Annotated in this window: 86 protein-coding genes and 4 tRNA genes (1 of these 90 only partly in view); 51 read left to right on the top strand and 39 right to left on the bottom strand. The window is 40.9% G+C overall.

Annotated elements, in window-relative coordinates; all coding sequences use genetic code 11:
* The 7 genes from BM156_RS14925 to BM156_RS14895 all read left to right on the top strand — a co-directional run.
* On the top strand, positions 1 to 293 hold a 293-nt coding region (locus tag BM156_RS14925), incomplete at its 5' end, for an integrase core domain-containing protein (protein WP_139218300.1).
* Between the two features lie 383 nt (positions 294 to 676).
* The gene (locus tag BM156_RS14920; protein WP_170846970.1) at positions 677 to 1,273 is read left to right on the top strand and encodes an RNA polymerase sigma factor; all 597 of its coding nucleotides are present in this window, start codon (positions 677 to 679) and stop codon (positions 1,271 to 1,273) included.
* 75 nt (positions 1,274 to 1,348) lie between these two features.
* Entirely contained in the window at positions 1,349 to 2,491 is a 1,143-nt protein-coding gene (locus BM156_RS14915; protein ID WP_093920693.1) for a FecR family protein, read from the top strand.
* A 173-nt stretch (positions 2,492 to 2,664) separates the two neighbouring features.
* Positions 2,665 to 6,045, top strand: a complete 3,381-nt coding sequence (locus BM156_RS14910) for a TonB-dependent receptor (RefSeq protein ID WP_170846969.1) — start codon at positions 2,665 to 2,667, stop codon at positions 6,043 to 6,045.
* A gap of 17 nt (positions 6,046 to 6,062) precedes the next feature.
* The gene (locus BM156_RS14905; protein ID WP_093920691.1) at positions 6,063 to 8,030 is read left to right on the top strand and encodes a RagB/SusD family nutrient uptake outer membrane protein; all 1,968 of its coding nucleotides are present in this window, start codon (positions 6,063 to 6,065) and stop codon (positions 8,028 to 8,030) included.
* Positions 8,031 to 8,067: 37 nt separating this feature from the next.
* Positions 8,068 to 9,348 carry a DUF4959 domain-containing protein gene (locus BM156_RS14900; protein WP_093920690.1) on the top strand — a complete coding sequence of 427 codons (1,281 nt, stop codon included), beginning with the start codon at positions 8,068 to 8,070 and terminating at the stop codon, positions 9,346 to 9,348.
* 25 nt (positions 9,349 to 9,373) lie between these two features.
* Positions 9,374 to 11,014: a DUF4998 domain-containing protein gene (locus BM156_RS14895; protein ID WP_212733523.1), complete on the top strand. Its 1,641-nt coding sequence runs from the start codon at positions 9,374 to 9,376 to the stop codon at positions 11,012 to 11,014.
* Positions 11,015 to 11,094: 80 nt separating this feature from the next.
* Here BM156_RS14895 and BM156_RS14890 read toward each other — a convergent pair whose 3' ends face one another.
* Positions 11,095 to 11,823, bottom strand: coding sequence for an META domain-containing protein (locus BM156_RS14890; RefSeq protein WP_093920688.1), 729 nt, complete (start codon positions 11,821 to 11,823; stop codon positions 11,095 to 11,097).
* A 248-nt stretch (positions 11,824 to 12,071) separates the two neighbouring features.
* On the opposite strand from BM156_RS14890, the gene BM156_RS14885 reads away from it, so the two are divergent.
* The 3 genes from BM156_RS14885 to BM156_RS14875 all read left to right on the top strand — a co-directional run bounded on the left by BM156_RS14885 (position 12,072) and on the right by BM156_RS14875 (position 15,009).
* Positions 12,072 to 13,274 (top strand): C1 family peptidase, encoded by a 1,203-nt coding sequence (locus tag BM156_RS14885; RefSeq protein WP_093920687.1) that lies wholly within the window; start codon positions 12,072 to 12,074, stop codon positions 13,272 to 13,274.
* 170 nt (positions 13,275 to 13,444) lie between these two features.
* Positions 13,445 to 14,329: a hypothetical protein gene (locus BM156_RS14880; RefSeq protein ID WP_093920686.1), complete on the top strand. Its 885-nt coding sequence runs from the start codon at positions 13,445 to 13,447 to the stop codon at positions 14,327 to 14,329.
* Positions 14,314 to 15,009 (top strand): phosphatase PAP2 family protein, encoded by a 696-nt coding sequence (locus tag BM156_RS14875; RefSeq protein WP_093920685.1) that lies wholly within the window; start codon positions 14,314 to 14,316, stop codon positions 15,007 to 15,009. Before BM156_RS14880 ends, BM156_RS14875 begins: the two co-directional genes overlap by 16 nt.
* Positions 15,010 to 15,149: 140 nt before the next feature.
* Here BM156_RS14875 and BM156_RS14870 read toward each other — a convergent pair whose 3' ends face one another.
* Positions 15,150 to 16,715 carry an ArnT family glycosyltransferase gene (locus tag BM156_RS14870; protein ID WP_093920684.1) on the bottom strand — a complete coding sequence of 522 codons (1,566 nt, stop codon included), beginning with the start codon at positions 16,713 to 16,715 and terminating at the stop codon, positions 15,150 to 15,152.
* A 123-nt stretch (positions 16,716 to 16,838) separates the two neighbouring features.
* Here BM156_RS14870 and BM156_RS14865 point away from each other — a divergent pair, with 123 nt between their 5' ends.
* Positions 16,839 to 17,783 carry a glycosyltransferase family 2 protein gene (locus tag BM156_RS14865; RefSeq protein WP_093920683.1) on the top strand — a complete coding sequence of 315 codons (945 nt, stop codon included), beginning with the start codon at positions 16,839 to 16,841 and terminating at the stop codon, positions 17,781 to 17,783.
* A gap of 7 nt (positions 17,784 to 17,790) precedes the next feature.
* Here the strand turns inward: BM156_RS14865 and BM156_RS14860 are convergent, their stop codons facing one another.
* Positions 17,791 to 19,980: an ABC transporter substrate binding protein gene (locus BM156_RS14860; RefSeq protein WP_093920682.1), complete on the bottom strand. Its 2,190-nt coding sequence runs from the start codon at positions 19,978 to 19,980 to the stop codon at positions 17,791 to 17,793.
* Positions 19,981 to 20,107: 127 nt separating this feature from the next.
* Entirely contained in the window at positions 20,108 to 24,355 is a 4,248-nt protein-coding gene (locus BM156_RS14855; protein WP_139218298.1) for an AsmA family protein, read from the bottom strand.
* Positions 24,356 to 24,820: 465 nt separating this feature from the next.
* Here BM156_RS14855 and BM156_RS14850 point away from each other — a divergent pair, with 465 nt between their 5' ends.
* On the top strand, positions 24,821 to 26,089 hold the full coding sequence (locus tag BM156_RS14850; protein WP_093920680.1) for a PQQ-dependent sugar dehydrogenase: 1,269 nt from the start codon (positions 24,821 to 24,823) through the stop codon (positions 26,087 to 26,089).
* A gap of 138 nt (positions 26,090 to 26,227) precedes the next feature.
* Positions 26,228 to 26,692, top strand: a complete 465-nt coding sequence (locus tag BM156_RS14845) for a c-type cytochrome (RefSeq protein WP_093920679.1) — start codon at positions 26,228 to 26,230, stop codon at positions 26,690 to 26,692.
* 93 nt (positions 26,693 to 26,785) lie between these two features.
* On the opposite strand, the gene BM156_RS14840 is transcribed toward BM156_RS14845, so the two are convergent.
* Complete coding sequence (locus BM156_RS14840) at positions 26,786 to 27,493, bottom strand: SIMPL domain-containing protein (protein ID WP_093920678.1); 708 nt, start codon at positions 27,491 to 27,493, stop codon at positions 26,786 to 26,788.
* A gap of 115 nt (positions 27,494 to 27,608) precedes the next feature.
* Between BM156_RS14840 and BM156_RS14835 the strand changes: the two genes are divergently transcribed.
* Positions 27,609 to 30,446: a PD-(D/E)XK nuclease family protein gene (locus tag BM156_RS14835; RefSeq protein WP_093920677.1), complete on the top strand. Its 2,838-nt coding sequence runs from the start codon at positions 27,609 to 27,611 to the stop codon at positions 30,444 to 30,446.
* Here BM156_RS14835 and trmD read toward each other — a convergent pair.
* Positions 30,443 to 31,126, bottom strand: a complete 684-nt coding sequence (gene trmD, locus BM156_RS14830; RefSeq protein WP_093920676.1) for a tRNA (guanosine(37)-N1)-methyltransferase TrmD — start codon at positions 31,124 to 31,126, stop codon at positions 30,443 to 30,445. The genes BM156_RS14835 and trmD overlap by 4 nt on opposite strands.
* A 265-nt stretch (positions 31,127 to 31,391) precedes the next feature.
* Between trmD and BM156_RS14825 the strand changes: the two genes are divergently transcribed.
* The 7 genes from BM156_RS14825 to BM156_RS14795 all read left to right on the top strand — a co-directional run bounded on the left by BM156_RS14825 (position 31,392) and on the right by BM156_RS14795 (position 40,418).
* The gene (locus tag BM156_RS14825) at positions 31,392 to 31,850 is read left to right on the top strand and encodes an Hsp20/alpha crystallin family protein (protein WP_139218297.1); all 459 of its coding nucleotides are present in this window, start codon (positions 31,392 to 31,394) and stop codon (positions 31,848 to 31,850) included.
* Positions 31,851 to 32,034: 184 nt separating this feature from the next.
* Entirely contained in the window at positions 32,035 to 34,131 is a 2,097-nt protein-coding gene (locus BM156_RS14820) for a DUF349 domain-containing protein (RefSeq protein ID WP_093920674.1), read from the top strand.
* Between the two features lie 139 nt (positions 34,132 to 34,270).
* Positions 34,271 to 35,872 carry a CTP synthase gene (locus BM156_RS14815; RefSeq protein WP_093920673.1) on the top strand — a complete coding sequence of 534 codons (1,602 nt, stop codon included), beginning with the start codon at positions 34,271 to 34,273 and terminating at the stop codon, positions 35,870 to 35,872.
* A gap of 18 nt (positions 35,873 to 35,890) precedes the next feature.
* Positions 35,891 to 37,822, top strand: a complete 1,932-nt coding sequence (yidC, locus tag BM156_RS14810; protein WP_093920672.1) for a membrane protein insertase YidC — start codon at positions 35,891 to 35,893, stop codon at positions 37,820 to 37,822.
* A gap of 73 nt (positions 37,823 to 37,895) precedes the next feature.
* Positions 37,896 to 38,294, top strand: a complete 399-nt coding sequence (locus BM156_RS14805; protein WP_093920671.1) for a thermonuclease family protein — start codon at positions 37,896 to 37,898, stop codon at positions 38,292 to 38,294.
* Positions 38,295 to 38,346: 52 nt separating this feature from the next.
* Positions 38,347 to 38,673 carry an antibiotic biosynthesis monooxygenase family protein gene (locus BM156_RS14800; protein WP_093920670.1) on the top strand — a complete coding sequence of 109 codons (327 nt, stop codon included), beginning with the start codon at positions 38,347 to 38,349 and terminating at the stop codon, positions 38,671 to 38,673.
* A 104-nt stretch (positions 38,674 to 38,777) separates the two neighbouring features.
* Positions 38,778 to 40,418 (top strand): dipeptidyl-peptidase 3 family protein, encoded by a 1,641-nt coding sequence (locus BM156_RS14795; RefSeq protein WP_093920669.1) that lies wholly within the window; start codon positions 38,778 to 38,780, stop codon positions 40,416 to 40,418.
* A gap of 95 nt (positions 40,419 to 40,513) precedes the next feature.
* On the opposite strand, the gene BM156_RS14790 is transcribed toward BM156_RS14795, so the two are convergent.
* The 16 genes from BM156_RS14790 to BM156_RS14715 all read right to left on the bottom strand — a co-directional run bounded on the left by BM156_RS14790 (position 40,514) and on the right by BM156_RS14715 (position 56,096).
* Positions 40,514 to 40,945, bottom strand: coding sequence for a hypothetical protein (locus BM156_RS14790; protein ID WP_093920668.1), 432 nt, complete (start codon positions 40,943 to 40,945; stop codon positions 40,514 to 40,516).
* Between the two features lie 111 nt (positions 40,946 to 41,056).
* Positions 41,057 to 42,370: a hypothetical protein gene (locus BM156_RS14785; RefSeq protein ID WP_093920667.1), complete on the bottom strand. Its 1,314-nt coding sequence runs from the start codon at positions 42,368 to 42,370 to the stop codon at positions 41,057 to 41,059.
* Positions 42,371 to 42,593: 223 nt separating this feature from the next.
* Entirely contained in the window at positions 42,594 to 42,995 is a 402-nt protein-coding gene (locus BM156_RS14780) for a VOC family protein (protein ID WP_093920666.1), read from the bottom strand.
* Between the two features lie 165 nt (positions 42,996 to 43,160).
* Positions 43,161 to 43,901 carry a redoxin domain-containing protein gene (locus BM156_RS14775; RefSeq protein ID WP_093920665.1) on the bottom strand — a complete coding sequence of 247 codons (741 nt, stop codon included), beginning with the start codon at positions 43,899 to 43,901 and terminating at the stop codon, positions 43,161 to 43,163.
* 456 nt (positions 43,902 to 44,357) lie between these two features.
* Positions 44,358 to 45,209 (bottom strand): GNAT family N-acetyltransferase, encoded by an 852-nt coding sequence (locus BM156_RS14770; RefSeq protein ID WP_093920664.1) that lies wholly within the window; start codon positions 45,207 to 45,209, stop codon positions 44,358 to 44,360.
* A 37-nt stretch (positions 45,210 to 45,246) separates the two neighbouring features.
* Positions 45,247 to 45,696: a GNAT family N-acetyltransferase gene (locus BM156_RS14765; RefSeq protein WP_093920663.1), complete on the bottom strand. Its 450-nt coding sequence runs from the start codon at positions 45,694 to 45,696 to the stop codon at positions 45,247 to 45,249.
* A complete protein-coding gene (locus BM156_RS14760; RefSeq protein ID WP_093920662.1) occupies positions 45,683 to 45,910 on the bottom strand; it encodes a hypothetical protein in 228 nt (75 codons plus the stop codon). Before BM156_RS14760 ends, BM156_RS14765 begins: the two co-directional genes overlap by 14 nt.
* 263 nt (positions 45,911 to 46,173) lie before the next feature.
* Positions 46,174 to 47,352, bottom strand: coding sequence for a sialidase family protein (locus tag BM156_RS14755; protein ID WP_093920661.1), 1,179 nt, complete (start codon positions 47,350 to 47,352; stop codon positions 46,174 to 46,176).
* A 208-nt stretch (positions 47,353 to 47,560) separates the two neighbouring features.
* A complete protein-coding gene (locus BM156_RS14750) occupies positions 47,561 to 48,460 on the bottom strand; it encodes a TraB/GumN family protein (protein WP_093920660.1) in 900 nt (299 codons plus the stop codon).
* A 334-nt stretch (positions 48,461 to 48,794) separates the two neighbouring features.
* Positions 48,795 to 49,226 carry a DUF3788 family protein gene (locus BM156_RS14745; RefSeq protein ID WP_093920659.1) on the bottom strand — a complete coding sequence of 144 codons (432 nt, stop codon included), beginning with the start codon at positions 49,224 to 49,226 and terminating at the stop codon, positions 48,795 to 48,797.
* Between the two features lie 65 nt (positions 49,227 to 49,291).
* Positions 49,292 to 49,879: an MBL fold metallo-hydrolase gene (locus tag BM156_RS14740; RefSeq protein ID WP_093920658.1), complete on the bottom strand. Its 588-nt coding sequence runs from the start codon at positions 49,877 to 49,879 to the stop codon at positions 49,292 to 49,294.
* Positions 49,880 to 49,906: 27 nt separating this feature from the next.
* Entirely contained in the window at positions 49,907 to 50,821 is a 915-nt protein-coding gene (bla, locus tag BM156_RS14735) for a class A beta-lactamase, subclass A2 (protein ID WP_093920657.1), read from the bottom strand.
* Between the two features lie 148 nt (positions 50,822 to 50,969).
* Positions 50,970 to 51,470: a MepB family protein gene (locus BM156_RS14730; protein ID WP_093920656.1), complete on the bottom strand. Its 501-nt coding sequence runs from the start codon at positions 51,468 to 51,470 to the stop codon at positions 50,970 to 50,972.
* Positions 51,471 to 51,497: 27 nt separating this feature from the next.
* Positions 51,498 to 52,523, bottom strand: a complete 1,026-nt coding sequence (locus BM156_RS14725; protein WP_093920655.1) for a GldL-related protein — start codon at positions 52,521 to 52,523, stop codon at positions 51,498 to 51,500.
* Positions 52,524 to 52,760: 237 nt separating this feature from the next.
* Positions 52,761 to 54,668, bottom strand: coding sequence for an AMP-dependent synthetase/ligase (locus BM156_RS14720; RefSeq protein WP_093920654.1), 1,908 nt, complete (start codon positions 54,666 to 54,668; stop codon positions 52,761 to 52,763).
* Between the two features lie 378 nt (positions 54,669 to 55,046).
* Positions 55,047 to 56,096: an aldose epimerase family protein gene (locus BM156_RS14715; RefSeq protein ID WP_093920653.1), complete on the bottom strand. Its 1,050-nt coding sequence runs from the start codon at positions 56,094 to 56,096 to the stop codon at positions 55,047 to 55,049.
* 363 nt (positions 56,097 to 56,459) lie between these two features.
* Here BM156_RS14715 and BM156_RS14710 point away from each other — a divergent pair, with 363 nt between their 5' ends.
* From BM156_RS14710 to BM156_RS14680, 7 genes are all read left to right on the top strand, one after another.
* Positions 56,460 to 57,458 (top strand): GntR family transcriptional regulator, encoded by a 999-nt coding sequence (locus tag BM156_RS14710; RefSeq protein WP_093920652.1) that lies wholly within the window; start codon positions 56,460 to 56,462, stop codon positions 57,456 to 57,458.
* Between the two features lie 93 nt (positions 57,459 to 57,551).
* Entirely contained in the window at positions 57,552 to 58,604 is a 1,053-nt protein-coding gene (locus BM156_RS14705) for a UDP-glucose--hexose-1-phosphate uridylyltransferase (protein WP_093920651.1), read from the top strand.
* Between the two features lie 24 nt (positions 58,605 to 58,628).
* Positions 58,629 to 59,918, top strand: a complete 1,290-nt coding sequence (locus tag BM156_RS14700) for a galactokinase (protein ID WP_093920650.1) — start codon at positions 58,629 to 58,631, stop codon at positions 59,916 to 59,918.
* 304 nt (positions 59,919 to 60,222) lie between these two features.
* Positions 60,223 to 61,131 carry a metallophosphoesterase gene (locus tag BM156_RS14695; RefSeq protein ID WP_093920649.1) on the top strand — a complete coding sequence of 303 codons (909 nt, stop codon included), beginning with the start codon at positions 60,223 to 60,225 and terminating at the stop codon, positions 61,129 to 61,131.
* 182 nt (positions 61,132 to 61,313) lie between these two features.
* A tRNA-Asp gene (locus BM156_RS14690) sits at positions 61,314 to 61,387 on the top strand.
* A 74-nt stretch (positions 61,388 to 61,461) separates the two neighbouring features.
* Positions 61,462 to 61,535: transfer RNA gene (locus tag BM156_RS14685), tRNA-Asp, on the top strand.
* Between the two features lie 176 nt (positions 61,536 to 61,711).
* Positions 61,712 to 61,785, top strand: a tRNA-Asp gene (locus tag BM156_RS14680).
* Positions 61,786 to 61,869: 84 nt separating this feature from the next.
* On the opposite strand, the gene BM156_RS14675 is transcribed toward BM156_RS14680, so the two are convergent.
* On the bottom strand, positions 61,870 to 62,703 hold the full coding sequence (locus BM156_RS14675) for an FRG domain-containing protein (protein ID WP_212733522.1): 834 nt from the start codon (positions 62,701 to 62,703) through the stop codon (positions 61,870 to 61,872).
* A 204-nt stretch (positions 62,704 to 62,907) separates the two neighbouring features.
* Here BM156_RS14675 and BM156_RS14670 point away from each other — a divergent pair, with 204 nt between their 5' ends.
* The 9 genes from BM156_RS14670 to BM156_RS14630 all read left to right on the top strand — a co-directional run bounded on the left by BM156_RS14670 (position 62,908) and on the right by BM156_RS14630 (position 71,718).
* Positions 62,908 to 64,164, top strand: a complete 1,257-nt coding sequence (locus BM156_RS14670) for a hypothetical protein (protein ID WP_139218296.1) — start codon at positions 62,908 to 62,910, stop codon at positions 64,162 to 64,164.
* Between the two features lie 84 nt (positions 64,165 to 64,248).
* Positions 64,249 to 65,112 carry a lipoyl synthase gene (gene lipA / locus BM156_RS14665; protein WP_093920646.1) on the top strand — a complete coding sequence of 288 codons (864 nt, stop codon included), beginning with the start codon at positions 64,249 to 64,251 and terminating at the stop codon, positions 65,110 to 65,112.
* Positions 65,113 to 65,123: 11 nt separating this feature from the next.
* The gene (locus tag BM156_RS14660) at positions 65,124 to 65,774 is read left to right on the top strand and encodes a ferredoxin--NADP reductase (protein WP_093920645.1); all 651 of its coding nucleotides are present in this window, start codon (positions 65,124 to 65,126) and stop codon (positions 65,772 to 65,774) included.
* 112 nt (positions 65,775 to 65,886) lie between these two features.
* Positions 65,887 to 66,552 carry a B3/B4 domain-containing protein gene (locus BM156_RS14655; protein ID WP_093920644.1) on the top strand — a complete coding sequence of 222 codons (666 nt, stop codon included), beginning with the start codon at positions 65,887 to 65,889 and terminating at the stop codon, positions 66,550 to 66,552.
* Between the two features lies 1 nt (position 66,553).
* Positions 66,554 to 67,105 carry a 1-acyl-sn-glycerol-3-phosphate acyltransferase gene (locus tag BM156_RS14650; protein WP_093920643.1) on the top strand — a complete coding sequence of 184 codons (552 nt, stop codon included), beginning with the start codon at positions 66,554 to 66,556 and terminating at the stop codon, positions 67,103 to 67,105.
* A gap of 144 nt (positions 67,106 to 67,249) precedes the next feature.
* Positions 67,250 to 68,035: an amidohydrolase gene (locus BM156_RS14645; RefSeq protein ID WP_093920642.1), complete on the top strand. Its 786-nt coding sequence runs from the start codon at positions 67,250 to 67,252 to the stop codon at positions 68,033 to 68,035.
* A 432-nt stretch (positions 68,036 to 68,467) separates the two neighbouring features.
* On the top strand, positions 68,468 to 68,863 hold the full coding sequence (locus BM156_RS14640; RefSeq protein ID WP_093920641.1) for a BlaI/MecI/CopY family transcriptional regulator: 396 nt from the start codon (positions 68,468 to 68,470) through the stop codon (positions 68,861 to 68,863).
* Positions 68,864 to 68,927: 64 nt separating this feature from the next.
* On the top strand, positions 68,928 to 70,424 hold the full coding sequence (locus BM156_RS14635; protein WP_093920640.1) for a M56 family metallopeptidase: 1,497 nt from the start codon (positions 68,928 to 68,930) through the stop codon (positions 70,422 to 70,424).
* Between the two features lie 55 nt (positions 70,425 to 70,479).
* On the top strand, positions 70,480 to 71,718 hold the full coding sequence (locus BM156_RS14630; protein WP_093920639.1) for a tetratricopeptide repeat protein: 1,239 nt from the start codon (positions 70,480 to 70,482) through the stop codon (positions 71,716 to 71,718).
* Positions 71,719 to 71,820: 102 nt separating this feature from the next.
* Here BM156_RS14630 and BM156_RS14625 read toward each other — a convergent pair whose 3' ends face one another.
* The 8 genes from BM156_RS14625 to BM156_RS14590 all read right to left on the bottom strand — a co-directional run bounded on the left by BM156_RS14625 (position 71,821) and on the right by BM156_RS14590 (position 83,200).
* Positions 71,821 to 72,219: a hypothetical protein gene (locus tag BM156_RS14625; RefSeq protein WP_093920638.1), complete on the bottom strand. Its 399-nt coding sequence runs from the start codon at positions 72,217 to 72,219 to the stop codon at positions 71,821 to 71,823.
* Positions 72,220 to 72,382: 163 nt separating this feature from the next.
* Positions 72,383 to 73,216: an endonuclease/exonuclease/phosphatase family protein gene (locus BM156_RS14620; RefSeq protein WP_093920637.1), complete on the bottom strand. Its 834-nt coding sequence runs from the start codon at positions 73,214 to 73,216 to the stop codon at positions 72,383 to 72,385.
* A gap of 226 nt (positions 73,217 to 73,442) precedes the next feature.
* Entirely contained in the window at positions 73,443 to 75,053 is a 1,611-nt protein-coding gene (locus BM156_RS14615) for a hypothetical protein (RefSeq protein WP_093920636.1), read from the bottom strand.
* A 16-nt stretch (positions 75,054 to 75,069) separates the two neighbouring features.
* Positions 75,070 to 75,939: an endonuclease/exonuclease/phosphatase family protein gene (locus BM156_RS14610; RefSeq protein WP_170846968.1), complete on the bottom strand. Its 870-nt coding sequence runs from the start codon at positions 75,937 to 75,939 to the stop codon at positions 75,070 to 75,072.
* Positions 75,940 to 76,035: 96 nt separating this feature from the next.
* The gene (locus BM156_RS14605) at positions 76,036 to 77,793 is read right to left on the bottom strand and encodes a RagB/SusD family nutrient uptake outer membrane protein (protein ID WP_093920634.1); all 1,758 of its coding nucleotides are present in this window, start codon (positions 77,791 to 77,793) and stop codon (positions 76,036 to 76,038) included.
* A 12-nt stretch (positions 77,794 to 77,805) separates the two neighbouring features.
* Entirely contained in the window at positions 77,806 to 81,330 is a 3,525-nt protein-coding gene (locus BM156_RS14600; protein ID WP_093920633.1) for a TonB-dependent receptor, read from the bottom strand.
* Positions 81,331 to 81,477: 147 nt separating this feature from the next.
* Positions 81,478 to 82,467 (bottom strand): FecR family protein, encoded by a 990-nt coding sequence (locus BM156_RS14595; protein WP_093920632.1) that lies wholly within the window; start codon positions 82,465 to 82,467, stop codon positions 81,478 to 81,480.
* A 76-nt stretch (positions 82,468 to 82,543) separates the two neighbouring features.
* A complete protein-coding gene (locus BM156_RS14590; RefSeq protein WP_093920631.1) occupies positions 82,544 to 83,200 on the bottom strand; it encodes an RNA polymerase sigma-70 factor in 657 nt (218 codons plus the stop codon).
* Between the two features lie 376 nt (positions 83,201 to 83,576).
* Between BM156_RS14590 and BM156_RS14585 the strand changes: the two genes are divergently transcribed.
* The 5 genes from BM156_RS14585 to BM156_RS14565 all read left to right on the top strand — a co-directional run bounded on the left by BM156_RS14585 (position 83,577) and on the right by BM156_RS14565 (position 88,488).
* Complete coding sequence (locus BM156_RS14585) at positions 83,577 to 83,987, top strand: Fur family transcriptional regulator (protein WP_093920630.1); 411 nt, start codon at positions 83,577 to 83,579, stop codon at positions 83,985 to 83,987.
* Positions 83,988 to 84,147: 160 nt separating this feature from the next.
* The gene (locus BM156_RS14580) at positions 84,148 to 85,056 is read left to right on the top strand and encodes a cation diffusion facilitator family transporter (protein WP_093920629.1); all 909 of its coding nucleotides are present in this window, start codon (positions 84,148 to 84,150) and stop codon (positions 85,054 to 85,056) included.
* Positions 85,057 to 85,229: 173 nt separating this feature from the next.
* Positions 85,230 to 86,024, top strand: coding sequence for a patatin-like phospholipase family protein (locus BM156_RS14575; protein WP_093920628.1), 795 nt, complete (start codon positions 85,230 to 85,232; stop codon positions 86,022 to 86,024).
* A gap of 267 nt (positions 86,025 to 86,291) precedes the next feature.
* Positions 86,292 to 87,305: an META domain-containing protein gene (locus BM156_RS14570; RefSeq protein WP_139218294.1), complete on the top strand. Its 1,014-nt coding sequence runs from the start codon at positions 86,292 to 86,294 to the stop codon at positions 87,303 to 87,305.
* 334 nt (positions 87,306 to 87,639) lie between these two features.
* Positions 87,640 to 88,488: a hypothetical protein gene (locus tag BM156_RS14565; RefSeq protein WP_139218293.1), complete on the top strand. Its 849-nt coding sequence runs from the start codon at positions 87,640 to 87,642 to the stop codon at positions 88,486 to 88,488.
* 135 nt (positions 88,489 to 88,623) lie between these two features.
* Here BM156_RS14565 and BM156_RS14560 read toward each other — a convergent pair.
* A tRNA-Arg gene (locus BM156_RS14560) sits at positions 88,624 to 88,698 on the bottom strand.
* A gap of 147 nt (positions 88,699 to 88,845) precedes the next feature.
* On the opposite strand from BM156_RS14560, the gene BM156_RS14555 reads away from it, so the two are divergent.
* On the top strand, positions 88,846 to 89,649 hold the full coding sequence (locus BM156_RS14555) for an HD domain-containing protein (RefSeq protein ID WP_093920625.1): 804 nt from the start codon (positions 88,846 to 88,848) through the stop codon (positions 89,647 to 89,649).
* A gap of 92 nt (positions 89,650 to 89,741) precedes the next feature.
* Positions 89,742 to 89,951: a (2Fe-2S)-binding protein gene (locus BM156_RS14550; RefSeq protein WP_208111787.1), complete on the top strand. Its 210-nt coding sequence runs from the start codon at positions 89,742 to 89,744 to the stop codon at positions 89,949 to 89,951.
* A 61-nt stretch (positions 89,952 to 90,012) separates the two neighbouring features.
* Here the strand turns inward: BM156_RS14550 and BM156_RS14545 are convergent, their stop codons facing one another.
* The 7 genes from BM156_RS14545 to BM156_RS14515 form a co-directional block, all read right to left on the bottom strand.
* Positions 90,013 to 90,771 carry a ThuA domain-containing protein gene (locus tag BM156_RS14545; RefSeq protein WP_093920623.1) on the bottom strand — a complete coding sequence of 253 codons (759 nt, stop codon included), beginning with the start codon at positions 90,769 to 90,771 and terminating at the stop codon, positions 90,013 to 90,015.
* A 94-nt stretch (positions 90,772 to 90,865) separates the two neighbouring features.
* Positions 90,866 to 92,509, bottom strand: coding sequence for a sodium ion-translocating decarboxylase subunit beta (locus BM156_RS14540; protein ID WP_243745432.1), 1,644 nt, complete (start codon positions 92,507 to 92,509; stop codon positions 90,866 to 90,868).
* 15 nt (positions 92,510 to 92,524) lie between these two features.
* Complete coding sequence (locus BM156_RS14535; RefSeq protein WP_093920622.1) at positions 92,525 to 92,950, bottom strand: acetyl-CoA carboxylase biotin carboxyl carrier protein; 426 nt, start codon at positions 92,948 to 92,950, stop codon at positions 92,525 to 92,527.
* 27 nt (positions 92,951 to 92,977) lie between these two features.
* On the bottom strand, positions 92,978 to 93,340 hold the full coding sequence (locus tag BM156_RS14530) for an OadG family protein (protein WP_244525748.1): 363 nt from the start codon (positions 93,338 to 93,340) through the stop codon (positions 92,978 to 92,980).
* 14 nt (positions 93,341 to 93,354) lie between these two features.
* Complete coding sequence (locus BM156_RS14525; RefSeq protein WP_093920621.1) at positions 93,355 to 94,914, bottom strand: acyl-CoA carboxylase subunit beta; 1,560 nt, start codon at positions 94,912 to 94,914, stop codon at positions 93,355 to 93,357.
* A 26-nt stretch (positions 94,915 to 94,940) separates the two neighbouring features.
* Positions 94,941 to 95,345: a methylmalonyl-CoA epimerase gene (gene mce / locus BM156_RS14520; RefSeq protein WP_093920620.1), complete on the bottom strand. Its 405-nt coding sequence runs from the start codon at positions 95,343 to 95,345 to the stop codon at positions 94,941 to 94,943.
* Between the two features lie 180 nt (positions 95,346 to 95,525).
* Positions 95,526 to 96,842: an acetyl-CoA hydrolase/transferase family protein gene (locus tag BM156_RS14515; RefSeq protein WP_170846967.1), complete on the bottom strand. Its 1,317-nt coding sequence runs from the start codon at positions 96,840 to 96,842 to the stop codon at positions 95,526 to 95,528.
* A 794-nt stretch (positions 96,843 to 97,636) separates the two neighbouring features.
* Between BM156_RS14515 and BM156_RS14510 the strand changes: the two genes are divergently transcribed.
* The 7 genes in view from BM156_RS14510 to BM156_RS14485 are tightly spaced (at most 40 nt apart) and all read left to right on the top strand, a layout consistent with a single transcriptional unit that may run on beyond the window.
* On the top strand, positions 97,637 to 98,203 hold the full coding sequence (locus BM156_RS14510) for a Pvc16 family protein (protein ID WP_093920618.1): 567 nt from the start codon (positions 97,637 to 97,639) through the stop codon (positions 98,201 to 98,203).
* Positions 98,204 to 98,206: 3 nt separating this feature from the next.
* Positions 98,207 to 99,256 (top strand): hypothetical protein, encoded by a 1,050-nt coding sequence (locus tag BM156_RS14505; protein ID WP_093920617.1) that lies wholly within the window; start codon positions 98,207 to 98,209, stop codon positions 99,254 to 99,256.
* A 20-nt stretch (positions 99,257 to 99,276) separates the two neighbouring features.
* Positions 99,277 to 100,686, top strand: coding sequence for a phage tail sheath family protein (locus tag BM156_RS14500; RefSeq protein WP_093920616.1), 1,410 nt, complete (start codon positions 99,277 to 99,279; stop codon positions 100,684 to 100,686).
* Positions 100,687 to 100,726: 40 nt separating this feature from the next.
* The gene (locus BM156_RS14495) at positions 100,727 to 101,158 is read left to right on the top strand and encodes a phage tail protein (protein ID WP_093920615.1); all 432 of its coding nucleotides are present in this window, start codon (positions 100,727 to 100,729) and stop codon (positions 101,156 to 101,158) included.
* A gap of 10 nt (positions 101,159 to 101,168) precedes the next feature.
* Positions 101,169 to 101,615 carry a phage tail protein gene (locus tag BM156_RS14490; RefSeq protein ID WP_093920614.1) on the top strand — a complete coding sequence of 149 codons (447 nt, stop codon included), beginning with the start codon at positions 101,169 to 101,171 and terminating at the stop codon, positions 101,613 to 101,615.
* Between the two features lie 3 nt (positions 101,616 to 101,618).
* Positions 101,619 to 101,783, top strand: coding sequence for a DUF5908 family protein (locus BM156_RS20700; protein ID WP_166642951.1), 165 nt, complete (start codon positions 101,619 to 101,621; stop codon positions 101,781 to 101,783).
* Positions 101,784 to 101,785: 2 nt separating this feature from the next.
* A protein-coding gene (locus BM156_RS14485) for a CIS tube protein (protein ID WP_093920613.1) crosses the window boundary here: on the top strand, positions 101,786 to 101,981 show its beginning. It continues 542 nt past the right edge of the window; only the first 196 of its 738 coding nucleotides appear in the window; its start codon is at positions 101,786 to 101,788; its stop codon lies beyond the right edge, outside the window.

Genomic DNA, 101,981 nt, shown 5'->3' with positions numbered 1-101,981 from the left:
TACAATACGCCTGTACCGAGTTTAAAGAGCTGCTGGCGTCAAATCCATTTGTAACACAAAGCATGAGCAGAAAAGGAGATTGTTGGGACAATGCCGTTGCTGAAAGCTTTTTCAAGACCTTAAAAACAGAATGGATCTACAGAAACAAGTATGCCACAAAAAAGCAAGCGAGAGTTTCTGTTTTTGAATATATAGAAACTTGGTACAATACCCAGAGAACCCATTCTGCTTTAAATTATTTGTCGCCAGTGGAATTTGCTGAATTAATAAATAAACAAAAATTGGCAGCGTAGCTTAACTCAATGTCCACTTTTTTGTTGCAAGTTCATTATTACAGGTTTGCTATGCTCTTGCTTCATTCATGCCGATAATTTTGCCTGATATTCTTAAACAACCATCATATTGAAGTTTGTAATACAAAAATTAAGCATGACAAAATTGTATGAATAGACCTGTTGAAAATTATTCATTTCCTAATTTTATATTCTGATTAGCCAGTCCTAAGCGTAAGTTGTTTCGTTATTTGCATGCGGTTTTGAATGCTTAAAACATAACTTGGAAGAATGATATATCGTTTATTTTTTTTAAAAAATAGTTCTACATTTGAGAGGAAGTGTTTTGTATTGACGATATCCCCCTAATCTATATGCGGAGTTCCGATCAAAATGAAGGTAAGTTGTGGAAAAATTTTCGAGAAGGGAATGATAGGGCTTTTTTCGATTTGTATGACCAATATGTTGATGTTTTATTCAGTTTTGGAATTCAGTTTTGTACTGATAAGGAGATTGTGAAAGACTGTATTCAAGACCTTTTTATTGATCTGTACCGTTATCGTAAGAGTTTGTCAGATACAGACTCTATAAAATTCTATTTGTTTCGATCTCTTCGGCGAAAGCTTCATAAAGAAATTTCAAAAAATCAATTTGTTTCTTTGGATGAAGAAGTTGAAGTAAGACTTGATTTGCAAGTTTCAGATAGTGAAAAGAAAATAATTGGATATGAGAGTGAGAAAGAGAACCTTCATATTTTAGAACAGGCTCTAAAACAACTTACAAAGCAACAACAAAGAGCTCTGGCAATGAAGTTTGAGCAGAATTTGTCGTATTCAGAAATAGCCTCCCTATTAAATATATCCGTTGAGTCAGCGAGAACAAATATTTATAGAGCATTGAAGTCATTGCGAAAAAAAATGTCTAAAAAAAACATGGCTACAACGGCCTTATTAATAGTTTATTATAAGTCGATGAGTTTCGGAAATAGCATCTTGATTTAAAAGAAAGTTCTTCAAAACTGTCTATGTTACTTGCAATGCTTTCTTTATTCTAATAGAAAGTATTAAAGAATTATTGTGAGACAGAAAACTGAAGACATTCTAAAGAAAGAGGGAGTTTCGAAAGAAGATATCGCAAGAGCTTTTGCTTCTGATACCGATGAATACAGAATATCAAATGATATTTTAAGTTTTTTAAGTGAATCCAAATATCACTTAACAGAGCAAGAGAAAATCCAAATAAAATCTGAAATTAGAGCATCGATTCAGCGTAAATCTTTTTTTAAGAGGAAATTCCACTTACTAGCTGCGGCATCCATTTTTGTCGCAATTCTTGCTGGATTATTATTTTATCATCAGCTAAAACTAGAGTATCAGCTCACCGAATATGCACAATCATTACCTGATTTTGAAAATGATTCAACGACTCGTTTAGTCTTGAGCGAAGGGCGAGAAGTACATATCAGAGAAAAGGTTTCTCATATTCAGTATCATAGTCAAGGAGAAAAGATTGAAATTGGAACAAATCAACAAGAAATTAAGCAAGAATTGAAACAGGTAAAGCCTAGCTTTAATACAGTTGTAGTCCCCTACGGAAAGAGAGCACAGCTTACTTTATCTGATGGCTCAATGGTTTGGCTTAATTCTGGTTCCAAATTGATATACCCCGCCAGCTTTAGATCTAAGAAAAGAGAAGTTTACATTGATGGCGAGGGGGTTTTTAAGGTTCAAAAAGACTTGACTAAGCCTTTTATTGTTAAATCAGGGAGCTTTGACGTAGAAGTTACGGGCACTGTCTTCAATATTAGTGTCTATTCGGATGATAAGTTTTCGAGTGCTGTTTTGAAAGAGGGGAGCATTCGGCTGGACTATAATCCAAACGGTTTATTTGCGACCAAAACTCAAGAAATGTTACCCGGCGATATGGCTATTCTTAATTTAAAAGAGAAAGCTGTTGAAACGAAGAAGGTAAATCCAGAGGATTATATGTCTTGGGTTGAAGGATATTATTCTTTTCGTAGCGAACAGTTAGGAGGAATTTTAAAGAAGTTGTCGCGATATTACAACGTTGACATACAGCTGAAGGATAGGGCGTTGATGAAAGAAACATTTACAGGAGGCGTTGAGCTGAAAAATTCAATTGAAGAAGTACTAAACCTAATAAAAAAGACAACCAAATTTAATTACAGAAAGGAGGGTGAACAGATCATTATCTACTAAACCTACAATGAAATAAGCCTGCAGATGGTGCAACATCCACAGGCTTCAAATAAGTGTAACATCGCATCAGGCGATATTAATAAAACTAAAAGATGACCAAATTTATGAAAAAAAGTGGCACTTGTGCACATTTTTTCCATTGGAAGGATTGTTGTGCACATTTCTTAAGAGTTATGAAACTTACTGTATTTCTTCTTTTTATGGGAATCAGTGTTGTATTAGCGAATGAGACCTATTCGCAGAGTACGACTCTATCTTTTCGGCTGGAACAAAGTACAATCAGAGAAGTTTTTGAAGAAATCCAAAATCAAAGTGAGTTTATTATTTTTTATAACGACAATCAGGTTGATTTAAGCAGAAGAGTTAATATAAAGGCAAATCAATCAAGCATTGATAATATCCTGACTCAGTTATTGAATGGTACAGACCTGGCGTATCATATTTCTGATCGGCAGGTGATCATTTTCTCGGAAGAAAAGATTGTAAAAAGAGTAGGGATTGAACTCGTTGATCAAGGTAAAAAGAATATTTCTGGCTTGGTTAAAGACGATGTTGGACTGGGATTGCCTGGTGTCTCTATTGTAGTCAAAGGAACAACAAGTGGAACTGTGTCTGATGGCAATGGTGAATTTACATTGCAAGCAGCAGTAGGAGATACACTCCTATTTTCTTTTATAGGAAAAAATCCAGAGGAGAGGGTTGTTGATGAGCGGAATATATTTGAAGTTGTATTGTATGATGATGATACAGAGCTTGAAGAGATACAGGTTGTTGCCTTTGGAACACAAAAGAAGGAAAGTGTAATCGCTTCTATAGAAACAGTAAAACCATCTGAGTTGAAACAACCCGCGTCGAATCTAACAAGCGCCTTGGCTGGAAAGATTCCTGGGATAATTTCCTATCAATCAACCGGTGAGCCGGGGCAGGATAATGCCCAGTTTTTTGTTCGAGGAGTGACCACCTTTGGCTATAAAACCTCTCCGCTAATCTTGATTGATGGATTTGAGGCCAATGCAAATGATCTTGCTCGTTTGGAACCGGATAACATTGAAAGCTTTTCAATTCTAAAGGATGCATCTGCAACGGTACTCTATGGAGCACGAGGTGCAAATGGGATAATATTGGTTGTTACAAAATCGGGAAGGAAAGGGCCAGCAAAAGTCAATGTAAGAGTTGATATGCATTTAGCCAGGCCCACCAAAATGAATGAGTTGTTGGATGGTGTTGATTATATGAATTTATATAATCAGGCAAGGATATCACGAGACCCTATTCTGGGGGCCTACTATAGCCAGCAAAAAATCCAATCTACGCTGGATGGCGATAACCCAATGCTTTTCCCGAATATAAACTGGTACGATGAGTTGTTTGAAAAATCAACAGTGAATAAAAAGGTGAACATGAATGTCTCGGGAGGGGGACAAGTGGCAACCTATTATGTGTCGGGTGGATACGAGAATGAGACAGGCTTATTGAAAGTCGCTGATATGAATAATTTTAATAATAACATTGATATCAATAGGGTGCAGTTGAGAAGTAATGTTGTTTTTAAATTAACGCCAACCACAACTTTAGATACGAGAATTCAAGGACGCTTTGAGCGTTATACTGGACCATACAGGTCTGCCAGTTCTATTTTTGCAATGGTAATGGACTCTAACCCCGTAGATTTCCCTGCGGTATATGAACCCGATGTTAAACATGAGTATGCCGATCATATTCTATTTGGCAATACCTATGTGGCTGGAGCTTTAAAGGCTAATCCATATGCCGAAATGGTACGTGGTTACCAAGATCGGAATGAAAGTTCGATTACTGCTATGGCTACTTTATCTCAAGATTTAGAGTTTGTAACCAAAGGATTGAAGTTGCAAGCAAAGGCATCAGTAAACACCTGGAGTAAGTATTCGAGTACACGTTCTTATAGCCCTTTCTACTATGATTTGGAAACCTATAATCAGGTGACAGGAGAATATACTCTTTTTGCTTTAAATCCGACGGGAGGACAAGCCTACTTAGGAGATGTTTATCCTGGAAGGGATGCTAGTGGACACTATTATTTTGAGGCTAGATTGAATTGGGAACGCCAATTCGGGAAGCACAATTTTGGCTTAATGAGTGTGGGAATGATGGAAGAATACCTTTTAACCGGAGGTAATAGCACTTCAATATATGAGACGCTTCCCGAAAAGAATATGGGGAATTCCGGACGTGCTACTTACGACTATGATAGTCGTTACTTTCTTGAGTTTGCCTACGGATACAATGGCTCTGAAAAATTTAGTGGATCCAAACGGTACGGCTTTTTCCCCTCGTTTGGGGGAGGTTGGCTCGTGTCAAATGAGTCTTTCTGGTCGCCTTTGGAGAAGGTTATTAATACGATGAAATTGAAATTTACTTGGGGTAAAGTGGGGAATGATGCAATTTCAGGTCGCTCAGGTCGCTTTTTTTACTTGTCTGATATTTCTAAGTATGGTGGTGCCTATCGTTGGGGGGCTACGTTTATGAATAGCTATGCTGGTTATACTATTAATCGTTATGCTAATCCTGATATTACCTGGGAAGTATCTACAAAATATAATGCAGGCGTAGAGCTCGGTTTTTTAAACGAATCTCTGAAAGTGCAATGGGATGTTTTCTGGGATAATCGGGATCAAATATACATGACTCGCCAGAATTTTCCATCGACAGCAGGTCTTGAGGCTCAGATAAGTGGAAACGTTGGCAAAGTGAAGTCAAATGGGATGGAAGGTTCTATTGACTACCAGCATATTTTCAATAATGATTTTTGGTTGACTGGAAGAGCCAATTTTACTTACGCTACCAATGAATTTGTTGAATTAGATGAAAAGGATTATCCCGACGAGTATTTGAAAAGAAAAGGACATCACACAAATCAATGGTGGGGATTGATTGCCGAACGGTTGTTTGTAGATGAAGTAGAGATAGAGAATTCTCCTAAACAGGATTTTGGTACTTATATGGCAGGGGATATCAAATATAAAGATGTTAACGGAGATGGAATCGTTAACAGTAATGACCGGGTGCCCTTGGGTTTCCCGACAGTTCCAGAAATCCAGTATGGATTTGGTCTTTCTGCAGGATACAAAGAATTTGATTTGTCTTTTTTCTTTCAAGGGAACTCAAGAGTTTCAATTTTTATTAATCCTTCGACAAATGGAGGAATTGCACCTTTTGCAGGACGACGAAATGCATTGGCGCTAATTGCTAAAGACCATTGGAGTGAGACGAATCCTGATGTGCATGCGTTCTGGCCTCGGCTGTCAGTAACCCCATTGGTAAATAATATTCAAACTTCTTCATGGTGGCTCCGAAATGGTTCTTTCCTTCGTTTGAAGACAGTTGAAATGGGCTACAATCTCCCAAAGAACTTGTTTAATAAGGCTGGCTTAAAAAGCAGCCGAATTTATTTCAGTGCAGAAAACTTGTTCGTATTGAGTCCATTCAAGTTGTGGGATCCAGAGATGGGACGAAATGGTTTAGGATATCCTCCCAACCAGCGTTTTAATTTGGGTGTGCAATTATCATTTTAATACAAAAATTAGAGAAAATGAAAGTATTAGATAAAAGAATTATTTGCCTCATTTGCTTTTTGTTTACACTGTCTGCTTGTACGGATTACTTGGATGTTGTTCCTGATAACACTCTAACCTTGGAAGATTTGTTTAAGCAAAAGGAAGAAGCTTGGAATGCGTTAGCAAAAGTGTATAGCTACATGCCTGAGGATGACGAAACTCATAATACAACATGGACTTTAGGAGATGAGTGGCTTGGTCGATTGGATCTCAGCGAAAATACAGGTCATCTGCGAGCAATGCGAATTATGAGAGGACTACAATCGGCGAATTACCCGTTACTTGGAAGTTGGTCTGGAACTGGAGGAGGACAACCTTTGTATGAGGGGATTAGACAGGCGAATGTGTTTTTAACCAATATCGATCGTGTTCCGGATATGACGGAACAGGAGAAAGCAGACTGGAAAGCCCAGGTGAAATTCCTGAAAGCCTATTATAATTTTATTCTGGTTCAAAGATATGGTCCTATTGTTATCTCTGACGAATTGGTTACCGCAGATGCTACTTCAGACCAGTTGTTTTTGGAGCGATCAAAAGTTGAAGATTGTTTTGATTACATTCTGAACTTAATGAATGAGGCAATTCCTGATTTGAAAGAAAGAGCACCTGCTATTCTCTATGGACAAGTCGATCAGGTTATTGCCAAAGCGATTAAAGCACGGGTGTTGTTATTTCGTGCGAGTCCTTTTTTTAATGGCAATATCGAATATTTTGGGGATTTTGTTGATTATGATGGAGAGGCTTTTTTCCCTTTAGAGTATGATAAAGAGAAATGGAAAGAAGCCATTGATGCAATTGATAGTGCAATAGAAGCATGCGAAGCAAATGGTATTGCTTTATATTCATACGAAAAGGAACCCTATCTATTTGATCGGGTGGATTTTTCGCAGAATAAAGAACACTTAAAAAAGCTATATGATCTGCGCATGGTTATTACAGATCCATGGAATCGAGAGCTTATCTGGGGATATTCAAATATCAATGTTTATGGCCAGGGGGAGCTTGCTCATTCAACGAATATGCGCCTTCCGGAAGGTTATGGAGATGGGACTACAAATACTGCATCTTTTTCATGGCAGTGGATGAGTGCTACTTACCGTATGGTAGAACGTTACTACACCAAGAATGGGGTGCCGATTGATGAAGATTTGACCTTCGAGAATGATGCGAAGCTAGAAATTGTTCAAACACCGGGTGTGGAAGAGGATGAATATGCTGAAATGAGAGGTATTATGCAGCCTGGAGCTGAAACCATTAAGCTTTATTTAAACCGGGAGCCTCGTTTTTATGCCAACCTGGGAATCACAGGAGGTTATTGGCGTACTCATGGTGTGCGCATTAATACAATGATGTACGCCGGAGAGGATGGCGGTTATAACTCTTCGCAGCATACAACAGACTTTTTCGAGACTGGAATTGCGATCAAAAAATTTGTACATCCAGAGTCCAAATCAGGTGCGTGGCAGCGTACCATAAAGTTCCCGTATCCAATAATTCGACTAGCTGACTTGTACTTAATGAAGGCAGAAGCACTGAACGAGTACTATGATGCTCCAAATCAGGAGGTTTATGATGCGATAAATTTAGTTCGCGAAAGAGCTGGTATTCCAAAGGTTGAGGATGTTTGGTCTGATGCTAGTATTGTTCGAACAGCCAATAAGCACAAGAGCAAAGAAGGAATGAGAGATATAATTCTTCAGGAAAGAAGTATTGAGCTAGCTTTTGAAGGTAGCCGATTCTGGGATATGCTAAGGCATCGTAAGGCAACCGCCGAATTTTCTTCTCCTGTTTGGGGATGGACATATACCGGTGAAACAGGAACTGACTTTTTTATTCTAGAGGCAAAACAATCGCGTCAGTTTACGATTAACAATTGTTTGTGGCCTATTGACTTGAATGAAATGAATACTAATTCTAAGCTAATCCAAAATCCAGGATGGTAAATCGCTGTATTTTGAACTATTTAAATTAAATCAACTTATGAAGACAATAAGAATATTTACAATCATATTTTTTGTTGCATTGCTTGGTGTTGTTGTCTCATGTAAAGAGGAAGAAAGACGCATCGGGGACTCAGAAGATTCTGTTCCTCCTAATCAACCAATTGGAATTACTTATAAACCCTTGTATGGTGGTGCTCGTTTTTTTTATGAGATTCCCGGAGATGAAGATTTATTGAGTATTGATGCTGTTTACACGAACAACGATGGGAAAACTTTTTCATTTTCTTCAAGCTATTATAAAGATTCACTGGATGTGTATGGATTTGGTGATACAATAGAATACCAAGTTGACTTATATGCGATTGATCGTGCTGGAAATAGATCAGAGCCAGCACAAATAATGGTGAAGCCATTAAAGCCTGCGATCGCTCGAGTAGCAGAATCTATTGAGGTAAAACCAGGATTTAGTTCTTTCTTTCTTGACTGGGAAAATGACTTGGAGCAAAGTATTAATATCTATGTCGATTTTAGTTTTAATGAGGATGGTGTTGACAGGGAACTAACTTCAGTATTTTCTTCAAATTTAAAAGAAGAGAGACGTTTTATCGAGAATCTTGATTTAGGGCCAGAGCAACCCGTTTCCGTTAAATTGCGTGTTGAAGATATCTATGGAAATATCACAGAGCCAATGGATAAGGGAACATTGACGCTATACGAAGATATGGAGATTCCTAAAGATAGTTGGGTGCTTCCAGCAACTAATGATTCAATAGGGGGAGTCCCTCAATGTTTTGGAGACGGTTTAGAAGGGCGACTTCGCTATGTTATTGATGGGATTATTGATCGAGGCGATAACCTGAATTTTATGCATACGCATGGAAGAGGGCGTACAGGAGAGGAAGATGATGGAAATATGCCTTGGAATTTTATCATAGACTTAGGTGATTATTATGAGTTAAGTAGAATTGTGACGGTTCAAAGACATTCTGGTGGATTAGACAATATAAATAGAGGCCAGTACTACCGATCAGAGAATGTGGGGGTCTATGAAATGTATTATTGGGATGAGGACTCTGCAAAATGGTCTATAATTTCCGAGCATCAAATTCCAGTTCCTAAAGGCTTGAGTGAGCTAGAGTTTGTTAAAAAGGGAGAAGCTGGAGATATGGCCTATATGTATCCAGATGATCCTAAATACACAAAGCCTACCCGGTGGTTTAGGTATCGAGCGATGAAAGGGTTTACCTCAAACTATACAAGAGAAGATGCTAACTGCTTGTCAGAGCTTACACTTTATGGGCGAAAAGCAGTTCAATAAAAACTAGATTAAAGCTTTTTATCTTATGAAATACATAGCATTATTAATAATTATAACTGTTTCTCTTTTTGCATGCACTGATATGTATGAATACCAAGAGAAATACGAAGGCGAGATCGTATATCCAGCACGTTTTGATACGATTATTGGACTGGTTGGTTATGAGCGTGTTGAACTTGAATTGATGAAGGCTGGACGTATTCCTTCTAAACAAATAAACTTGGGAAAGGCTCAGAAAACAATTGTGGAGTATGATGATAAGGTAGTTACTATTGATTCATTGGTATCTTACGTGAATATAACAGGACTAACATCGCGAAAACTTTATCGTTTTAAAGTATACACGATTGATGAATATGGGAATAAGTCTGTTCCTCAGGAAATTGCACTAATTCCTTTTACTTCAGATGCTTTAGCGTCAATGGAGGTTAGTACTCCGCGTATTTTGAAATCCCCAACAGCTGCTGTTGTGGACTGGCCAAATGGACTGTCTTCTGTTTTATTAGATTATTATGGGTTATCATTTGAGTATGAAGATAAAGATGGCATTGTTCGGCTAGGTGAACGAGGGGAGAATGCCCGATTTTTTGTGGGTAATGTTGCCGCAGGGGAAGACACCAAAATAAAGGTCGACTATAAGATCGTTCCTCTGGTTAATGGAAAAGCTATTTTAGATACAGTTATTTTGAGTGATGAGTTAATGATAGACATGCCGACTGGTTCCACAGAATTCTCTGTTGCTGAACGAGAAGTATTACTTGCTAACGGCGTGGAGACTTTTACATCAGATGGAGTTTCGGCAATCGAGAAGTTGGTGTTTCCTATTCATGCTAATTCTTTGCAAGATATTTTTTATTTTCCGAATCTGAAGGAGCTGGATTTGACGGGAGGAGACTTATTTACATTGCCAGAATTAACTTATGATCGTAATGGAGTTGTTGACATTGTTGGAGGAGGCTCTTATAGTCCATTTATGAAAAAGACAGGAGGAATGGCTGAAGCAAATGCTCAGTCACTGATTGACTTATTAGAATCGGGTATTCTTGAAAAAGTGACTTATTACTCAAATTCGATGGGCTTAGATGAGATGTTGAAACCTTATATTAATCAAGGTGTTGTTGAAGTTATCCAAGGCGCTTCCTCCGTGTTAATAGATAAGCAATTTTTATTAGATGGGAATGTACAATCCAGTAATTTTAATATTGATATAACTTATCCTTATGCTGGTTCTCCGGTTGAGGAGGGAATTGAGAATGCTTACAAGGTTGCTTGTAAGGCAAAAAGTGCCTCCTTGGTCTTTGCTCTACCTAAAGAGTATGAATTTAATATTGAAGATTATCGATACTTGAAGTTTAAAGTTTATGCGCCATCTAAGGATGTGTTTAGCGGTACCTATGCGCCATTTCAACGTCTTTGGCCGCGTTTTATGAATAGAATGTGGTCTTTTGGAGGGAATTCAAGCTTTGGACAGCAGTACTGGGCACTTGATAAGTTTTCCATTGAGGATGATCAACTACAAAAATGGACAGATGTCACAATTGATATGACAGAAGCATTGGATAAACATAATAGAGTCATTATTCTAAATATTGGGGGAGAGCCAGGAGTAACTCCTTCAGAAGATATTATTTATTATTTTGGCAATATCCGCTTCGAGAAAGAATGATTAACTAAGCTCACTGCCTAATATTCTTCTTAATTCAAGAAGAAGGCTGAGTCTAATTGAGATTTCAGCCTTCTTCTATTTTAGTTTGCTCGAATAAAGGTGATTGTTCCCGTGGCATCAGATAGTTGCAGTTGATCTTTTGTGACACTAAATGTCCAGCTACGGTTTGTTATTAAGCGTAAAAATTGACTTTCAAGCTTTAGCTGAGGGCAGGCCATTTTGGTGGACATGGGCATTCCAAATTGCAGCGTATTGCCAACTTGTTCTACCTTCCCGTTGATGCGGTTACAGCCAGCAAATCCCCTGAAATTTTTGTCCTTCAACATAAATTCAATGTTTGGTGAAGATGCTCCTGCATCAATTTCCTTTTGGTTAATGGATTGAAGTTCCCATTGTCCGTTAATTTGCTCGGTCACCCAGTTTTGGTAATCTTTTCGTAGGATATAAGCATCCGCAAAACTAGACTGAATGGGCTTACCATAGATATCAAGCATGACGAGTTGGTCGTTTTTTAAACGAAATAGTTGCATGGCAGAGTTGTCAGGTTTACTTTTTAAGTAAATCAATGTGTCGTTTTTTACTTTATAGGTTCCCGTATTGTTGAGTGTCGGACTATCACGTTCCTGGTAATCTAAGCTTTCGGCATAGGTGTAATCCCCATTCAATTTCAAGGTATAGTCAATTCCTAGGCAGTCGGCACAGGGAATTACACCAGAATATTCCCCCGAGGGAGTGATCATTTTACTAGAGCTACAGGCTTGGGTAAAAAGCGCAAGGAGGAATAGCCCATTCAATTTACTTATCTTCATAATTATATAGTGTTAAAAGGTGGATCATTGTTGTTTGTAGGTCGTAATTAGCGGGCCAAACATAATTGATCATTTTTTAATTTAGTAAATTGAGCAGATGAGGATGAGCGAAATTGGTTGCTTTACGTCATCTTCAATACGCAAAAATTAACGATTATTAACATTGGATTGTGAGCTATCTCACTTAACATTACCTTAATATTTTAGTATATTTGGCAGCTTTTATGGATGATATTTGACATTTACTTATGAATAAATTAAAGAAGTACCTGGTGCTGGCAACGGTTGCCGCATTTTCCGTAGGGATGGTCAGTGCACAGGATGAGACGAAGAACGGCTACCATTTTACATCGATTAAGGAAATTCCGAACACCCCGGTAAAAGATCAGTATCGCTCGGGTACTTGTTGGTCATTTTCAGGACTAGGTTTTCTAGAAGCTGAAATGTTACGTAAGGGAAAGTCAGAGGTTGACTTGGCTGAAATGTTTATCGTTTGGCATACCTATGATGAAAAAGCATCAAAGTATGTGCGCTTGCATGGAAACCTCAATTTTTCAGCAGGGGGTGCTTTTCATGATGTAACCAATATTATTAAACGATATGGAATTGTTCCTGAGGAAGCATACACAGGCTTGAATTACGGCGAAACAAAGCACGTGCACGGGGAAATGGATCGGGTACTGAAGAAGCAAGTAGAAGCAGTGATCGAAAATCCAAATAAAAAATTGAGTCCGGCATGGCGTGAGTCATTACGAGGAACATTGGATTCATACTTGGGTGAAATTCCAGAAACATTTGAGTACAAAGGACAGACTTACACGCCAATGAGCTTTGCATCGGATTATGTAGGATTAGATATGGACGACTATGTTCAGATAAGCTCTTATACACACCATCCGTTTTATTCAAAATTTATTATTGAAGTTCCTGATAACTGGATGTGGGGACAAGTTTACAATGTGCCATTGGAAGATATGGAAGCAATTGTAGACAACTCAATTGAAAATGGATACACCGTAGCTTGGGCTGCTGATGTGAGCGAAAAAGGTTTTAGCACTTCTAAAAAAGGAGTGGCTGTTATCCCTGATGCAGATAAGCAGGAAATGAGCGATGCTGAAATTGCTCGATGGGAAGAACTGTCGGATAAAGAAAAGAATGATGAGCTGTATAAACTGGAGAAACCAGGAGCTGAGAAAGTAATTACCCAGGAAATGCGCCAAGAGGCGTTTGATAACTACACGACAACAGACGATCATGGAATGTTGATTGTAGGAACAGCAAAAGACCAAAATGGCAGCATCTATTACAAGGTGAAAAACTCGTGGGGCGACTACAATAATTACGACGGCTTCTTTTATGCCTCCAAGCCCTATGTGAAGTATAAAACAATGAGTGTTATGGTTCACAAGGATGCGATTCCGAAAAGTATACAGAAGAAATTAAATTTATAATCAGAAAAGCTCCCAATCCGTTGGGAGTTTTTTTATGCCTTTTGTTTTGTGATGTGTATCTTTGCGCTCTCGTTCTTATAGCGAGTTGAGGCTTTGTTTGTATTTGAAGTCGTGACAACGCGAATGAGCGAAAGAATCAAAGAAATAGTCAGAACCCGGAGTTTTAGCAGATGAAGCGAATTCTATTTTTAGTTAGTTTTTGTTTAGCGGTTACCAGTGTCAATGCCCAGGAATGGGGTTGGTGGAATGAACTGCATGGCTGGGAGCCGGGAATGCCAGGATGGCGAAGTTATATTACGATTAGTCCGGGGTATTTAGGGCCGAATGCGCTGCCTGTTCCGGATATGAATAACGGCGTACTGGAGCAAAGCAAAAGTTTAAAAGTTAGTACCGACTTTCATTTCCGGACTGGCGACCAGACGCAGAATATTGCCGGGCAGTTTTATTATCCTTTTTCTGATCGGATTGCGGTGAGCGTTTATGGAGTCATGCTCGAGCACTATTCCATGTCTGATCAAATTAGAGACGAGCGTGCTGCGCGCGACCGGGATGGAGAGGGGCTTGCTATTGGCGATTTGTATTTTGCAACTTGGATTCAGCTGGTAAAGGGGCGAAAATTTCCCAATACGCTGTTGCGGATGGTTGGAAAAACAGCTTCGGGAGGACGTTTAGATGCTGCTCGTTACGCTGATAGTCCAGGCTACTTTTTTGATATTACTTTTTCAAAAGAACTAAAATCGGTTGCTGGCAACTGGTTGTTGCGTCCTTTTGTATCATCCGGGTTTTACTCATGGCAGACCAATGATATGGAGAACCTTCAGAATGATGCATTCATGTATGGTGCGGGCATCGAATTGGATCAGTCGGACTGGAATATTACAAATTCTGTGAGCGGTTATTCTGGCTACAAAGATGAACGGGACTGTCCGATGGTTTATACCTTGTCTCTTGAGCGCTCATTAAAGAAGGATGCAATTCAGTTACAGTATATCGTTGGCTTACGCGATTGGGAATACCAATCTTTAAAATTGGCTTATATATGGCAATGGAAATAAAAGAGACTTTTCAGAAAATATTCGGAAACCGAGGACTTAAAAGCTTTTTAGTTGGAATGATGGTATTTGCTGTCGCTGGAATAGTCGTATTTTTGACGACAAAGCATGGCGACGTGGTATTATTTATCAATCGGTATTCCAGAGAGGCTTGGGATCCAATTGCTACTTTCTTGACCGACTTGGGTTTGGGAACTTTTGTGGCTGGGCTCATGGCTCTTTTGTTATTTTGGAAAGTTCGCTACGGACTGACCGGCCTGATTAATTTGGGCTTGGTAGGTATTTTTACAAACTTGGGTAAAAAGGTAATCTTCTCTAATCGTCCCCGTCCGTTTAACTATTTCTATTACGACGATTTTCATCGTTTTTTATATCATGCCGAATTGAATTATCACTACAGTTTTCCGTCTGGACATACAATGACCATTTTTTCAGCAATGAGCTTAATTGCTTTTTTTGTTGGTAAACGTTCGGCAGGAATCTTTTTCTTTTTCGCGGCTCTGATTATCGGGTTTACGCGTATTTATCTGCTACAGCATTTCTTCTTGGATGTGTATGTGGGGGCAATCGTAGGCGTTTTTTGCACCATATTGGCTGTTTTATTGCTGAATGGAGTATTGCGGCTACAGCGTTTTTCTTGGTTTGATCAACCGATCTATAAGATTCGTTTTAAGCGCCAATAATTGGAATCTAGCTTCTTTTCTCAATCGAATGATTATAAGTACAACCGTTCTTCTGAGTTAAATCTAAAGAGAAAGATTCGGGCAATTGTCTAGCAAGAAAAGCCAGACAAGCAAGTTGCAATTTGATATCTGAGCGAAGCTTACTTCTTTGTGATTAATACGGTTGTAGGTGTTTCCAAAATATCTCTCGCTGAAAAGGAGATCTCGCAATTGGCGGGCAGATCGACTTTTTCAATTCGTCGTTTTGTAGAGATGATAACCCCATCAGGATAGTTCTCAAAAAACTCAGAGAAGGAATTTGGTTCAACTTCAACAAGTTCGTGTTGCAGATAAAACGAGTAGGAAGGGTTAAACTTTCCGTAGTACCGCACTTCTTTGCCTTTCACTAAATGGAGACTTTTTGCAACAGGGTTTTCCTGATCAATTTTGGGAAATACAATAAAAGCAAAGCTCATGGCTGCCAGCATGCAGCTTATTCCGGCCACTCTAAGTGCTTTTTGCAGCTGATTCTTAGTGAAAAGAAAGTAAGCTAGAATAAACCCAACCGGAATAGGCAAAAAGAAGAATGCCTGGTTTCGCAAATGGTCAAGCGCCGGATCAAAGGTAATTCCGATATAAAGTGCCGGAACCAAGATTAGCCCCACAACGAGGAGTGTAATCATACTGGCTTTTGGCTTCGCTGTTTTAAAAGATAGCTGTGATAGCCATACGCCCAAAAGTGCAGCAAAGTAAGGATAGGCAGGCACCGTATAATTAGGGAGTTTTGTACGCGAAATAGAGAAAAAGATCACAATTGCTAATCCCGCAACCAGGTTGAGTAAAATAAAATCACTTTTGCGATTCTTCCAGGCATGTTTTAAGGCTTGCACGATGAAAACAGCAAAAGGAAATAGGCCAAGTAAAACAAATAGGATTGTCAGTAGGAAGATACCTCCGTGTCCTTCCATTTCACTTGAGAAACGCCCTAAATTGTGTTTAAAGAAGAAACCATCAGTCCATTGTCCATTGGTTTTTAAATGGACCAAAATATACCAGGGAAGGGCAATAAGCAACACTAAAACAGCTCCGGAAAATGGGTGAAGTTGTTTGAGCTCTTTCCAGTTTAATCGTTTGCTGAAGATCAGAAAAAGCAGAAAGATTAATCCGGGAAGTCCGATGGCAACAGGCCCTTTAGACAAGGTCCCCAAGCCTACGGAAAGATAGAGCGCGAGCAAGTAAATCAGTTTCTTTTCTTTAACTGCAGCATAAAACGAAAAAACGCTGGCGGTGAAAAAGAAAATCAAGTAGGGGTCGGGAACCGACAGGTGAAATTGAATACTCAAATGAATGGACGAAAGCAGAATAAAGCTGGTCCAAAGCGCTGCTTTTTCAGAATGAAAACGGCGAACAAACAAAAAGCTTATCAGGATCGTCAAGGCTCCAAAAATTGCCGAGAAGAAGCGAGCTGCAAAGGGGGTCACTCCAAAAACAGAATAGCTCACCATCATAAAAAAGTAATGTAGTGGAGGTTTATCTGTTCTTAGCTCTTGGTTGAAAGTGGGGACGACCCAGTCGCCTCGTTCAAGCATTTCTGCAGCGCAAGTTGCATTTTTGGCTTCGTCCAGAATATAAATGCTGTTACCTCCCAGATTGGCTAGGTATAAAAACAGGGCGATACCGAAGATGAACCATGGATAATAATTTGATTGATTTAATTGCTTGAACATGAGCTGAAATTGATAATATTTATTGTTTGTACTAGATTACTTACCGCGTTTTTCTTAATTTCGCATCGCTAAATAACAAAATTTTGCGCAAAGATATCCTTTAACAGCCATAAACAGAAAATCATGAAACAATTAAGTTTGGTTATTTGTGTTTACAATGAAGAGTTGAACATTAAGCCACTTAGTGAACAAATAAAGAATGCTCTGAAAGACTTTGATTATGAAGCTATTTTTGTTGACGATGGTTCAACAGATCGAACTCGTGAAGAAGTAAGAGCAATTAATGACGATCATTTCCTTTTGTTGGAATTGAAGAAGAATTATGGTCAAAGCTCAGCCTTACAAGCTGGAATTGATGCTGCAAGCGGAGAATATGTAGCTTTGATTGATGGCGATCTTCAGAACGACCCGGCAGATATCCCCATGATGATAAAGATGGCCAAAGAAGGGGAGTGGGATATGGTTGCAGGCGTGAGAGCCAACAGGCAAGACGGAGCATTTTTGAGAAAGATTCCAAGTAAAATTGCGAACTATCTTATTCGAGAAGCTACCGGAATTCGGATGAAAGATTTGGGATGTACGCTAAAAGTGTTTACCAAAGAAGCCATTAAAAGTATCCATATTTATGGCGAGCTACATCGTTTTATTCCTGCTTTGCTAGCGTTGGAAGGTTCAACTCGCATGACTCAGGTTGATGTTAATCACCGGGCACGTGAGTTCGGAAAATCAAAATACAATTTAAGCCGGACAACTCGGGTTTTCAGTGACTTGATTTTGATGGTTTTCTTCAAAAAATACATGCAGCGTCCGATGCACTTTTTTGGAGGAATTGGCATTGTCACCTTAGGCTTAGGTGTGCTGATTAATTTCTACCTGTTGATATTGAAAGTTTTTGGCCACGACATTTGGGGCAAGCCTATTTTGATTTTGGGAATGATCCTGGTCATGGGAGGTATTCAGTTGATTACAATTGGTATTGTTGCTGAAATGTTAATGAGAACTTACTATGAAGGTCAAAACAAAAAGCCCTATCGTGTTCGTCGGATCACTTCGACGAAAGAAGCTTAAATTTTCATTATAGTTCGAGCCGGTTGCTTTCTCCCGGATGGGTGAAATAGAACCGGGCTCCTTCTCCTGGCGTGGACATGACCCAAATGTGTCCGCCCAGCTTTTCAACGAGAGAACGGGTAATGGAAAGGCCTAAGCCCGTTCCTCCATGATTTCGTGAAGCATACTCCTCAATCTGCTGAAAGGCCGAAAAAATGTCCTTTTGTTTATTCTGTGGAATACCAATTCCGGTATCTTTTACAAAGAACTGAACAACACTGTCTTCGCGATATTTATAGCCAAACTCAATACTTCCTTGGTCGGTAAACTTCAAGGCATTGCTAAGCAGATTGATGAATATCTGTTTTAAGCGAATAGCATCTGTTTTTACGATGAAGTTTGGAGTTGTTATCCCTTTTTTTAGTGACAATCTTATGTGTTGCTTTTCGCTGTTGTTGATTTGGTTCTGGAATAAGACAAAAATGTCGTCAAGCAGCTGATTTAAATCGCAATTTCCCTTGCTGATTTTTAATTGGTTGGCTTCGATCTTACTCAGGTCGATAATGTCATTAATCAGTGTGAGCAGGTGTTCTCCGCTATTTTGAATGTGTCGAATAAATTCTTTGCGCATATGGTGATCAATATCCTGCTCTTCTAAAAGAGAGGAGAAGCCAAGAATGCTATTCATAGGCGTTCTAATTTCGTGACTCATATTGGCGAGGAATGCTGATTTTAAACGGTCGCTTTCTTCGGCTCTTTTCTTGGCTTCAAGCAGCTGATGTTCGGCTTGTATCCGCTTTGAAATATCGTGTATGATAGCGTAGATATAGCTTTGCTTATCGATGATGATTTTTCCGCTGTGAAGCTCAACATCTTTAATATGGCCTTCCTGTGTTTGATGTTTTTGCTCGAAATGGCTGTTTTGTTTCTGTGATTGCGTGAAAAAAGCATCAATATCAATTTGAGGAAGTAGGCATAGATCGCTAAATAACAAATTTTTCAACTTTTCTTGTGAGTATCCATAAAACTTAGCTGCCGCTTTGTTGCCATCGGTGATTTGCTGGGTGTGGGAATCAATTAGCAACATCATGGAATGGTTCTCATTAAAAATATTCAAATAGTTTTCAGCAAACACGCGATAATGCTTTTCGCGCTTTCGTTTGGCTTCAATCAGGTATATAACCAAGAAAAGAAGAACGAAGAGGAAAGCAACAAAAGCAACAATTTTAATCAAGTCCATACGTCCGATAGCAATTTCGCGGCGTGGCTGATTGACCAGTTTTACGCGTTCAGGAACTTGGCTTAAATCAATATTGTATTTCTGCAACTGCTTGTAGTCTGCTACATTCTCCGGAGCAACATTCATAAGCACATTTAGATGCTTGGGCGAAGTGCCAGTGAGTACCTGTTTGGCCATCAGGCAAGCAGCATACATGTTGTCGTAATAATTGACCTCTGTGCCTGCAAGATATCCCTTCCCAATTCCTTTGTCGTAAGCATTGTAGATGGGGTTGTCCGTGTTTCTTGTCAGCAAATCAATAATTTGATCAAGCCCCAGATACGTGTTTTTTAGGCGAAAAGCAGATAACAGTAAGATGATATCTTGCTTTGGAAACTGATTCAGTTGTTGTGTTAACTCCGATAGCGTTAGGTTACTTACATCGGTTATTTTGTAGTTGAAGTTAGGAAATCCAGATATCTTCTGTTTAAAAACCTTATAGTCGGCAACTCCTGTCGTTGTTTGGTCGGTAATGACTTGTAATGTCCTGTTTTCCGGGTGGAGATGTGTAATTAGATCCAAGGTGTTTTCCAGTGCAATATTCTCGGCAATACCCGATATCCATTCATTTTGATCTTGGGCGAATGCAACTTCCAAATCATTGGCTCCCCAAAAGATGATGGGAGTTTGGAAAAACAACGCTTGCTGGTGAGCAATGCAGAAATTCAGCGCATTGTCATTGCAGGCAATAATCAGATCGTAATGAGATTGTCCATGTTGTTTAATCTGGATCCGATCGTAAACGTTCTGGTTCAATTGTCGCTCGGGATAACGCTTGGAGTCTAGAAATTCGATGTCTATCAGGTAGTCTTTGGGAGAGAACACATCGCGTAGGGCTTTCTCTGATTTTTGATAAACATGAAAAGTCGCATCGTAGGAATAGATTACCAAAATTCGCTTAGTTGTTGACCTGTTGATGGCGAACCCTTCTGTTGTCATCAAAATCACTAAAGCGAGATATGTGAGAATAGTCCTCAAAAAGCAAGTTTATGGTAAAATTATTTAGTCAAGTGGCTGGTAAAAATAGTCTTTTTTCATAAAACTAAAAACTTGTGGCACTGGTTTTTTATTCCTCTTTTTCTTTAATACCAAAAGTATTTTTTGCTCCACTAAAAACAGATTTCCACCAATAATTGATCACTGATTTTTGAGGATCACGCTCGAAGTGAATCTCAGAAGGAAGTAAGATGCGGGTCCGCGGATGCTTGGATTTTAAAACTAAGCTATTGGCTAAAAAACTGGCTAATTTGTTCTCTTTGATGTCTCCATTTTTATGTTCAAGGATGGAAATACGCAGGTTGTCGTAGGCAAAGCGAAGTTTCCCTGATGAACTAAGTTGGTTTGCATCAAACTCAAAGTCAAAGCGGTTAAGTTCTCCGGATCGTACTGAAATTCCTGCAGTATTCTCAACGACAGGATTTAGCAAATCTAGTTGAAAGGGATTTAGTTGTCCCGATACATGGAATTGCTCATCAGCTGATAGCATGTCGTAAACCATGGTTGTTTTAAGGTTGGCTTGGTTCATGAGCAGGCCGTCTCCTTTTAGTGTTAGTGTCGGTTTACTTGGCAATAAGTAGGGGAGATTAGTTACCGGGTAAGCTCTGAGGTTAAGCTTGGAGAAATGAACCAGGCCTGGATCTGGTAGGTCCGAAGTTTGCTCTTCATAGGTTATTTGGTAGTTGCTTAAGCGAACGGTGTCGAAATAAACAGGAAAAGCGAATTGCTTGACGATGGTTTGAGGAAGCTTCGTTCGCTTTTGTGGATTATCTGCTGTTCTTTTGTCTCGGTAAATATCCAGCGAGCCTCCCGCGACTTCAATTTCTGATGCGGTAAATTCGTTGCTGTTATACCACCGTTTTAAGTCTAATTGATCAATCCTGAGTTGGTCAATTGTTGCCCGATAGTGGTCGGATTGGAAGGGAATAATCTTTTGGAACTGGGTTTTGCTGTAGCGAGGGGTGACGGTAATATTGGATATTGTTAATTGGTTTTCGTGGTTTTTAAACTGAATATCTCCTAAGTGGAAATTATACCAATTGTTTTTATCTGAAAAAGCGTAGTTTTTAAGTCTTAAATCAACTGATTGGGCTCCCAATAGTCGATCCGAAGAGGAGGTGTCTATTGCGAATTGGTTAAGTTCCAGGTCGATATTGCTTATCACTTCTGTTTGCTTCGGCTGAATGGTTTGAAATTGTCCTTGGTTGACACTTATCTTATTGGCTTCTATTTTGCTGATTAAGGGAGATAGTGCGATGGGTATTTTTAGCTGATATAGGTTAACCTTATTCGATTCATCAGGATTTGCTTGCAATGTAAGTGTTGGTTTTTCGACTTGGATAGATTCAAATTTTAAGCATTTATTATTGATGAATTCCTGTAGAACAGATTCGTTAAAGCTTAGCCTGGGGATTCTCAATTGACGGAAGCTTTGTTCGCTTGCCTGAGAAGTATTAAAAAGGAGCAGGTTGTCAATTGATAGGTCCTTGGTTTGACTGGAGAAGTGTACCTGATCCGCTGTGAAAATTACTGTGCTCTGCTCAGGATTGACTTCCAGTTGGCTTAGGGTGGTCGAAATATTATCTGACTTAAAAGTAGCAGGCTGTTTTAATCCTTGGCTGACTAAGCTGTTGTTTTGTCCTTCCATCGTAATCAAAGAACTTAATACTTCGGTCTCCTGCATCTTCCTGGTGTTGTATAGCTTGAATTGCCCGTCGTTTAAGTGGAAGTGATTGATGCTGAGTCGTTGCATTCCCTTGGGGAGTGGAAAAGCAATTTTTTGCAGGTTTACAGGCTTCCGTTGGCCTTTTGTTCGGTATAAGTTGATGGTTGGTTCTTGAATAGAAAAATGGTCAACCGTTAGTTTTTTGTCAAAATAGGCTTCTTCAAGATTAACCCCCTGAAGTTTTATCTCGGGAATATTGACATGGAAATAAGTTGGTAGTTCTCCCCTTATTTTACTGGTAATATCAGGGTAGAGAATGGAATTTTGAATGGCTATTGCTGACTCTTTTGATGAAATCTTCATATTGCTGGCTTGAAGATAATGGACATCATCAGACAGTTGAAATAGTTGATTGTCAATTTGAAGTTCAAAATCATCAGCAAACAGAAGCCGTTTTTTATCCAGTTCTTCATCATTCAGGACGAAGTTCTCGAGTTCAACACTAAACGTATTGTTAAAGGAGGTTGTTTTTCCCTTTCTGCTATGAGTGACCATCTCTAAGTGCCCGTTCGGAGCCGTTATTTTTCCGATTGAAATGTGTTCAATGTAATTGCTGAGTAATTCATAAAATTCCCTTGGGGTGCTGCTTTTGCTTCGTTTTTCGGGTCTTGAGAAAACTTCAAAGTAAATCTTGGGTTCAATAATCGAAAAATTATTGATGGCTAGTTGTTTTCGGAAAAAGGCCTGATGGATATTGGTATTGCTAAGGACCAACTGGGGAATTTCAATGTCATAAATTTGTGAACGGTGGTATTTTTTTAATAGCCGAGCATTTTTGCGAGGGGTATCTGGGAAAAGATGTAAATGTTTGATACTTGCCCGGTTATTATAGCTCGAAACAGTTAACTCATCTACTTTTAGACGGTGGATTTCGTCAACCAGTTTCATGTCGTAGTTGGAGAATACAAGGTCGATGTTGGTGGCGAAAAAGAGCTTGTCGGTTCTTTCAGCGCTGATTGAATCAAGCGAAAAGTCGGTCAGGCGAAACGAAAAGTCGGAGGCAATACGTCCGGCTTGCTCTCCGGGTTTACCGGCAGTAACAACCACTTTCCCCTCGTTAAACTCAACCACATTGGCGTAAACTCCTTTGATGTAGTTGCGAATAAAATAATAGAGCAAACTGTTGGTTTCAAGTTTTTTCTTACGCTTTAAATCTCCTTGATCAATCGTTAGGTTAGGAGCAAAAGCCTGAATGGCTTGAAGGGGCATTTCCCGGTTGTGAAAGAGTCGTTTTAGGTCAACTTCCTGAAGGCGAATACTATCGCAGTCCAAGTCAACTGCAGTTTGGCGGGTGGCTGGGTTTTGACTCGGCTTTAACTTTAAATGATCGGCACTAATGGAGTTATTTTCGCTTGATGCAGTAATATTGGTGGCATCAAACCGGTGGATTTGATCATTCATGAGCAGGTAGTAGTTCCCGATTTGCAAGAAGACATTTTTGGCATACAGTACTCGTTCTATGTCATTGTACGAGTTGTTATTCATCAGAAAGTCATGAAGCTCGATATCCAAATCGAAAAATTCCTGGAGGCTTTTTTTCTGATCGTCATTGCGTTCAATCTTTAGGTTTTGAGCGTTCATGCCCAGGTAGTCGATCTGGAGTTGTCCAATATCTCCTTCAATGAGCTCATAGAGGTCGTATGCTTTTATCTTCCGAAAGTTAAATTCAGGAGCATCTGCTTGAGGGATGACTCGAATCGCTGCATCTTTTAAGAAGAGAGAATCAATATGAATGCTGTCACTTTGGAGCATTTCTCTTAAGCGTTTCGACTTAATGGTGATTTCTGGAATATCTACAAAATACCGGGTTTTATTAATTTTACTATTTGCTTGAGGTTCCAGCGTGATTTGTTTTCCCAGAATATCCTGATTTTTTAAGGAGTATTGGATTTCACTAACCGAAAGGAGGTGGAGGCTGTCGGCTAGCTCATGTTGAAAATCGTCGATCCTTAGATAAATGTCATCTGCATTAAAAAAGTTTTTGTGACGATTTAAGCATTTTGAATCCGTATAAAAATTGGCAATACCTACGTTGAAATTAAGCTTGGGAGCTTGCGGTGTTTGTTTTTTGCCAATTTGTTGTGCAACGAATCCCGCGTGTTGTAAATCAATCTGATCAATCGAGATGGCTGTCAGTTGTTTATCGAAGATCGGTTGCAGTTGACGCATGAATGCGAAGGGATTCCCTGATGGCGACTGCAATAGCTCGTCGGCAGATGCAGACCACACAGGAGCATCAATTACAAGTTTATGGATATGAAGAATACGCTTGCGTAAAAGTTGGTATACATTGATGCGCTTAGCGGCGATCGATTTGGTTTTAAAAACCTCCTGATTTTTTTCTTGGTGGTTTTTTGTTATAACCAAATCCTCCAGTTGAATGCTGCGACTGATGATTTTTACTGAAAGGTCGCTAAATGTCAGCGAATATTTGCCTTTTGATTGTTGTTTGATTTGTGCGTTAAGTTCTTGTTCTATCCATCTGTTTGCAAAAAGGCTAAGGATCAAAACAGCCAATAAGAGAATTCCCAAAACAGCCAATAAAATGCCTTTGGTAATACGTTTCCTTCTGGTGGTTGACTTTTTATTCATACAAAACAACTTCGTCCGACTGGTCTTCGTTCGGATGATTAATATTGGGAAAAAAACTGCCGTATTCAAAGAAAAAACAAGGATAAGTTTTGCTTTTTCTGAAGGATCTGAGGATGTCGTGGCTAATGCATTCATCTCGAAGTCTCTCCGATTAAACACTGGCGTATTTATTCTATAAAGGATGGCGTTTTTTTACTGCGCAGCTTTCTTCGAAGGTCATAAAGAATGGACTTCGTCGAAAATCAGCAATAAATAATCAGCTTATTTGACTTTTGCTTTTAATCGAAAAGTCTTAATTCATTGACGTTTAATGGATCTTTTTTGGACAAAAGGTAGTAAACAAACAATGCGATGGCTTGTTCTTTTTAGTTGAGATTAAAAATGGTGATTAATTTAATCAAGACAGGTTCAATTAAGTTTTTTTTAGGCTTGATATAATTGAGTGTTGTCAGCAAAAATTGGCGTATGAAATTCTTAGTTTTCTTGATAATAATAATGGCGTCGGTGGCTTGTCGAACAGAAGCTCCAAGATTAAACTTGTTGCAAGCTGATGCAGATAATGGAGGATTGAGCTTGCCCGAAGGTTTTTCTGCTTTGGTTGTGGCAGATAGTTTGGGGAATGCAAGACATATTGAAGTGAATGAACAGGGAGATATTTACATCTCGTTGGCTCGCTTAAAGAATGATGGGGGAATTGTTTGTTTGAGAGATACAACTAACGATGGACGGGCAGATGAGATTGCGTACTTTGGAAATCATCATGGGACAGGAATCGCATTGCATAATGACTATCTTTATTTCGGGTCGGACACGCTGATTGTTCGCTATCCAATGATTTATGGACAGCTCTTGCCAAATGAGCGCGAAGAGGTCGTTGTAAAAGGCTTTCCGCATAATACGCAGCATGCGGCGAAGCCCATCACGTTTGATGAGGATGGTCATTTGTATGTGACAATTGGTGCTCCGTCCAATGCTTGTATGGAGCAGTCTAGAACAAAAGGTTCCCTGGGAATGGATCCATGTCCGTTACTGGAGCGACACGGCGGCATTTGGCGGTTTCAAGCGGAAGCGGTAAATCAGGATCAAGTAAAAGATGGAGAACGTTATGCGACCGGGATCAGGCATGCGGTAGCTATCGACTGGAATAAGAAAGAGCGTACGCTTTATGCGGTTCAGCATGGACGAGACCAATTGAATCAATTTTTTCCTGATTTATATAGTCCGCAAGAGAGTTCTGAGCTTCCTTCCGAAGAGTTTTTGCTGGTAGAGCCAGGTTCTGATTTTGGATGGCCCTATTGTTATTACGACCATTTGCAGACTAAAAAGGTGCTTGGGCCTGAATATGGCGGTGATGGAGAGATTGTGGGGCGTTGCAGTGCTAAGGACGATCCAATTATGGGCTTTCCAGGGCATTTGGCTCCCAATGATGTGTTGTTTTATACGGGCGATATGTTTCCTGAAAAATACCGGAACGGAGCTTTTATTGCTTTTCATGGCTCGTGGAATCGGGCTCCGGAGCCTCAGCAGGGATATTTTGTGGCCTTCGTCCCGTTTGAAGGGAAAATTCCATCGGGAGATTGGGAGGTTTTTGCTGACGGTTTTTCCGGGCAGGATGAGGTGAAAAGTCCCCGGGATGCCAACTATCGTCCGTGTGGATTAGCACAGGGGCCTGATGGCTCTTTGTATGTGACCGATGATGTGCAGGGGAGAGTCTGGCGAATAATGTATCAATAAATAACAAAACAATCATCTGTTGGTTATAGAAGTATATGGGGCATTTCGATAGGTCAAAGACTTTCGGGTTGAAATAGCTAAAACATATAAAATTGAGTTTAGAAGAATATAAAGTCGAACAATAAAAACGAAGAAACAGTGAAACAAACAACGATCTATTTGAGCCTGGTTGCAAGCTTATTTTTTGCTGCTTGCTCAGGGAACTCTTCCAGTGAGCAGGAGAACAAACCAATAGTGTCGCAAAAGCAGATGGAGGCTTCGGAGCAAGCATCAGCCGGAAGTCAGGTGGCGCACCCAGGCAAGGCAGTGTATGATAAGTATTGCTTGGTGTGTCATCAGGCTGATGGAAGTGGGGTGCCGGGCATGTATCCTCCGTTGACACCAAATGAGTGGATTGCCGATAAAGACAAAATGATTCACGTTGCACTGAATGGGCAAAGTGGCGAGATTGAAGTAAACGGGGAAACTTATAATAATCTGATGCCGCCACATGATTATTTGTCCGATCAGGAATTGGCGGATGTCATTTCGTATGTGCGATCTAACTTTGGGAATGACTTGGAGGCTGTGACCAAAGAGGAAGTCGCGGCTGCTCGTAAGTGACGAAAAGCGTTTAAAAATAGGAAGGGTGAATCAACATCGATTTTAATTCGATGGATTCACCCTTTTCTAATTTATTGTTGATCGAATTGTTGTTTATTGAATGGCGAAGCGCGCAAAAACTTTGTAGTTCAGCTTAATCTTCTTAAAAGAGATGCTAGGCTCTTTTGGAGCGGCCACTGCTCCGTCAGCCATTACATGCATTTTTTCGAGCCTCATATTGGCGGCATAAGGTTGATGATAGCTTTCACGTTCCTGAATGAACAGCGGTTTCCCGGCTTTTTGATCCACAGCTTCAAGTAGGTAGTTCGCTTTTTCTTTAGCTGCTTGGATTGCTTTGATTTTTACTTCTTTTTTGAAATCCTCCATTTGGCTATGGTCCACTCGCTGGATGTAGGCGTTTGCTACATCAATCTCATCTAAAATTTGCCAAACGTCAGATAGTTCATCGGTGGTTTTAACCTCAAGCAAATAATCTTTCGAGGCCAATACGTCTTTATTTTTACGTTTAATGGTTACAAAATCAGCATCAGCATCGGCCAGTGACAATTTCTTTAGGTCAAATTTGTTGGCTTTTAAATGTTGCTTCATTTTCTTTTCCAAGTCTTCAATGTCAATCTTTTTGTTTTTAACATACCGCTCTTTTAACGTAAAATGAAGGAAAATTTGATTTGGAACGATCTCCATTTCTCCTTCACCGGTAACCTCAATGTATGGGGTTGACGTAAGTGGATTAAGCTCGTTTTGAGCAAAGCTGCTGACCGAAAATAGGATCAGAATAAAAAGAATTTTAATTGTTTTCATATTTGTAATTATAAAAGGGTTAACTGTTTGTTTTGTGCAGTCAAAATAATACCGTTAATTGTGCTTGATTCGGGCGTGAATTAATTAGTATTATCTTTAGCAAAAATATTTTTAAATGACTCCTTTTTTAACTCAAGTTGCCCGCTATTTATATCGTACTTTCGGAAATGACCTGCATCGGGTCTCACTCGTTTTTCCAAGTCGACGTGCCAGCGTTTTCTTTAACGCTTATTTGAACGAATTGGTTGAAGCCCCTTTGATCGGTCCCGAAACCATTACGATTGACGGGTTGGTGTCACGATTGTCGGGCATGCAAATATCAGACCAGATTTCTTTAATCCTGCATTTACACCAAGTGTACGTGCAGGAAACAGGGCATGACGAAACACTGGATGATTTCTTTTTCTGGGGGGAGATTTTACTCAACGACTTTAATGATATTGATAAATATCAGCTGAATGCCAGTGATTTATTTCAGAATATAAAAGATATCAAGGAGGTCGAAAGTCGGTTCGAGTATTTGAGTGCGGAGCAGAAACAAGCCATTGAAGCTTTTTGGGGAAATTTAGGCCGGGCTGAAGGTTCGGTGAACAGGGAGAAATTCATGGCTGTTTGGAATAAGCTGCCGGCAATTTATGCCCGCTTTAGAAAGGAGTTATTGGATAAAAATGCTGGATATACCGGCTTGGTGTATCGCGACTTAATTGAAAAACTGGACAAATTGCAGGTCAGTCAATTGGAATCTGACTGTTTTGTTTTTGTTGGTTTCAATGCCCTGAATCGATGTGAAAATAAATTGTTTAAGGCATTTCAGTCAGCTGAAAAAGCCTTATTCTTTTGGGATTATGATGAAGCTTTTTTGAATGATCCGGCCCAGGAAGCTGGTTTGTTCATTCGCCGCAACCGCCTTGAATTTCCAATGCCTGATGACTTTGAGTTGGATGCTGGCGAAAAGAAAGAACAGAAAATTACCTTGGTTTCAGTTCCGGGGCATGTTGCGCAAGCGCAGGTAATTCATTATCCGGCTTTATTCAAGTCCGAAATTAAGGCTGATCGATTTGATGAAACGGCTTTGGTATTGTCGGATGAAGGAATGTTGGTTCCGGTTATTTCTGCGGCTGGCGCCCGGTTTAGGCAAATTAATATTACCATGGGGTATGGTTTGCAAGATACACCGGTTTACAGTTTATTGATGCTGTTGGTTGATTTGCAAAAGAACAGTCGGAAAGTGGATGGGGAACAGCGCTTCTATCATCGCCCGGTGATGGCTTTATTGAAACATCAGTTGATTGCCTCACCGGAAACGAAACAGCTTATTGCTGACATCAGAACAAAAAACAAGATTTATGTTCGCCAAAAAGATTTAATCCACACACCCTTGTTGAACTTGGTATTTCAACATCAGTCGGGTTGGGAGCAATGTGCTGTTTATTTGATGGAAGTATTGCGTTATTTAGGCCTGCGCTTTTCCAGCGAAGAAGAAGCTCCGGTTAACTTGGAGGGAGAGTATTTATATCAGGCTTACCTGTCCATTCAGCGCTTGGCCGATACCTTGAAAGAATACAGTAAGGGGAGAGTGTCGATTGCGTTGTTTTTTCGCTTGCTGAATCAGTATTTGCAGCGGGTGTCCATTCCGTTTGAAGGGGAACCGCTCATCGGCTTGCAGGTTATGGGCTTTTTGGAAACCCGTATTCTTGATTTCAAAAAAGTGGTTTTGTTTTCGGTGAATGAAGGGAAAATGCCCAAGTCAACTCCGGTTCATTCATTTATTCCTTATCATTTGCGTAAGGCGTTTGGACTTCCTGCCTACGAAGAGCATGATGCCATGTATGCGTATTATTTTTATCGCTTGTTGCATCGTGCCGAAGAAGTGGTTCTGGTTTATAATTCAGCGACAGACGGATTTAATTCCGGCGAAATGAGTCGTTACCTGTTTCAGTTGAAATACGATTCAGCGGAAAAACCGGACGAGTATTATTTCGACTTCAACTTTAAGTCTGCTGGGAATGCACCAATTAAAGTTTCAGCAACGCCTGAGCATCAGCAAAAATTGCTTCGTAATTACGCATCCCGCAAATTGAGTCCGAGTGCTCTTAATACATATCTTGATTGTAAGTTGAAGTTTTATTTTCGGCACATTGCTTTGATACGCGAAGCCGATGAATTACTGGAAGATGTTGATCCTCGTTTATTTGGAAACCTGTTTCACTATGCGATGGAGTTGCTGTATCAGGATTTTATTGGGCGCGAGGTGCAAAAGGATCACTTGAAAGCTTTGCTGGTAAATAAGCACAAAATAGAGCAAGTTGTCCGTGCTGCTTTTGCTAAGGAGTATTACAAGGATAAAAATCTGAATGATGTGAAAATATCAGGAAAGAACATTCTGGTAAAAGATCACCTGGAAACTTACCTGGTTCAATTATTAAAGAATGATTTGGCTTTTGCGCCATTTACCGTTGTGGCTTTAGAGGGACAGTATGAAGCTCCGTTCGAATTGAATTTGCCGGAAGGGAAAGAGCGGATTATTTTGGGTGGAACCATTGACCGGATTGATGAATCAGCTTCGGGAACCCGGATTATCGATTACAAAACGGGGCGAAGCTTGAAGTTGAACTTCCGGGAGATTGCTCAGTTTTATGAGCGGGATAAGCATGGACGTCCCAAGGAAATTTTCCAGACGCTTATTTATTCTGAAATTTTTAGACGTTCGACAGGAACGAATAGCCTGTTGCCAACAATTTACAAGATTGATGACTTCTTTGGAGATGAATTCCATCCGGAAGTCATTCGAAATGGTGAGCGTCTTTATTACGAGCAGGTGGCTCAGGCTTTCCAGGAAAGCTTAGACGAACTATTAACCGAAGTGTTCAGCTCGACCAACGAATACGAGCAGACAGAAGATGAACGTAAATGTCGGACTTGTCCTTACAATGTAATTTGTCGTCGGGGCTAGTCGTGCTTCTCTAACAGGTCCGGACGAAGCTGCTTGGTTCGTTCGTAGGCTTGCTTTTCTTTCCAACTTTCAATGCGCTTTTCATCTCCGCATAAAAGAACGTCGGGGACTTTCCAGCCTTTATAGTCAGCGGGTCGCGTGTAGACGGGTGGGCTTAGCAAGTTATCCTGAAACGAGTCAGTAAGTGCTGAGGTTTCATCCGAAATAACACCGGGAATAAGACGAACAATGCTGTCGGTCATTACTGCCGCAGCCAATTCGCCTCCGGTGAGGACATAATCACCAATCGAAATTTCACGAGTGATGAAATGCTCGCGCACGCGTTGGTCGACTCCTTTGTAGTGCCCACACAAAATCATGATGTTCTTTTTGAGTGAAAGTTGGTTTGCTGTTCCCTGCGAAAACTGCTCCCCATCCGGACTCGTGTAAATAATCTCATCGTAGGTGCGTTGAGCCTTTAGATGTTCAATGGCTGCCTCAATAGGTTGAATGGTCATCACCATACCAGCTCCTCCACTAAACGCATAATCATCCGTACGCTTGTGCTTGTCGGTTGAAAAATCACGAATGTTATGAACGTGTATTTCAACCAAGCCCTTCTCTTTGCCTCGTTTAATGATGGAATGATTGAAGGGACTTTCCAGTAATTCAGGAACAACCGTTAAGATGTCAATGCGCATGGTGTTAAATTTTGCTACAAAAGTAGGTAAAAATTGCAATTTGCCTTATCAATTCTCAGATGAAGATATGTGTGTATTTATATAAGATGCCTAATTGTCTTGCTGTTTTTATTGTTTTCGGAAAATATGACATGCTTTTTATTCTGGTTTTTCAAAAAATGACATCATTTGAATTGTGGAATAGAACTTGAAAATAAGCCAACAGAAACGAAAAAATAAATTTGAAACAAACAATAACGAAAAAACAATTAGGAGGAAACAAATTATGAAACTAGTTAATGTAAATCGTCCGGTATATCGCGTGAACCCAGTAGATGCTTTATTGAAAGATTTTTTCAATACCAATGGGGTGAATGATCGTTATGACAAAGAGGAGTTGGTTAATCAACCTTCAACCAATTTGTTCGAAACAGAAACGAGCGTCGTGTTGGAATTATTGGTTCCTGGCTATTCAAAAGAAGAAATAAAACTACAAGTTGAAAATAACCAATTGATTGTGAAAAGCGAATCGCTTGAAAATGAGTCTGAGGACCAAAAAGAAGCACCGGAATATAAGTACTCACGTGTTGAGTTTGAAAAGGTGAAGCTTGAAAAGCGCTTCCGGTTATCAGACAAACTGGATCAGGAACAAATTCAGGCCGAGGTGAAGAACGGAATTCTTCGAATTACGCTAGCGAAGAAGAAAGAAGCCATTCCAGTTAAACGTGAAATAGAGATTGGATAAGCTTGATTATCAGGATATCGTTTGCAAATGCCATCAATTTCGATGGCATTTGTTGTTTCTATGCTGATGTTTTTCTTACTTTATTGGCGTTTTCCTTGAGTATTCGTACATTATATTATATTTTCGTAATCGAAAGGGGAGCCTAATTCTCTGAAAATTACTTGGTAATTTAAAACTTTATCGCATGAAATCTGAAGACCTGAAAAACTCAAATGATGAGTTGAAAGCGACACCCCAAGAAGGGGATGCTGCTAATGCGCCGGAACTGAACCCGGAGAATCACACGGAAGAAAAAACAGAAACGAGTGATGATCCGGTTGTAGAAGAAAGTAAAGCTGAAACTGCTCCCGCAGAGGAACAGACAGTGGAGAATGAGGCAGAGCCCGAAGCAAAAGACGAAACAACAGAAGAGGAAAAAGCTCCAGAAGCTGAGGAGGAGATCGTGGCTGAAGAGCCTGAAACTCCAGTGGAGGAGAGTGAAGAGCCCAAAGAGGAGCCAGCGGCAACTGAACCAGTGGCTGAAGAACAACCCAAAGAAAAAGAAGAGCGTGCCCCTATGGATTATTCGACATTAACAGAGGTTGAGTTGATTAATGCCATGCGAGATTTATTGGAGAACCACGCCGAAGAAGATATTAAAGCTGATATTGATATCATTAAGCTTAACTTTTATAAAAAGCACCGCGCACAGGCTGATGAGGAAAAGAAAAAGTTTGTGGAGGATGGTGGTGCTGAAGAAGATTTTGAAGCATCGAATGCGCCTTACGAAGATGACCTGCGAAATTTGCTGAAAGAATTCCGGCAGATTCGGAATAAACAACATCGCGAGTTGGAGGATGAAAAGGAAGAGAACCTGCAACGGAAATATGAAATCATTGAAGAAATTAAGAACCTTGTCAATCGCAAGGAGTCCATTAATAAGACTTTCCAGGAATTTAGAGAGCTACAGCAAGAGTGGCGTGATATTGGCTTGGTGCCACAGTCAAAATTAAAAGACCTGTGGGAAACCTATCATCACCATGTTGAAAATTTCTACGACTACATCAAGATTAACCGGGAGTTGCGTGATTTAGATCTGAAGAAAAACATGGAGGCTAAAATAAACCTTTGTGAAAAAGCAGAGGAATTATTGGTTGAACCATCTGTAATTAAGGCTTTTAATATTTTACAGAAGTACCACGAACAGTGGCGGGAAATTGGTCCCGTACCGCGCGATAAGAAGGAAGAATTGTGGGAGCGTTTTAAAGCGGCAACTTCTAAAATAAATAAGAAACACCAAGCTTATTTTGAAGGACGCAAGCAGGAACAAAAGAAAAACTTGGAAGCGAAAACCGTTTTGTGCGAAAAGGCAGAAGAAATTGCCAATCACGAAATAAAGAATCATAAAGACTGGGATAAAAAATCACGCGAGCTGATTGAGCTTCAAAAAGTATGGCGAACCATTGGTTTTGCTCCCAAAAAAGACAATAATCGAATTTACGAGCGTTTTCGGAGTGCCTGTGATAAGTTTTTTGATGCCAAACGCGAGTTTTATGCGCAAAACAAAGAGTTGCAGATGAATAACTTGCAGATGAAAACCGATTTGTGTGTGCAGGCAGAGGCTTTGAAAGATAGTACGGACTGGCGGAAGACAACCGAAGAATTTATTCATATTCAGAAAAAATGGAAAGAAATTGGGCCCGTGCCAAGAAAGCATTCCGATGCCATTTGGAAACGCTTCCGTGCAGCATGCGATTTCTTTTTTGATAATAAATCGGAGCATTTTCATCATGTTGATGAGGAGCAGGTGGAGAACTTGCAGTTGAAAAAAGATTTGATTGAAGAGGTGAAGAATTTTGAACCGAGCAAAGATGATGACGCTGATTTGCAACAAATCAAAGAGTTTCAACGACGGTGGACCGATATTGGTTATGTCCCATTTAAAGAAAAGGATGCCATTCAGAATGAGTTTAGAGATGCGATTAACAACCATTTTGACAGTTTGAAGATTGATGAACAAAAGCGTAATTTGCTTCGCTTCAAAACGAAAATGTCGAATATCTCAGGAAGCACTCGTGGAAATAATAAGATGCGCTATGAGCGTGACAAGTATGTCAATAAGCTCAAGCAGCTTGAGAATGATTTGATTCTATTAAATAACAATGTTGGCTTTTTTGCCAATACCAAGAATGCCGAATCACTCATTGATGATGTCAATCGAAAAATACAAGAAACTCAAGAAAAGATCGAGTTTCTGAAAGAAAAGATTCGCATCATCGATTCAATGGAAGAAGAAGATTAACCTTTCTCAAATAACTGACCCGCTAAATTTAGCGGGTTTTTTAATGATTAATTCAAATTATAATGGGTTGAATTGAAAGCCCAATAATTTTTATTGCTTAACTTTGTGCGTTTTTAGGAACTTATAAAATTATACAATTTTGTCAGCAACGAAGTACATCTTTGTCACAGGAGGTGTGACCTCCTCATTAGGAAAAGGAATTTTAGCCAGTTCATTGGCTAAATTATTGCAAGCCAGAGGATATTCTGTCACCATTCAAAAGTTGGATCCCTACATTAATGTTGATCCAGGAACACTGAACCCCTATGAACACGGGGAATGTTTTGTTACCGACGATGGGGCTGAAACCGATTTGGATTTAGGTCACTACGAGCGGTTTTTGAATGTTTCAACTTCGCAGGCGAACAACGTAACTACTGGGCGGATTTACCAGTCGGTAATCAACAAAGAACGTCGTGGAGACTATTTGGGGAAGACGGTTCAGATTATTCCTCACATAACTGATGAAATTAAGCGTAAAATTAAATTTTTAGGAAACAAGCGTAATTACGACATTGTAATCACTGAAATTGGTGGAACGGTAGGTGACATTGAGTCATTGCCCTACGTTGAGGCTGTTCGACAGTTGAAGTGGGAACTTGGATCGAACGCTTTAGTTATTCACCTGACTTTAGTGCCGTTTTTAGCTGCCTCTGGTGAGCTCAAAACAAAGCCAACTCAGCATTCGGTAAAAGCCTTGCTCGAAAATGGAGTACAGCCAGATGTATTGGTGTTGCGTACCGAGCATGATTTAGGAATTAGCATTCGCAAGAAAGTGGCACTATTCTGTAATGTTGATATTGATGCGGTGATTCAGTCGATTGACGTTTCAACCATTTACGAGGTTCCTAATAAAATGTTGGAAGAGAAACTCGACCTGACTGTTCTGAAAAAGCTAAAACTTCCTTACGGGAAAGAGCCTGAATTGAAGGAATGGAATGAGTTTTTGAGGAAGCATAAAAATCCTCAGGAAGAAGTCGAAATTGGCTTGGTTGGGAAATATGTTGAGCTGCAAGATGCTTATAAATCGATTTCAGAGGCCTTGGTGCATGCTGGTGCAGCCAATCGGACCAAAGTCAATTTGCGCTGGATTCATTCCGAAGAACTAACTCCGGATAATGTGGAGGAACATTTAAAAGGCCTGTCAGGGGTGATTATTGCTCCAGGATTTGGTCACCGGGGAATTGAAGGTAAAATTAAAGCAACTCAATACGTTCGTGAAAATAATATTCCATTTTTGGGTATTTGCTTAGGAATGCAAATCGCTGTGATTGAGTATGCACGTAATGTTTTGGGAATGACTGGGGCAGATTCAACTGAAATGAATGACAAGACAACGGCTCCGGTAATTGCCCTGATGGAAGATCAGAAAGGAATTACAGAAAAAGGCGGTACCATGCGTTTGGGAGCTTATGCCTGTCATGTAACAAATAAAAAGTCAAACTTCTATAAAGCTTACGGAAAAACGGAGATTAAGGAGAGACATCGCCATCGTTATGAATTTAATAACGACTACCTGGAAGCATTTAAACAGTCGGATATGAAACCGGTTGGTGTAAACCCGGATACAGACTTGGTAGAGGTGATGGAAATCCAGAATCACAAGTGGTTTGTGGGGGTTCAATTTCACCCCGAGTACAAGAGTACTGTTTTAAACCCTCATCCGTTATTTGTAGCCTTTGTTAAGGCTACGATAAGCTAATCAAGAAAAAAGAATACTATGGATAGAAACACGGTTATCGGGATTGTACTGATCTTTGCCATCCTGATTGGTTTTACCTACTTAAACAGTCCTTCGCAAGAAGAGATTGAAGCAGCTAAAAGACAACAGGATTCCATTGCTCAGGTCGAAGCGATACGAGCTCAAGAGCTAGCGGCGCAAGCTCAAATGAACGAAATGGAGAAGAGCTTGGCTGCCGAGAATAATCAGCAAGCTGATTCGGGAGTCGTTGCGAGTGATGTGCGCGACAAATTTGGGGCTTTTGCAGAGGCTGCCTCTGGCGACGAGGAATTCATCACCCTTGAAAATAACCTGATGAAGTTAACCATTTCAACCAAAGGTGGAAAGATCTATTCCGTTGAGTTGAAAGGGTATCAAACATACGATTCGCTTCCTTTGATCTTGTTTGAAGGAGACGATAATCTATTTGGCTTTAACTTTTTTGCCCAAAATCGTAGCATTCGTACTGACGATCTTTTCTTTACGCCTTCAGTAAGTCAGAAGCAGCTTGTTGTTTCAGGCCCTGAAGTTAAAGTGGGGAAATTGGGACGTGAAAAGTACAACGAAGAAAATGGTGGCGAATCAAAGAGTCTGGCGATGCGCCTGAATGCGGGTGAAGGACGCTATGTTGAATACAACTATACGTTGAAGCATAACTCTTACTTGGTCGGATTTGATGTAAACAGTGTTGGGATGAACCAGTTGTTGTCGCAGAACACTAACTATTTGAATTTCAACTGGGCATTTGCAGCACCTCGCCAAGAGCGTAAATCGCAGTATGGAGAGGATCGGTATACGACCATTAGCTACAAGTACTTTGAAGACGATGTTGAAAAGCTGAAAACAGCAAAGACCAGCGAAGAAACACTGAAGACCAAAGTGAAGTGGGTTAGCTTGAAGCAATTATTTTTCAACTCGACGATTATTGCCGATGAAGCCTTTCCGACGGCTGATGTACGCTATGAATATTTGGAAGACGATCCAGATTATGTAGGTCGTTATTTTACAGATATTGCATTGCCTTACGATGGCAACCAGCAAGAAAATCATCACCTGGAGTTCTACTTTGGCCCCAACCATTACAACACGTTAAAACAGTATGATTTGTCGCTGGAGCGCTTGATTGACTTGGGCTATGCAATTGTTCGTCCGGTTAATAAGTGGCTGATTATTCCGGTGTTTAACTTTTTGCGTAAATACATCGATAACTTTGGAATCATCATTCTGTTGTTAACGATTTTCATCAAAATGATTGTTTTCCCATTCACCTATAAGTCTTATATCTCGCAGGCCAAAATGCGTGCTTTGAAGCCCGAGATTGATGAGCTTAACGAGAAGTTTGGCAAAGACAAGGCGATGGAGAAACAGCAGGCGACTATGGCTTTGTATAAGAAGGCTGGCGTGAATCCGATGGGAGGTTGCTTGCCGATGTTGTTACAGTTTCCAATTCTGATTGCGATGTTCTTCTTCTTCCCAACATCTATTGAGTTGCGGCAGGAGAGTTTCTTATGGGCAACGGATTTGTCATCTTATGACTCCATTTTGAACTTACCATTCACGATTCCATTTTATGGCGATCATGTGAGTTTGTTCTGTTTGCTAATGACTGTGACGACTATTTTCTCTACGAAGATGAACTCACAGGCTGCTAGCAGTCAACAAATGCCGGGAATGCAGACCATGATGTACATTATGCCTGTCATGTTCTTGTTTATCCTGAATAACTACTCTTCAGGATTGAGTTACTACTACTTCTTGGCTAACTTAATCACCATTGGTCAGATGTACTTATTCCGTACCATGATTGATGAAGATAAAATTAGGATGCAGCTTCAGGTAAATAAAAAGAAGTCAGGACCAGTTAAAAAGTCGAACTTCCAGAAGCGACTGGAAAAAATGGCTAAAGAACGGGGAATGCAACTTCCAAAATAATATTTGAAAATGCTGTCAAAACTGACAGCATTTTTTTTGTAAATTATCGTCTGTAATTTTAAAATTATAAACGATGTTTCAATATCAAGCCGAAATACAAAAAGTAATTGATGGCGATACCTACGTCATCGATATTGATTTAGGATTATCAGTTTGGGTGCGCGGTGAGCGGATCCGTTTATACGGAGTAGATACGCCTGAAATTTATGGAGTAAAGAAGGACTCCGAGGAATACCAGAAGGGACAAAAAGCTTCAGCATTTGCCAAGTCTCTGATCAAAAAAGGAACGCCGGCAATTGTGGAAACAATGAAGGATGAGAAGGGCAAATATGGGCGTTATTTAGCGGTTCTATACATTCGAATCCCTGAAGAGCTCATGGAAGGACAAGGACAAATAAGGGCTATTGGAGACTTTTTCTGTTTGAATGATTTGCTGCTGGCGAAAGGATTAGCTGAACCATACTTCTTATAACCGAGTTGGTTCCACTGTAAACGAATTGTTGTTTCAGAATAAAACGAAACTGATGATTGCAAAAACACCTCAGCCGCCGTACTATTCGGTTATTTTCACTTCAGTAAGAACAGCACTAGAGCCAACAGAATATGGGCAAATGGCTCAGAAAATGGAAGAGATAGCCAAGTTACAGCCGGGGTATTTAGGAATTGAATCGGCCCGGAATGATTTGGGAATAACAGTCTCCTACTGGGATAGCGAAGAGGCAATTCGGAACTGGAAAGCACAGCTTGAACATCGTTTGGCACAGAAAATGGGGAAGGAGCGTTGGTACCAATCTTATAAAGTTCGTGTTGCCCGCGTAGAACGTGATTACGATTTTGGTGTGAAAAGCTAAACAAGTACCGGGACTGTTAAAATCAACAGCAGATTGACTACCAAAAACTGCGGAATAGCTTTATTTTTGTGGTTCTGTTGACAATTCAAAACAACTAGTACAATATGAAGAACCTTATCTGTTTGATGACAATTGGGGCAGGCTTGCTCCTTGGGGCTTGCACCAGTAAGCCTAAAGAAAATAATCGTATGAAAACTGAGATTGAAAAGAAAGCTGATGAGTTTGTGTCTTTCAAGTTGACAACTGATTTATCAGTGCTGACGGAGAAAGAAAAACAGATGCTTCCACATTTATTTCAGGCAGCTCAAATTATGAATGAGATATTCTGGATGGAAGCATTTGGCGATAAAGAGGAGGTGTTGGCTAAAGCAACAAGTCCGGCAATGGAGAAGTTTATCCGAATCAATTATGGACCTTGGGAACGTTTGAGTGCCAATGAGCCATTCATTGAAGGTTATGGGGAAAAACCTGCCGGAGCCAATTTCTATCCGGTTGATATGACCAAAGCGGAATTTGAGGCGTGGGAGGAACCATCTAAAACAAGTTTATATACACTCATTCGTCGGGATGAAGATGGTAAATTGAAGGCCATTCCTTATCATGAGGCTTTCAGTAAACAAATTCAAGAGGCTGTTGGACACTTACGTCAAGCGGCAGAGTTGGCTGAAGATGAAGGTTTGAAAAAGTACCTGGAGCTAAGAGCTGAAGCTTTGTTGACTGATGAGTATTACGAGAGCGATGTGGCATGGATGGATATGAAAACCAACACGATTGACTTTGTTGTTGGACCGATTGAAAATTACGAAGACCAGTTGTTTGGATATAAAGCAGCACATGAAGCATTTATTTTGGTGAAAGATAAGGCTTGGAGTAAAAAGCTGGAGAAGTATGCCGCTTTGCTTCCAGACCTGCAGAAAGCTCTTCCAACAGCCGATCAATACAAGAGTGAAATGCCAGGTTCTGATTCCGATTTGAATGCTTACGATGTGATTTATTACGCCGGTGATTGCAATGCCGGAAGTAAAACCATTGCGATTAACTTGCCCAATGACGAGCAGGTTCGAGCAAACAAGGGAAGTCGTAAGTTGCAACTGAAAAACTCCATGCAAGCCAAGTTTGATCAAATCCTGATGCCAATTACTGACTTGCTGATTGTGAAAGAACAGCGTGGTCATGTGAAGTTCGATGCTTTCTTCGAAAACACGATGTTTCACGAGGTGGCTCATGGCTTGGGAATGGGAAATACTGTAGACGGTAGCCAAACGGTGCGCGAAGCCTTGAAAGAAACTTACACCTCACTGGAAGAGAGTAAAGCTGACATTTTGGGCCTTTGGGTTGTGTACAAATTGCATGAAATGGGCGAATTTACCGACAAAGACTTAATGGATAATTTTGTCACCTTCATGGCCGGAATCTTCCGTTCTGTGCGTTTTGGTGCAGCCAGCGCTCATGGTAAAGCCAATATGATCCGTTTTTACTATTTTCAGGAGAAAGGCGCTTTTGAGCGTGATGCCGAAACGGGTATGTATCGTGTGAACTTCGAAAAGATGAAGCAAGCGATGATTGACTTGTCTGATTTGGTCTTGACAATTCAAGGTGATGGCGATTACGAGCAATCTAAATCGTTATTGGAAGAAAAAGGTTTTATTCGCGAAGAGCTACAACTTGACTTGGATCGTATCAGTGAAGCAGGAATTCCGGTCGATATTGTTTTTGAGCAAGGACCTGAAGTGGATGGTTTGTAAAGATAATTTCAGAAGAATATACAAAAAGCCCGAGACAATCATCTGCCTCGGGTTTTTTGTATTTGTTGTTTTGGCTAACTCTTTGCTGAAGCAGCTTATTGATTAATCGTTATATCATGCTTCAGCAGCGTGTATTTATCTACGTAGGTATCTTTTGTTTCAGATCGATAGTCTCTCGAAAATTCAATTGTTTTGGCTGTCTCAGTTAAAAGGTATTTGCCGTCAAGAATTAATGTCCCGTCAAATTCTGCGGTCCATGCACAATCGTTTTCAAAGATGATGGTGTCTCCGTCTATTGAAAAGGTTCCATTACAAAGTGCCGGATACTTGTTTTTATCGCTAGAGCCAGTCCAACGATTTTCCTCAAACGTCAATGTGATATTTGCGGTGTCACTTTCGCTCCATACAACCTCACGCTGAAAAGTTCCGATATAGCTTCCTTGCAGTGATGATGGTTCTCGTAGCTCCTCTTTTTCACAACTTGCAAAAAGTAAAAGAGCTAAAACTAGGTAAGAATATATTTTCATAATAATTGTTTCTTCTATGATGAAAATAAGTCTTGAAGGTTGCGTTAAAAAGCTATTCTTTGGATTATTTTTTCAATATGAGCTAATTTATGTCTTTATCTAGATTGGTTCTTAGCTGATGCGAAGGCCAATATTTAATCCAATCCAGCCTTTTAGGCTATGTTTATCACCTTTGTGGCTAAATAAATGGTAAGGAGCAAAATGACTCTCAAAAGCTTGCCCATCTTTGCGGGTGTTATCCGAAAGCATCAGGTTCACTGTTGGTCCGGCAAAAAGCGAAAGGTTTTCATTTATTGCTTTTGAGAAATTCAGTTTTATCTGCTGAAGGCTATTGTAAGTGCTTGTCCAGTTATCATTTTCGTTGACATGGAAAGACATCAATTCCAGTTGGGTGCGGAACTTATCGGTTGCAATCAGGTGGGTTCCTAATCCATACCCAAGGCCCCAGGCAAAATCATTTCCAACAAACTGACTGCCAATGGCAAAAATATTGTAGAACTGTTTAACTCCTGTCTTGAAGGCTAGTTGTGCATTAAAGGCTTCGCTGGCTGAGAATTCGAATTCGCGGAATCCGTTTTTCCGGACAAAGCTGAGAAAGCCCACAGGAACGCCATTCTCCAATGAATCTGTGATATTGATAAATCCAAGCTGGAACCCGTCCAGCTGTTTGGCGACGTTGATAAAACCTGAGATCTGGGCTCCGTCAACATGGCCTCGAGAAAAGTTACCAAAACCGGCTAACTGAAGTCCTTCCACGTCACCGGCAGCCGCATTCATAAAGCCAGCAGCTTGAACCTTTTCCATTTTGTTCTTGCTAATATTTAAGAAACCTGCTGCCTGAACACCGTGGACTTCTCCCATGGTGATGTTGGCAAAACCAGCAAGCTGCACTGCTCGGCCATTTCCTTTGACGACATTGGCAAATCCTGATGCTTGCATGCCATCCACATCTTCACAAAAGTTGGCAAAGCCTGCAAGCTGAATAGCCATTGATTTTCCATTGGTGAAATTGGCAAATCCCGATGCCAAAACGCCGTGTGCTTCGCTGTAGTTGAAGTTGGCAAAACCAGCAAACTGGAAACCCCGGGAAACAGCACGGTTAAAGTTGCTAAAGCCGGCAAACTGAAATCCGGTAAAATCGCCATTTACAAAGTTTCCAAAACCAGCGAACTGGGCTCCTCGAACAAAGTCACGCTCGGTATTGCTAAAGCCGGCAAACTCAATTCCTGAGAGCCCTGCCGAATAGCCGGAGATGAGGTTTAGTGATACTTGATTGATGCAATTCCCTGCATTGGTACCGTTGGTGCTGAGAGGTGGAAAAATGCCAAAAGCAAAAGGAACTTTGTCGTAGTTGCCATAGCTTTGGGCACTAAGTTGATTGATGGCTAAAAGCCAAACAAGGGTGGTAACTAAAAATGTCTTCATTTGGTTAAGTAATTTTTTCTGATCATTGTACGTGTTCTAGTCCAAAAAAGGCGCAGCCCTGCAGGCTTAGCAGAGCAGCTTCAAAGATAGAGACAAGCTTTTTCATTGGAGGTTGCAATTTGTTATGTTTTTTTGCAATTTTTTTTGGATGAAGAGGGCCTGCTCTTTTAAAGCTTGATTAGTAGAGAATAGGTAATTACTTTTTGGGGTGGAGCTGAGTTGCTTATTCGATAATTTTTTCGGCAAAGGCAATGATGTGTCCATCGGGATCGGCAAAGTAGCATGCCCGATCTCCCCAATCTCGGTTTGCTATGGGACTAATTTGTTTTACTCCAAGTCTGCTGGCATGCTCAAATTCGAATTGAAGGTCGTCAACATACAAGTAGAGTTCACAGCGTGGAATCCCATTTCCTAAGTTGGGGTGAGGAGTCTGCTTAGCTAGTATTTTGGCAATCCCTTTATTGGGCATCAGTCCAAGTTTACAGTTATCGCTTAGCGAAAATTCAGTCATGCCCTGCACATTCAAGCCCGGCTCACACCTGAAAAGCTTTTGATAAAAATGAGTACTTGTTTCCTGCTTGTCGACGTACAGGATGATTTGCATGTGCTGGATGTGTTTGGTCATTGAAATAGCAGATCAGATTCGATGATTGAGTTTTTTTTGATTCTCAAAATAAAGATAGTGGATTTGATCGGATGTTGTTGCCGAATCTGAAATAGAAAAAGGGAGCTTCCTCCCTTTTTCCTGCTGTTTAATTCATTGCATTATTATAGATGAATCGCAATGTTATTATCTTGAAGTTAAACTTGCTGTTGATTTCTTAAACCACATCCGATCTCCTACATTATAATAGTCGTTTTGCAGGCTTGGATTTTCGGCCAAGTCTTTTGAAGTGTATGGATAGTAGGGAACAAGCATATCATCTCCCAGCTCCCAATTGGCAGGTGTTAGCAATTGAGTGGCATCGGCTGTTTGCAAGGCGGCAATGGTTCGCTCAATCTCCAACATGTTTCGTCCCACCTCGATGGGATAGAAGTTGATCGAACGTACCATGTTGTTGGGATCCAGAATATAAACCCCTCGAATATCGCGGCTGGTACTGGCCGGAGAATGCAACATTCCGTATTTTATGGACGATTGCATGTTTGGGTCTTCGATTAATGGAAAATGAATCTGTTGTTTTCCTCGGTTTTTATAGTCGAGTTCCTCCAAGTGGGCTTTCCACATGCGGTGTTGATTAACCTCATCGGTAGAGATAACGGCAAACTTGACATTCATTTTGGCAAGTTTCTCATAAAGGTAAGCAAGTTCAAGTAGTTCCGAAGAGCAAACAGGCGTGAAGTCTTTGGGATGGCTAAAGAGGATTTTCCAGCTGGAGCCGAAGTCATCTGGAAATGTAAATTCGCCGACAGTTGATTGGGCAGTAAATGAAGGAGCTTTGGAGCCAATAAGAGGAATCTGCTTGTTTTGAGCTTCAGCTAGGCCTGCAAAGAGGATGCTGATTAAGAAAAGTGTTATTCTCGTTTTCATAATGCTTGTGTGTGTTGATGACGGGCTATTGTGCTAAAATTGATAAGAAAGTATACAGGAAGAGTATTGGATGAGCAAGGCAAGAGGTTTTATTCTTGTTTTACTCAAAGGGTCGATTGCTTTTAAGACCTGCAGATCTTTTATTGTTGCCAGCAACGGGGCAAATAAACGATAGTTGAATAGGGGAAATCAATACGTGATTTCCGAACCTTTTATTGTTCATTGATTGATATACTTAAAACAGAGATAGGCTTAATGTATTGATGGCTAGTATGTCATTGAATTAGCACTTTACAGTGTGGATACTTGTCGAAAATCATAAAAAACGTTAAAAAGTCGCTGATTGTCAGGGTTTTTTTGAAGAATAAGACAGTCGGTTCAAGAAGTAAGCAAGTTTTGTGTGTTTTTGGGCAAATAAGAAGAGGTTGTCCGTGATTGGTGATTATGAAATGAGGTTCAGAGTTGCCTGGTCATTTCAAATTGTTTGCCTGTAACAAGAATGTTTTTCGACTCTAAAAAACGATTAAGTGAATCGCAAGATACTTCAGCATTGATGATTTTAATTGAATCGTTTTGATTCCAGTTTAGTGCTTCCTGAAGAAGCAAGCTGCCAACTCCTTTTCTACGGTGATTTTTGGCAACGGCCAATTGAGGAAGGTCGCCCGAGCTTACTTCGAGGATGACATAGCCAACAATTTCCTGGTTAAGCTGGGCCGCAAAGATTTTAAAAGCGTCTGGCTTTCGCTCAATCGCATCGAATGTGTTTTGCCAGGAGGGGGAGAAGTCTCCAAACTTGCTCAGCTGTCTGCAAGTCGCTAAACTAATGGGCTGAATGCGATAAGAAGCGTCGGATGTTGATCGCTTAAGATTGAGCTGTTCGTTCTCTTGAATGAAGTAATTAAACTCCCGGCTAATTTCGAAGCCTAACTTCTGATAGACGGATACTGCCGGGCTGTTGTGTTGCAACACTTCGAGCAGGTATTGCTCAATTCCGGCTGCTTTAAGGATTGGAATGGCGTGTTTGAACAGTTTGGTGGCCAATCCTTGTCCACGGAAAGCCTTGATGGTGCCGGTTCCGGTGTCGTACGCAGTTGACCGTTCCTTGAAATTCCCAATGCCATTGAAAGTAAACGCAACGATGGAGCCCTTTTCGAAAGCAGCAACCGATAATTCAGGAACAAAACCACGCCGGTTCAGCATGCTTTGTAATTGCTGCTTGCTCAATTGCATTTCGTAATCGACGAACGCTTGGCTGAACGCTTCATAGATTTGGTCGAATGGGACGTGACGGAGCGATTTGATTTCCATGCTTGCTGACTTCAATTGATTCAATGATTGGCGCTGGTTATAATTGGGCTTGATAAATTCGGGATTTTTCGCCCCAGGGATGGTAGCCTTGTGCGAGGTAGTTAAACCCGTATTTTTCGTAATAACCAATGTGGTCGGTACACAGGTAGAGGGATTGAAATCCGGCTTTTGCCGAGTCTTTTTTTACCTGTTCCAACAGAATAGATCCATAGCTATTTCCGCGGTGCTGCTCTTCGATAAATAAGGCACACACCCACGGATACAGATCCATCCGACTGATGAAATCGTTGGTAATTAGTCCGGCGCAGCCGATGATTTTGTCTTCATTCATGAGCAGATACCATTGGGGCAAAGGCGCCGATGCTTCGATGCTATGATTGATGCAATCTTCGTAAATGACTGGTAATACCCCTTTCCAATTCTTCTGGAAATAGGCAATTGCCATGTCTTTGTAGGCTGGCTGTTCGCGTACACTAATTACGTTCATTGGTGTTTTCTACTTGTTGGTTGTTCGTTCTTTTTCGGCGGCGGCGGATGTGTACTTTAATGGCTGTGAGAATAAACCAGGCGGCTACGCCAAGTACAAAAATAAGCTCTCCATACGGGTAATGTTGAAGCTGCATAATTGCGCCGGCCAGGACGATCAGGGCCGATCCGGCTAAAAGTGTTTGTAGGAGTTGGTCTGTTTTCTTTTCGTTCATAGAACTGTCATTTTGGATGAGGTACCTGCTGTTTGTTGGCTATCAGGGAATTCTCGTTGATAGTATGTTGAATAGCTTTGGTCGTTGGTTAACGGGTGCCCTTAAATCTGTTTATTACAAAAACGATTTTTGTGGTCTACTTATGTGTTTTTGCAACGACTCATCCTTTTTTCAGTTGAGCAATTTACGAAAAGAAAAGGATCAATTGACTGACGTTTTTTATGTTTTGAAATGTTTTACCTGCTTTTTGAACGAGTCCCAAGTTAGGGGAGTTGCTTGCTAAGCAAAGTTCCGGGCTGGATCAACTCATTGGGATTGAACGAAACAAAGACCATCTTTTCATAAGGATGATCTTGGCCAGCTTCGAAGAACAGGCCAATTTGACCGTTGGGCAGTTCGGCCAGGGATGAATAAGCCGAAGGGCCTGCATAAATCAATTTTGAATTGGACCAACTCTTGGCCTCATCAAAACTACATTGAATGCTCATGTGAGTGCGTCCTTGGGGAACCGCGGGATTGGCAAAGAGCAAAGGGCGTCCGGCGTGATTGCTTAAGCGAATGGTGCTGGCTTGGCAAACAGATTCAACCAAGTGAGGAGCAAGCTCCGGCGCTGACCAGCTCTCGCCACCATCGTGGCTGTAGGATACGGCACGACAGGATTTACCATGATAGGATCGCATATTCATCATCAAAGTACCATCGATCAGTTCAACGACCTGGCTTTCGTTGACCTTGGGATGGATTAATTCGCTCATTCGCCAGCTGGCTCCGCCATCATCACTCAACAGGACGTGCGCACCATAGCCGAAAGTTCCCTTGACGGCTTCAGCGTCCTGCTCAACGGTGTAGCTGTTATTGCACGGAATAACCAAGCGATTTTTGTAAGCTGCTGCTTGTAGCTGGATCCCAACTCCGGGGCCGGTGGCATACCATCCCCAATCTGGATCTTTGCAAGTGGTTTTCAGGGAAATCGGTTCGGACCAAGTTTGCCCGTCGTCATCCGAATAGCACAGGTAAGGAATACGTGTCTGCTGGCTTTGCTTGCGAATGATGGCATCTTCCGAATCACTTCCTAAATTCCATGTCATGAACAGGTAAATACGTCCGCTGGTTTGGTCAACAACCGGACACGGATTTCCACAGGTATTGGGGCCGTCGTCCCAGACTACAATCTGCTCTTCCCAGCTACGTCCCTGGTCGGTTGAGCGACGCAGCAAGATGTCGATATCGCCGGAATCTCCGCCTTCACGTCCTTCGGCAAAAGCCAAAAGGGTGTGTTGGGGAGTCACTAAAAGCGAAGGAATACGATAGTTGTTGTGGCTGCTGTCGGCTTGGCTCCATAATACCTGTACGATTGGTTTATCCGATGTTTTCGGAGTTTGGCAGGAAGCATAAAGTAGAGTGAAACAGCCAAACAGAAGGATGAGATTCAAAATTTTCATAAGCGGTTAACTAGTTGGAGCAATTTACAAAAACAAAACCAGCATGTGAACCTGGTTTTTATGCTTTAGAGAGATGACTTTGCTTGTGATCACTCAGGAGCTTTTCATCATGATTAAGCTAGGAGGAACAGGGATTCTGTTCGGTTGATAGATGTTGCTGGGGCGGATTTCGACGCCGGACCTACAATATGTACTTTGCTACCAAACGTTATTTGTTTTTTAAGTCAATTTTATACGGTCTTATTATACATCCCTTTTGCTCTAAAAGATTTAAGACTCCGTTTTCATATGGTAAATGTGCTGCTCCAATGGCAACAAATAAACTTTTAATATTTATCAAGCTGTCTATTTTTTCTGCCATTCCAGTATTTCTTAAAATCATAATTGAGTCGGAAAATACATCCGGTGGATATAAAGCCAAATCTTGTTCTGAATATTTTTGGAAAATATCAATACCCGAATCATTGTCATTATACTTGTCAATTGATTTTTTTAGTAGCTCTAAAGATTTTTCATATGAAAGGTCAAGTCTAATAAGCCAATCAATTTGTTGTTGTCCTGTTTCTAAAGGAATTGTTTTATATCCTTTTTTGTTGGCATAATTAAATAAGTCAGATTCAGGTCTATAATTAACAGAAACAAAATTCTGAGTTTTTATTAATTCCCTTTCTGCTTCAATATAAGTGCTTAAAATTGTTGGTCTCATAGAGTTAAGGTAGGGTTTAAATCTTTTTAAGAAATAGTCCGAGGAATCTGCAATTTGCATCAAATTTTCATAATATTTCTTTTCAAGCCGGGTTGAAATTTTCAAATCTTCATCCTTTAAATACAAGTATTTATTGATTTTCTTCAATTGATTTACTTGTCCGGGAATTATTTCTAAACATAGATTTTTACATTTGTCAATAAGAGTTTTTATTGTTTCAATAGGGAAATTTAACTGTGTTGTATCTAAAACGTGAATCGTCCCGAGAATATATGCTACATTAGCATCTCCTGGTTTTTTGATTTCCCAGAGCACTGAATTAGCATAGTCACTTTTTTGTGCTTTGCATGATGAGAGTCCGATAAAAATTACAATTAATAAAATCAGTTTTCTAAAATTCATGGTCTGATCAATCTTGGTTTTTATAATGTTTGGTAACTATGGAATAGGTCATGCTGCGCTATTGCTGAGGCATGCTGCGTTATCGGATAATAGATATTCTCGAAGTTATGAAGTATATTCCATCGAGAACATCTATGGTTCGATAGGGAATGATTCTTTTGCTACATCGAATAATTGCTATGCCTTAGCGCCGTAAGCCCATTCGATAGCGAATTGCAATCATTCCAAAGGGAATTGTCTTGCTGATCCAGGGAATAATCGTGCTGCGCTGGAGCTTTACCCCTGAGTTTCCTCGCTTTTAGCTTATTCCTCAACGCACCGTTCTGTGGGGCTTTTACTTTAAGCTGCTTTTATAGGCTGCGATTTTCTTGAAGTCTGCCAATTGATCAGCCTCCTGAATATCCAGGATAACAGGTAGTAGTCTCCCAATGGGCTTTTGGGCCAGAAATGTTGATTTTATATTTTCATCGATGGCTAGTTCCAGGAGGCCGGGGCTGGTTTTCTCTGTGAAATAGAAGCCCGATTTGATGATACCTTCCCAGAGCGAAATCCAGACAATGGTTTTTTTCTTGCGAGTTACCTTGCAGAGCCAGGCTTTGCCATCCTTGTAAAATCGCCATTCCGTAGCGAGTCCCAGTTCCGCAAGAATGGCTTGTTGCTCTTCGAACGTTTGATACAGTTGGGCACTCATGATTGCTTTGAACAAATCAGCACTGGGTGTTTGTTCCGGATCTTTTAGGAGTTGTTTGGGTGTTTCTGTTTGCATGGTTGAGTTGTGGTTATTTGTTTTTGATCATCTTGTTTGTCTTGTCCTAAAGCATCATTCGGCTTTTAACGATCCACTTTAAAACGCTTGCCGTGCCCGGGGATGATGTAATCTGCCCAAGCTAAGAGTTTCTTTCGGCTGGCCATCAGTGCTTGATGATCCATGTCTGGGGCTTGGCTGGGATCTTCCTGGTTAAGGTCGGGAAGCTGTGCTTCACCATCCAGCCACCAAAATACATCGCCAGCAATGGCTATCTTCCCTTCCTGAGTATCGACCAGTAGTGAAAGGTGTTCCTGCACATGTCCGGGCGTATCGATGATTTCAATGTCTTCACCAAACAGATGCGTATCGAACTCAAGCATAACATCGTTATCATAGAGTAGGTGGGCGTCAAAGGTGACATACTTTGCTCGCTCGAAAAGACAAGCTAGCAGGGTATGATCCGGATGTCGGTGTGATAAAAAAACGTAGTCAATGGCATCGGTTGATAGATCTTCGCGGTCTAAAGCAGCGAGCAAAGCTTGTCGGTTACAACCGGGATCGGTGATGATTTTATAGTTATCAGTCGTGATTAAGCAGCTGGTAGAGCTGGCTTGCCATCCTGTTGGCAGCTCCCGGGCATATCCTTCAATTAAGATTTTTATTGTCGCCATCGTCGTTGAATTCGCTTAAAAGATCAATTATTGTTCTTCTTTATTAAGGAAGTAATCCCAGGCCAATTTCGAAATTTGAGCGATAAGCTGTTGATTGGTTTTATTATCCTCCATCGAGTCGCTGACCAGGATGCTTAGATAAAAATAGGAGCCATTGGGCAAAAAAACAATTCCAATGTCATTTAAAGCACCAGTTAAGCCTTGTTCGTTTTTCCCGGAATGACCTGTTTTGTGTGCAACAACCGCATCCTTAGGCAAAAGGCCTCTGATACTTTTCTTTCCGGTTGTTGTCCCTTTCAATATATCCAATAGAAATTGATGATTCTCCGTACTTAAAAGCTGGGAGCGGTTTTCAAAAAACAGCTGTAACAATTGATTGGTCGCATGTGCTGTGGTCCAGTTCTGGTACTGGTGGCTCCAATCCGACTGCATAAGCAGCTCGTTGTAAACAATGGCAATGTCTTTGATTCCGATTTGGTGGAGGTACGATTGGACCACTTCGGGGCCCCCAACAAGCTGAAAAAGCAAGTCGCAACCCAAATTGTCGCTTAGAGAGACCGTATATTTGAGGAGCTCCGCAACAGAAACATTCGCTCCCTGAGGATATTTTTCACGCAGCGGGCTATACAGATGCTGATAGCGATCCACCTTGTTTTTATCGAAGGAAAGTTGATGATCCAAGCTGAACTTCCCCTGGTCAATCTGCTCGAGTACAGCCAGAGCCAAGTGAAATTTGAATACACTTTGCATAGGCATGTGTCTGTCGGCATTAATGGAAAGTGTGTCATGCATTGCAGTCCCTTCGATGGCAACGGCAACCGTTGCTGACTTATCTTTTAAGATCTGGTTGATTTCGTCACGTAAAGGTTCAATCGTTTGAGCTTGTGAAAAAATAGAGGCAAAAGAAAAGAATAGTGAAAAGAATACTGTTTTGGGAGTCATTTGTTTGCTGTGTTTTTATTTCAAATAGGAAGGTGGCATTTGAAATGAGTTAGGTTTATCTGAAAAAGTTTGAATATAATTCGTTAAAAATCTAGATTAACATTGATTAAACGATCAACCTATTCAGAATATTTTGTTGTTAGAGCTGTTATTTGGGCAACTGGTAAAGTGTTTTGACTTGGTTAAAGTCAGTGTCTTCGTCCAGCAGAAAGAAATAGTTAAGTTGCCAACTTTGAGTCTTTCCAGCTTGCGTGCTTGTTGCCTTGTCCCAAGCCGGATATACACGAAAACCTCTTTTCCCATCCTTTTTATCTGTGCTCAGAATCCCTTGAGCTTTTAGTATTGATTTGGGGAAGACAAATTGCCCGATGCTATTTTCTTTACTCACGTTGATTACCAGAAAATCGAATTGATCATTTTCCGAAAATGGTTCGGTAATTCCCGCTTCATTGCGTTTCCAGCAAGTCACAAATTGACCTGTTTTTTTGGGTGTGATTTTAGCTGTTCTGCAAATTATTTTCAATTCGTTTAGTCGAAATTGGCAAGCTGCATACGCTTTGCCTTCCTGTTCATGGCTTAGGTTGGAAATTTGTAGTTTGCAGGCTTCGTAAACCGAAACCTCAATTTGATTTAAAATGGTGTTATTCATTTTCAATATTGTATGAATGACTATGAGTTATTTTATGATTAAGTCAAATTTGGGAGTAAATTTCCCTTCCAATGGATGGTTTAACAATACTTTTAGAGTATCTCCTTTTTGAGCTTTTGGAACTATGTGAAAAATATCATTTCCGAATGAAATATGTCCTTTGGTTACTGCGAGTCTTGCGTGTTTAATCGGATAATTAAAAATGTTTATTTCATTAACGGCGTTATTTTTTACGGAGTCCAATGAAAGGAAACAATGGTTTTCGTAAAAATCAAAAATAGTTTTGTTGAAGGGAAATGTTCTAAAGCTGAGATCATTTATGTCGTAATAATATTGTATTGTAGAATTTGAGTCTTGAAGAGAATAGAATGAGAGCTCTCTTATTTTTCCATATTGATCAACACTAAAAGTTTTTTTTAATTTCCCTTCGTCCCAATTTTGAAATAGAACAAGGTTATTATCTGGATTGATAACTTTCAGAGTATCTACGAGCTTCCTGTTAGATAATTTGTATTGAAAGGTCCAGTGGTTAATTTGGTCCGTTTGATATGAGCTTTCTTTTATGTCTTTTGAATGATTTAGAGCTTGCGAGTTAGGAAATAATACTTTAGTTGATAATACTACTATTGCTCCAATCATGCCCAGCGTAGTACGTTTCAATATTCGTTTATATATTTTGAGTTGGGAGGTCTTTTGTTTGTTTAGAGTAATTACTGAAACAAGAAAAGTTAGTACTAGCCCAATAATGATTAGTATAGAAGAATATGTCCAGTGGTTAAGTTTAAACAAGGTTCCCGTACAAATCAAAGACAAACTAAATCCGGTCGCTCTAGATAGTACGATTAGTGGCTTGGGTATTTCTTTATATGAGCTTTCTCGTAAAGAATTTTTTGGTTTAATTTTATTGAAAAGTGCTTTCCCAAATAGGAGATAGTAGAATCCCAATCCTCCCAATGTAAAGAATAAAAATAAGCCACCATAAGGTAGTAAGTTAAGTTTTAGGATCAGAGAAATGGCTGTTAGTATTATTAAAACCTTTTCAACTTTAGTCATTCTTTTAATATTTATTCTCTAAAAAGGAAGCCCAATTTAGCAAAATAAAATGATAAGTTGAGTGATGCTTTGATGTTCTAGCGCGATTGGTGAAGGGGTGTAATTGGCTAGGAAACGGGCGATCGTGCCGGCGAAACTGAAGTTATGGGGGAGGGGGGCCTGTTGCCAAACTTTACGCAAGACTTTCCTATCACAGAAAGTCTTGCGCAAAGTAGCAGACAGTTTAATGGGATGGGCTTAGCTGTTCCATTTTTTTATGGCCTCCAGGTTACGTGGATTAACCATGTTCTTGGATTCAGGGGTGTATAAAAAGCTCAGCTCATCAGCAAAATAATCGTTGATTTTGCCGCGTACCATTTTCATGAGTGAATTCAGCAGGTGATTCTTCTCCGTAAAGGCTTCAGGAAGCACAACCACAGTTGCTGGCAGCCATCGTTGCGGGAACATGGCTTCGTATTCACCACCGCTGCGGTATTTATTCAATTCGGCTTGTAACAGGCGAACACTCTCTTCATTACCTTCATCGGTTCCCGGAGTCAGTCCTTTTAGCTTTAATTCTTGATTGATCGCTGCAATGTTTGGAACAATCATTCCGCTGGTATAAGGATTCTGGTTATTATAAAGCATGCATTGGTCAATCAGTTTCGATTGGTCCACAATGGCCTCTTCAATTCCCTCAGGACTGAATTTCTCGCCATCATTTCCAATTAGCAAACTTTTGAAACGTCCGAGGACATACAGGAATCCATCCGGATCAACGTAACCCATGTCGCCGGTGTGCAGCCAGCCATCCTGAATGGTTTCTTCGGTTGCTGTTGGGTTGTTCCAGTAGCCAAGCATCACATTATCACCTTTAATAATAATCTCACCTTTTTCGCCGGTTGGCAATTCACGTCCTTCTGCATCGACAATCTTCAACTCCATGTGTTTTACGGGTTTTCCCGACGATCCAAATTTGATGGCGTGCAGCGCGTTGGATGAAATGACAGGCGAGGCTTCAGACAAGCCATAGCCTTGACACATGGGCATCCCTATAGCATAGAAAAAGCGTTGCAACTCAATGTCGAGCAAGGCTCCACCGCCGATAAAGAATTGAAGTTTGCCTCCAAATCCTTCACGTATTTTCGAAAACAGAATTTTATCGTAGAAGGCGAGTAATGGCTTGTAAATAAATCGTAAGCCTTTGCCACGGTCGTGTCCATAGCTGTTGTATCGGTAAGCGATTTTCAGTGCATGATTAAACAGTTTCTCTGCCGTTTTTCCTTGCTGCCGAATGCTTGACTCGATTCCTTTTCGGAAGTTTTTAGCGACAGCTGGCACACTCATTAATATGGTTGGCTGAATTTCTTTAATATTCTTCGGAATGTTTTTCAAGGTTTCCATGGGGGTGGCACCGGTTTCCAGCGAGGCAATGCTGGCTCCGTTGTACATGAGGCAGTAAAGACAAGCCGTGTGGGCAAATGAGTGGTCCCACGGAAGAAAAGCCAGCGTTTTCCATTCAGAGGTAATGTCCATGAGGGTGTTTGACTGAATGGTGTTGGCTGCATAATTCAAGTGCGTCAGCATAATTCCTTTGGGATCAGCTGTTGTGCCACTGGTGTAGGAAATATTGGCCAAATCATTGGGCTGAATCGCTTGGTAGCTGGATTCAATTTTCCCGGGATGATCTTTGATGAATTGCTTCCCTTGGGCAATAATGTCATCGTATAGCAGGTCGTCGGGACCGGGGTTTTCTTTTGGGTCCAGGTAAATCACCTTTTCTAATCCCGGAAGTTCGTCGCGGATGGCCTCAATTTTGGCAGCTTGTCCTTTGGAGACAATCACCATTCGTGCCCCAGAGTGGGAGAGACGAAACTTGAGTTCGCTGGATTCGTCCAGTTTGACGGATAGCGGAACATTGACACCTCCTGCATAAAGCATGCCCAGCTCGCTAATGATCCAACGGTTGCGCCCTTCTGAAACCAGCCCGATACGGTCGCCTTTTTCAATTCCCAAAGCCAGGAAGCCAGCTCCTAACTGGAGGACTTCATCCCGGGTTTGACGGTAGGTGGTACCTTGGTATTTTCCATTGGCTTTTTCCCACAGGTAAATGTTTTCGGGGTACTTTTGTACACTCGTTTCAAAGAGCTCAATGATCGTTTTCATTTGTTTATCTTTTTTATTTTCAGTGGTTCTCCTTTCAAACATCAGGAGAACTCGCACAATATCGTCATCCCCTTTGTGATGATCTTACCATGCTTGTTTTTTAGCGTTAAAATTAAGTGTGGCGGAAGTCCAATTCTCCTAAGGTATTTTCTGGCCTTCGGATTTTTGGATAACATGTTTGTTGTTGATGTGTGTTCATGCTGATGCTCTTTCCGTCCAGTTTTTGACAGTTACCAAAAATACAATTTTTTTTAAATTTCGATGAAAAGGGCTTGAAATACCGTCGGGGCGCTAGATCTGGATAGGATAGGCGACTAAAAAAACGACCTGCTTTATTCGTTAAGCAGGTCGTTCTTGAATCGTATAATTCGATTCGAATTAGTTTGTCAAGCCAAATTTGTAAATGGTTTGTTCCTGGTATTTTTCGCCGGGAGCCAATTCGGTTGTTGGAAACTCCGGATGGTTGGGCGAGTCTGGATAGTGTTGTGTTTCCAACGCTACGCCGGCATACTTGCCTAAACGTTTTTGTCCGTCAATGGTCAATTCTGGAATCCAAAAGCCAGTGTAAACCTGAATTCCGGGCTGAGTGGTAAACACTTCAATCTGGCGTCCGCTTGATGCTTCCTGGAGTCGGCCGGCAAAACGCAATTCCCCGGTTTCATTGTTCAACACAAAGTTGAGGTCGTACCCATCGGGCAGGCTGTCGATATCCTTGCCCAATTTTTTGTTGGTTGTAAAATCAAAAACTGTATCGGCCACCGGAACAATTTTCCCTGTTGGAATCTGTTCAATGCTGTCTGTATAATGAGTGGCGGTCAATTCCAATTCATGACCTTTGATGTCTTCTTGTCCAGCTGTTAGGTTGAAATAGCTGTGATTGGTCAGGTTAACAATGGTCTTTTTATCGGTCTCTGCTTCGTAGCGAATGCTTAGCTCATTGTTGTTATTCAGGGTGTAGGTACAGCTGACAATCAATGTGCCTGGATAGCCTTCCTCACCATCAACGCTGGTGTAACTGAGCTTAACCCCGACTTCTTGATCTGTTTGAAAGGTTTCGCCAGCCCATAATTTTTTGTCAAAGCCTTCCAAGCCTCCGTGTAGATGGTTGGGCCCATTGTTTACAGCTCCCGTGTAATCCACGCCATCAATGGAATATTTGCCATTGGCAATGCGGTTTCCATAGCGGCCAATGATGGCTCCCAGGTAAGGATAATTGTCCAAGTACTCTTTACTCAGGTAGTCTTCCAATTTGTCGAAGCCACAAACGACATTCGCTGTTTCTCCTGCTTTATCAGGTGCTTCAACCGAAGTAATGATGGCTCCGTAATTTGTGATTTTTACAGCAAGCTGATTATCGTTGGTTAAGGTGAATAAATCAGCTTGTTGTCCGTTAGGCAGTGTGCCAAAAGTTTTACTGGTTATTTCCATATCTCTATTATTTCATCTGTTTGTGATTCTTTATTTTAGGCAATTCCGGAATTCTCATCAACCTTGGTTATTCTTATTGAAGAATGTTGAATGAAGAAAATTCCTGCTCGTTTCATAAAAGATTATTTTCTTTCTATTTTATTGTCTTAACTTTCCATCCAATTGGCATACAGACAAATTTGGCATGTGCCAATTCCGGATGATTGTTACTGATGGCTGATGGTGAGGATTGTTCAGTCCGTTTGTATCGGCCGTCAATAAAGAAATTGTCGTACAAATGTACTAAATGATTCGTACTGGTAGGTACTGGTCGATAAAAATTTCTATTTTTGAGAATCTTAACCAAATAAAAAGAGAGAGTTCGTGAAAAATATTCAGATTGACGATACGTTGGGAGTTCCGAAATACCGGCAGATTATTAACTCGATTTATCAGGGGATTATTAATGGAAAACTAAAAGTAGGAGATAAAATACCTTCGCTAAACCAAATATGTGCAGAGTTTGATTTGTCGCGTGATACGGTGATGGTTGCTTTTAATGAGTTAAAAGCCAAGGGAATTATTAATTCAATTCCAGGGAAAGGCTATTACATTAATAGTACAGAAGTAAATGTTGATCAGCGTATTTTTTTGCTGTTTGATGAGTTAAATGCCTTTAAAGAAGATCTTTATACTTCATTTATTAATAGCCTCGATATCAAGTCGAATGTCGACATTTATTTTCATCATTTTAATTATCAGTTATTTAAGGATCTTGTTGTTGAGGCAGCCGGAAGCTACACCACGTATGTCATTATGCCGGCTACTTTTGATTATACTTCCGATATTCTTTCGGCATTACCGAAAGAGAATGTGTACATTCTGGACCGATTGAAAGAGGACTTGAAGGATTACCCTGTGGTATACCAGGACTTTGAAGCTGATGTGTATTCTGCTTTGGAGGAAGGGAAAGACTTGCTAGAGAAATATGACAAGCTAATTATGGTGTTTCCGGGAGGAAAAGAGCCAGAAGGACGGATGTTAGGCTTTCAGAAGTTTTGCGAGGAACATGGTATTGAACATGAAGTGGTCCGAAGCCTGATCAATCGGAATATTCAAAAAGGGGAGGCCTACTTTGTTCCGTCCGATCGCAACTTGGTGAAACTGGTGAAAACAGCCGATGCCAATCAGCTTAAGCTAGGAGAGGATCTTGGCATTGTTTCGTTTAATGATACCATGTTGAAGGAAGTGGTTGCAGGCGGAATTACGACAATCTCTACCGACTTTGAACTGATGGGAACTACCTTAGCGGAAATGGTCTCAGAACGAAGCAAAAAGCAATTGCGCAATCCATCGCGCTTAATCCGACGAAGTTCACTCTAATATGTTGTATAGCATAAAACTGATTCCGAGTAAAGCTGGCAATAATGGGTAGATTTGCCAACCAGTACCTACCAGTTGGTTAAAGAATAAACAATGACGAATTTTAATACAAAAGATCACCCCCACAAACGACTGAATCCCTTGACAAGCGATTGGGTTTTGGTATCGCCACACCGGGCAAAACGTCCGTGGCAAGGACAAGTAGAGAAAGCAATAGTTGATGAGCGTCCGGCTTATGATCCATCCTGTTATTTGTGTGCGGGAAATGAACGGGCTGGCGGAAAGCACAACCCTGATTATAAAGGCACTTACGTATTTACCAATGATTTCAGTGCTTTGCTAACAGACACGCCTGATGGTGGAACCGATGAAGGAAGCTTATTTCAGGCCAAAAGCGAGAGTGGAATTTGTAAGGTAATTTGCTTTAGCGAAGATCACAGCCTGACAGTTCCAGAGATGGACGTTTCTGCGATCCGTAATGTCGTAGATGTGTGGTGCGAGCAGTTCAATGAATTGGGACGCAACGATCAGATTGAATATGTGCAGATTTTTGAGAATAAAGGTGCGATTATGGGTTGTTCCAATCCGCATCCGCACGGACAAATCTGGTCCTCGTCATCGGTACCGGTAGAGCCAGCTCGTGAAACTGTTACTCAGAAAGCTTATTTTGAAAAAAATGGAAGCACTTTGCTGGGAGATTACCTGAAAGCCGAATTGGACAAGGAAGAACGTTTGGTGGTTAGCAACGAGCATTTTGTTGCTTTGGTTCCTTACTGGGCTGTTTGGCCTTTCGAAACCATGATTATTAGCCGCCGGCCGGTTCAAAACCTGTTGGAATTGACCGATGAAGAGCGGGATGGCTTAGCCGATATTTATAAGCAGTTGACGGTTCGCTACGATAATTTGTTCGAAACTTCTTTTGCTTACTCGGCAGGTTTGCACCAAGCGCCAACCGATGGAAAGGATTATCCTGAATGGCATTTGCACATGCATTTTTATCCACCACTATTACGCTCAGCAACAGTGAAAAAGTTTATGGTGGGATACGAAATGTTGGCCACACCGCAGCGTGATATCACTCCGGAACAAGCAGCTCAACGGTTGCGCGATTTGTCTCCGGTTCATTATAAGAAAACGAATCAATAATATTTTAATAGCCTACGAAAGATTATGACTAAAATTAACGTATTACTGGAAAAGATTAATGGAGGAGAGAATGCTCTTTTTCATGAACTATATGGAACTGAAGCAGGAACATTGAAAGCACAGGCTGAACGCTATGCCGATTTAATGGGCGAATTTGAAAAGACATTCGGTGGCGATGATGTTCAGCTTTTTAGTTCTCCAGGACGAACTGAGATTGGTGGAAACCACACCGACCATAACCACGGACGGGTATTGGCTGGAGCAGTGAACCTGGATAACATTGCTGTTGCAGCTAAGAACGATAGCAATATCATTCGAATTAAATCAGTTGGCTATCCTGAGTTTCAAGTGGATCTTTCTTCACTGGAAATTGATGAGTCTCAGTTTTTCACTTCCTCTTCCTTGGTAAAAGGTATTTGTGCCCGAATGAAAGAAGTAGGGTACACCATTGGCGGCTTTGACGCCTGCATTGAAGGTCGTGTCCCCAAAGGATCCGGTTTAAGCTCTTCAGCCTCATTCGAAGTATTGATTGGAGCAATTGTCAATGCGCTGTTCAACGATGGGAAAATGAGTGCCGTTGAAAATGCGATCATTGGTCAATGGGCCGAAAACAACTACTTTGGTAAGCCTTGTGGTTTGATGGATCAAACTGCTTGTTCGGTTGGTGGTTTAATTACCATCGATTTTGAAGATCCGGCTAAGCCAATTGTTAAAGAAGTTGATTTTGACTTTGTGTCGACCGGTTTTTCATTGGTGATTACCGATGTGGGTGGTGGGCATGATGATCCGGCTTCACAGGCAGAATATGCATCACTTCCAACCGAAATGAAATCGGTTGCTGCAGAATTAGACGCCAAAGTGCTGCGCGAAGTAACGTTGGAGCAAATCGTTGATAAAATTCCTGAAATCAGAACGAAAACAGGTGACCGTGCAATTTTACGTGCGTACCACTTCCAAGGAGATAACCAGCGGGTGGTTGAGCAAGTTGCAGCCCTTGAAAACAATGACTTCCAGTCTTTCCTAAAAATGGTTGTTGAGTCAGGCTACAGTTCCTACATGTACAACCAGAATATCTACGACATTGTACATAAAGACGAACAAGTGGTGTCACTTGGCTTGGCCTTAAGCGAAATGGTTTTGAAAGGACATGGAGCATGGCGTGTGCACGGCGGTGGATTCGGTGGAACCATCCAAGCGTTTGTTCCTCAGGAAAAACTCGAGGAATACGTGAAGACACTGGAGCATGTGTATGGCGAAGGAAAATGCCATACCTTATTTATTCGCTCGAAAGGAGCATCGAAGCTTGACCTTTAATTGACTATCGGTTTGCATTGATGTGAACATCGATAGGTAGCGAATGAAGCTGGCGACAGCTGTATTAAACGAAAAGTTCAAAAATAAGAACATAGCGATTATTTTTCTAGTTGATTTGAAAGTGCCGGTTAGCTTTTGCTGATCGGCACTTTTTTTGAGTAGGTTAGGTATTCCTGTAATATGGTATCTAATATCTATAATACAGTGATCGTTTTGGGTAAAAAAAAGTGTCCATATTTTTTTCCATATGATTTCGATTTGCTTTGAAAAGTTTTAAATTGCTCCCCGAATCCAAGAGCAATCTATGTACGATATTATAGGTGATATCCACGGACAGGCCAGTATGCTAAAGAGCTTACTCAAGTCGATGGGATATAAAAAAGAAAATGGGGTATTTTCGCATGAAAGTCGTAAAGCGGTGTTTCTGGGGGACTTTATCAATCGGGGGCCGGAAATACGTGATACCCTGATTTTGGTAAGGCGAATGGTGGAAGCTGGAAATGCCTTGGCCGTTTTAGGAAATCACGAACTGAACGCCATAATTTATGAGTTAAAAGATAAAACAGGCAAGCCAATTGCTAAGCGCTTATTAAAATACCGTTTACCGTTAAATCAAACCTTGGAAGAGTTTCTGCACATTCCTGATGAATATCGAAGTCATATTAAATGGTTGCGCACCTTACCGATGTTTCTGGAATTGGATGGCATCCGGGTGGTGCATGCTTGTTGGAAAGATGAGAACATCGCCTTATTAAAAGAAAGCTTGACTGAAGGTAAGTTGCGAAGGAGCTTTTTAAAGAAAGTGAGTAAAAATAACTCCGAGTTGTCAACCGCTTTCTGGCAAACTTGCAAGGGAATCGACTTCCAGTTACCTAAAGATTTGTTGGTTTTTGACAATAGAGGACAAGCTCGCAGGAGTTTTCGGTCGAAGTGGTGGGTCAATCCACAGGGACTAACTTTTAAAGAACTTGCTTTTGAGAGTCGGTTCGACTTACCCAATTATACCATCCCTGATGAGCTAAATATAACAAGGGAACCTTATGGGGAAGATGAGCCAATTGTATTTTTTGGTCATTATTGTTTAAGAAATGGCGCAAATATTTTGGCTCCGAACCTTTGTTGTTTGGATTCCTGTGTCAGCCGAAATGGGAAGTTAGCGGCTTATCGGTGGTCTGGCGAGAAAAAATTACTTGCCGAAAATATTGTCAAGTAAACTTGCTTTATTGTTTATCATTTTGAAAATAAGTATTCTAAAATTGAACCAAGAAATAGAGGGGATTTTACAGCGAAAAAAGTGACGTTTTTTTTCTCGTTTCCTATTGCAGAGAAAAAAAGAAAGTATATATTTGCAGAGCCTTTTGAAAATAGCATTTCACGAGGGTTCTAGAGAAGAATGGTGGCGTAGTTCAGTTGGTTAGAATGCCGGCCTGTCACGCCGGAGGTCGCGAGTTCGAGTCTCGTCGTCACCGCTCAGAAGAAGTTCTAAAAGTAATTAAAAAGTTGTTCTTTTATCAAGAAACTTGATGCTTGATAATCGAAAAAAGGTGGCGTAGTTCAGTTGGTTAGAATGCCGGCCTGTCACGCCGGAGGTCGCGAGTTCGAGTCTCGTCGTCACCGCAAGCAAAAAGCTGTTTCTAATGGAGCGGCTTTTTTGTTTTTATGGAGGAGGTAACTCCATAAAAAGATTGAAAAAAATAGGAGATCGTTACTTTTCCTATTGCAGAGAAAAAAAGAAAGTATATATTTGCAGAGCCTTTTGAAAGCAGCGTTTCACAAGGGTTCTAAAGAAATTTGGTGGCGTAGTTCAGTTGGTTAGAATGCCGGCCTGTCACGCCGGAGGTCGCGAGTTCGAGTCTCGTCGTCACCGCAAACAAAAAGCTGTTCCTGATGGAGCAGCTTTTTTGTTTTTAGATGTTTTCTTTAACTATTTTTTAGTGCTGTAACAGCTTGCTTAAAGATCGTCTTCGGTGCCGTTGTTTACAGGTTTGTAGTGCCTTTTTAGCCAACGAGCCAATCCATCAAGTCCAGGGAAAAGCACTCGTTCGGTAATATTCGCTTGATCCAGCTTATCACGCACTTCCCATTTCAATTCTTTCGGTATGATGATTCGTCGATACAATTCCGGATGGTTGACCAACCAGTCGTCCATGATGCTGGTGGATTGAGTCATGACTGAAAAGAAAGCATACTGGTTGACAATACGTTCATCGAGCGATGGTGGCTCAAAAAAGATAAGTTGGTTTTTGTCCAGTTTCTTATCGAAATCATTCAAGGACACAATACTTTCTTCCAGCATCTCAACAGTAAAGGCATTGCACTTTTCTTCGCAAAGCAGGTGGTTAAGCGGCTCCGAAACAAGTTTGTTAACTTTCACAAAGTCCACTTTCCAGATCACGCCATCCAAATCAAACTTCTCGGTGTTGGCCGTGGCAAAATGCATAGCGATAAACGGGGAGTAGGTCCAATCCAAAAGTCGGGTAGGGAGGCCGTGGTGCTGCGCCATAACCAGCGAACGCCAAAATGAAGCACTGAGCTGAGCATCTTTGGAAATGCTGTATTTTCGGAAGTTTCGCAGCAAGTGGTATTCCAATTCAGGACGCATGTCGCAATTCCTCAGGAAACTGTTTTTAAGTTCATAACTGGCATCTGACAATCCCCTGAAAGCATAGTCCGATCGGTAGCGACTTAAATGGGGTTTCCACGATTCATGGTAAACTTCTTCGCACAATTCTTCCCAACTGTGTACGATATGGTCGTTTTGATAGCGTTCATTTCTTGTCATCATTCTCAAAGTTGACGAAAAAAAAGGAATTCTGTTTGAATTCAACGTTATATTTTTTTGTCTTCACTTTTAAAAGGCAGTATATGAAAAACGAACGATGAATTGCTGGTTTTTGGTTGGCTCTTTCTGACTAAAATTCTAAATTAGTCGATCAATTTTTAATATATAATCATGATTCGGGTGCTTACTATTAGTGTGTTGTTTTTTTTGAACAGTTGGATAGCACCGATTTTTGCTCAATCAAGCACCGATTATGATGAAATTCTGAGTCTCCCATTACATTATTCTGAAGTCAATCCGGAAAGCCCAGTGGGGATTTTTTCGCTGGATTTGCCTTTCTTCTTTCCGGCTCAGAATTCGATTAAGCACCGATTCTCGGCGGCTTTCACCATGGCCAATACCTGGCATCCGCGAGCTCGCTTTTTGTATCCGCAAAACTTAACAGCTGAACAGCGAATGGAGTTAAAGGATATTTACATGGCGTGGCGTCCGGAGTATTTTGAGGTGATGGATATTGCAACCAAGGACAAGCTATTTCAGTCGGATGGCGTTTTACAGCATTTAAAATTGACTTACTTAACGGGCTGGAAAGAAAAAAATAACTTGATTATCAATTTGAATTTGCACCAGCTTTCAGGGGGGCAATCGCTGCACAATTTTTTAGTTAGCGACAGTTTTATCGAGGCTTTCCACTCAAATTTTGCAATTGAAGACAACTTTGGAAGACGACTGTTTCCTTTTAATAAGGCCTCTATTCAATTTGATGATGAAGATGGAAATTCATTCCGAAAAGAAAAGGGAGATATTTTCACCAGTGTTATTGATGCACATTATTATCGGCAGCTGATCGACCATAAAAATTCAAAATGGCACTTTGAGTCTCAGTTGGGAGGACACCTTTCTATTCCATTAAACAACTTTCATCCTTATTTAATTCCTGGCGTTTCATTGGGACTGCGCACAGACTTACGGTTGGGAGCAAAAAGTTCACTGACCTATGCTTTGGATGGCGCAATTACCGATCAGACTTTTGCTCGCTTGGGAACAGGCATCAAGGCCATTGATTGGCAATACCGAAAGCATGCAAAGAGTTATTTGGCGTTGAATTTGATATCGGCTAAAAAGAATGTTTTTGTTTTGGGCTTACTTGTAAATTACCAGGATCCGCTGATGAATGGGTATTATTTTACCTGGGATCAAACCGGTTACCATGAGCTTGGTGTTGAGTTTCTGCAGGAAGGTGATTACTGGGAAGGTGAACCAATTTCGAAGGAATTTTACTTGGCTAAACTAACCCCGGCTTCGGTGTATTACTTTTCAGTAAAGACTTATTTTGTTATGGGTTTCCATAAAAACGGCCATCAATTCAACATTACCTGTGGTGAGGATCTGTTCTCGGTCAATAATGCGCCCGACATCCAATTCAGCTTTCAATACAGCTTTTCTCCCTTTGGTAAAAAATAATACTTGAACTCCGTCTTATCGCTTGCAAAATCTTTTGTGAACAAGCCAAGGCTTTTCATGTTTATAGGACAAAACAAGTTTGAGATGACAGATATCAAGGAGAAAAGAGAACGGCTGCCAAGATGGATGAAATCGCCGTTGCCTAGTGGCGAGAACTACTCAAAAGTGAAACGATTAATAGCTGAACACAAGCTAAACACTATATGTACCAGCGGTAACTGTCCGAATAAAGGGGAGTGTTGGAATGCCGGAACGGCCAGTTTTATGATTTTGGGAGATAAATGTACTCGAAATTGTCGTTTTTGCTACGTTAAGAATCTAATCCCGGATCCGGTGGATTGGGAGGAACCCCAACGTTTGGCTGAGACAATTAAAACGCTGGAGCTGAAACACTGTGTTATTACTTCGGTGGATCGCGATGATTTGCCTGACGGCGGAGCTAAGTTTTGGGCAACAACCATTCGGGCCATAAAAGAAATGAGCCCGGAGACCACCATTGAAACGCTGATTCCCGATTTTCATGCTAAAAAGGAGTTGGTGCAAGAGGTGATTGATGCCAAGCCAGAGGTTATCTCGCACAACCTGGAAACGGTGAAACGATTAACTCCGAAGATTCGAAGCACGGCTCGCTATGATCGGAGTTTAAAAGTGATTTCGTATATCGCTGAAGCTGGTTTGGTTGCGAAATCTGGAATTATGCTTGGTTTGGGAGAAACCCCTGAGGAAGTACTGGAGGCGATGGATGATTTGAAAGAGGCAGGATGTAAAGTGCTTACATTGGGACAATACCTGCAACCTTCCCCCAACCTAATGAAGGTAGTAGAATACATTACGCCCGAGCAATTTGAAATTTATAGAAAAGAAGCTTATAAACGAGGTTTTCGATATGTGGAGAGCAGCCCGTTGGTTCGTTCTTCGTATCACGCAGAGAGGCATGTGAATGCCTGAAATTGAAGTTTATGGAAAAAAGACGACACCAAGTTCTGGAAGTTGAAGCACTGACTCCAGAAACTTTTGTGATTCACCTGGATCGCCAGGATTTTAGTTTTCAGTCCGGCCAATATGCCATTTTGAGAAACCCTGAAACTGGGGAGGGCCGGGAGTATTCAATCTATAGTGCAGTCAATGATGACCGTCTGTCATTTCTAGTTCGCGAAATTGAAGACGGCGAGTTTTCAAGATACCTGAAGCATTTAACGCCGGGAAGTCCGATTGAGCTTGATGGCCCGCGTGGCTTTTTCATTTTGGATGAACAGTCACTGAACGGTAAACCTTTGTTGTTTGTGGCTACAGGAACCGGAATCAGTCCGTTCCATTCGTTTGTGCTTAGCCATCCCGGTTTGAACTATCAGGTTTTGCATGGCGTTCATTTTGCAGATGAAGCATACGGACAACCAGTGTTTGACGCTAGTCGTTTTTGTTTGTGCACCTCACGCGAAGAAGAAGGCAATTATTTTGGACGCGTTAGCTATTACCTGAAGGAACATACAATTGCTACCGAAACGATTTGCTATTTGTGTGGCAACTCGGATATGATTGAGGAGGTGACGGGGATTCTTGAAAACCAGGGGATTGCTCCTGAGAATATTCGGACCGAAGTATTCTTTTAATCGACAGCAACTGTTTTACAAAAATCTATTGGTATAGTTTTTAGGCGATTTGGAGCCGAACTGACCGCGATTTGTTATTTTTGTAGTTCTTGAACCCAATCGAGAAATAATCATGATTAGCATAACGATTGATGACGAACTGAAAAGAGCTTGTCCCAATATTCAGTTGGCTTGTATTCTTGCTGATGTTTCCATTCAGCCTAAAAATGAATTGCTGTGGAAGTTGATCGATCAAACTTGTGATTCGATTGCTACCGAATTGCAAACGGATAAGATCCGTCACATCGCACCCATTGCTGCGGCACGAGAGGCCTATAAGGCCTGCGGAAAAGATCCGGCACGTTATCGTTTATCTGCCGAAGCACTTTTGCGTCGAGTTGTGTCGGGCAAAGGACTCTACACGATTAATAATGTTGTGGATCTGCTGAATTTGGTTTCAATAAAAACCGGATTTTCAATTGGTGGTTACGATGCCGATCAACTGAGCCTGCCCATTCAAATGGGAATTGGAAAGGCTAACGAACCTTATGAGGGCTTGGGGCGTGGTGAACTGAATATTGAAGGAATGCCTGTTTTTCGAGATCAGCAAGGGGCTTTCGGAACGTCAACGTCGGATTCAGTTCGAACAGGCGTGACCGACCAGACTGTTCGTTTTTTGATGGTTATTGTGGCTTATCAGGCAGATCAATCGCTGGATGAAGCTTCTCGTTTGGCGGTGGAGTTGTTAACGAACTTTGCCGAAGCTCAGAACATTAAAACCAGTCGGATAGATTTTTAGCATGAAACATCTTTGTCGATTTTTAATGAAGTTGTGGGGCTGGAAAGCAGTCAATGGTGTAATGCCCCATAAGAAGGCTATTATTATTGGAGTCCCTCACACCAGTGCCTGGGATTTTGTTATTTCATATTTGTACTATACTTCAGTAGGAGGTGTGGCCAATGTCATGATCAAGAAGGAGTTCTTTTTCTGGCCTTTGGGCTTTTTCCTCAAAAAGATGGGAGCTATCCCGATTGACCGATCGCGGGGGGCCTCGGTGGTTAAGCAAATTATTCATGAAATGAATAACCGCGAGCTTGTACACTTGGCGATTACACCGGAGGGTACACGCCAGCTAAATAAGCGATGGAAAGCAGGCTTTCATACGATTGCGCGGGAAACCGGAGCGACTGTTTACTTGGGCTTTTTCGATTTTGGGCGCAAGGAAATTGGTTGGATTGAAACGCTGGAACTTACCGATGATCCGAAAGAGGATCTGAAGCGAATGAAAGCCTACTATCGTAAGCGAGGGGTGGTCGGAAAATATCCGGAGTTGTTTTCTGCTGAGGACTAAAAAAGAGAACGCTCTTGATGAATGCAGATGTGTACGTTTGCCACAAGTCCTTGAACGGCTTTATCATGTTTGATTATTCTGAAATGGGTGAACTGTTTTTGTAGAAGAACGTAAGTATTGACTGAAGCATAACTTATTATTGAAATGTCTGAAAGCTACTTGAATATAACGTTGGTGCAGTGCAATTTAACCTGGGAGCAGCCGGATAAAAATCGCCAGCATTTGAGTGATCTGATCAGGCAGCTTCCCGCTGAGACTGATTTGGTGGTTTTCCCAGAAATGTTTGCCACTGGTTTTAGCATGCATGTGGAGCATTGGGCAGAGCCGATGGACGGTGAAACAGTTAGCTGGATGAAGCAGCAGGCTGACGAGTATCAGGCCTGTATAGCAGGAAGCTTAATGATTCGGGAGGGTGAAAGCTTTTTTAATCGGTTTGTTTTTGTGCACCCTGATGGGAGGCTCGATTATTACGACAAACGCCACTTATTTTCGATGGGAGAGGAGCACGCCCATTTCAAGCCGGGACAACAGCGAAAAATCATCCAGATTAAGTCATTTCGGATTCTTCCTTTGGTTTGTTATGATATGCGTTTCCCGGTGTTTAGCCGTAACCGTCAGGATTACGATTTGCTTATTAATATCGCTAATTGGCCAGCTACACGCCGCGAAGTTTGGCAGACGCTTTTAAAAGCTCGTGCCATTGAAAATCAGGCTTACGTTGCGGGAGTGAACCGGATTGGTACTGATGATAATGGAATAAAATACCTCGGCGATACCTCCCTGATCGATCCCAAAGGAAAAACGATAAAGGTGGCTAGCGAAGGGAAGGAAGAGTGCGTCTCTTTTCGTTTGGCGAAAGGCCCGTTGGATCGTTTTAGAAAAAGCTTTCCTGTTTTACCTGATGCGGATGATTTTGATTTGGAGCTTTAGTCCTCACTTCTTTTCGTAATCCCCTTTTTTTGACTACTTATTCTTGCCTTAAAGAAAATCAAAAGAATAGTCAATTTTATCTAATTGATTATAAGTGGTATAATTTTTGATTTGAAGTAATAACTAATCCTTTAGTTTGAAAACTAATTTTTTAGTTATATGTTTGTTTCGTATCAATAACCATTAAAAATTAGACTTATGAGAACAAGGATCAATTTTTTGTTGCTCACCTTTCTAATTCCTTTTGTGCTAAACGCCGAAGGAACTCGGTTTGGTGAGAGGAGGAGAGGTGTTTACACAGTTTTTACTCCTTCCATTATCGAGGGATGACTATTTTTTTTGAGTTTAATAACTAATAGTTTAGTTTAAAAACTATGAAATTAGTTATATTTGGCTTGATATTTGTTAGCTGATAATCTAAAAATTAGACGAATGAAGGAATTGACGAAAGCGGAAGAACAGGTGATGCAGTTGCTTTGGAAAAAGGAAAAAGCCTTTGTAAAAGAACTAATCGAAATGATGCCCGAGCCCAAGCCGGCATACAATACGGTTTCTACCATTGTTCGAATTTTGGAGAAAAAAGGTTTTGTAGCCTATGAAGCTTTTGGAAAAACGCATCGTTACTTTCCGCTAATTAGTAAGAAGGAATATACCCGGCGGTATATGAAATCTTTTATGAAAGGCTATTTCAGCAATTCGTTTAAAGAGATGGTTTCGTTTTTTGCCCGCGAGGACAAGATGAGCATTGCCGATCTGGAGGAACTTTTGAAAGAAGTTGGTGAAGATTTAGAAAACAATCAAAGTAAGGATGATGAAACGAGCAGGTAGATTATCCTGTGCATAGGAAGATGACTATACGCGAGTTCCATAAAAACTAAATAATTATAAACGAATGAATAGTTTCGTAAATTATATTCTTGAATCGGGCGTAAGTTTAGGTGTACTTGCCTTGGTTTATTTTGTGTTTCTACGGAATCAGACTTTCTTCAAAGCCAATCGGTGGTTTCTGCTCTTTGCCATTGTTTTTTCAAGTGTTTTACCGCTGTTGCAGTTCAATGTTTGGGAAAGCCAAAGAGGTACTGCTCTTGCTTTAGAGGGCACTTCGCAGGTGTTGGAGACAATAACCGTAACCAGCACTGGTGTTTCCAATTCGCTGATTCGTTGGTTAACCAGCAGTGAGGCATTAATAACATTTTATTTTATTGTAGGAGCTAGTTTGTTAATGCTTACGCTGTGGCGTATTTCATTGTTAGTTCGATTGATTTTTCGACATCAGCAAGAGTACAAAGACGGAATCAATTTTGTCTATCTGAATGATAACTCAAGCCCATATTCATTCCTGAACTACTTGTTTTTGGGCAAGTATTTGAAAAGCACTTCCGGGTGGGAAAAAATGCTGGCTCACGAAAGCGAGCATATTCGCCAAAAACATACGGTGGATATCTTAATACTGGAGTTCCTGGCTATTGTTCAGTGGTTCAATCCATTCTTCTGGTTACTGCGAAGGGTGATTAAGGAGAATCACGAATACATGGCCGATCAGGCAGTATTAAATAAAGGGGTGGCTGTCCAACAATACAAGGAAGTTTTGGTCACCCAGTTTATTGGTTCACAGTTTTCAGTGGCCAATAATTTCAACTCTTCTTTAATTAAATCAAGACTAAAAATGATGACTAAAATAAAATCTTCAAAAAAATCGAATTTCCGTTATTTAATCGGAATATTGGCTGTTGCTGCTTTGCTCGTTGTGTTTGCTTGCGAGAAGAAAGAGTCTTCTGCTGAAGCTTTCAAAGAGGAAACAGAATTGAAATCAGCACCAATGGGTGATCAGCTAATCCTGATTGACGGGGAAGTATCGGATATTGAGACAATGAATAAAATTGTCCCAGCAGAAATTGAAACCATTGAGGTGTTAAAAGGAGCCGATAATCCTTTCATTGAAAGCCATGGTGAAAAAGCTAAAAATGGCGTAATCAATATTACGATGAAATCAGGAGCGATAGATGCTCAAAATACGGATACAGAGGGCATTGTTGTTACAGGGCTTGGTGTTTCATCGTCAGAATCGTCTGATCCTGTTCATACTCTTGTTGATGAAATGCCTGAATTTCCGGGAGGAGACTTGGCTTTGCGTAAGTTTATTGCACGGAGCATTAAGTATCCTGTTTCAGCTCAGGAAAATCGAATTCAGGGTAAAGTGTATGTCACTTTTGTTGTTGAAAAAGATGGTTCAGTTGGACGCACTAAAATAGCAAGAGGTGTCGATACGGCCTTGGATTATGAGGCTTTACGCGTGATGAATCAATTACCTAAATGGACTCCGGGGAAACAGGACGGCAAACCGGTTGCTGTTTCGTATACGGTGCCCATCAGCTTTGTATTGCAATAACCAAAGTCAGAGGCTCTGGTAAAGCTGGGGCCTCTGTCTAGATAAACGATAAGCCATGTTCAGAAAACTAACTACGATCCTGTTGGGAATTATGCCTCTTTTGGGCTTCTCGCAGGAAATCGACCTACTTCTTCTTAATCAAAAGTATGAGCAAGCCATTGAGTTGATCAATCAAAAAGTTCAGACAGAACCTTCCGCCGAATTATATTTTAAGCGAAGTATGGCTTATCGGCAATTGGTTAATTATCCAGCTGCTATTGAGAATTTAAATGCGGCCTTGTCGGTGGATCCAACCAATATTACCTACCTCACCAACCGGGCAGATCTTTACCAAAGTATTGGCAGTAGCCAGAAGGCGGTTGCTGATTTCAGCCGGGCTTTATCGCTAAAGCCCAATGATCTGCTGTTGCAGTATGAATTGGGAAAAGCCTATTTGTGGGTGAATGATTACAGCAAAGCCTATAAGGAGTTCGAGAAGCTGCAGGCGGCTGATTCAACCAATCTCATGTTTAATAAATACAGTGCCTTGGCTGCTTTTAAAGCAGGGAAATACAAGACTGCCATGGCTTGGTATGAAAAATACTTGCTTCAAAATCCAAATGATTTAAGTGCTTACATGAACTTGAGTACGAGTTATGAAAAAAGTAGAAGGCTCGATAAATGTTTGGAAACACTTCGAATTGCTCATAATCGTTTCCCCGATAATCGGGCTGCGCACTTAACTTATGCGAATACGGCTTTTGTTGGTAAAAACTACGAACTGGCGCAAAAGATTTACGATGCTTTTTTGCTAAAGTATGATACCACCTTCCCAACTTTGTTAAACCAGGGAATTTGCATGTATCACAACAAGCACACTGAAGTGGCTTTAGAAGTTTTGGAGCTATGTTATAGTGGTAATCCCAATGATGTTTACGTCAATTTCTACCTGGGCGTATGTCATAAACGGTTAAAACACCAAGAGCTAGCTGCCCGTTACCTCGATTTTGCAATCCATATTTCTATTCCTGAATTTCATCCTGAAATGTATCATCATTTAGCACAGGTTTATGGTGCATTACGAGAGTTCGAAAAATCAATTGCGGCTTATAAAAAGGCTTATGAACTAGATTCGCGTAAGGTTGAAGTGTTGTTTGAAATTGCAACGACCTATGAGGAATATAATTTCAACAAAACTCTGGCTTTAAATTACTATCAGAATTATTTGAAAGAAGCAGGAGAACGAGCCGAAAATGCCAACTATGCTTTGGATCGAGTTAAACTGCTGAAAGAAGATCTGTTCTTTGATGAGTAGCTTTACAAGCCAATATCAGCACGAGCGAAGCGAAGTGATCTTTTAGAAGTCGATTGCTTCGCTGCGTTTGCAATAACTGCAACCAGGAACTTGAAATTTATTTTATCGAGCTTCGGCCAGAAGTTGGATTGCTTCTTGTTTTAGAACAGAAGGAAGTTGAATTTTGCGCCGTTCAATGCTGAGTAACCATTTTCTGATTTCTTCACTATCCAGCGTATAGAGAACATCCCGGAATTCTTCAATTTGATCATCTTGGTAATCGTCGGATGAGACGCCTTGGAAACGATCTAACTCTTCATCTTCGAAATAAACGATCTCTTCAGGATTGCTGAGCATTTCTTCAAATTCGCAAATCTCATGGGCTCCACAGCAGTCCAAGGCAATATTGGGACCTTCTTCTTCGGCCGACTCAACATTCTTTTTTCCAAAACGATTCGATAACCAGGTTCCGGCAATGACCAGAATGAACAGGGTAACTATAATTCCAACTAAAACTTGCATAATTTAGATAGCTAAATACATCGATATAAATAAGCTATTAAAAGAGGGTTAACCATTAACCCTCTTGTGATTTCTTATTTAGCTTGCAAAGTTAGCAGGAAAAAAGAATTTTGGCACGCCTCCGTTCTCGAATTAACGATTTATTTGCATGCCGATTTTATGCTTAGTTCGCTACTTGCAACTCAACAATGAATGGTAGGTGGTCGGATGCTTTTTGGGCTAACTCATCTTCAATTACTTCTTCGGTTTTTAGCTGAAATGCTTTTTCCGGGGCGTATAAAATGTGATCAATCTTCCGATTGGGGTTGATTGTAGGAATGGTTGGCGCAAATTCTTTACTGGCATCGGTAAACACCTGGCGCAGCATTTTCATAGGCTTAGAATCTGTTCTTGCATTGAAATCACCGCCAATAATAATTGGCGCATCCAGTTGTTCTGCCAGCTGAATGGTGGACTCAGCTTGAAGCAGGCGGTTTTCTTCATGAACAACATCCCAGTGCGTACAGGCAAAATAAATTGATTTCTGGTTGGGCAGTTTAACACTGACAACCCCTAAAACGCGATCTTCAACATCCTTGTCTTCATATTCGGGCAAGGCTATTCTTTGTGGGCTGCTAATGGGGAAGCGAGATAAAATACCAACGCCATAAGCTCCTCCCTGAAAAGGAATGGCGCTAAAATAATGATAGTTCATATCCAACTTTTGAGCCAGGCTTTCCAACTGAAATACATTCAATGAGCGTTTAGCAACGCTATCCAATTCCTGAACGGCAACCAAATCAGCTTTTGATTCGCGGATAACCTGGGCGATGGCGTCCAAGTCAATGACGTCATCTTCTTCAGGAGGATTGGCATGATGGACATTATAAGTCATCACTCGGATTGATTCTGGAGTATTTTTAGAAGTTGAATTGGAGGAGTTGGCTTTTTGTCCGCATGAGCTGAAGCCCAATTGGAAAATCATAAGCAGGCTAAAAAGATAAATACTGTTTTTCATTCGTTTATATTTTATAAGACATTAGATATCAGATAACAAATTTTTAGATAGTCAGATATTCAAGACAGTGGTCTCGAATTTTAAGTTTCCAATTTAATCTTAAAAAGAACCAAATTCTGATTAATTGATAAAAAACTTAAAGTGGTTACTTTACGGTAAAAATAAGCTTTATAAAAAAGTTTCCCCTCCTTTGGCAATAATTTTAGGAGAGGAAACTGGTTAAATGCTATCGGTAAGGTTTAATGGATACCGGATTGTACTCGGTTCGGTAGTCGGGCTGTGGATACTTGATATCAAATTTCACACGACCAATTCCGTCGGTTAAACTGACCTCTTTGACATAGATTAAAGCAAATTGCTCATTGTTTGCTTTGCCGTCCTGGTAGCTTCCCCAACCAATGATTAAGCCCTTGTTGGCTTCCAAATCACTACTGGTACGCCGGTTGGTACCTGCCACATTGTAGTTCTCACCGCCATCAGCATTGGATGCGATCACTTTATCCTGAATGAAGTTTTCCAAATCTTCATCAAAGGCCAGGCTTGAAAATGATTCAGGCGTAATACTTCCCCGGTTACTGGTAACAACGGAGTAAGTGGCTTGAGTGAAGCCTTCGAGGTAAGGACTGATGAGTGGCAAATAGGAACCTGCTTCGTATACCGTTGCAGATAAGAAGCGTAGGGCAGAGCCACGAACGACCAATGCTACATCCATCATTTCCTGATGCTGTGCTGCAGAGGACTGGTCAAAGACATGAGGTGCTTGGTAAGCTGCAAACCAGTTGGGCTTTCCAGCTCCGATTTCAGTTGTTAATTCAACATCTTTCAAGTAAACCAACGGCAGATTGACTCGTTGAATGGCCAATTCCAACTCCAGCTTGTTGCTATTGGCGTTTTCTCCGGAAAAACGTACTGCTTGCATTCCTGTTTCGCCTTCAATGCTAATTTCAAAAGGAAATTCGTCAATTGGTGTCCCAAGCGGAATAGCTGTTTCTTCGCCATAGCTGCCGTCTTGTTTAATGGCATAAGAAAATGAAACAAGGTCGGAGCCAGAAGCGATTGTTCCTTTCAGGCTATTGGTTTGTCCGGCATACAAATTGCTAATTTCTGTAATTCCGTTCTCCATGGTAATGGCTACTGCATCATCAACAACAGCACCAATTCGGAAGGTATCAACCACTGACCCTTCATAAACATTTTCGGCTTTGATGATGATTTCTTGCAAGCCTTTTACAACTTTTACTTGTGCAGAAAAGCTAATGCTCTCGCCATTTGAAAAATCGATGGCTTGCTCCGAAGAAGATTCATTGTTGACAATCGTGGCGTAGCTAATCTTCTTAACTTCATGTTCCGAGGAGATGGTTCCACTAATATTAAGCAGTTTATTTTCGAATACTGTTTCGCGGTAGTCTACATTGTCGGTAAATGAAAGCGATGGGAGCTCGCGAATGTTCTCGAATGGAATATGGATCTCTGAGCTTTTGTTGTAGCTGTCAAAGGCAACAAGAACCATCTCCAGTGTTTTTGGAACAGCTTCAAAGGAAATTTCCTTTTGAATGCTTGTCGGTTGTGCCGGATCATCAAAATGTACGGCATCGCTTGTTTCGGTTCCGTTAGCGGTTTCTGTGATAAAGAAGTAGGAGAGGCGTTTTATGCCATTTTCTGATTTGACATTGACGGGAATGCTAACTGTTTCTCCAACATTCAGGCCATCAAAGGCCAGGTATTCTTCTTGAACCTGAATGTCTGGTCCAATTTCAGATCGAATGTCGTCCTCTTCGCACCCAAGGGCTAAAACAAGGAGTGCCAGAAAAATTGAATATAATGTATTTCGTTTCATTTAAATCAACTTTAAGTTATCGGTTAAATTTGAACGTTGCCATCACCGGAAAGTGATCAGAAGCATAATTTTCCTGAACAATCTGGTGGTTGCTTACTTCAAATGCTGCTTGAGGCCTATAGGCCAGGTAATCGATGGTAATTTTGGGATCGTTGGTGCTGAAGGTTGCTGGACAATCAGTTCCCGGACATGTGCGTGTAAATGTCTGATCAAAGATTGAAAAGAAGGCATCTGTATCCGGACGTTCGTTTAAGTCGCCACCAAGGATCACCGGAACTTGCGTTGTTCCCAGTTGTTGTACTAGCTCCCGAACTTGTTCGATGCGGTTATTGGCGCTTTTGGCTTCCAAGTGCGTACAGGCTACCATGACCGAATCAACGCCAGGAAGGTCAACAATAGCAGTTCCCAGAACTCGTTGTTCCGTGCCCGATTGTTTGGGGAGCATGTACTTTTGAGAGTCCTTTAACGGATACTTACTTAAAACAGCCACTCCGTAGTACCCTTTCATGTATAGGATAGCAGAGAAGAAGCGATAGTTCATTTGGGTTAATTTCCCTAGCTCTTTACTTTGGTTGCCAGTAAAACCATTCCTTCCGGTGTTTTTATCGACTTCCTGAAGCAATACAATATCCGGATCAGCTTCATTGATGGCATTTGCAATGGCATCAAGGTCGGCTATTCCCGGTTGGGAAGGCGGGTTGCAAGCGTGGATGTTATAAGTCATCACCTTCAGGCTTTCAAGTTTATCTTGACTATCGTTGTCCAATCCGTAGGTGTTTTCTTCTTTATTGGTTAAATCCTGGGCGTGATCCGGAATCGAAGGTGCTTCGTCGTTACACGCCTGTAGAGCAATTAACGCAAGAAAAGAGATTAATAAATTTTTCATGTGTTCTTTCATTTTTTCAATTGCTGGTTGATTTTCTATTTCTAAGTGATAGAACTTGGATTTTAAATCCCTTAGTTCCATCACCCTTTTACCAGCTTATTTGCCCCAACCGGGGTTTTGTGTTAAGTTTGGATTCAGTGTCAAGTCTTCGATTGGAAGCGGCCAGAAATAGTCTTTCTCCTCATCGAAAACCTTATTTACTCCCTTGTTTGGAAGCACATAGCCTTTGCCATTTCCTGAAAGATCTGATAGCGGAAGTTGGAAAGCTCCTGTTGAGGGAGGTTTTTCTCCCATGTAGATTTCAACATCGATTTTGCCATCACGATCAAGATCATATTTCCCAGGTCCTGGGAAATACATTCCTTGAAATGGGAGTGCAACCAAGTGGCCTTCTTTCCAACGCATCAAGTCATCCCAGCGGAAGTTAAGCTCCATGACCAATTCAATCTGTCTTTCTCTTCTGATTTCAAGAATGACTCCTTTGTTGGTGGCTGAAACATTTTTATACATGTTTTCCAGGAAAGGATCTGGATTGGCATTGGCATCAACTAACACCAAATGCGGCATGCCTACGCGGTCCCGAAGCTGATTGATTGACAAGTCAAGATCTGCCTGTGTCAATGTTCCTAGTTCTGCTTTTGCTTCAGCGAAATTCACTAAAACTTCGGCATAGCGGAAAAGAGGAAGATCCTGAGCCGATTGGCTGCTGAGGTCCATACTTGGATCATTCAAGTACTTGATGGGCTGGTAGCCGGTCGTGGTATTCTCGAAGTTTGGAGACACCGGTTGACTGGAATTAATTCTGGTGTACCCTGGAGTAACAATGGTTTGTGACAAACGTGGGTCGCGGTTCTGAATTTCATCAAAGAACTGAAGGGTATCATAACCGGCGACGTCCGTAAAACGTGAGCCATCACTCATCAGGTAGCTGTTTACCAGGTTTTTCTCCAAACCCGGCTTGCCATAGGTTCTCGATGTCAGATAAAATTGAACATTGTGTTTTAGTCCAAGGTCAGCATCATATCGACGTGTGAGAATGATTTCATCCATTACATCATCCGACTTCAAGTGGCTAAAAACATCTAAATAAGGTTTCCCGGTTGGTCCTGAAGTTTTATTGTAAATGGAGTACTGACCACTGTTTATCAGTTCCTGGGCTGCTTCTGCAGCTTCTGTTAAGAATTTATCGGCATCGGCCACATTAAACTCCGGATGGTATTTCCGGAACGTTCCTTCGTACAAACAGATTCTGGATTTGAGTGCTAATGCAGTCCATTTACTAACCCGTTCAAGACTTTTGGTGTCATCCAGGTGAGCAATTGCAAAGTTCAAATCAGTTAAAACGGAATCCATTACCAAGCTTCTTGGATCACGCGCTTTTTGTAAGAGTTCATCATCATTCGATTCAATCACTTGATTGTACCAAGGGACATCGCCGTAGTACCTGACTTTTTCGAAATAGAAGAAAGCTCTAAAAAAGCGGGATAATCCCAAATAGTGATTCTTTACTTCTTCATTCGGAAAATTGAGGACATTCTCATTGGTTAGAAAGAAGTTGATATGCCGTAATCCTGACCATCCCCATTTGGAGTCGGTTGTTGGCACCAAACGTGTTCCCTGAATTTCGCGGGGCAATGAGCTTTTGACAATGTTATCGGTTGATTCGCCATAAATCTCAGAACCTTCTTGAAGTAGTGAATAGTAGCTGTTGGTATAGGTTTTCAAATCGTTTTCAGATGAAAAGACCGTTTGCGGAGAGAGTTCATCGGTTGGATAACGCTCCAGAAAGCTGTCGTTGCAACTTGAAATAATCAATGCTGCAAGTAGTAACAGGATCGTATTCTTATTTTTCATGTGTCAAATTTTTTAGAATGTAATGTCGAAACCAAATGAATATGTTTTGCTGAACGGATAAACCCGGCCATTTTTATCAGCCATGGCCTGTTCCGGATCAATGTAATCGCTTTCAAGCTTGGTCCAGGTGAAAAGGTTTTCTCCGGTTGCAAAAACTCTCAGACGCTCGATTTTCAAGCGTTTTGTCAACGACTTTGGCAGGCTATAGCCGATCGTCATGCTTTTCAAACGCAGGTAAGCTAAGTCTTGCAAATAGCGGTTATTGGTCGCGCGTAATTCATTGTTTCCATTAAGAGCAATGTAGGCTAAGAGGTTTGGAAAATAAGCATTGGGATTATCCTCACTCCAAACTTTTGATGGAAAATCATTTGGAATAAAAGAGTAATAAGGTCTTGAATAGGGACCCCAAAAGCGGTCAGCATTATTTCCCGGGTACCAATCTCTTTTTCCTACTCCCTGGAAGAAGACAGAAAAGTCAAAGTTATTCCAGTTTGCATTGGCACTCATACCGTACGAGTAGCGAGGAGTACTGTTTCCAATAACCCGTTGATCGCCTGGATTTTCGACGGTATTTTCTCCGGAGTCGATGATGTTGTCTCCATTTAAATCAACCCAGCGCAAATCTCCTGCCCGTAGCGGAATGTTGTATTCATTGCGGATTTTGTTGAGCCATTCTTGGTTGACTGGGTAGGTTTTAGCTTCAGCATCTGTTTGGAAAAAGCCATCGGTAACATACCCCCAGATTTCACCCAAGCGTTTTCCTTCGTAATCGGAGTAAACCAGCTTGGTTGGGTTGTTGATTTTGGTAATGTAAGCATAGTTGTCACTCAGGATAAAACGGGTTGAGTACCGGAAAGGCTTATTGGCCAAGTTGAAATCATCCCGCCACTCAATAGATAATTCAAAGCCTTTGGTGCGCAGGCTAGCGATGTTTTCACGCGGTTGGCTGGCCCCAAATACATTTGGAATTTTTTCACCTTGATTGAGCATGCCCGATGTATTTCTGACGTAACGGTCAAAACTGGTATTTAACCGGTTGTTGAAAAGAGAAAGGTCAATTCCAAGGTTGAATGAAGTGACCTCTTCCCAGGTTAGGTTCCCCGCCACCGGAGCTGGGCTGTTCATGTATTGTGCTCGATCCCCGTCAAATATGTAGGACATGGTTCCAGGGTCTAAAGTAGAAATGTACGGGTAGGGAGTATTTACTGTTTGATTCCCTAAGCTACCGTAAGATGCCCGAAGTTTCAGGTTGCTAATGGTGTGCTGAATGGGCGAGAAGAATCCTTCTTCGCTAACACGCCAGGCTGCTGATACGGAAGGGAAGAAACCGAAACGATCTCCTTTGGGGAAACGGGAAGTTCCATCGTAGCGACCATTGGTCTCTAGCAGATACTTTCCTTTGTAATCGTAATTCAGACGATAGAAAACACCTCGTAAAGCATAAGCACTCGATCCTCCTCCAACATAGGGATCACCAGTTGCCAGGTTCAGGTCATTCAGTGTTTCTGACAGTAAATCATAGCGCCCGGCACTGATCTTTTTTGCTTGATGCAATTCCTGGTTAAAACCGATCAACCCTTTCAGGTTATGATGATCTGCCAAGGTTTTAGTATAGTCAGCATACACGTTTACCACATGCACCTGGTTGAATTGTTGAGACTCGCTCAAGCGGTCAACGCTGTATTTGGTGGCAACCGATACTTCGCCAGGATAAAGCGAGTAAGTGGCTGGCACCTGACGGTAGAATGTCGGATCGGTGTATAAACTGTACGAATAGTTGGCCACAATTTTCATATCCTTAATCGGAGTAATGATGGCCTCTGAAGTCGATGTCAGTTCATACTTTTGCTTGGCCCCTTTGGTATTGCCGCTAAGCAACATGGCAAAAATACCATCTCCAATGTCGTAGCGATTCAGCCCACTGACATAGGTGGCTGTTCCATCGGGGTTCATTGGCGCATAGGCCGGCGATGCGTGAACGTTGATATGAACGAAGTTTGAGTTTCCTCCACCAGAACGACCGTAGTAATCATAGTTTGAGTTGTAAAAGTTGGTGTTGTTCGAAACGCTCAACCAAGGATACAACTCAGCAGTTACTTTTGATCGCAAGGAATATGCTTTGTACTTGTCGGTTGCAACACGCATAATGCCATCCTGCATTTTCATGTTTCCGTTCAACATGAAGGTGATTTTGTCGGTGCCACGGGTAATGTTAATGTTGTGGCTTTGAGATGGCTGCCATTTGTTGAACATGAATTTCCACCAGTCAAAGTTTCCGTAGTAAACGTATTGGTCACGTCCATTTCGGTTTTGGATGGTGATCCAGGGGCGATCAGGATGTTCTGTTTTGTCGTTTCTCCGTTCGTAAAGTGCTTGGTAATCTTCTTCGGTATAACCTGAGTAACCACCAACATGAGCCAAAGCATCGTCGTTTAGTTTCATCCAATCGTAGCCAGTTGTCAGAAAGTCGGTGCTTACTGTTGGTGTAGAGAAACCAAATGAGTTGTTGTAGCGGATGCTGGTTTTACCCGATTTGCCACTTTTGGTGGTGATCAGCACAACCCCGTATGCTCCTCGCGCTCCGTAAATAGCGGCCGATGCAGCATCTTTCAGCACGGTAATGCTTTGCACTTCTTCGGGGGAAAGTCGGTCCAGTGTTCCCGGAATCCCATCAATCAACACCAGCGGAGAGCCTCCGTTAAGTGAAGTTGTTCCCCGAATGTTTAGGGAACCCATTTGTCCGGGAGCTCCTCCGGCAAACGAAATATTCAGGTTAGGAATCGTTCCTTGAATAGCTGAAGAAATTGTAGTTACTGGCCGGTCTTCCAATTCTTCGGCATTAATCTGATTAATGGCTCCACTCAGGTTGACTTTTTTCATGGTTCCGTAACCTACGGCAACGACCTCCTCAATGCCAATAGCATCTTCGCTCATGGTGATATTGATGATGCTTTTTCCGGTAATTGCAACTTCCTGAAGTCGCATTCCTACAAACGAAAATTGCAAGATCGTTTCCGGGTTTAGGTCTGTTAATTTGAAGTTGCCTTCAAAATCCGTTACGGTTCCGTTGGTGGTTCCTTTGATGATTACGGTAACTCCCGGCAGGGGAGCTCCTGAGGAATCAGTTACCTTTCCTGTAACATCCTTTTTCCCGATTTGAAAATCTGCGTCCAGCTGTGTTTCAGGAGTGATAACAATGTATTTGTCAACAATTTTATAGCTCAGTCCTGTGTTGTCCAGTATTTGAGATAGAATATTGTCAATAGTTGCATTTTGAAAGTCGATATCTACTTTTTCAATTTCTTCAATTTCATTGTTTTTGAAAAAGAAGTAGAATTCACTTTGTTGCTCGATCTCATACAGTACATCGACGATAGGAGCATCTTGCATTTTTAAGTTTAGGCGCTGTGCCTGGGAATAGCTTTCTGCGCTCACAGCCATGAATCCCAGCAGCATGAAAAAGACAGTTAGTTTCATTACTCTAAATAATTCTTGGTATCCAACATCATGAATACCATTCATTAAGCATTTTTTCATAAATTTGAATTTTGGTTGATAATAATAACCTTGATTAAAGGGGTTGTTAATCAGTCCCAGCGACGGCTTGCAATCTGATCGCTGGAACCAAAATTTTAATCGGTATTAGTTGGCGCTAATACCGATTTTTCTAATTCAGGGGTTTTATCATAGGCTCTTCTTTTTTGACAGTTCAATTTTATTTTTGCCGGTCGGATTTTCAACTACTTCGTAAGTGATATCTCCTGAGAATTGGAGAAACTGAAGTATTTGTTCGATCGGGGTCTGTTTCAAAACGGTAATGGTAAATTCATCCTTTTTAATAGCTTGATCTTTAAATACGAACTGAACATTGTACCAGCGTTCAAGCTTGGGGATAATTGTTTCAAGTGGTTCTTTGCTAAAACTCAGAACGCCTTCTTTCCAGGAAGAATAGGCTTGCGTGTTGACTGGACTTGTGCTTAACTCGTGGGTTTGGGTATCAAGCAGTGCAAGTTCTCCCGGCTTAATTTCAGTCAATTTCTCTTGATCCTGACTTTGAATTTCAACACGTCCTTCAATCAAAACGGTTTTTACAAAACGATTCTCCGGATAAGCTTCCAGGTTGAAGCTGGTTCCCAAAACCTTGACATGCATGGTTTGAGTGCTCACGACAAAGGGGCGATTTTGTTTGTTTACTTCAAAAAAAGCTTCACCAGTTAAATGCACGCTACGCTGGCTTTTGTCAAAGTTTGCCGGATAGCTAATGGTGGACTCTGAGTTGAGCCAAACTTTTGTTCCATCTGATAGTTTTAGTTCGCAAATTTGTCCCGATGGAGCGGTGAGTTCATTCATGGCAACTTCGCCAATATCCTTGTTATTTAAGTTATACTGAATGAACCAGCTGGATGCAAAGGCCAGCAAAAAGACGGCTGCATATTTAAGGAGATGCAGTATGCGTGTTTTGTTTTGCTGCGGGAGTTGCTTTTGGAATTGGAGGTATTCCAGCTCTACATCCGTTTTTCCTTGCGGTTTTCGGCTTAAAGCATGAATGTTTTTTAGCTCTGAAAAAGTTTGCTTGTTTTCCTTACTGTCATTGATCCAACTAACGATTTCTTCCCGTTCTTTTGGATTGGTAAGGTTGCCTGTAATGTATTTAATTAATTTTTCCTGATTCATTTTGTTTCCTTCCTAAACCTAAAACAAGCTTAAGTGCTTTTACCCTAGTTCAGAAAATGAAAATTTTTCAATTTTTTTAATGAACGAGCGTTGGGCGTTGTTTCTGGGTATGTTTTGATCCGTATCGATTAAGGCCTGAAAGCAGAAACAGAATGAGTTTGGAAGGAAAATGTGGTTTTAGTTGCACTTTAATGTGTTTGAGAGCTTTGGTAATATGCCCTTCAACGGCTTTAACTGATATTCCTAATTGCTCTGCAATTTCTCGGTTTTTTAAGCCTTCAAAGCGACTCAGTTCAAATACCTCGCGGCATTTTTCGGGAAGTTGAAGCACGGCTTCATTCAGGGCATTTAATAGCTCGGAATACGAAAATTCATCAAAGTTAAGTTGAAGCAGGGCTTCGTAGTTAAGCAGCAGTTCGTTGTATTTGTCGCGGGTATGTTTTTCGTAATTAGCCCGTACTTGCTGCTTCTTGAGGTAATTTAAGCAGGTATTTCTGGTAGCTTGGTATAAGTAGGACTTGATGTTGACATCGGTAGGAATGCTTGTTTTTTTGCTCCATAAATTGGTGAAAACCTCCTGTACGATATCCTTGGCTATTTGCTGGTCCAGGACATAGGCTTTAGCAAATAACTCCAATGATTCAAAATAGGTTATAAAAATAGCTCGAAAGGTTGATTCTTGTCCAACCTTTAATAACTGAACCTGCTCTTTATTTCCGCTTCTCTCACTCACTTTTAGCTACACTAGAAAGGATATTGCATTCCTTTTAGTTGGCGAAACAACATTGTTAGCACCATTTTGTAAAATGCAATGTATCCCCTGTTTGGATTGTAAAACTAAAAATAATCTTTACTGGTTTGACCTGATGAGGGCAATATAAAATTGATTTAACGAACTTAGCTTCATCGTTTCCTATAATTTAACACCAATATAATGCAGTGTTTTCATTCGTTAATCCCTTTTTTTACGGCGGATTGATGATATTTAACAGAGTCGTTAGAGGAAGTTGTTTGGCCTGAGTTTGTTGAGGCGCTTTTGATTTGTTCAAGCATGAACAAGGGGCAAGATCGCTTGCGCTAGCATTTGATTTTTTATATAACTTGCGTTTATGAAGGAAAAAATCGATAGGAAACTGGAAGCAAAAAGCATTAAGCCAACTGCGATGCGGCAACTGATTCTGGAGTATTTGATGGAATCAAGGAATGCTGTCAGCCTGGCTGATTTGGAAGACAAGTTTGATTATGCCGACCGATCAACGCTTTTTCGCACCCTGAAAACATTTGAAAAGCATAAGCTGATTCATTGCATTGAGGATGGAACTGGTTCGCAAAAGTATGCTGTCTGTCTGGATGCTTGCGAAGTGGATCACGAAGATTTCCATGTCCATTTTCTGTGCGAAAAGTGTCATCAAACGTATTGTCTGTACGATGTTGAAGTTCCTGCAATCAAACTTCCCAGTGGCTTTACGCCAGAGGCTATAAACTTAATTGTAAAAGGTGTTTGTCATGCTTGTCGTTAACCAGAGTCGGTTGATACTTTTAACATCAATCGCATACCAACTTTCTCTTTGATAACCAGTTTTTTTCGCATCTTGCTTAAAGGAATTGTAGTCACCTTTGCAACCGGGTTGCACCGCGAGACGGCTATTTTTGTGGTATAAATATTTAAAAATAGTTGCAATGGGACACGGTCACACACACAATCATAATCACAACCATGGCGTTGATGTATCAGGATATCATAAATCGTTTGCAATTGGAATTGGCTTAAACATCACGTTTATTGCTGTTGAGCTTTTCTACGGCTTTCTGGCAAACTCGTCGGCGCTAATTGCTGATGCAGGCCATAATACAGGCGATGTGTTGGGCTTGGTATTTGCCTGGATTGCCATTTGGCTGGCAGGCCAATCACCCAAAGGTCGGTATAGCTATGGGTATAAAAAGAGCACCATTCTGATTTCTGTACTGAATGCTATCATTCTGTTTGTTGCGGTTGGCTTTATTCTTTGGGATGCCATCGGCAAGTTTGTAAATCCGGCGCCTGTAGGTGGAACGCAGGTGATGATTGTTGCAAGTATTGGCGTTGTTATCAATACGCTGACTGCACTGATGTTTGTCAAAGGACAAAAGAATGATTTGAATATTAAGGGAGCTTTCCTGCACATGGCAGCAGATGCGGCTGTTTCTTTAGGTGTTGTTATTGCTGGTTTACTGATTCGTTCTACTGGCGCCAACTGGCTTGATCCGGTCATGAGCATCCTGATTGCTTTGATCATCATTGGTGGAACCTGGCGTTTGTTTGTCGATTCAGTCAATCTTGCGCTGGATGCTACGCCTGAGGGAATTCAGCTTGATGAAGTCAGTCAAACGCTGCTGGCTCATGAGGATGTTGTGGAGGTGCATGATTTGCACATTTGGGCGATGAGTACCTCTGAAAATGCTATGTCGGCCCACATTACTGTTGAGGCTCAGAGCTCTCCCAAGTTGTTGGGGGAAATCAGGGGTTTGTTGGCCGAGAAGTTTCATTTGTCGCATACAACGATTCAGCTTGAAACTAAAGAGGTTCAGTTGCAGTGCCAATCGTGTTGAAAATCATGATGAAATGTAAGGTTGACAATAACGAACCAGGTAGTTTGCTTTGAATTAGTTAAATATTGTCTACTAGCCTGAATATCCGAAAACCGAATGAGCTATTGTTAAAAAAGTTATTTTTAAATTTCGTTTTAGAGATTAATGATCATCAGTTTTAACACAAGAAAAGAATGAATAGAAAGCAGGACAGCAAAATAGGTTTAGCACTGGGCGGAGGCGGAGCGAAAGGCTTTGCTCATATTGGCGTATTAAAGGCCATTGATGAAGCAGGTATCGGTGTCGATAAACTTGCCGGAACAAGTATGGGGGCAATTATTGGCGTTTTGTATTGCGCAGGATTTGGAGCGGATGAAATTGTAGCCATGCTTCATAAAGAGAAAATTTGGACTTGGTTTAAAATTGATTTCCGAAATGGAGGTTTAGTCAACCTGAATGGGGTAAAGAAACGGCTGGAAAAGTACATCCAGCACGATCGGTTTGACTTGCTTCAAAAGCGTTTTTTTGTAACGGCCACCAACTTAAATACCGGGAGAGTGAAAGTGACGGGAGAAGGGGATCAACTGATCGATTGGGTCATTGCCAGTGCAAGCATTCCTGTTGCATTTGCCCCAGTTCATCTGAATGGTTCTGTCTTTGTTGATGGAGGCTTGTTTATGAACTTACCGGTTGAGGCCTTAAACTTCGATTGCGATGTGGTTATTGGTTCGAATGTGATTGGCGACCAGAAAGTTGATTCGATTCATGGTTCCAGAGATATTGCGGAGCGGGTAATTGATTTGTGCGCCATTCAAAATCAACGAAACAGTAAGGTCTATTGCGATTTGTGCATAGAGCCCCTTGAGTTGGAACAATATTCAATTTGGGACTTTGACAAGTTTGAGGAAATCGTAGCTATTGGCTATCAAGCAGCAAAAAAAGACCTTGATCTTTTCTTTCAGCGTAACCCTTCTTTAAATGATGAGTAAGAATTACTGATATTCGCACTCATTTTTTGAATTATCTTTTCAGCTTATCCCGTTCTCTATAAGGATTTAAGAGCTTAGAGTGATTCTTTTTATTTAGGTTGAAGTTAATTGTAAGCAACCTTTTCCTTTAGATTTGCATCTAGGATATTGTTTAGTTTAATAGATTCAGAAAATGAGGAGTGCTAAAACACCGATTGAAGTTTTTTGGATGATAAGTTTCGATTGGGTGTTTTAGTGCTTGTTTTAATTAATTAAGGATAAAAGGTTATGATGAAAGGTATTTTTAGCTTATTACTAGTTGCTACGCTGTTTTCGTGCAGCACACAGAAGAATGTCTACTGGGTGAATAGTAGTAAGGTTGATTGCGTGGGCGTTGGCCCAATGTCATGCATGCAAGTACAGAAAGGAAACACTATAGAGGAAGCGCAATGGCAGAATTTTTATTCATCGATTGATGGTTTTGACTATGAACCGGGCTACATCTATAAATTGCAGGTAAAGGAAAAGCGTCTTCCTAAAGATGAGGTGCCAGCTGATGCTTCGTCAATAAAATACACGCTTGTTAAAGTGTTGGACAAGCAAATGGACAATAGAGCTTTTGCAAATGGGAAATGGTTGTTGGCTCGCATTAATGGAGGTCCAATCAACCGTTCAATCGTCCTTCCTACTTTGGAAATTGATTTAGACAACAATCGCATCTTTGGTTCCGGGGGATGCAATACTTATTCAGGTCCCATTCTGGAATTGTCGCAAGAGGTGATTGAATTGGGAAATGTTGTTAGTACGCGTAAAGCATGTATTAACCGGAATATTGAGGCAACGTACTTAAAGACCTTGAGCCAGGTAAAGAGCTATAAAGCCGATCAGACTGAATTTGTTCTCCTGGATGAAAATGGGGAAGAAGTATTGGTTTTTATCAGACAACAGGAAAAAGAACAGGCTAATTTGAGGTTGAATGACATCTGGGCGTTGGAAACCATCGATGGTAAATCAGTAATTGATCTGGAAAATCGTCCGGTTCTTGAAATTAACCTCACCGAAATGCGAGCTATGGGAACCGATGGCTGCAATAATTTCATGGGCGGAATCAAAAAAGTGGATGGCAAGAATCTGGAATTTGGCGTTTTAGCCGGAACCCGAAAGATGTGTCAAAACATGGCTATTCCTGATCAATTTGGGAAAAGCATGCTGCAGGTAAAAGGATATCAGCTTGTTGGTTTGAATTTAATTTTGACAGACGAAGCGGGAAATCAATTGATGAAATTTAAGAAGGTTGACTAGCGTCAAGAAAAATAACTACGAAGGAACTGAAAACAGTGCTCTCATCATTAATAATAACAGAAGTCCTATCTGCTTAGCGGGTAGGACTTCTTATTTTTATGCGCCTACCTTTTTAGTTTTAAAAACAAGGGGATGCGGGCAAACAACCCCTTTGGATATTGGTTGTGGTGTCTTTCCTGTTAGATTTTGTATTGTATCTGAATTCATTTTGTAGCCTATTTTTTTTGAATATCGTAAAAACTATTTCGTTCGTTATTGTTATAGTATGCAGATTAGTTTTTTAGTTACATAGGCGTGTTATACTTTTTGTAGTGACGATAATAAGTTAATTACTATGCACAGATTCTTTTTAATTGTTTCTATTATACTAGTGGTGCTTACGTTTATAAGTACAGGTAAAGCAGGGGCATTTTCTCCATCTCCTCGTTATCTTATGGTATTGATAACCATTGCTTGGCTATTTATTTGGGGCGGGGCGGCGATCTTTAAAAAAATTCTACCGATTAGTTCCGGGGTGGGAGTTATAAGTTTCTTTGCAGGAGTTGTTTTATTTGGCTGCTTAATTTGGGGTTATAATAAGCTTGATAAAAGAAAGAGTGAGAAAAGGAGAGCTGCGATTGAAGCTTTCTACAAAAAGCAAATAAATTGTTATAAACAGGAAGATTTGATTAAGAAATTTGTTGTAGTTCCAAATAGAGACTCGGCGGATAGCATAAATTCAATAAGTATCGAGATCACCTTTAAAAACGATTCTTTGATTACGGACTACGACGTTAGTTTGCTTGCTTTTGTCCATGAAAACAATGAGAATGGCTTACTTTATGAAAATACACTGTTTTCTGAATCGATGAGTCAGTTTGCAAAATCGGAGAACGAAATAAGCTACCAGCTTGAAGTGTCGTACGATAAGCTACAATATGAGTTAATAAAGCTAAAAGAGAAGTGTGGAAATGAGATAAGCTTGGACTATTCAGTTTACATCGAAAGCGATAACTATATCATGGGTGGTCGCATCAAGCCAGGGATTTGTTTGACTTCTGTGTCTGAAGAAATAATTCAAAACAGGGACTATCTGATCAATGGATATCCTTATGTTGATACTTATCCGGCTCTATCAGATCCGAAACTTAAGCTTAATACCCTTCTTTATCTGGATCAATTCAATAAAGCAGGAGGGGAGTAGTAGCTTGGAGAAGTACAAGTACCCTAGAATGAGGCAGCTGTTTTTAGTTTGCGTTTCTTTTGCCTCCTGATTATTCCGTAGCCTCGAGAAAATGAAAAAGGGGATTCTATCAAAAATTGATAAAATCCCCTTTTTTGGTGACCCCACCGAGATTCGAACTCAGATCGCAAGAACCGGAATCTTGTATTCTATCCATTGAACTATGGGGCCAAAAGCGATGCAAAAATAGTAAAACAATCCTTTTTTAATAGCATTTCGAGCAAAAACTTCAAAAGAAGATTCATTAAAATCTTTTGTTGATAAAGAAAAGGTCTTTCTCATTTTTTGATTAGACAAAAGAACTAATTTTGCAGCACCATGGAAGAATTAGCGATTGTAAAAGAAAACATAAAGGCAGCACATGATTTTTTTGAAAAATACACCACTGCCTTATTAAAGCATCCAGACAGGGATATTGTGGATGCGCTTACTTTAAAAAGAGAACACTCATTGCGCGTATCGAAAGTGAGCGGCTTGGTCGCAACCAATTTGATGCTGGAGGAAGAAGATATTATTTTGGCTGAGTTGATTGGCCTACTTCACGATATTGGCCGTTTTGAGCAGTTTATACAATATCAAACTTTTGATGATCAGAAATCGGAGAACCACGCTGAGTTAGGAGTGAAGGTATTGAAGGAGCAAGCTTTCTTTAACGAGTTTGCCGAAGAGAAACAGCAGTTAATTTCAAGAGCTATCCTAAATCACAATAAAGATGCGATTTCGCTGAAAGATGATAAGATGGTAATGACTTATAGCCAGATTTTACGCGATGCAGACAAGTTTGATATTTGGGAAACTTGTGTTAATCACCTGAATCGTGACGGAAGCTTTAAGATTGATGCAATTAGTTTGAGCCTGCCCGTAACAGGACTTGTTAATGAGGAAATTGTAAAATCGATAAAGAACCAGAAACAGGCCCGAAAACAGGATTTGAAGTCGGTTAATGATTTTAAATTGATGTTGATGTCAATGGTTTTTGATTTGAACTTTCGCGTCAGTTTTCAGTTGTTAAATGAAAAGCAATTGATAAAGAAACTTTATGATTCGCTACCCAAGAAAGATACGGTAATTGATGCCTATCGGGAAATCAGACTTTATATCGAGAACAAGTTCGTGAGCTAGCACTGGTAAAGCAGGTTTGTTCATTTTGGGATGGTTTGATGAACCTTAAAAGGAGCGAAGCATCGTGGTAACAATTATGGAGGATTGATAAGATGGGAGACCGATTGGTATGTTTGTGCAACATGGTTTCAGAAAAAGAGATTGAAGCTGCTTTAAAGAAAGGGGCTCGCTCTACCGAAGATATTCAGTATTTAACACGTGCTGGTACCAGTTGTGGAAAATGTTTAATGACAATTGATCAACTGGTGGAAGAGTACGAACTGAAAGCTGTGGTTGATCCGCAGCAAAAGCTAGATTTGTAACTAAAGCAAAAGAGCCGGAAACATGATGTTCCGGCTCTTTTGTATTTTTTATTGGCAATTTTTATTCTCTTCGTCCTGCCCAGTTTACAGCTCCAGCATAATGAGCTTGAATTTTTGGATCTTCAAAAGCTTCGTGCGTGTGTCCAAAGACGGAATAGAATGACCGAATACCATCGAACTCCTGCCACCAAATTAACGGGTGGTCGCCCATCTTCCACTCATCATTGGCCGCTTTCTTGATTGTCGACTCGTCCAGGCTAGCCAAAACATGAACACGTTCGCGAGGGTTTTCTGTAAAACTGTACCATTCGTCCACAGTCGTGTAGCTATCCATCCCTTCGAAAGGAGCCATCGCAGGGTGATTCAGATCTTCAAAAATAACCTTGGCTTTTTGTGTTGGTGGGTGAGTCTTAAAATAAGCTCCACTAAGTTTACCAAACCATTCCCACTCATACTCACAATCGGTTGCTGCGTGTACCCCAACAAAGCCTTTTCCTGTTTCCATAAAGGTTTTAAAGGCAATTTGCTGTTTGGCGTTCAAAACATCATAGGTAGGATTTAGAAAGACAACAACATCGAAGTTGACCAAAAAGTCCATCGTAAACAAGTTGGCATCTTCTGTTGCTGTGAGGTTCCATCCTTCTGTTGTTGCTAAGTCGCTAAACATCTTTAATCCGCTGGATATGGAGCGGTGTTTCCAACCTGATGTTTTTGAGAATACCAAGACATTCAATGTCTTTTCTGGAAAGGCGTCTGGGCGCTGTGCTTGCACCGAAAATAAAAAACAGACGCAGATGCTGAGAAGTAGTAATTTCTTCATGATTACGTTGTATTTAGGTTAACGAGTACAAGTATACAAAAAAAGGTTGTTCCCCGGAGAGAACAACCTTTTTAAAAAGTACAAAGTATATGTATTACATTAAGAAGCTTAATAAAATACCAGCACCAATAGCAGAACCAATAACTCCAGATACGTTTGGAGCCATAGCGTGCATTAGAAGGTGGTTGGTTGGGTCTTCTTTTACTCCCATGGTTTGTACCACACGGGCACTGTCAGGAACTGCCGATACACCAGCAGCGCCAATCATTGGGTTGATTTTATTCTCTTTTTTGAAGAATAGGTTCATCACTTTAGCACTGATCACACCACCGGCAGTTGCAATCACAAACGACAGGGCTCCCAATAAGAAGATCTTAATAGAAGATGGTGTTAAAAATACATCAGCCTGAGTTGAGGCACCTACGGTAATCCCCAACAGAATGGTGATGGTGTTGATTAATGCAAAGTTTGCAGTATCAGCTAAACGCTTCGTTACTGTTGATTCTTTTAGTAAGTTTCCGAAGAACAACATACCTAAAAGAGGCAATGCTGAAGGAGCGATGTAAGCAGTCAGAATCAGTCCAACAATTGGGAATAAAATTTTCTCCAATTTAGAAACAGCTCTTGGTGGCTTCATGCGGATCAAACGTTCTCTTTTAGACGTTAACAGTTTGATTACTGGTGGTTGAATTACCGGTACCAAAGCCATGTATGAGTAGGCTGCAATCGCAATTGGTCCAATCAGGTTCTTCACTGTTTCACCATTCGCCATAACGTTCAATCCGTTGGCCAGCTTCGATGAAATAAAGATCGCAGTAGGACCATCGGCACCACCAATGATACCAATCGCACCTGCTTCGGGTGGGGCAAAGCCCATCCATAAAGCACCTAGGAAAGTCAGGAAAATACCGATTTGAGCGGCAGCTCCCAACAACATCAATTTTGGATTCGAAATCAATGATGAGAAGTCAGTCATCGCACCAATTCCTAAGAAGATAAGTGGGGGATACCATCCCTGCACAACCCCTTGGTACAAGATGTTCATGACTGAACCTGGTTCGTAAATACCCAGTTTTAGGTTGAAGTCAACTGCTTGGAACATGGGAATGTTACCAATCAGAATACCAAAACCGATCGGTACAAGAAGCAAGGGCTCGAAATCGTATTTAATGGCCAGAAAGATGAAAATAAAGCCAATAAACATCATCAAAATATGCTTCCAGCTTACGTTGGCAAAACCAGAAAACTCATAGAAGTTGAATAGCCCGGAAACAGCTCCTGAGTAGTTTTTATACTCGTAACCGTCGCCTGTTAGTTTTCCTGCTTTTACTTCCAGTGTGCGTGTCCCAAGATCCAGTAATTCGTCAGTTGTAACGTATTCGTTTGACTGCGAGTTTGGATCCATGTTCTTATTCAAATGGGTAACCACTTTAGGTTTAAACACCAAGTGGATCAGTCCATTTTCAATACGCCACTTTCCTGAGTAACGCTGCTTTAGCGAGTCCATTGTGAAAGAGTGATCTTCAGCAAATGAAAACGTTTTATAGCGTTTGGCCGATTCGAAATCTTCTTTTTTATCTACTTCGGGATTGAATGTTGGTGAAGCAACGTAACCATCGCTTCGGTTAATCCATTTCCCGCTTGTTATTGTCTCAGCTAAATCGCTGTTCCCATCAGCTCGCGAAAAGCCAGGTAGAATCAACAGCAATGCAGCTAATAATATGAATAGATTTTTCATTACCTGCAGAGTTTTTTAGCTAATTTCAATTAATACGTCATCCTGCAATACGGCATCGCCTTCTTTGACTTTGACAGCTGAAATTTGTCCTGCTTTTTCGGCAAGTACTTGGTTCTCCATTTTCATGGCTTCCATAATAAGTAAGGTATCGCCTTCTTTTACTTGGTCGCCAACCGCCACATGCATTTTGAAGATTGTGCCTGGAAGTGGTGCTTTTACCTGCATACCACCACTGGATTGTTTCTTCTTAATTTGACCTTCACCTGGTTGTTGTACTACAGGTTTACGGACAAGTTTTGGTGTTTTAGAAGCTTTAACCTCTCCTTTTAATTCTACTGAATACTGGGTGCCGTTTACTTCAATCTGGGCAACGTTATCTTCAAAATCTTTGATGTTAACGTCGTATTCATCACCGCTTATGGTAAATTTATATTTTTTCATTTCGTAATATTATTAGGCAATAAATGGTTATCGCGGCCAATTATTGGTCACACTATAAATTTTTGAACTCCATGGAGAGTAAGCTTTTTTCACTTTCTTGATCGTAACAATGTTACTTTCTTCGTCATGTTGTTCTTTAAAGTAAAGATGCAAAGCCATTCCGATTGCGGCAGTCACATTCCCTTCAATGTGGCATTCTTCTTCGTCTTTGCAGTGTGACTTTTTCTCTGGTTTTTTACTGCGTTTAAAGTTCATGTTTATCAACTTTGGTAGTCTTAAAAAAACGATTACCAATAATGTTAATGCAGTAAAAACGATTAAGAAACCAACCAGAGCGACTGTCCAACCGAAATCCATTTGGGAAGCCAATATAATTGCTAAATTATCCATAGGTTATTAATCGATTATAATGGAATGTTTGAATGTTTTTTAGGTGGATTAACCAGTTTTTTGGTTGCTAAACTTTGTAATCCACGGATAATCCGAATCCTGGTGTTTCTCGGTTCGATAACATCATCGATGTAGCCGTAAGAAGCAGCCTGGTATGGGTTGGCAAATTTCTCTTTGTATTCTTCTTCGTGCTTAGCAATGAATTCGGCGCGTTCGTTCGCATCTTCAATTTTACGCAAGTTACGACCTTCCAATACTTCAACAGCACCGGCAGCCCCCATAACCGCAATTTCTGCTGATGGCCATGCGTAGTTCAGGTCACCACGTAATTGTTTACATGACATCACATCATGAGCTCCTCCATAAGATTTACGCAGGGTGATGGTAATTTTAGGAACAGTCGCTTCTCCGTAGGCAAACATTAGTTTGGCTCCGTGCGTAATGATACCACCATATTCTTGTCCGCTACCAGGTAAGAATCCTGGAACATCAACCAAAGTAATGATTGGAATGTTGAAACAGTCTAGGAAACGAACAAAACGGGCTGCTTTACGCGAAGCTTCGATATCAAGTACTCCGGCAAGGTAGTTTGGCTGGTTAGCCACGATACCTACAGGCTGACCATCAAACTTAGCAAATCCGACAACGATATTCTTGGCGTAGTTACGGTGTACTTCCAGGAATTCACCGTAGTCAACCAACGAGTGAATGACATCTTTCACATCGTAAGGTTGGTTTGGATTATCCGGGATGATCTCATTCAATGAATCTTCTAAACGATCGATTGGATCATCGCATTCAGAGATTGGTGCTTCTTCAAGGTTGTTTTGAGGAAGGTAAGATAATAGCTTACGGATAAGCAATACACCTTCTTCTTCGTTTTCTACCAAGAAGTGAGAAACCCCTGATTTTGATGCATGAACTTTACCGCCACCAAGGTCTTCAACTGAAATGTCTTCGCCTGTAACGGTTTTAACTACTTTAGGACCGGTAACAAACATGTAAGAGTTATCTTCGGTCATCATGATGAAGTCGGTAAGGGCAGGGGAGTATACTGCACCACCAGCACATGGACCAAAAATGGCAGAAATTTGAGGAACAACTCCTGAAGCCAGAATGTTACGTTCAAAAATTTCGGCATAGCCGGCCAAACTGGTAACACCTTCCTGAATACGGGCACCACCACTATCGTTGATTCCAATTACAGGCGCACCAACTTTCATCGCCATGTCCATTACTTTACAGATTTTTTGAGCGAATGTCTCAGACAACGACCCTCCAAAAACAGTAAAGTCCTGTGAGAAAATATAAACAACACGTCCGTCAATGGTTCCGTGTCCGGTAACAACACCATCACCCATAACTTTGGTTTTTTCCAAGCCAAAGTTGGTACAACGGTGAGTGACAAACATGTCAAATTCTTCGAAGCTACCTTCATCAAGTAGCATTTCAATACGTTCGCGTGCTGTAAGTTTGCCTTTGGCATGTTGGGCTTCAATTCGCTTAATGCCACCTCCTAATTTCGCTTGTGCACGCAGCTCAATTAGTTTGTTAATTTTATCTTGATTGCTCATTTCGTTATTGAATAAATGATTTCAGGTTATTTTTCGCTGCAAAATTCAGTCAGTACACCTAAGGTTGATTTAGGGTGAAGGAAACCGATATTTAAGCCTTCAGCTCCTTTTCTTGAAGTTTTGTCAATCAAACGGACGCCATCTTCTTCTGCTTGTTTTAATGACTCATTTACATTGTCAACAGCAAAAGCTAAGTGATGAATTCCTTGACCTTTCTTCTCAATGAATTTGCCAATTGGGCCTTCAGGATCAGTTGACTCTAATAATTCAATTTTGGTGTCGCCTACTTTGAAGAAAGCAGTTTTTACTTTTTGGTCAACTACCTCCTCAATGGCGTAGCATTTCAGACCTAATACTTTTTCATAGTAAGGAATTGCTTCTTCCAAGCTGTTTACTGCAATTCCGATGTGTTCAATATGTGTTACTCCCATGTGGTTTAATTTAATATGGTTGATATTATCGAATTCAGTTTATAAAGTGCCACGAGGAAGTTTTTTAAAACAGAATGCTCAAAAATTCGAAAACTGTTCAAAAAAATAAGATCTTCCTTTTCGGCTATAACATGTTTAAAATATGAAACAGGCAGGTCTCATGCCTGCCTGTCTCGTAGTTTATGCTTTTGTAGCTTGTTGGACAAAGTGGTAGTGAGAGCCAAATCGTTCAAATGCAGCTTTGTCTAATGCGTCTCGGTGCTCGGGATGAGCGATGGAAGTCAATAGACGAGCTCTTTCTTGCATTGTTTTTCCATACAGGTTAACGGCTCCATATTCGGTTACGACCCAGTGCATGTTGGCACGAGTACTTACAACACCTGATCCTGGTAAAAGAGTTGGGCTAATTTTAGAAACTCCTTTAGCAGTTACTGAAGGTAGAGCAATGATTGGCTTACCTCCTTTTGAGTGGCCTGCTCCACGAATAAAGTCAATCTGTCCACCAACGCCTGAATAATGCTTGATCCCGATTGAGTCGGCACAAACCTGACCGGTCAAGTCAATTGCCAATGCAGAGTTAATAGCAGTTACTTTATCGTTTCGACGGATGACATGTACGTTATTCGTATGTGCAACATCCATCATCGCAACCATTGGATTATCATCGACAAAATCATACAGGTCTTTAGTTCCCATCAAGAATGAAGCAACTAATTTACCCTTGTCAATTGCTTTGTGTTTTCCGGTAACGACTCCTTTTTCAACCAAAGGAAGCAATCCATCAGCAAACATTTCGGTATGTACACCAAGGTCTTTGTGGTTACCCAGCTGAGCCAATACTGCATTTGGAATACCTCCGATACCCATTTGCAAGCAAGCTCCGTCTTCAACCAACTCGGCAACATTCTTACCAATGGCAATGTCAGTTTCAGTAAGAGGAGCCATGTCGTGAGCATAAAGCTCAATGTTGTCTTCTACGAACAGGTCGATTTCGTCGACATGGATAATGGCATCACCCCATGCTCTAGGCACATTAGGGTTAACAGCAGCGATAACAACATCTGCACACTCAATGGCTGCTTTAGTTGCATCAACTGATGTTCCCAGAGAAACAAATCCATGTTTGTCGGGAGTAGAAACCATAACCAAGGCAACATTAACTTTTAGGTAGCCTTCGCGAATCAGCTTTTGAGTTTCGCTTAGGAATACCGGAATGTAGTCAGCGTAACCAGCTTGAGTTTGCTTACGCAAGTTGCCGCCAACGAAGAATTGTTCTGGTACGAAAATTCCTTCAAATTCAGGATTGGCATACTCAACGTCTCCTTCGACATGAATGTGCTGAATTTTTACATCATAGAGTTCTCCAGCGCGTCCGCGCTCAACCATAGGGTTGATCAGTGTATGTGGGGTAACAGCCACACTACTTAAATGAACACGATCGCCGGATTTTATAACTTTTACTGCCTCTTCGGGAGTAACGTATTTGATTTGCTTCATAATTGTGAATTAGAATAGATTGCGCTCTGAAAATTTGCCGGCAAATATAAAAATTTATCTATCAATAAAAAGGGAATAAAACTTATTTAAAAGGGGTCTACGTTAGGAGGGCTTTTTTGTAAAGTTAACGTTAATAGAAAACAAATGTTTAACAAAATAGAATATCACTCAAAATTCATTCAATTTTATCGATTTTTTGGATTCTTTTTTGACCCCATTTTTTGTCAGAAAAGCACTGAACTATTACATAATACACGTTTTTATTGGAAGAAATAGAAAAAAATCATTTTAATATTATGTTGTCTTATTCTGTTTGTTGAAAGGTGACTTTTGGCAGATTTAGGGCAGTTGTAGCTGAGTTTTTTTATTCACTAAAATGCTTACTTTCTGACTTATGCTTTACAACATTGATTGATGTCATAGTTCATGTTTTGAACTTACTTTCTGATTATGCCTTTAGACGATTTTAAGCAACTTGTATTGTTTTGATAAGTATCATGTGAAACATGGTAAAAAGTCATGATTTACTGGTTACCTTTTGTCGTGTTAGGGGATTAATAAATGTAGATAAAATCAGAAAAAGATCGTTTAGTGTGAAATGAGTGTGGGGTTGAGTCGTCTTTTCTTTGTCTGCTCAGATTCTCGAATAAGCTAACATAAAAAAGGAGGATTCAACCTATTTTTTAATCTCTCCTCTATTTTGTTAATCAATAGATATTAGTTGCTCTTTATTTATTAAAATCTTAATTAGATTTTTCTATTTGCGATATCGATACACTCATTTAATCTGTTTTATGATGATCGAACAAACGCTTTTCTTTTTAAAATCTCAGCTTAATAATTATCTGAAACTAAGGACAGGCTTGGAAGACAAGGTGGAATTGATTCCCGTATTGGATAAGCATGGGAAACTTCAGGTGAGCAAACTGGCCATGACACTGGTGAATATTGAAGAGGAGCGGATTATGAAAAACCAAAACCTGTATCGGGAGACTCCTCAAGGAACAATTGCCAAGACTGACCCTAAAGTGATGGTTAATTTGTATGTTTTGTTCTCTTCTAATTTTGGCGATGATGAGTTTGCCTACCGGGAGTCACTCAAGTTTATTGCTTACGTTATTCATTTTTTCCAATCGCATAGTTTGTTTACTCCAACTGCTTACCCTGAATTGGGAGAGCAGATTGATAAATTGACTGTTGAACTTTTCTCTCTCTCGTTTGAGCAACAGAATAACCTTTGGGCTTCGTTGGGAGCGAAGCTGATGAGCTCGGTGATGTATAAGGTGAAATTGTTGGCTATTTACGATGACAACATCAAGATGGATGCACCGCCTGTGCTCGAAGCAAACTTAAAAAGTTAGGGTATGCAGTTGTTTAATTACAAGCAGATAATTGACCTACAGGTTTTGAATGACTATTACCAGTCACTTCGGTCGTCTGATTTCAATTTTATTCCAGAGAGTCGCACTGCAAAATTTTTGAATGGCTTGGGAATGAGATATAAGGCTGATTCAGGAGGAGTGAAGCTTTTTGCTTCGGTCGATTCCATCGGTGTGTTGAGTTTTCCTCCAGCTGAGCAATCTTTCAAGCTTGTTTTCCTGATGCAGTTAGCCAATCCATCGTTTATGAATTTTTCAAATTTGCCTTTAGAGCAAAATGGCCAGTTTATTTACTATTTCTCCAATAAGGCCGAGAATAAACGAGAGGTGTTCAACTTGGGAAGTGATCAGCTTTTGCTCAATCAAAATGAGCATACTTCCTTGGCTGATCAATTGAAAGTGTGTGGCGGAAACTATCGGTATTCGCTAGCGGACGGTGATGGCGTCAAAACAGCAAGCCTGATTTTCGAAGATCGGGAGTTGATTTTGGAAACGCAGGAGTTGAACCCGGTTGCTGGGGATTACAACTTCCAATTTAAGATGGATGATTTCCCTTCAGGACGCTATCGTCTTGAGGTGGATGGTGGTGAATTGGAGAGCTTTTACTATGCTCCAGCGTTTCGGAGTGGGAGCTACTTCGGAGTCCTTGAAATTTTTGCTGAGGTGGATGAGGATTACCGGTGGTATACTGATGAAGATAAGGTTTCTAAAAAGACCTATACTATTGCGTTTGAACACCGAAAAACGCTTTGGCGCTACAAGGTGATCAATCGTAATGGACTTGAATTCGATGATCCCGGGGTGAAAGAACAAGAAAATCCGTGGGATTTTACGCATACCGGAAACAGTGTTTTTGTTTCCAATAGCCCTATGCCCTTAAAAGAAGTTCCGATTACGGGAATTACTTTAAGAAGTGATCAGAACGATGCTGCCTCTGTTTTGATCACCGATCTGCCTAACCCCGGACCGGCGCTCATTAAGCCTGATCCAGCCAATCCGGCAACGATTTATTCTGACATTTACGTCTATCTCTGACCCTTAAAATCAAGAAAATTATGGCAAAAACGTACAAAACACCAGGAGTATATATCGAAGAAGTTTCGTTGTTACCTCCTTCAATTGCCGCTGTAGAAACAGCAATTCCAGCGTTTATTGGCTATACCCAAAAAGCCAAAAAGAACAATGAAAACCTGACCAATGTTCCAACCCGAATTTCCTCGATGTTGGAATATCAAACTTATTTTGGTGGTGCCGATCCGGAAACGACCCTGACGGTAACAATCACCGATACATACGATACCTCGGGAAATTTGAGCCGGGTTATTGATGCGCCACATCCAGCCACAAAGTCTAAGTTTTTGATGTATTATTCGCTTCAAATGTATTTTGCCAATGGTGGCGGCCCTTGCTATATCGTATCTGTAGGCGATTATACAGCAACCATTAGTAAAAGTGATTTGGGAGCCAACGGTGGTTTGGGTGAAGTCGCCAAAGAAGATGAGCCGACCTTGATCGTATTTCCCGATGCTTCAGGAGTATCAACCGTAGGGAATTTTTATGGTCTCTTTGAGGATGCGTTAAAACAGTGCCAAAAGTTGCAGGACCGGTTTACGATTCTGGATACCTACAATCAGGCTTCCGGATTTGCCGATACACTTCGAAACAACCTTAGCTTGGGAACTGATTTCCTCAAGTATGGTGCGGCTTATTATCCGTGGTTGAAAACCAAGCTCCCTTATGTTTTCAATGAGTCAGATGTGGCAATTGCTCATGTTGAGAATGATGCGCCGGGAGGAACAACCAATTATGATGGTGACAAGTTAAGCGATCTTGCGGCCAATACAGCGCTTTACAATTTGATTAAAGTGGAGTTAAGTAAGTTGAGTGTGACTTTGCCTCCATCTGCGGCTGTTGCCGGTGTATATGCCCGGGTAGATAGTACCCGTGGGGTATGGAAAGCTCCTGCTAATGTAGGACTGACTGAAGTGATTGGTCCGGACAAAAGAGTTGGCAACGAAGAGCAGGACGGATTGAATGTTGATCCTTCTGGAAAGTCAATTAATGTTATTCGCTCTTTTGTAGGGCGGGGAACTTTGGTTTGGGGAGCCCGAACTTTGGCAGGAAACGACAATGAATGGCGCTATGTTCCTGTTCGTCGCTTTTTCAATTATGCTGAAGAGTCCATTAAGAAAGGGACGCAATGGGTTGTTTTTGAACCTAACGATGCCAATACCTGGGTGCGGGTAAAGGCAATGATTGAGAATTTTCTTACACAGGAGTGGCGTGCTGGAGCGTTGGCCGGAGCAAAGGCCGAGGATGCTTTTTTTGTGAAGGTTGGATTGGGTGAGACCATGACTTCCCTCGATATCTTGGAAGGACGAATGAATATCGAAATTGGGATGGCTGCTGTTCGTCCGGCAGAATTTATCATTCTCAAATTTTCACATAAACTGCAAGAATCCTAATTGCATTAACCTGTATTTACTGAATTAAAATCAAAACATTATGGCAGAATATCCAATTCCAAAATTTCATTTTCAGGTTGATTGGGGCGGAACGAAAGTTGGTTTCTCCGAAGTCTCAGGCCTGGATGTCGAGACCGAAGTCATTGAATACCGTGATGGTGCAATGCGCGAATACAGCAAGCTGAAAATGCCAGGCATGCAAAAATTCTCCAATATTACGCTGAAGCGAGGTGTCTTTCAGAAAGATAACGAGTTTTTTGAATGGTGGAATTCGGTGAAGTTGAATACCATTGAACGGCGTGATGTGGTCATCAGTTTGTTGAATGAAGAGCATGATCCGGTATTGACCTGGAAGATAAAAAATGCCTGGCCAGTCAAGGTTCAGGGCACCGATCTAAAATCGGATGGCAACGAAGTGGCGATCGAAACACTTGAGCTAGCCCATGAGGGTTTATCAATGGAAATGAGTTAAACAGGTTATCATGAGCTTTACGTACCCTCCGGTTGGTTTTCATTTTTTGGTGGCATTTGAGTTATTCCCACAGCTTCCTAATGATTTTCGTTTTCAGGAAGTAACGGGCTTAACGGTTGATGTTGAAACTGAATCGTTGAAAGAAGGTGGAGAAAACCGCTTTGTTCACCAGCTTCCAACACGAACCAAGTACCATAATCTCGAACTCAAGCGTGGACTGTTTACGGGATCCGGAATTTTATTGTGGTGTCGTAATGCTATTGAGAACTTCAACTTTCAGCCAACCAATTTGACCATTACACTTTTGAATGAGGAGCACATTCCGGTTGCGGCATGGTATGTTGTCAATGCCTATCCGGTGACTTGGTCAGTGTCCGACCTCAATGCGATGGAGAATAAATTGGTTGTTGAATCGATCAAGCTGCAGTACAACTATTTCAAAATATTAAAAGTGTAGCGAATGCCTATTGAGATACGTGAGCTTATTATACGTGCAACCGTTTCTGAACACGCTGAATCAGACGCTCGCCCGGAGTTGGAGAACACCGGGAAAAAACGGGCTGAGCTTATTCAGGAATGCGTTGAGCAGGTAATTGAAATTCTGAAACAAAAAACAGAGCGCTAACCATGGACTTGTTTACAGGATTGGAAGGTCAGTTGACCAAGATGAAGATCAACGTTTGTGAGACGACTGAGCCGTTTAATCCCCGGCAAGGGGAAGATTATGAATTTCAGGTTTTAGTTAACCCGGAACAAATCAAGCAGAAGTTTTCAACTGTTTTTGATGACGATCAGCCCGATGGAACGACGGGGGCTGAGTTGC

Origin of the sequence: Sunxiuqinia elliptica (assembly GCF_900113005.1) — a bacterium.
GTDB lineage: Bacteria > Bacteroidota > Bacteroidia > Bacteroidales > Prolixibacteraceae > Sunxiuqinia > Sunxiuqinia elliptica.
Note: the sequence above shows the minus strand (reverse complement) of the source record. Positions and strands in the feature narration are given on the sequence as shown.

Bases quoted from the DNA above. Each gene is read 5' to 3' on its own strand.
- BM156_RS14530 (WP_244525748.1), bottom strand. From the start codon at position 93,340: ATGGATAATTTAGCAATTATATTGGCTTCCCAAATGGATTTCGGTTGG.
- BM156_RS14805 (WP_093920671.1), top strand. From the start codon at position 37,896: ATGTTTCAATATCAAGCCGAAATACAAAAAGTAATTGATGGCGATACC.
- BM156_RS20700 (WP_166642951.1), top strand. From the start codon at position 101,619: ATGCCTATTGAGATACGTGAGCTTATTATACGTGCAACCGTTTCTGAA.
- BM156_RS14900 (WP_093920690.1), top strand. From the start codon at position 8,068: ATGAAGACAATAAGAATATTTACAATCATATTTTTTGTTGCATTGCTT.
- BM156_RS14595 (WP_093920632.1), bottom strand. From the start codon at position 82,467: ATGAATCAGGAAAAATTAATTAAATACATTACAGGCAACCTTACCAAT.
- BM156_RS14875 (WP_093920685.1), top strand. From the start codon at position 14,314: ATGGCAATGGAAATAAAAGAGACTTTTCAGAAAATATTCGGAAACCGA.
- BM156_RS14755 (WP_093920661.1), bottom strand. From the start codon at position 47,352: ATGAAAATTTTGAATCTCATCCTTCTGTTTGGCTGTTTCACTCTACTT.
- BM156_RS14610 (WP_170846968.1), bottom strand. From the start codon at position 75,939: ATGAAAAATTTATTAATCTCTTTTCTTGCGTTAATTGCTCTACAGGCG.
- BM156_RS14615 (WP_093920636.1), bottom strand. From the start codon at position 75,053: ATGAAACGAAATACATTATATTCAATTTTTCTGGCACTCCTTGTTTTA.
- BM156_RS14655 (WP_093920644.1), top strand. From the start codon at position 65,887: ATGATTAGCATAACGATTGATGACGAACTGAAAAGAGCTTGTCCCAAT.
- BM156_RS14790 (WP_093920668.1), bottom strand. From the start codon at position 40,945: ATGAAAATATATTCTTACCTAGTTTTAGCTCTTTTACTTTTTGCAAGT.
- BM156_RS14820 (WP_093920674.1), top strand. From the start codon at position 32,035: ATGAAATCTGAAGACCTGAAAAACTCAAATGATGAGTTGAAAGCGACA.
- BM156_RS14580 (WP_093920629.1), top strand. From the start codon at position 84,148: ATGGGACACGGTCACACACACAATCATAATCACAACCATGGCGTTGAT.
- BM156_RS14775 (WP_093920665.1), bottom strand. From the start codon at position 43,901: ATGAAAACGAGAATAACACTTTTCTTAATCAGCATCCTCTTTGCAGGC.
- BM156_RS14895 (WP_212733523.1), top strand. From the start codon at position 9,374: ATGAAATACATAGCATTATTAATAATTATAACTGTTTCTCTTTTTGCA.
- BM156_RS14575 (WP_093920628.1), top strand. From the start codon at position 85,230: ATGAATAGAAAGCAGGACAGCAAAATAGGTTTAGCACTGGGCGGAGGC.
- BM156_RS14695 (WP_093920649.1), top strand. From the start codon at position 60,223: ATGTACGATATTATAGGTGATATCCACGGACAGGCCAGTATGCTAAAG.
- BM156_RS14565 (WP_139218293.1), top strand. From the start codon at position 87,640: ATGCACAGATTCTTTTTAATTGTTTCTATTATACTAGTGGTGCTTACG.
- BM156_RS14495 (WP_093920615.1), top strand. From the start codon at position 100,727: ATGGCAGAATATCCAATTCCAAAATTTCATTTTCAGGTTGATTGGGGC.
- BM156_RS14660 (WP_093920645.1), top strand. From the start codon at position 65,124: ATGGAAAAAAGACGACACCAAGTTCTGGAAGTTGAAGCACTGACTCCA.
- bla (WP_093920657.1), bottom strand. From the start codon at position 50,821: ATGACTCCCAAAACAGTATTCTTTTCACTATTCTTTTCTTTTGCCTCT.
- BM156_RS14840 (WP_093920678.1), bottom strand. From the start codon at position 27,493: ATGAAAACAATTAAAATTCTTTTTATTCTGATCCTATTTTCGGTCAGC.
- BM156_RS14535 (WP_093920622.1), bottom strand. From the start codon at position 92,950: ATGAAAAAATATAAATTTACCATAAGCGGTGATGAATACGACGTTAAC.
- BM156_RS14765 (WP_093920663.1), bottom strand. From the start codon at position 45,696: ATGAACGTAATTAGTGTACGCGAACAGCCAGCCTACAAAGACATGGCA.
- BM156_RS14490 (WP_093920614.1), top strand. From the start codon at position 101,169: ATGAGCTTTACGTACCCTCCGGTTGGTTTTCATTTTTTGGTGGCATTT.
- BM156_RS14855 (WP_139218298.1), bottom strand. From the start codon at position 24,355: ATGAATAAAAAGTCAACCACCAGAAGGAAACGTATTACCAAAGGCATT.
- BM156_RS14645 (WP_093920642.1), top strand. From the start codon at position 67,250: ATGTCTGAAAGCTACTTGAATATAACGTTGGTGCAGTGCAATTTAACC.
- BM156_RS14825 (WP_139218297.1), top strand. From the start codon at position 31,392: ATGAAACTAGTTAATGTAAATCGTCCGGTATATCGCGTGAACCCAGTA.
- BM156_RS14525 (WP_093920621.1), bottom strand. From the start codon at position 94,914: ATGAGCAATCAAGATAAAATTAACAAACTAATTGAGCTGCGTGCACAA.
- BM156_RS14725 (WP_093920655.1), bottom strand. From the start codon at position 52,523: ATGACTAAAGTTGAAAAGGTTTTAATAATACTAACAGCCATTTCTCTG.
- BM156_RS14705 (WP_093920651.1), top strand. From the start codon at position 57,552: ATGACGAATTTTAATACAAAAGATCACCCCCACAAACGACTGAATCCC.
- BM156_RS14625 (WP_093920638.1), bottom strand. From the start codon at position 72,219: ATGCAAGTTTTAGTTGGAATTATAGTTACCCTGTTCATTCTGGTCATT.
- BM156_RS14585 (WP_093920630.1), top strand. From the start codon at position 83,577: ATGAAGGAAAAAATCGATAGGAAACTGGAAGCAAAAAGCATTAAGCCA.
- BM156_RS14910 (WP_170846969.1), top strand. From the start codon at position 2,665: ATGAAACTTACTGTATTTCTTCTTTTTATGGGAATCAGTGTTGTATTA.
- BM156_RS14780 (WP_093920666.1), bottom strand. From the start codon at position 42,995: ATGACCAAACACATCCAGCACATGCAAATCATCCTGTACGTCGACAAG.
- BM156_RS14600 (WP_093920633.1), bottom strand. From the start codon at position 81,330: ATGAAAAAATGCTTAATGAATGGTATTCATGATGTTGGATACCAAGAA.
- BM156_RS14620 (WP_093920637.1), bottom strand. From the start codon at position 73,216: ATGAAAAACAGTATTTATCTTTTTAGCCTGCTTATGATTTTCCAATTG.
- BM156_RS14730 (WP_093920656.1), bottom strand. From the start codon at position 51,470: ATGAATAACACCATTTTAAATCAAATTGAGGTTTCGGTTTACGAAGCC.
- BM156_RS14770 (WP_093920664.1), bottom strand. From the start codon at position 45,209: ATGGAAATCAAATCGCTCCGTCACGTCCCATTCGACCAAATCTATGAA.
- mce (WP_093920620.1), bottom strand. From the start codon at position 95,345: ATGGGAGTAACACATATTGAACACATCGGAATTGCAGTAAACAGCTTG.
- BM156_RS14795 (WP_093920669.1), top strand. From the start codon at position 38,778: ATGAAGAACCTTATCTGTTTGATGACAATTGGGGCAGGCTTGCTCCTT.
- BM156_RS14550 (WP_208111787.1), top strand. From the start codon at position 89,742: ATGGGAGACCGATTGGTATGTTTGTGCAACATGGTTTCAGAAAAAGAG.
- BM156_RS14635 (WP_093920640.1), top strand. From the start codon at position 68,928: ATGAATAGTTTCGTAAATTATATTCTTGAATCGGGCGTAAGTTTAGGT.
- BM156_RS14570 (WP_139218294.1), top strand. From the start codon at position 86,292: ATGATGAAAGGTATTTTTAGCTTATTACTAGTTGCTACGCTGTTTTCG.
- BM156_RS14890 (WP_093920688.1), bottom strand. From the start codon at position 11,823: ATGAAGATAAGTAAATTGAATGGGCTATTCCTCCTTGCGCTTTTTACC.
- BM156_RS14700 (WP_093920650.1), top strand. From the start codon at position 58,629: ATGACTAAAATTAACGTATTACTGGAAAAGATTAATGGAGGAGAGAAT.
- BM156_RS14630 (WP_093920639.1), top strand. From the start codon at position 70,480: ATGTTCAGAAAACTAACTACGATCCTGTTGGGAATTATGCCTCTTTTG.
- BM156_RS14650 (WP_093920643.1), top strand. From the start codon at position 66,554: ATGAAACATCTTTGTCGATTTTTAATGAAGTTGTGGGGCTGGAAAGCA.
- BM156_RS14850 (WP_093920680.1), top strand. From the start codon at position 24,821: ATGAAATTCTTAGTTTTCTTGATAATAATAATGGCGTCGGTGGCTTGT.
- BM156_RS14750 (WP_093920660.1), bottom strand. From the start codon at position 48,460: ATGAATTTTAGAAAACTGATTTTATTAATTGTAATTTTTATCGGACTC.
- yidC (WP_093920672.1), top strand. From the start codon at position 35,891: ATGGATAGAAACACGGTTATCGGGATTGTACTGATCTTTGCCATCCTG.
- BM156_RS14605 (WP_093920634.1), bottom strand. From the start codon at position 77,793: ATGAAAAATAAGAATACGATCCTGTTACTACTTGCAGCATTGATTATT.
- BM156_RS14860 (WP_093920682.1), bottom strand. From the start codon at position 19,980: ATGACAACAGAAGGGTTCGCCATCAACAGGTCAACAACTAAGCGAATT.
- BM156_RS14760 (WP_093920662.1), bottom strand. From the start codon at position 45,910: ATGAACGAAAAGAAAACAGACCAACTCCTACAAACACTTTTAGCCGGA.
- BM156_RS14555 (WP_093920625.1), top strand. From the start codon at position 88,846: ATGGAAGAATTAGCGATTGTAAAAGAAAACATAAAGGCAGCACATGAT.
- BM156_RS14880 (WP_093920686.1), top strand. From the start codon at position 13,445: ATGAAGCGAATTCTATTTTTAGTTAGTTTTTGTTTAGCGGTTACCAGT.
- BM156_RS14640 (WP_093920641.1), top strand. From the start codon at position 68,468: ATGAAGGAATTGACGAAAGCGGAAGAACAGGTGATGCAGTTGCTTTGG.
- BM156_RS14720 (WP_093920654.1), bottom strand. From the start codon at position 54,668: ATGAAAACGATCATTGAGCTCTTTGAAACGAGTGTACAAAAGTACCCC.
- BM156_RS14500 (WP_093920616.1), top strand. From the start codon at position 99,277: ATGGCAAAAACGTACAAAACACCAGGAGTATATATCGAAGAAGTTTCG.
- BM156_RS14835 (WP_093920677.1), top strand. From the start codon at position 27,609: ATGACTCCTTTTTTAACTCAAGTTGCCCGCTATTTATATCGTACTTTC.
- BM156_RS14745 (WP_093920659.1), bottom strand. From the start codon at position 49,226: ATGCAAACAGAAACACCCAAACAACTCCTAAAAGATCCGGAACAAACA.
- BM156_RS14715 (WP_093920653.1), bottom strand. From the start codon at position 56,096: ATGGAAATAACCAGTAAAACTTTTGGCACACTGCCTAACGGACAACAA.
- BM156_RS14785 (WP_093920667.1), bottom strand. From the start codon at position 42,370: ATGAAGACATTTTTAGTTACCACCCTTGTTTGGCTTTTAGCCATCAAT.
- BM156_RS14865 (WP_093920683.1), top strand. From the start codon at position 16,839: ATGAAACAATTAAGTTTGGTTATTTGTGTTTACAATGAAGAGTTGAAC.
- BM156_RS14800 (WP_093920670.1), top strand. From the start codon at position 38,347: ATGATTGCAAAAACACCTCAGCCGCCGTACTATTCGGTTATTTTCACT.
- BM156_RS14510 (WP_093920618.1), top strand. From the start codon at position 97,637: ATGATGATCGAACAAACGCTTTTCTTTTTAAAATCTCAGCTTAATAAT.
- lipA (WP_093920646.1), top strand. From the start codon at position 64,249: ATGACAGATATCAAGGAGAAAAGAGAACGGCTGCCAAGATGGATGAAA.
- BM156_RS14885 (WP_093920687.1), top strand. From the start codon at position 12,072: ATGAATAAATTAAAGAAGTACCTGGTGCTGGCAACGGTTGCCGCATTT.
- BM156_RS14545 (WP_093920623.1), bottom strand. From the start codon at position 90,771: ATGAAGAAATTACTACTTCTCAGCATCTGCGTCTGTTTTTTATTTTCG.
- BM156_RS14515 (WP_170846967.1), bottom strand. From the start codon at position 96,842: ATGAAGCAAATCAAATACGTTACTCCCGAAGAGGCAGTAAAAGTTATA.
- BM156_RS14540 (WP_243745432.1), bottom strand. From the start codon at position 92,509: ATGAAAAATCTATTCATATTATTAGCTGCATTGCTGTTGATTCTACCT.
- BM156_RS14740 (WP_093920658.1), bottom strand. From the start codon at position 49,879: ATGGCGACAATAAAAATCTTAATTGAAGGATATGCCCGGGAGCTGCCA.
- BM156_RS14870 (WP_093920684.1), bottom strand. From the start codon at position 16,715: ATGTTCAAGCAATTAAATCAATCAAATTATTATCCATGGTTCATCTTC.
- trmD (WP_093920676.1), bottom strand. From the start codon at position 31,126: ATGCGCATTGACATCTTAACGGTTGTTCCTGAATTACTGGAAAGTCCC.
- BM156_RS14505 (WP_093920617.1), top strand. From the start codon at position 98,207: ATGCAGTTGTTTAATTACAAGCAGATAATTGACCTACAGGTTTTGAAT.
- BM156_RS14675 (WP_212733522.1), bottom strand. From the start codon at position 62,703: ATGATGACAAGAAATGAACGCTATCAAAACGACCATATCGTACACAGT.
- BM156_RS14905 (WP_093920691.1), top strand. From the start codon at position 6,063: ATGAAAGTATTAGATAAAAGAATTATTTGCCTCATTTGCTTTTTGTTT.